Below are 114,201 nucleotides of genomic sequence, written 5' to 3' on the forward strand. Positions count from 1 at the left end.
GATGTACCCACTGAAAAACTGCTTGAAACGAGCGTTCTACGCCCAGTAACCGAAGAATCGCTTCTGTCTCTCTGAGTGAAAGACCGGCAGTATGGAGCCGGACGGCGAACGCCCTGACGGGCGTCGCCGTCCGCTCACGCTGCCAACATTCAAGCGTAGCGGTGTCCAAACTCTCCTTGAGCAGGTCTGAGAGTAGCATAGATCACTCACTCTTCGACCTGTTCGTTCCTTAACTAGACGGTGCCGGTACAACGAATACATATGCCAATCGACATCGACACGTTCGAGTCGTCTCCTCCGGACCGGTTGCAGGGCGGCGGTGAGACGAACGCCGAGCGCGTCATGCGGTTCCTCGCTTCACACCCGGACAAAGCGTTCACGCAGGGCGAGATTCGGGATGCGACTGACGTGAAGGCAGGGAGTATCAGCGTCGTGCTCTCCCGGTTAGAGGAGCGGGAGTTGGTTCGACACAAGGGCACCTACTGGGCGCTCGGCGAAGCCGACGAGGTCGCCGCGTATACTGACTTGTTGGAGGCACGCGCGCCGCAAACGAACAACTCGGCGAAGAGGACATAGACGAGTGGCTGGAGCACGCCGTCGACGACGAGGACGCTGAATGACCCACCAGCGCGGCGATGTCGTCTGGGGACCAGACCCGTTCAAATCCGGTGAGAGCCCGCGGCCGTGGCTGATTTTGAATACCGACACCCACCCGTTCGGTGACGAACAATACACGACGGTCACGCTGACGACGACACCACACGACGAGACCATCCCGATTGCAGAAGACGATTGGGTCGACGGTGGGATACCGCGTCAGAGCTACGCCTCTCCGTGGGCAGTTGCATCTCCGAAACACGCGGCAGTCCTGCGACGACAGGAGAGGCTCACTGAGTCGTTCGTCCAGTTCGTTATCGAGGGGATGCAGACGTATCTCGAATCTCCGAGTTCCACCATTTGACATCCTCCCCGCACTACGCGCGGTAAGCTGAATCTGTCAGAAGAGTGTCGTTCCGTGCGTTCTCCGGTTGTCGGTTCCTCCTCCGACTCATTCCCACGCGAGTACCAGCCCCGTCGCGGCCCCGACGACGACCGTCCTGCCGAGCGTCGAGAGCCGACCGACAACGGCAAAAACAGACCAAAAACGACGCGGCCGGACGCTACTCGACGACGACCGCGCCTTTCATCCCGAGCGTCTCGTGGGGCGTACAGGCGTATCTGTACGTCCCGGCCTCTTCGAAGGTGTGTTCGAACGTGTGGCCGCTACTGCCCGCCAATTCCGACTCGAAGCTCCCGTCTTCGGCCGCGACGTTGTGCGACCCGCCCTTCCCGGACCACTCCCAGACGACCGTCGTTCCGGAGTCGACACGCACGGCGGCCGGGCCGAACCCGAACGCCCCGCCGTTGGCCTTCGAACCCACCGTCACGGTGGCTGTCGAACGACCCGTCTCGTCGGCGACGCCGTCGTAGTTGTCGACGCCGTCGAACCAGCCGTCGAACTGCGGGGCGCTCCCGCCGCCGGAACCGCTATCCGCGCCGGTCGTTTCGCCGGACTCGGTCGTCTGCTCGGCGGTCGATTCCGCGGTCGTCGCGTCGCCCCCGTCCGCCTCAGCCGCGTTCGCGGCGTCGCCGTCGGAGCCGGAACAGCCGGCGAGCGCCGTCGACAGCGCCGCCGTCGCAGTCAGTGCCGTAAAGCGCCGTCTCGTGAGGTTGGTGTCGCGCGTCATCGAGTGTACCTCGGCGGCGACAGATGCAAGCGATTGTCCCGAACGTGTTCGGGTGAGCTCCCGCGCGCCGCGACTCCCCGAGGCGTCAGTCGCCCGCCGACCGGGTCGCTGGCATCGGGCCGTCGTAGTCGGCGGGCACGTACCCGCAGAGCGGGTCGCTGGCCAGCGGGTCGCCGGTGTGGGCGTACGCCCGCGAGCGACTGCCGCCGCAGACGTGGCGGAACTCGCACGCGCCGCACTTCCCCTCGAGGGCGTCGGGGTCCCGGAGCGACCGAAAGCGGTCGCTCTCGCGGTATCGCTCGACGAGCCCGCCCCCGCGGACGTTGCCGGCGGACGCGGGGAGGAAGCCCGACGGGAACAGCTCGCCGGTGTGACTGACGAAGGCGAACCCGTCGCCCGCGGTGATGCCGAGCCGGCGGCCGATGCCGTCGGTCGGGGGCGCATCGCTCGCGTCCCGCCGGCGCTGGATGGCGACTCGGCGATAGTGGGGCGCTTCGGTCGTCTTGACGCCGAAGGGCGCGTCCTCGCTCACCGAAACCAGCCACTCCATGACGCGCTCGGCGCGCTCGGGGGAAATCGGGTCGAGGACGCGCCCGCGCCCGACGGGAACGAGGAAGAACACCGACCAGAGCACCGCGCCGAGGTCGGCCACGAGGTCGCAGAGCGCGGGGAGTTCACCGACCGTCTCGGCGCAGACGGTCGTGTTTATCTGGAGCGGGAGGCCGGCCTCGCGGGCGGCGCGGGCGGCCGCGACGGTCTGCTCGAAGCTCCCGTCCTCGCCTCGAAAGGCGTCGTGGGTCGCCGCGGTCGCGCCGTCGAGACTGAGCGCCATGCGCCTGACGCCCGCGTCGGCGAGGTCGGCGACCGTCTCGGACGTCAGCGACGACGTCCCGCTCGGGGTGAGCGTCATCCGGAGGCCGAGGTCGGTTCCGTACTCGACGAGGTCCACGAGGTCCGGGCGGGCCAGCGGGTCGCCACCGGAGAGGACGACGAGTTGTCCGGGGCCGAACTCGCGGGCCTGTTCCAGCAGGCGCGTCCCCTCCGCGTCGGTCAGTTCGTCGGGGTGTCGCGCGGGCGTCGCGTCCGCCCGGCAGTGGTCACACGCGAGGTCGCACGCTTGGGTCACCTCCCAGACGAGGACGAACGGCCGTCGCGAGGTGTCGATGCTCGACGGGTCAGGCGGGGCCGTCGCCGTCGGCGGCGCGTGCGCGTCGCTCCCCTCGGTCGTGTCGGTGTCGACGTGTGGCGGTCGAGACATGACTCTGGTCGGGTGGTTCGACGGCGCGGGAGGTGAGCGACGCCCCGAATCTGTTCGGCTCACTGGGGGTGGGTTCGAGACGAACACGTTCGGGGTGAACTTCCTGCGCCGTCGCCTCCAACGACTCGCATATGGACCACGAGGCGTACCTCGACGGACTCGACGCACCGAACGAGCGAGCGGTCGACTTCCTCGACGTGCGGGAGTTGCCGCCGCCGGAACCGCTCGCGGAGACGATGAACCGCCTCGCCGACCTCGACGGCGAAACGGTGTTCGTCCAACTCAACGACCGCGAGCCGAAGTTCCTCTACCCGAAACTCGACGACCGGGGGTTCGCCTACTGCTCCGCCGAGCGCGACGAGGGCGTCGTCACCGCGATTTGGGAGCCCTGAGTCGGCGTTGCCGCCGACTATCCTCCAGCGTGAGCCTCGTCAGCGTCGGTCTTGACACCGCTTGCGCCCCGAAACGTATCAATCGACCCTAATTTGGCATAATCGTTAATGTAATAACACCCCGGGCGTTTGTACGTGGTATGAGTTCAGACCACACGAATACCACCCCCTCCGAGTGGTGTCCGGACTGCGGCTCGAAAATGGCCTTCACCGGTACACAGCCGGCGGGGCTCGCACAGTTCTTCTGCGAGCAGTGTCGGTACCGCCGCGACCGTTTCGTCGGCGGCGACTGACTGAACCCCCGTTCGTCTTCTCGGGATTCACGCGCTCGGGAGCGGTCGCGCTTCGCGGCGTCTCACCTCGCGGCGTCTCATTGAGTGGTACGACTCGCGAAGATGTTCGGAGCGCGTCCCCAAACCGTGCAATCATTGTTCGTTTATACCCGTGTCCGGCCACTCGATTCAACCGGAGGGAGACAACATGCTATCTACGACTCGGCGGCGGACGCTCCAGTGGCTCGGTCTCGGCGGTGCCGCCTCGCTCGCCGGCTGTGCGACGAAAGCGCCGACCGCCGCGCAGTCGCTCGACGGGACGGAAGAACCGACACAACAGAGTCCGACGAACATCGTCGACCAGGTCGCGGCCGACCCGACGGACATCCCCGGTCCCATCGACCGGAGCGAACCCGCGGAGGTCGACGTGACGCTCCGGCCGGAGGAGGTGACCGCGGAGGTCGAAGACGGCGTGACGTTCACCTACACGACGTACAACGGGCAGGTTCCCGGCCCGCTCGTCCGCGTCCGGCAGGGAGACACGGTGAACCTGACGTTCGAGAACCCCGAGGGGAACACCATGCCGCACAACGTCGACTTCCACGCGGTCGCCGGGCCCGGCGGCGGCGCGGGAGCGACGATGACGAACCCCGGCGAGACGGCGCACCTGCGGTTCAAGGCGACCTACCCCGGCGCGTACATCTACCACTGCGCCGTGCCGAACATGGACATGCACATCAGCGCCGGGATGTTCGGGCTCATCCTCGTCGAGCCGCCGGAGGGACTGCCCGAGGTCGACCACGAGATATACCTCGGCCAGCACGAACTGTACACCGACAAGGACGCCGGCGAGGAGGGACAGCACGCCTTCGACTACGAGGCCATGCGGAACGAGGAGCCGACGTACGTCCTCATGAACGGCGAGAAGTACGCGTGGACACCTAACGGCCGGGGACCGGCCGCGACGGTCGGCCTCGACGAGACGGTCCGGGTGTACTTCGTCGACGGTGGACCGAACCTCTCCAGTAGCTTCCACCCCATCGGGAGCGTCTGGGAGACGCTCTACCCCGAGGGGTCGCTGACGACCGAGCCGCAGACCCACATCCAGACGCGGCAGGTCCCGCCGGGGAGCACGACCATCGCGACGATGCGTTCGCCCGTCCCCGGCGACTTCAAGCTCGTCGACCATTCGCTGTCCCGCGTCGTCCGCAAGGGCTGTATGGCGGTCGTCCGCGCCGAGGGGCCGGCGGACCCCGAGATATTCGACCCCGACCCTGACCCGCAGTAGCGCCCCCGCATCGACTGGAAATCATCGCTGTCCGCTGTTTTTCAATCTCTCTGTCGAGCCCTCTCGGTGTTGAGAGAACCCGTGTGCAACGCTTGAGAGTCGGTCGCCGAGTCGGTGTGTGCTCGCCGTTCGCTGGTCGAGGTATTGTGGCTGAGCGATGGTGTGTCGGAAGCGATTGCCCCGAGAAGCGACCACAGCATTATGCCGTTCGCTTTCGAAGTTCCGAGGATGCCAGACGACAAACAGGGCCGAGACAAGCAAGCGGCCAACGAAGAACAACGCCAGCGCGAGCGAGCGCTCCGAGAGGCGCGTGACCGCGCCGACGAACCCGAACCCGGGAAGCAACTTGGGGACCTCGACGACGCGCTTGAAGTGCAGGACTATCCGACCACAACGGAGCAAGTCGTCGAGAACTACGGCGATTACGAGGTCGAAACACAAAGCGGGTGGAAACCCATCGACGAGGTGCTCGCTTCGGTTGACAACGAGATATACGACTCCGCGGACGACGTTCGCGACCGGATACAGCGGTTAACAAATCGGGAGTGAGTGCGTCCAAAGCGGTCTCTGTCGTAGCGATATTTCGGTACCCCTCGTTCCGAGGCGTGTCCTCTCTGTCTGTGCCACGCTTTGGGTCGTCCACATCAGTACCAGTTGAACGTGTTCGGGGGTGGGCCTACGCCGACGGCGACCCTACGTCGGACTATGCCAGACATTCCATCCCTGTTCGGCGGGTCGCGAAGCGACCGCTTCGACGACATCGACCAGTTCGTGCCCGAACACCTGCCCGACCCGGACGCCTTCCTCGACGGCCACCGCGTCCTCGACGGCGACGACCACGTCGCCGTCCACCGGGTCACCCGCGAGTTGTTCGAAGAACGCGGCGTCTACGACGTGACGTTCGGATACAACCTCGCGCGGTTGAACCTCGACCGACGCCACCCGAACGCGGGCTTCCGCTACGCGGCGGACCGAGACGACCCGTCGGTCCTTCTCGCGGAGTTCACGCCGACGACGCCGTTTTGCCCGCAGTCGAAGACGCTCACCGTCGGCGCGTTCCGGGCGTGGAACGGCCTCGCCGACCGCCACGACTACGACCGCGTCCGGGTCCGCGTCGCACCGATGCACCAGCAGGCAGACGCCATCAACGCGGAACTCGACGCGATGGACCCTGCTGACGCGCAGGCGGCGACGGACGGCTCGACCCCCGATACCGGGTCGCCGACGGCTGAGCGCGACAACGACGAGCCGGGGACGGTCTCGCTCTCCGAGGAGTTCGAGGCGGCACTGAAGCGGCTGTCGGACGAGACGGAGTAAGTCGGGGGTTCGTCCGCGGGTTGGCTCCGCGGGTCAGTCGTCGTCAGCCGGCGCGAACACGAGTACTGCGCTACTGTCGACCGGCGCGCGCGGCGAGATGTCGCAATCGCCGCCGAACCGCAGCAGCTCTCCTGCCGCGATGTCGTGCGTCTCGCCGTCGAGAGTGAGTTCCATCCGGCCGGCGACGACGTGGAAGACGACGTCGAAGCCGGGGTGAGAGTGCGCCGGCACCTCGTCACCGGCTTCGAGGCGGAGTCTGACGGTTTTCGGGCGGTCCGTCTCGAAGACGAGCGCGTGCGTCTGGGCCGGGAGGTCGGCGAGCGCGGCGTGTTCTGGCATCACGGGTGGGTCGTCGGCCGCGCGGCCGGTAAGCCTGCGGCCGAACGCGTTCGGGGGACGCGGGACCGGGAGCGAACGAGAGCCAGAACGAACGAGGTGAGCGACGGCAGGTGCTCTTTTCACCTTCGGGGGAGTTGACGTGTTCGATGCCCTCCATAGTTGACGAGACCGTGTTCAGTGAGCCCTCCGGGGGTCTCTTCGCAGTCGTCCAGCTCTGTGGCGCGCTCATCATGTCGGGGCTCTATTGGCAGTACGCCGTCGTGGAACAGTCCGTCTCGGGGGGGTGGCTCCTGTTCATGATAGCCGGGACCGCCCTGTCCGGCATCGCCGAATCGCTTCCGAAGAACCGACGACGAGCGGCCGGCGTCCTGCGTCTCGCGGCGGTTCTCGTCCTGACGTGCCTGCTCGCGATTCTCTTTCTCGCGCGCGAACTGTTCGGGATGTGAGAGCGCACAAGACCCGTCTCTAACGCATCGACTCAGTCCGCGCCGTCGTCCGCGTCGACAGCCGACCCGGCCGCGTCGCCGACCAGCGACTGCGGGCTGTGAACCCAGATGACTCGCAGGAGGTTCGCGGCGAACGCCGCGACACCGACGAGCACGAGCGTCCAGCCCGCCGTCTCGAAGACGGGCGAGAGTCCGGCGAGGTCGCCCGCGACGACGGCGGCGACGCCCGCGAGGACGAGGCCGAAGTCGAGGCGGGCGAGGCGGGCGCTGTAGAGGTCGTCGAGCATCGGCACGGGTTCGAGACCGAGGCGGTCGCTGTAGCGGTGGACCCAGACGATGAAGGGGACGACGTGGTAGAGCGTCCCGAGCACGACGAAGCCGACGAACCCAAGCAGAAACAGCGAGTCGGCCCCCGGCGCGCCGAACAGACGGTCGCCGGCCAGCGGAGCCGCGAGCCACGCGGGAAGCGTCAGGACGGCCCAACCGGCGAGGGCGACGGTCGCGACGGCGTACCGGGTGAGCATGGGGGTCCAGTCGACGGCCGACTCGACGAGGCGACGGGCGAGAATCGCGGCGACGCCGAGAAGCGAGAGTGCCACGAGCGCGCCGCCGACCCGCGCGAGCGTCGGGTCGGAGACGAGTCGGCCCCCGGCGAGCGCGGCGACGCCCAGCGGGTAGCCGATTTCCTCGACGCGGCGGAGCCACACGTCGACGCCGCGGAGCGTCGTCTGGGTGAACATCGTCGCGAGTTGGTAGAGCGCGCCGACCACGGTCGTCACGACGACGCCGAAGACGGCAAGCGTCACGTGGGCCGCGCGGACGCTCCCGTGGGTTGCGCCGACGCCGGCGAAAAGCGGGCTCGTGAAGTCGACCGCGAGCAGGAGGCCGAGCGCGGTGGCGACCGCGAGAAAGCCGAGTGCGAGGCCGAAGTGGCGCTCGGTCACGTCGTAGTGGTCGAGCCGAGAGAGCGTGCGCGCGACGTTGTAGGCGAACGTCCAGAAGCCGAGGAACGCGGCGGCACCGAAAAGCGGGAGCCACGCGAACGCGCCGAGGAGGAAGCACGCCGCGAGACCGACGAGACCGACGCTGACGGCCCACAGTTGGGCGGTCGCGAGCCGCCGCGAATGGAGGTCGGCGCCGGACCAGACCGGGACGAACTGCGTCATCGCGCCCATGATGGTGACGCAGACCCACCCCGCGAGCAGGAGGTGGACGTGCGCGAGACGAGCGGTGCCGGCGACGACGCCGGCGGCGAGGGCGACTCGGAGGCCCACCGCGGCCGCGAGGAAGCCGAGCGCGACGACGAAGTGCCGGAGCGGAATCGTCATCGGTGGCTGTCGAGCCGTGTCGATGTCGGCGGGAATGGCGCTCATAGGTGACCTAGCGTGGCGCGCAATCCTACCGGTGACGCCGAACATATTCGGCGAGGGTAGTGAACCGACGGAGACGGGCTTGGACCGCGGTGCCGACCCGCGGTCGCGACGCTACTTCTTCGGGAACGTCGCGGCGAACTCGTCGGGAGCGCGCTGTTCGACCGCGTAGTTGTCGGCGTCGAAGGCGTCGACTTCGGCCTGCATTTCGTAGAACAGCGGTTTCGGGTCGTGGTCGTTGAGAATCGTCAGCGACTCGCCGGCGGCGAGGTCGTCGAAGGCGGCGTGAATCTTCGGATGGCGCTCCGCGGGTGGGAGGTCGCGCACGTCGAGGGTGGTGTCTGACATACGCGTCGTACCTCGCGGGGGACCGTCGAGTCGGTTCCCCCGAACACGTTCGCTCGCGGAGCCGAGCCGAATCGATACTATCTGTGGCAAGTAGCTAGTAAATATAATGATTCTACGATTGTTCTCGGTGAAGAATACGTTCGTCGCCGAGCGTCGGTCGCGTTCGAACGAGCCCTGAATAGCCCGGGGAGTCCCGCGCTAAAGGGCCTTTATGGTGGTTGTGGGTTCTCGAAGTTCCCACTCGAACGACAGTTGTTTCCCGAGTGTCACCGACGAAAATCAGTCCGAGAGATATATTTATAACGATTCAATATATTGTTTACTGGTAGGCCCACACCAGCAATAACAAATTGGGCAGGGCACGGAACACACATGACAGACACATACGTCGGTTCGATCGACCAGGGGACGACCGGAACGCGCTTCATGATCTTCGATCACAGCGGGCAGGTCGTCGGCAACGCCTACGAGAAACACGAGCAGATTTACCCGAATCCGGGCTGGGTCGAACACGACCCCCTCGAAATCTGGGAGAACACGAAGCAGGTCATCGTAGACGGGCTGGCCGACGCCGGCCTCGACGCGGAGCAACTCGAAGCGCTCGGCATCACGAACCAGCGCGAGACGACCATCGTCTGGGACCGCGAGACGGGCAAGCCGGTCCACAACGCGCTCGTCTGGCAGGACCGCCGGACGACCGACCGCGTCGAGGAGCTCCAGGCCGAAGACAAAGTCGAGTGGATTCGCGAGAAGACCGGCCTCGAAGCGGACGCCTACTTCTCGGCGACGAAAGTCGAGTGGATTCTCGACAACGCGGAGCCGCTGAAGCTCCAGAGTTCGCGCGGCGACGACCTCCGCAGTCGGGCGGAGGAGGGCGAACTCCTGACGGGAACCATCGACGCGTGGCTCATCTACAACCTGACGGGCAACCACATCACTGACGTGTCGAACGCCTCGCGGACGATGCTCTACGACATCGAGGCGCTCGACTGGGACGACGACCTCCTCGCCGAGTTCGACGTGCCCAAAGAGATGGTCCCGGAGGTCCGGCCGTCCTCGGACGAAGACCTCTACGGCCACACGGACGCTGACGGCTTCCTCGGCGCGGAAATCCCCGTCGCCGGCGCGCTCGGCGACCAGCAGGCCGCGCTGTTCGGCCAGACCTGTTTCGACGAGGGCGACGCGAAGAACACCTACGGCACCGGCTCGTTCTACCTGATGAACACCGGGACCGAGGCGGTCTCGTCCGACCACGGTCTCCTGACGACCATCGGGTTCCAACTCTCCGGCGAGCCCGTCCAGTACGCCCTCGAAGGCTCCATCTTCATCACGGGCGCGGCCATCGAGTGGCTCGAAGACGTCGACCTCATCAACAACGCCGCCCAGACGGCGGAACTCGCGCGCTCCGTTAAGTCCACCGACGGCGTCTACATGGTCCCGGCGTTCACGGGACTCGGCGCGCCTCACTGGGACGGCCGCGCCCGCGGCACCATCGTCGGCATGACCCGCGGCACGCGGAAGGAGCATCTCGTCCGCGCGACGCTCGAATCCATCGCCTACCAGACCCGCGACGTGGCCGAGGCCATGGAGGCCGACTCGGGCGTCGAACTGAACGCGCTCCGCGTCGACGGCGGCGCGGTCAAGAACAACTTCCTCTGTCAGCTCCAGTCCGACATCATCCAGACGGACATCGCCCGGCCGGAGGTCGACGAGACGACCGCCCTCGGGTCGGCGTACGCCGCCGGCCTCGCGGTCGGCTACTGGGACACCGTGGACGAACTCCGCGACAACTGGCAGGTCGACCGCGAGTTCTCGCCCGAGGCCGACGCCGAGCGCGTCGATAAAATGTACGACCGCTGGCACGACGCGGTCGACCGCTCGCTCGACTGGGCGCGCGAAGACGAAGCCGAGGGGGACGAGTGAGATGGCCATCGTCTTCGGCCTCGAAGCCATCGACATCCTCGTGCTCGTCATCGCCTCGTTCGCGGGCGGGATGTTCGGCGCGTCTCTCGGGGCACTGCCGGCGTTCGTCTTCACCGGTATTATGGTCCTCGTCGGCGAGGCCGGTAACGTCGTCTCCACGGAGTTCGTCGGGGGCGGGAGCCTCGTCGCCGACGCGGCGGGCGGCTACGGTGCCGGCATCGTCGGCCCGCTGGCGTTCGGTCCCGTCTTCGGTCCCCACGTCGCCTTCGCGGGCGGCGTCGCCGCCGCGGCCTACGCCGCGAAAAACGACGGGATGCCCGCGCCCGCCGACGGCGACTACCACCCCGCGAAGGACATCGCGTACGCGCTCGGCACCCGGCCGGACATCCTCGCGGTGGGCGGCGTCTTCGGCATCATCGGAATGGCGGTTCGTCAGACCTCTGCTGGGCTCGCGCTCCCGCTCGACCCGCCCGCGGTCGGCGTCGTCCTGACCGCGTTGCTCGCTCGCGCCGTCTTCGGCTACGAACTCGTCGGGACCCCGCTCGGCAAGGGCTTCCTCGACGTGTCGCCGTTCGAGACGGGCAGAAAACGCGAGGCGATGACCGACGGCGGGACCGCCACCGGCGGTTCGTACCGCCTCGCGGTCGAGCCGTGGCTCCCGCACCAGTACAAGTGGAGCGGCGTCGCCGCCGTCGGGATGGCCGTGGGCATCCTCAGCGCGTACATCTTCGCGCGCACGGGGAGCCTGTTCATCCCGTTCGGCATCTCCGCGACGAGCCTGCTGTTCTTGAACCTCGGCGTCGAGAAGATACCCGTCACCCACCACATGAGTCTCCCGGCGACGTTCATCGCCAGCATGGCCATGCTCGACGGCGCGAGCGTCCCCGTCGCGCTCGTGCTCGGCGCGGGCTTCGGCGTCCTCGGCGGCCTCTTCGGGGAGGTCTACGAACGCGTCTTCTACGCGCACGGTAGCACCCACTTCGACCCGCCCGCGGCCTCCATCGTGACGACCACGTTCATCCTCGGCCTGCTCGCCATCGCTGGCGTGTTCACCACGGCCGGCGCGGTGCCCCTGCCGTGAGCAGTCAGAACTGATATACCTCCCATTTTGGAACTATCATCCACGACATGGACATCGAAGCGAGGATTAAACGTCGGCAGCGCCGTGACGGTGAGCCTCGCCTCTTCGTCGACTACGATTCGCTCTCGCCGGTCGCGCACACCGACGACCCGGTGAACTGTGGTCCGGTACTGGAGCGACTGCTCGACTACCTCGACCCGGTGTTCGACGGCCACCTCCCGCCGAACGCCTACGTCTACGGCCCCAAAGGGTCGGGGAAGTCGGCGGTCGTGACGGCGCTTTTCGACCGCCTCGTCCGCGTGTCGAGCGTCAACAACGCCGCCATCCACACGACGACCCGCGTGCAGGCGACGTTCGCGCCGCGGTTCGTCTACGTCGACGCGCGCGAGACGACCAGCGCGTTCGCGTTCTATCACGCCGTGCTCGACGCGCTCGCCGACGAATCGGTGCCCAAGCAGGGCATCAAGACCGAGGCGCTCCAGTCGCGGCTCAAAGAGACGCTCGACGGCCCGAAGACCGGAGCCATCGTCGCCGTCGACCACCTCGGGGAGCCGGGGACGCTCGACGGCGAGGCGTTCGTCGACCTCTGTGCCGGACTCCCGAGCACGGTCAGTTGGCTGGCCATCGGGCGCGCGCCGCCCGACGAGACGGTACTGACCGACTACACGGCCGACGAGGTGCAGTTCGAGCCCTATCAGAGTCAGGTGCTCATCGACGTGCTGATGACGCGGGCGTCGGCGGCCGGGTCGCGGCGGACGCTCGACCACCGACTCGCCCGCGACATCGCCGAGTGGGCCGACGGCGACGCCCACGACGCGCTCGCGGCGCTGTTCGGCGCGGCCGACGAGGCGGTCCGCAACCGACATCGGAGCATCACGGCCGCCGACGTCGCCGCGGGCATCGCGGCGGTCCCCCAGCCCTGCGTCTCGCTCGGACGCGTGCTCGCGCTCCCGGAGAACCGCCAGCAGGTGCTCCACGAACTTCTTGCGTTGCGCCCCGACCAACAGGAATCGGTGCAGGCGGCGAGCCAGCACATCGCGAAATCGGTCGATCTCTCTGCGACGACGGTCAAGCGAATCCTCTACGAACTCGCCGAAGACGGCATCACCCGCCGGGTCACGGCGGAGCGCGTCGACCGGAAAGGACGACCGCCGAGTCGGCTCGAACCGCAGTTCCCGACGGTCGTGTTCGAACGGCTGTTCGCCGCGCAGTAGTCTCCCGGGTGAAAAGTACGCCCGTGTTGGTACGTTCGGCCGGTCACCGGCGGTGCGGTTAGAAGCTCGCGGGTTCGGTGTCCTGTTCCCGCTCCGGCCAGTACTCGGAACGAATCTCCCGGATACAGCCGCGTTGGCGGCCGAGGCGACGACTCGGGGGGTCCACCCCGTCGCCGATGCCGTCGAAGACCCGCCGACCGCGCCGTCGTCGGCGTCGTGCAACGTGTACGCGGGGGACAGAACTATACTTCATCCACGGGACGTGTAGGTAATGACGACCGCCCCGACGCCCGTCCGTGCGCCGCCCGTCGGCGCTCAGTCGAACCGCTTCAGCGCGCCCGCGACTCCACAGGGTGTATCGACCGCATGACAGACGCATCGAGTCGGGAAGACGACGTGGTCGACGCCGTCGTCGAGACGCTCTGTGCGGCCGCGCCCTCGATTCGGGCGGGACTGCCCGGCCGGCGCGTCTACGACAAAGGGACGAACCCGAGCGGCGAGCGCCAACTGGAAGCCGATACCTACGCCGACGAACTGCTGTTGAAGCGGCTTCGCCCCCTCGACGGCGTCGGCGAGTACGCCAGCGAGGAGCGCCCCGACGTCATCGACGTCGGCGAGGGGGTGTCGGTCGCGCTCGACCCGCTGGACGGGTCGACGAACCTGAAGCCGAACAACGTGATGGGGACGCTCTACAGCGTCTACGACGAACCGCTCCCCACGGGCGGCGAGAACCTGCTCGCCGCTGGCTACATCCTCTACGGCCCGGTGACGACGCTCGTGGCCGCCCGCGACGGCGTCGTCAGCGAGTACATCCTCGAATCGGGCGTCAAGCGCCCGCTCCGCGAGGAACTGACGCTCCCCGACGACCCGGCCATCTTCAGCTTCGGCGGCCGCGTCAACCGCTGGTTCGACGAGTTCGAGGCGTTCGCCCGCGAGACGGAACGGACAGAGGGAATGAAGCTCCGCTACGGCGGGTCGATGATCGGCGACGTGAACCAGATTCTCCACTACGGCGGCGTCTTCGCGTACCCCGCACAGACCGACGCGCCGGGCGGGAAACTCCGCCAGCAGTTCGAGGGCTTCCCCATCGGCTACATCATCGAGTGCGCTGGCGGGCGGTCGTCCGACGGCGAAGCGTCGCTCCTCTCGGGGACGCCCGAGGGGGTCCACGACCGCGTGCCGGTCTACATCGGCAACGATTCGCTCGTCGAGTCGCTGGAAGCGCGACTGAACTGACGGCACCGCCTTCGGTGGCGTGGTGACGAGCCACGCGCTCTGCGGCGACCGAACACAGTCGACGAGCCGATGCTCGGTCAATCGTCGCGTGAGGCGCTCGACTCGACGCAAACGAGCCATCCTAACAGATAAGAACAATGCATTCGCACCAAACACGTTTTGATTCCAGAACAGCAGGCACGGTCTGTGAATGGCTCTATTCTCACCACCCATTATCTGGGTTTCAAGCTCCCTAAACGTTCTAAAACAGGGTTATCTGAGGACAGCCGAGGATAGAACAGCGTGTCGAAGTCGGTTAACCGACATCCGCAGTCAGCTCCCCATAAGACCACCCACTACCGCCTATTGTCGCCGATTCCATCATCAGGGGCGCGCTATCGAGTCGACAACCCCTGAACAGCCAATAATTCTATAATATGCAATTTAGAATTTATTCTTGACATGTGTTTCGAGACGGACAGAGTCGAGTGGGTTCCCGCAGGCGGAGCGCCGCGTATCGGCCTCGCCACGCCGAACTGGCCGGGGAAACATCGGACGCCGGCGAGTGCGAGCGCCAGCAAAAGATTACACGCATATTTCTGTCATGGAACCCGGCCGGGCGGCTCAGTCGAAGCGCCCGTCGTTCGAACTCCGCGCGGCCATATTCATGTTCACCTCGATGATGTTGGCCGTGCTCGTGACCATCTCGGGGATGGCGTCGTGGAACTGCTCTCCTTTGATGCGACTCGTCGGGCCGGATACGCTCAGCGCGCCGAGGACGGTGCCGTTGCGGTCGCGAATCGGCGCGCCGACTGCGCGGAGGCCTTCGATTTCCTCCTCGTCGTTACAGGCGTACCCCCGCTCGCGTATCTGGTCCAGCTCGTCGAACAGCGCGTCGCGGTCGGTGATGGTCGCGTCGGTCTTCGCCGGTAGGCCGTGTTGGTCGACGATTTCCTCGACCCGACTGCGCGGGAGGTACGCGAGGATGGCCTTGCCAGTCGACGACGCGTGGAGGTTGTCCGGGCGCTGAATCTTCGACTGCTGGTACTGGCTCCCGACGGCGCGCTCACCGCGCACCTTGAGCAGGCTGATGCGCAAGCCGTGTTGTTCGGTCGAGAGGTGGGCGTACTCGCCGGTCTTCTCGGCGAGCGCCTCGACTTCCTCCTTGCCGACCTGATACAGTATCTGCTGGTTGCGCACGTACTCGCCCAGAAGCAGGAACTGGAGGCTGAGGTGGTAGCTGTCGCCGTCCTTGGCGACGAGGTTGTTCTTCCGCAGGGTCGCCAGATGGTTGTACACCGTGGACTTCGAGAGGCCCAGGTAGTCGACCAACTCGGCGACGCGCGCACCGTCTAACTCCTCGAGCGCCCTGACGACGCTGACCGCCGTGTCCACCGTGCTGAGGGTCCGGGACGGGGCATCGGTGTTGGGGTTCTCGGGCATGCTACGAAAACGTCTATCCGGTGTGATAGCTGTTCCGGATATCTTGCAATCGAAACGTGAGATAGAAATCGGTGCCGAGACCGTCGAACTGGACCGATATCAATCGATGATTGTCCAACAGACGGCGCGTCCGCGGGACGACCGGTCTCTGTGGTGCGCGCGAACCAGTGCGTCACCCGTAACGCGATGGAAGCGACGCCTAACCCTCCCGACCCCAGGGTTGTCAGATGTGTGGAATCTCTTTTTTCCCCGTCTTCTGCTATCTCACCGGTTTTGAGTCGGTTCTCACCGTGAATCGGTCGCCGAACCGTTGTCTATACTGACAACGTCTCGAGATGGGGTGACAGAGCGCTCAGTTCTCCCAGAAAGAGCCGATAGCCGGGTGGCGAGCGCTCGGTCGGTGAGGCGTAGTCATCTGCAAAAACGATAGCTAGCGGCCGAACGTGGCTGTCGACTCAGGGGGCGGGGCCGAAGCCGCGACGGGGGTTCCCGTCGAGGGAGAGTGTCACATATCGAAACTGTCGGCGCGACCGCGAGGAACACCACAGAGGAGACGTGACTCTGGTTGTGAGTGGCATCCACTCCGCTGAGGCGGGTCAGCGAGCGGCAGGCCGCTGACCGGGACTCACGAGCTGGCGAGGCGAGCGAGCGTCCCCGCGAGAACCGTCGCCGCGGTCGCGCAGTCCGCCCAGTCCGTCCATTCGCGCGGGTTGTGCGAGAGGCCGTCCACCGACGGGGCGAACAGGAGCACGGCATCGGTGACGCTGGCAACATTTGCAGTATCGTGCATCGCCGCGGAATGCATCCGTTCGGCGTCGATATCCTCGGCCGCGGCGGCGGCGTGCGCGGCGGCGACACAGTTGTCGGCCATTCGACTCGGGCGCTGGTCGCGGTAGCGGTCGAACTCCGTCTCGACCGGGTGGGCGGCTTCGACTCCGTCGAGCGCCGCGTCGGCCCGCTCGGCGATGGCGTCCATCGCGCGGGAGTCAACGTCGCGGATGTCCATCTGCAGGCTGACTTCTCCGGGGACGATGTTGCGCGCGTTCGGGGTCACGTCGAACTGCCCGATGGTCCCCACGGCGGTCGGACTCTGATTTTGCGCCACGTCGTCGGCCGCGGCCCGGAACTCCACGACGAACTCGCTGGCGGCGACCAGCGCGTCGCGGCGCTCGTCCATCGGGGTCGCACCGGCGTGGTCGGCCTCGCCGACGATGTCGGCCGCGCAGGTCGTGATGCCGGTGATGGCGTCGACGACGCCGACACCCGCGCCCGCGGACTCCAGCACGGTCCCCTGTTCGATGTGGAGTTCGGCCCACGCGTCCCACTCTTCGGCCGCGATGGTGTCGGTCCCGCGGAAGTCGATGGCGTCGAGGTGCGCGTCGAGGGTCGTGCCGTCGGCGTCGCGGAACGCGAGCGCGTCGTCTGCGTCCCGCGCGCCCGTCGCCACGGACGACCCGAGCAGGCCGTGCGAGAAGCGCGCGCCCTCTTCCTCGGTGAACGAGACGACGTCGATGGGCCGGTCGAGCGCGAGGTCGGCTTGCCGTTCTTGGAGCGTCCGAACGGCTTCGAGCGCCGCGTAGACGCCGAGCGGACCGTCGAAGATGCCGCCCTCGGGGACCGAGTCGAGGTGACTCCCGGCGGCGACGGGGGCCGCGTCGGGGTCGGCCCCCTCGGGAACCCATCGCCCGGCGATGTTGCCCACGGCGTCGACGCGGACCGAGAGGCCGGCGTCGCGCAGTCGCTCGACGAAATAGTGGCGGGCACGTCGGTCGGCGTCGCTCCCGGTCAGGACGGTGCGGCCGCGCCCCGCCGGCGCGTCGATGTCGCCGAAGCGGGCGTTCGCTTCGATGTCCTCGCGGAGTCGTTGCTGGGAGGCCTCCATGTTCGGCTCAACTCGCAAACGACGTCTAATAACTGTGCGTGTTGGTGGCAGGTTCTACGGGGCACTGGCGGCGACGGGGGGTGAGACGCGCGGCTGGCCGAGGTCGAACAGCCGGGTCGAACCGCCGCGTTAGAGCGTTCGCATCGTCTGGCACACCACGTCGACGCCGATGTCGAGGGCGTCCTCGTCGATATCGAACCGCGAGGTGTGGTGGCCGAACTCGTTGCTCGCGCCGATGCCGACGTAGGTCGCTTTCCCGCCGTGTTCCTGAACCCGCCGGATGAGGTAGGAGGCGTCCTCGCTCCCCCCGATGTCGAGTCGCGGGACCGTCTCGGTCACGTCGTCGAGGTCGGCCGCCGACGCGAGGACGGCCGCTATCATCTCGTCGTCGGCCGTGAACGTCGCCGTCTTCCCGTACAGCCCCGTCTCGACGGACACGTCGTGCATGCCCGCGGCGTGGTCGAGCACGCGCCGGGCCTCTCCGAGCATGTACTCGTTCAGGTCGGCGGTCCCGCCGCGGACCTCGACGCGGAGGCGCGCCTCCTCGGCGATGACGTTCTGCGGGTTGGGCGACTCGAACTTCCCGACGTTGATGCGGGTCGCGCCGTCGGCGTGGCGGGGAATCCCGTAGAGGTTCTGGACCGCGGCCGTCGCCGCGTGGAGCGCGTTGCGCCCCTCGTTGGGCGCGTTGCCCGCGTGGCTCGGGGCGCCCTCGAAGGTCACGTCGAGCTTCGCGTTCGAAAGCGGGTTCTCGTAGGCGGCGATGACGGTCCCCGTGGGGTTGCCGAGGCCGAGGTGGAGCGCGAGGAAGTAGTCGACGTCCGCGAGCAGGTCGGTCTCGCTCATCGGCTTGCCGCCGCGGCCGCCCTCCTCGGCGGGCTGGAAGAACAGCCGGAGCGTGCCGTCGAACCCGCCGCCGTCGTCGATGTCGCGGGCGATACCGAGGCCGATGGCGGTGTGACCGTCGTGGCCGCACGCGTGCATCTCGTTGGGGTGCGTGCTCGCGAAGCCGAGTTTCGCGGGGCGATGTTCCTCGTCGCTCGACTCGGTGCGTTCGAGGGCGTCCATGTCGACGCGGACGCCGACGGTCGGCCCGTCGCCGAACCGCTTCTCGGCGACGAGACCTGTGACGCCGTCCATCCGGTCGAGATAGGCCTCGGGAGCGCCTTCCTCACGTGCGCGCTCGAGTGCGACCGCGACGGCGTCGTCGTCGGGGACGCCCAGTCGCTCGTCTTCGGCGACGGCGTCGGAACCGAGGTGGAGCGTGAACTCGCGGTCGTCGAGCGCGGCGGCGATGAGTGCGGTCGTGCGGAACTCCTTCCATCCGGACTCCGGATGGGCGTGAAGGTCCTGTCGTAACTCTCGCAGGGAGAGCGTGCTGGCGTACGCCATGAAGCCGACATTGCAACCACCCCGCTAAACTGTTTGGGAAGCGGTAGCACAACGAACTCGCCCGGACTATAGTGAGATATAGTGCCAAGATTGTGAGAGTTTGGCAAAGCTATAAATAACGGTGTTTCATGAGCTAAGGTATCACGCGTACCGCTACGAAGGTGTGTACGTAGCTCAACAAAACAATGGCAGACGACAACATTACCGAGATAAACATGGACAGACGGCAATTTATCGCGGCCGCCAGCGCGGTCGGCGCGACGGCGTTCGCGGGCTGTACCGGCGGTGGCTCCGGTGACTCCGGTGGCTCCGGTGGCTCCGACGGGACCGAAACGAGCGGTGGAAGCACCGAGAGCAGTTCATCGGGGGACTCGGGAGAGACCGTCCGCGTCAACGTCGCGCTCGCCGCGGAGCCGTGGAACTTCGACCCCGCGCTCTGGACGGACACCGCGACCAGCACCATCGGCGGCCTCGTCTACGACGAGGTCATCGAGCTGACGCCCGACTCCGAGCTCCAGCCCGGTCTCGTGACCGAGGTTCCCGACCCCATCGACGGCGGGACGGCCTTCGAGTACACGCTCCGCGAAGGTATCACGTTCCACAACGGCGACGAGGTGACCGTCGAGGACTTCAAGTACTCCGTCGACTGGATTCTCAACCCCGACAACAACTCGCCGGTCAAGAGTCGCCTCCCGTTCGTCGAGGACACCGAAATCGTCGGCGACCGGACGCTCCGGCTCAACCTCTCCCAGCCGTTCGGGACGCTCAACTGGTGGCTCACGCGCGGGCTTGAAGGCATCGTCCCCGAGGGCTCCCGCGGCGACACCGCGGAGGGCAAAGGACCGAGCGGCCTCGCGACCGACCTCACGCAGGACCCCTCCGGCGCGGGCACCGGCGCGTTCAAATTCGTCGAGTGGAAAAGCGGCAGTCACGTCCTCCTCGAAAAGAACGAGGACTACTGGAAGGAGGGCGCGCCCGCCGTCGACGAGTTCAGGTTCAACTTCATCGGCGAGGACTCCACGCGCCTCGCGAACCTCCGTTCGGGCCAACTCGACCTGACCGACAAGGTCCCTCCGAAGGACTTCGAGAGCCTCAGCGGCCAGCCTGACATCACGACCGAGTCCGTCCCCGGCAACTTCACGCAGGTGCTGTACGTGAACCTGATGGAGTCGGAGGGCAACCCGATGAGCAACCGGCACAACCGCCGCGCGGTGCTGTTCGGCATCGACCGCGAGGAGATTCTCGACGAGGTGTTCTACGGGCAGGGCGCGGTCCAGAAGGGACCGTGGTACCCCGACAACGACTGGACCTCGCCGAAGCTCAAGGAGATGCAGATGTACGACCCCGAGAAAGCGCGCCGGGAACTCGAACTCGCGGGCAACCCCGACGGCTTCGAGATGGACATCATCGCCACGAAGGGGTCGTGGTTCAAAGACGAGGCGGTCGTCATCCAGAACCAACTATCGGAAATCGGTATCGAAGCCAGCGTCACCGCCGTCGACAAGTCCACGCTCCTCAACCAGGTGTACAGCACGGACACGTGGCACGCCGCGATGGAAGACTGGGCGCAGTCGATTCCGGTCGCCACGTCGTGGCTCGACGCGGGCTACGCCGACAACAACCACAACCACAACAACTGGCACCACCCGTCGGACGACCTCGAAGACATCTACGCCCCGAGCGGCCCCGCCGCGCCCGACGACGCCGAGGGCGACTTCTCGAACGGCCACGAGTGGTACGTCTCGAAGCTCCGCGAGGCGCAGGCGTCGACGGACGAACAGGAACAGAAGGAAATCGTCTGGGAACTGGAGGAGTACCTCGTCGAACACGGCATCCAGATAGACATCGCCTACGTGAACAAGCTCGAAGCGTGGCGCAACGCCGTCAACGACTACGACGTGGGCACGTTCCAAGACAACTACCGCTTCGTCTCGAAGGGTGAGTGAGGAGCCGATGCACACGCGTTCGCGTCGGACTCGTCGACCGCCTCCGGCGACCGGGGAGGTGACTCAGCCGTGAGCATGTCCCGGTTCGTCCTCAAGCGCCTGCTGTTGAGCGTTCCCGTCCTCCTCGGGGTGAGCGTCGTCGTCTTCGCGCTCGTTCACCTCGCGCCGGGCGGGCCGGTGCGGGTGATGCTCGGCCCGCTCAGCAACGAAGAGCTCGTCAGACAGATTCGCCTGGAGATGGGGCTCAACCGCCCGCTGTACGTCCAGTACGGCATGTGGGTGTTCGACGCGCTACAAGGCGACTTCGGCGTGTCGTGGACGGTCCAACAGGGGACGCCCGTGACAGACATCATCGTCGAGCGCATCCCGCTGACGCTCGAGCTCTCGATTCTCAGCATGATTACGGCCGTGGTCATCGCCATCCCGGCGGGCATCATCAGCGCCGTTCGGAAGGACAAGCCCGCGGACCACGCCGCGCGCATCGCCGCGCTGTCGGGCATCTCGATTCCCGACTTCTGGCTGGGTATCATCCTCATCATGATCTTCGCGGTGCAGTTTTCGTTCCCGTGGGCGACCGGCGGCTGGACGCCGCCGTGGGTCGACCCGGTGGCGAACCTCCAGCAGTTGTTCCTCCCGGTCATCACCCTCGGGACGGCCTACTCCGCGCTCATCGCCCGGATGATGCGCTCGGAGATGCTGGACACGCTCAGTCAGGACTACGTCAAGACCGCCCGCGCGATGGGCATCAGCGCGCGCGAAATCGTCCTCAAGGACGCCTCGAAGAACGCGCTCATCCCCGTCGTGACGGTTATCGGCGTCGGACTCGGCCAGCTGATGAACGGCGCGATTCTGACCGAGACGGTGTTCAACCTCCCCGGTATCGGGAAGCTCCTGATACTGGCCATCGACCGCCGCGACTACCGCATCATCCAGGCGCTCATCCTGTTCATCGCGAGCGTGTTCGTCTTCGCGAACCTCGCGGTGGACGTGCTGTACGCCTACCTCGACCCCCGCATCAGACACGATGGAAACTAACATGGCAACGACAGACCACACGGACGAGGCGGTGCCGGCCGCGCAGGCCCCCGGCACGCACCACAGTCAGTTCGAGATGTTCTGGAAGGAGTTCCGCCAGAACACCCTCTCGCTCGTGGGGAGCGCGATTATCCTCACGATGCTCCTGACCGCGCTGTTCGCGCCGTTTCTCGCCCCCCACGACCCGACGACGCAGTTCGAGGCACCGGACGGTGAACACAACCCGATGCCGATGGGCACCGAGATGCTCGTCGATAACAGCGACGGCGAGGTCGTCGGCACGACGACGGCCTACCTCGGCACCGACCACCACGGCCGGGACATCCTCTCGCGCATTATCTACGGGTTGCGGACGCTGATGACCGTCTCGCTCGGCGTCGTCGGCTTCGCGATGGCGCTCGGCGTGACCGCCGGCGCAATCGCCGGCTACTACCGCAACACGTGGGTCGACGAGGTCATCATGCGCTTTATGGACATCCTGTTTTCCTTCCCGAGCCTCATCCTCGCCATCGCGGTGCTCGGCGTGCTCGGGGTGGGGAGCACGGAGTACAGTTCGTTCACCCTCCCGAACATCGTGAAGGTCATCGCCGTCATCGGCGTCGTCTACATCCCGAGTTTCGCGCGCGTCATGCGCGGCTCCGTCCTCAAGGAGATGGAAGAAGACTACATCGACGCCGCGAAGTCCCTCGGCGCGAGCGACCGACACATCCTCGTGAAGGACATCGCCGTCAACACCCTGCCGACCGTCGTGGTCCAGGGGACGCTCTACATGGGGACGGCCGTCCTCGCCAGCGCCGCGCTGTCGTTCCTCGGGCTGGGTATCCAGCCGCCGAACGCGAGCCTCGGGCTGATGCTGTCGAACGCCCGCGGCTACCTCTACAGCGGCGAGTGGTGGTACTCGGTGTTCCCCGGGCTCGTCATCGTCGTCACCATCCTCGGGTTCAACCTGCTCGGTGACGGCCTGCGCGACGCCCTCGACCCCCGCAACGACGGAGGCGAGCGATGAGCGCCGAACCGGACGAACAGCCCGTGCTCGAAATCCGCGACCTCGTCACGCGGTTCTACACCGACGAGGGGACGGTCAAGGCCGTCGACGGCTCGTCGTTCGACCTCTACGAGGGTGAGACGCTGGGCATCGTCGGCGAGTCGGGCTCCGGCAAGTCCGTGACCGCGCTGTCGATGCTCCAACTCGTCGACAGCCCCGGTCGCATCGAGGGAGGGAGCGTCCGCTACCGCGGCGACGACCTGCTCGAAAAGAGCGAGGCCGAGATGCGGTCGATTCGCGGCAACGACATCGCGATGATGTTCCAGGACCCGATGACGAGCCTCAACCCCGTGTTCACCGTCGGCGACCAAATCAGCCGGGTCATCAAGACCCATCAGGACGTGTCGGACACGGCGGCCCGCGAGCGGACCATCGAGCTCATGGCCGACGTGGGCATCCCCGAACCGACCTCGCGCGTGGACAACTACCCCCACCAGTTCTCCGGTGGGATGCGTCAGCGCGCGTTGCTGGCGATGGCCATCTCCTGCGAACCGGACGTGCTCATCGCCGACGAACCCACGACGGCGCTCGACGTGACCATCGAGACACAGATATTCAACGTCCTCGACAGACTCCAAGAGAAGTACGGGATGAGCATCATCCTCATCACGCACGACCTCGGCGTCGTCGCCGGGACTTGCGACCGCGTCGCCGTCGCCTACGGCGGTCGCGTCGTCGAGCGCGCCGGCGTGGACGCCCTCTTCGAGAACCCGCGGCACCCCTACACCCGCGGCCTCATGCGGTCGATTCCGCGGCTGACCGACGACACAGACCGGCTGACGCCCGTCGAGGGCGACGTGCCGAACCTCACCGACCTACCGTCGGGCTGTTCGTTCCACCCGCGGTGTCCCCACGCGACCGCCGAGTGCGAGTCGTACGACCCCGAACTGCGGGAGGTCGAACCCGGCCGGGAGGCCGCGTGTCTCCACGCCCGTGGCTACAATCTCTCGAAGTCGACCATCGAGACGGAGCGCGCGGAGGCGGACGGCGGACGCCGCGTCGCGCCCGCGACCGACGGAGGTGAGTCGCGATGAGCGACGACCCGCTGTTGTCCGTCTCGGGACTCCACAAGTACTTCACGCAGAACGACGGCTTCATCGACCGCCTGCTCGGAGCCGACGAGACGGTGAAGGCCGTCAACGGCGTCTCGTTCGACATCGAACGCGGTGAGACGCTCGGACTCGTCGGCGAGTCCGGCTCCGGCAAATCGACGACGGCGCGGTCGGTCCTCCGGCTGGACGAGCCCACGAAGGGAACGGTCAGCTACGACGGCACCGACCTGACGGCGCTGTCGGACCGGGAGATGACGGAGATGCGAAAGCGCATCCAAATCGTCTTTCAGGACCCCGCGTCGAGTCTCAACCGCCGGAAGACCGTCGGCCAGATAATCAAACAGCCGATGGAGATTCACGGCCTCTACGAGGGCGAACGCGACGCCCGCGTGGACGAACTCATGGAGACGGTCGGCCTGCCGCCGCAGTACTCCAACCGCTACCCCCACGAGTTCTCCGGTGGCCAGCGCCAGCGCGTCGGCATCGCCCGCGCGCTCGCGGTGGACCCGGACTTCATCGTCGCCGACGAGCCCGTCTCCGCGCTTGACGTGTCGATTCAGGCGCAGGTTCTCAACCTCCTCGACGATTTGCAGGAGGAGTTCGACCTGACGCTTCTGTTCATCGCCCACGACCTCAGCGTGATTCGCCACGTTTGCGACCGCGTGGCCGTGATGTACCTCGGCGAAATCGTCGAACTCGCCGACGCCGACGAGCTGTTTTCGAACCCACAGCATCCCTACACGCGGGCGCTATTGGGCGCGATTCCGCAACCGGTGCCCGAACTCGCCCGAAATCGGCAGGTGCTCGAAGGCGAGGTTCCCTCGCCGCTCGACCCGCCGTCGGGCTGTTCGTTCAACCCGCGGTGCCCCGCGGCCACCGAGGAGTGCACGTCGGTCGACCCGACGCTCGACGACGTGGCGGGCGCGACCGGCGGCCACAAGGCCGCCTGTATCCACGTCGACGAGTTCGAGGCCGGCGCGGGCGTTCCGAGCGCCGCGCAGGCCGTCGACGAGCGCTTCAGCATCGAGAACTTCGACGCCGAACCGACGCTCGTCACCGACGGACGGGGAGACGACGACAGATGAACCTCGCCGTCAAGCCGATGCTCCGCATCGTCCTGACGTTCGCCATCGTGTGGTTCTACCGCGGGCTGTTGCCGCCGCTGTCGCCCCTTGCGACCACCGTCGCGCTGGTCGTCCTCGCGGTGCCGACGTGGGTGGTCGTGAGTCGCCTGCTTTTCAACTCCGGCGGGGCGCTGGCGATGGTCGACGACGAGTTCGACCGCAAGTAGTGGGAGCGCTCTCACCTTGGTAGCCGTTCGGGAGCGTTGCTCGCGACCGAGCGGATAGCGTTCACTTCGATTTCCACTGGTCAGAGCGACGGGTCGTGGTGCGTCGGTACCGGTTTTCACGATATACAGCGCAGTTTGTTGGTCGTGTCCATCCGCACGGGACGCGCGTGAGTCAAGCAGTGTAGCGAAGGCCGACTCATGATAGCACCACACCATAGGAAAATATATACAATATTGTTCTTCGAGAATAAGGTGTCGCTCCGCTACGAAGTATCAGCCACATTTCTCATAGTCGAGCATATTAGTGAATTTTCCGGATAAAAATAGATATATAGTGGTAATTCGATTTATAAATGTGATAAAATTATAAATTCCATTTGGAATTAATATCGTGGTCGAATGCGAGGAAGAGTATCTGCTCCATAATTGTGTTTATTTTATACTATACTATCTTGGCAGAATCACGTCTTCGGTGATTTCGTCGCATATCTACTCGGGGACTGAGCAGTTCCCACGGACTGCGCCGCAAACGACGAGCGAGACACTAGTAGGGGTGCATCGAAACAGCGCCTCATCTGACGAGACGGTGCCACGGCTAGTGGCAAAAGCGTGGTTACGAGGTTGCTCGCAGGGCGGTCATCGCTCGGCGAGGAGTTCTGTCGGGTCGAATCTGGTGGCCGCGATGTGTCGTGGACCCCCGTCGACGGCGACGTCGTCGTCCTGTTTGTTGAAATAGTACGTGGCAAGGATGGTCCCGTCGTCGAGCACGGCCGCCCGCGGGTAGCCGAGGTCGTAGTTCGCGCCGTCGTCACGGAGAACCCATTCGCGGCTCCACGTGGAACCGTCGTCGTGACTCACGCGGGCGCGGATGCCGTACGGCGGGTGGCGGTAGCCGTAGATGCACACGAGCGAGCCATCGTACTCCAAGAGTTTGCTCGGTGCGCCGAGGTCGTTCACGCGCGAGACGAACGACCAGTTGCGCCCGTCGTCGGTCGAGCGGTAGATTTCGGTCCACTCGCAGTCGACTGATATCTTACACCGAACGGCCGCGACGAGCGTCCCGTCCTCAAGCAGGACTGGCGAGGGACACAGCATGCGGTACTTCTCGCTCCCGCCGATCTGCGACAGGAACGACCAGTTCTGCCCCCCATCGAACGACGCGTACACGATCGGCACGTCGTGGGGGTCGCTGCCCGTTTTCCCTGTGAGCATCAACAGGAGCGTGCCGTCTTCGCGGGTGATGTACGACGGACGGCCCTGTATTCGCTCGAAGTCGAACATTGGGAGACGCTTCGCGTCGCTCCACGAGTTACCACCGTCGTCGGACAGTTTCACCCAGGGAACCGCGTCCGAGGCCGCTGAATGCGGAGACGACCAACAGGCCATGAGGGTGTCCCGGTTCGAGAAGTCGTGAGGCTCGACGTCCGGAATCTCGTTGTAGAGCACCTGTTCGGAGGTCTCGACGTTATCCGAGATGACGCCGTCGTCTGTCCACGTGTCGCCGCCGTCGGTAGTTCGCATCGCACGGATAGAGCCGTAGGTCTCGATCCGCGCGTGGCTCAACTGGTTCTGCTTGTTCTCGGTCGGAGAGACGACGCTCCCGTAGCGAACGACCTTGGCGTCGTGGAGGTTCTCGGGCACCGAGTAATCGCAGTCGTGGTTGATGAACGCGACGACCACGCCATCGTCGGTCTTCCACATCCCGCCGTTGAAGGGCCACGCCGAGAACTCGCCGTCACCGTGGTAGACGACGGTGTGTTCGGCACTCTCGACTCTCTTGGGTGAAGATAGCATGCGTCTGTTTCACAGAGTTGGGGCGGGGATATTAAAGATACCGCAGACGGTAGTGAAAACGGGTCACGCGCCGACGACTTCGACGAACGAGGCGTCGCAGTCCGCACACCGCATCGTCGTGACGGTTCGCGTCCGACAGCACGTCTCTTCGGTTCGATGCTGAAAATAGGGTTCGCCGCCGCAGGTCGGGCAGCGGTCGAGGAACAGTCGAAGCTCGCCGAGGGCGATGCCGCGCGTTCTCGAAGACAGCCCGTGCCAGCCCAAGAGTTCGTCCGCCAACGCAACCGCACCGGCCGCGTCGGCGAGGAACGCTTCGCGCGACGGCCACCGACCGACGTGCGCCCCGTCGACGGAGACGGCGAAGCCGCCGGCCGAGTCGTCGACAACCACGTCAGACGGCTCGGCATCGACGAAGACGGACATCGAGAGCGCGGTATCTACGTCGGCACCGATGGCATCGATTGCGTCCGTCCACGCACGACGAACGGCGTCCGTCAGACAGAAATCGGCCCCGCCGTCGCACGGTACAAGTACGCCGTTTTCGACGAGGACGTTGTCGCGGTCGCCGTCAGTCACGTCGACGGATTCCGGGTGCGAATCGACGACCGTCTGTTCCGGCCCGTGTTCGAAATACGCCATCGCCCGCGAGGGGAGGTATTGCTGTGTCAGCGTCGGTGTACCCGGTATCAGATACCCCCGGAGACCGATGGCCGCGGCCGACGCCGCGAGGGCGATAGCACCCAAGAGCGGCGATCCCACCCACGCGACGACTCCCGCGAGGGCAACGGCGAAGACGGCGTTCACGCTAGTACAGGGGAGACACCGATTGTCCCCCGTGTACGCTGGATTCCTGATTCGGTCGAGCACGGTCGAATCGCGGTGACGCAGCCAGTTCATCGGTCACCTCGTCACACGTCCGGGCCGCGAGTCACGACATCGTCGGACCCGGAATCGAAGAGATGCGTCGCCCGAGTCTCGATAGCGAGGCGAATCACCTCTCCTTTTCCGTAGGAGTTGTCGGCCGGGAGCGTCACCCTGATTTCGCCCTGCGGGCCCTCGATGGTCGCCAGCATCTGCTTTCCGATCCGTTCGATGAGGGTGATTTCGCCTTCGAGATCACCGTCATTCCGGTCGAGTCTGACGTCTTCGGGTCGGACGCCAACCGTGATCTCGTCACCGACTCCGACCGGCGTGGAATCGACCACCTGAAGTTCGACGTCTCGACCGTCGACCGACACGACGACCGTCTCGCCGCTCGCGCGGTTTACGGTGCCGTCGAAGAAGTTCATCGACGGGTTGCCGATGAAGTTCGCCACAAACCGGTTCGCCGGCCGCTGGTAGAGTTCGTTCGGCGTTCCGATCTGCTCGATGCCGCCGTCGTTGAACACCGCGATACGGTCGCTCATCGTCATCGCCTCCTCCTGGTCGTGCGTCACGTATATCGTCGGTTTCTTCACGCGGTCGTGGACGCGCTGGATCTCCTTGCGAATCTCGACTTTGAGCTTCGCGTCGAGGTCGCTCAGCGGCTCGTCCATCAGGAATGCTTCGGGTTCGTGGACGATGGTTCGCGCTAAGGCCGCTCGCTGTTGCTGGCCACCGCTGAGTTCGCCGGGGTACTTCTCCAGCAACTCGCGAATCTGCATGATGTCCGCGGCTTCCTCGGCGTTCTCGTATCGTTTTTGCTTCGGGACGTTCCGGACTTTCAGCGGGTAGGAGATGTTTTCTTTTACTTTCATGTGCGGGTAGAGAGCGATGTTCTGGAACATCATCGCTAAGTTCCGCTTGTGAGCCGGCTTCCCCGTCATATCCTCGCCATCGAATCGGATGCTCCCGCTCGTCGGCGTTTCGAGCCCCGCGATACAGCGGAGCGTCGTCGTCTTCCCGCACCCCGATGGGCCGACGAACGTGAAGAAATCGCCTTCGTCGATGCTGAAGTCGATGCCATCGACAGCCGTTATTGTGCCGGACGGCGAACTAAACTCTTTCCGCAGGGAGCTGACCTCAATAGTCATGATTAACAACCATATACATCTTGTGAGACTGTCCCATTATACGTTTCGGTGGGTGCAGATTCTCAGTCGACTGCGAGGGTGAAACGAGGGGACAGCGGTGACTGCGGTCGAGCGTTACATCTGTCCGCCGACTTCGAAGCCTTCGAGCAGGTACTTCTGGAGCGCGAAGACGAAGATAAACGCCGGGATCACCATCATCACGCTCGCGGCCATCACCTCTCCCCAGAGCGTCTGTTTCTGAATCGTGAACATGTGGATACCGACGGTCAGCGGCCAGTTCTCACTGGTCGGCATGATGATTCGGGGAATCGTGTACGCGCCCCACGCCGTCGCGTACGAGAAGATCGCGACCGCGATAACGCCGGGTTTCGCCATCGGCAGTGCGATCTCGTAGAACGCGCGGAACGGTGACGCGCCGGCCATCTGGGCGGATTCCTCGAGCGAGATGGGGACGTTCTGGAAGAACTTCCACATCAGCCAGATGCCGAACGGAAGCGCCGTCGCCGTGACCGCGAGGATGAGACCGAGGTGACTGTTGATGAGGCCGATGCGACTCCAGAAGATGAACATCGGGATCGCGAGGAGGATCTGCGGGAACATGTACCCGAAGAGGATGATTCTCGCGAACGTCTTCTTGTGTGGGATGTCGATGCGCGTGAGCCCGTAGCCTGCCAGCGTCGACATCGACGTCGTGACGCCGACGACGCCGACCGAGAGAATCATGCTGTTCGTGAAGTACGTCGGGAAGTTCGTCCCCTCGAACGTATTGACGAAGTTCTCGACCGAGACGGCTTGCGGCAACAGCGTCTGCGGAACGTTGTAAATCATGTCGGTCGGCCGCAGCGCCGTGCTGACCATCCAGAAGATCGGGAAGACGACGACGAAGAGCAGCAGCACCAACAGGACGTTCAAAAGCAGGTTCCACCCTCTCGACCGACCTTGGTGCGAGAGATGCGTCAGCGGATTCCACGGCTTGTCTACGGTCCGCTGTTTTACGCTCGACCACTTCTGCCCGATGTCGTTGCGGATGCTCATTCTGCACGCACCTCCGCGGACGGTTCGAAGATGCGGAAGTACAACACCGCCGCGACCAACAACACGAGGAACAACACGGTCGAGACGGCCGCCGCGATACCGAGTCGGCTCGTCCCGAAGGCGACGTTGTACGCGTAGATGGGTGCGGTCGTCGTCGCCCCGCGGGGGCCGCCCTGAGTGAGGACCCAGATGTAGTCGAAGGTGTTGAACATCCATACCGCGCGCAGCAGCAACACGATGAAGAACACGCCCTTCAGGTTCGGGAGAGTGATATCCCGGAAGCGTTGGTACGCCGTCGCGCCGGACATCTTCGCGGCTTCGTAGAAGCTCTCCGGGATGGCCTGCAGCCGAGCGAGCACCATTACCGTGACGAAGATAGAGTCCTTCCAACTACTCGTGAGAATCGCCGCGAGCATCGCCGAGGCCTGATTCCCGAAGAACGACACGTATCCCTCGGTGAGCCCGATCTGGACGGCGAGTTGGTTGACGATTCCCCACTGGGAATTCAGCATCCAGAGCGCCATGAAGCCGATGACCGCGTTCGGGATGAGATACGGGAGAATCGCGAACGTCCGCGCGATGTTGACGAACTTGAACGACCGGTTGAGTAGCAACGCGAGGGTGGTGCCGAAGACAACCTGAATGACGACCGAACCGCCCGCGTAGACGACCGACCGGCTGAGCGCATCGTAAAACGAATTGCTCGACAAGAGCGTCTCGAAGTTGGCGACGCCGATCCACTGCCACTCGTTCGAGAAGGCGTTGATGCTGAAGAAACTCGCGCCGATGACGCCGACAATCGGAACGAGATTCACGAACGTGAAGAGCAACATCGGCGGGAGAATCGTCAGCGCGGCCAGTACCTTCTTCTTCGAGAGGAACTCGAACACCTCGTCTCGTAGTTCTCGAGCCCGAGAGCCATGCTTGTTGATTGTACTCATGGAACGTGCCAATTCTTCATGAACCAATGGTAAAAATCTTCGCATCACCGCAGTCACCCGGGCGAGTGAAAAGGACGAAAGCGGGCGGAGCGCGACTCTCGAAGCCGTATCCTCCCCCATAGATTATTGTAGGAGTATGCGAGAATGTACTGATGACCATGGTATTTGGAGAGCCGAGAGTGGGCTTCGGAACGTGGCAGAACACCGACCCGGACGCCTGTGCGGAGAGCGTACGAACGGCGCTGGAGATGGGCTACCGCCACATCGACACGGCGCAACTATACGACAACGAAGCCTACGTGGGCGACGGAATCGAACGGGCGGACGTCGACCGCGAAGAGATAACCCTGGGGACGAAACTCTGGCCGGGCGACCTCGCGTCCGACCGCGTCCCCGAAGCGGTCTCCGAGAGCCTCGACCGCCTCGGCGTGGACTACGTCGACGTCCTCTACGTTCACTGGCCAGCGAAGGACTACGACGCCGCGGACACGTTAGGCGCGTTCGCCGAACTCCGGGACGAGGGCCTGATTCGACACGTGGGCGTGAGTAACTTCACCACCGACCTGCTCGACGAGGCGCGGGCCGCCTGCGACGTCCCAATCGCCGTCAATCAGATCGAACTGCATCCGCTGCTCCCGCAGCCGGACCTCATCGAGTACTGTCACGGTCACGATATCGACGTCGTTGCCTACTCACCGCTCGCCCGGGGCGAGGTCTTCGAGATTCCGGAGATAACCGACATCGCCCGCGAAAACGGCCTCAGCGAGGCGCAGGTCGCCATCGTGTGGCTGCTCTCGAAAGACGGGGTCCACCCCATCCCGAAGGCGTCGAGCGAAGACCACATCCGAGGAAACCTCGAAGCCGCGGACATCGAACTCGCGTCGGAGGAACTTGCTCGTATCGGCGATATCGACCGCGAGCTACGAATTGCCGACCGAGACTGGGTCGACTGGTAACGCCGACCCGAGAGCGGGATTTTACGAACCGTCTGGGAGAGTCACCAACAGTGACACACGAGGTGACGGGTGCCTCGGCTTCCGAACCGACACGCGTCGGGACCGGTGCCTGGGTGGCACAGAAAGGAAGTCGGCAGAGGGACGCTGACTGTATGCTGGGTCGTCGCAGGCAGGAAGCGCACCGGCGTCTGCGTCGCGATTGGATGGCAGACGGATCCGTGACGGGGGACTACTGACCTAATCGTCGGCGGGGACCATTTCTCTGGTTCCCCGTTCGTGCATGTGTGCAACGGCCTGCTCGATCGCCGCGCGTTTCTCGTCGCTGTTCGCCACCTCGTCGAACGGGTGGAAGAGATGGCCCGAGTCGCGCCCGAGGACGTCGATGGCGGCTTTTTCGCCAGCCGGGAAGTTCGACTCGTAGTCCTCCATCGCGGCGCGGATGAGCGGCACGATAGAGAGGTGAAGCTCGCGAGCGCGGTCGTAGTCGCCGCGTTGCGTGGCTTCCCAGATTTGGACGGAGATACGCGGGCAAACACTGCTGATACCCACGATACCGCCGTTGACGCCCAGCGTGTACGTCGGGAACTGCGCGATGCTCATCCCGCCGAGCACGAAGCCGTCGTCGCCGATGGCTCGGAGATAGTGCGTCAAGTTATCGAGCGTACTGCTGACCTTGATGCCGACGATCTCCGGGATGTCCCGGACGAGGTCGCCGACGAGTTCCGCGTCGAGGTCGAGCAACGACATGACGTCGTAAACGACGATTGGGAGCTCGGAGACGTCCGCAATCGCGCGATAGTAGTCGCGAATCGAGTCGTTGTCAGCCATATGCGAGCCGGCGTACCCCGTCGGTGGCATCACCATGAGGAAGTCGGCGCCAGCATCGCGGGCGAGCCCCGCTTTGGTGGTGGCCTCGTGCGTCTGCCGCGCGATAACTCCCGCGACTACGGGAACCGCGCCGTCGACTTCGTCGACCGCGACTTCGTAGAGGTGCTGGAGCTGGTCGTTGCTCATTCGCATCCCTTCGCCGGTGCTTCCGCCGACGACGACGCCGGAAACGCCGGCGTCGATATGGTAGCGAATCTCGTCTCTGAACGCGTCGTCTTTCAGTTGGCCATCAGCGTCGAGCGGGGTGATAAGCGGGGGGTTTACGCCGTGAAGTTCGTTGGTCATCTGTTGTTGAGATCGTGTTTGAGTCGGTGTGTCGTTTGGAATGTAACGGAGTCCACTGTCGTGGTTACGGGGCCTTCGGCACATCGTGACGACGGACCCCGGTGTCTGTAATGAGATTCACGCGTCGTTACGGCCCTTTCGCCTGATTCAGCGACTCGCGAGCGCTCTCGGCGACTTGGTCGACCGCCTCGCCGGGGTCCATGTCCTCGCTGATCACGAGCGAGATGGCGGTCGACCCCGGTCGCGTCGTGAAGATCGAATCGACGTAGGGGTTCGGTGGGCTGGTCTCGTGCGCCGGCGGAATCGCGTCGGTCACGGACTTCCACGCCGCGATATCCTCGTCGGTGTAGGAGTCCGGGAGCTTCTCCCGCATGTCGATCTCCTCTTTTTGTTTCGGGTACAGCGGCGCGTTCTGGATGTTGATGTAGCGCTCGTAGTACTCCGGTTGGAAGATGAACCGGTCGAGGAACGTCTTAGCCATGTCTGTGTTCGATCCCTCGAACGAACAGATCGACTTGATGACGCCGAAGAACTCCCCGGGGCCGTCGGGGCCCGGAATCGGCTCGGCGCGGATGTGTTGGTGGAAGTCGCGGTCGCGTTCGATCGACTGAATCTTCGGCCGCGCACCGCCGTACGTCGTGTGCGCCGCCGATTCGGTGTGAAGCGCGTTGATTCGCTCCTCGCAGCCGATGTCCGAGCCGGGACCCGTGTAGGGCTGGAGCTGTTTGCGGAATTCGAGCATCTCGATCCAGCGCTCGCGGTTCTCTCCCTGGTCGATAGAGACCACGACCTCGCCGTCGTCGTTCCGAGTCGCCATGTTTGCGCCGTTACTCCGAAGGAAGCATTGAGCGACGAGTTCGCTACAGTAGTGCGTCGACCACGGGAGCAGCGTCGCGTCGGTCACCTCGTCAGAGTTGCTGGCTTCCTCCATCCAACTGACCATGTTCTCCCAGGAGTCCGGCTTCGACTCGGCGATGTCCTCTCGGTACCACTGCAGGTACGGAATCGCGAAGAAGGGAATCGTATAGTGCTCGCCGTCGCGTTCGAGAAACGACCGCTCGTGGGGCATACCCAGTCGGTCCGTAACCGTCTCGACCAAGTCGGTCATCGGCGCGAGCGTCCCCTGGTTCTGGAGTTGCGTCGATTGCGTCACCGACGTCGGGAACAGCTCCGGCGGATTGCCGGACTGAATGAGCTGAATGATACGCTCTTGAATGCTCTGACCCTCTGCACCGCATTCGAGGGTGACAGACGCGCCAGTCTGGTTTTCGAACTCGGCGAACGCGTCCTCCCAGACGCGCTTGAACACGTCCGAACACTCGTCGGTGACGACGCGCATCTCGCGCCCGCTGTAATCCGGCCAACCGTTTTCCTGTACCGAACCGGTCGTACTGCCGTCTGTCGGCGTCGACCCTGAGCCACCACCGTCGCCGCCGATACACCCCGCAAGCCCGGCGACTGCTGAGCCGCCGACGGCTCTCAAGACGTTCCTGCGTCGGGTGACACTCCTCTCGCTGTCTCGGCATTCGTTCGATGCCATGAAATCTGATTCATGACTGTAATGTAAATACATTTCTAACTATTGTTGACATGTAGCACAGAACGGCCGAACATTCATGGGGACCGGGGGGAACCAGACAGTATGACCGAGTTGAATGCTGTCGTCATCGCAGACGACATCACCGGAGCGAACGACACCGGGAGCCGATTCGCCAGTCGGGGGTATCGGACGAACGTCGTGTTCGACCCGACCGCACCGACGGACTGTGACGTTCTCGTCGTCGACACGGAGACGCGGGAATCGTCGCCGACGGAGGCGTACGACTCGGTTCGAACCGTCGTGACAGCGCACGACGCGCCCGTCCTGTACAAGAAACTCGACTCGACGCTCCGCGGGAACGTCACTGACGAACTGACGGCGCTCCTCGACGCCGCGACGCCGGACCTGCTGTTGCTCGCGCCGGCGTTCCCCGCGAACGGACGGACTACGGAAGGCGGCGTCCAACTGGTCGACGGTAAACCGGTCCTCCAGACGCTCACCGACTCGGAGAATCTCCCCTCGGCGTCGTCCGTCGTGGAGTTGCTCTCGTCGATTCCATATCCCGTCGAAACGGTACACACGGGCATCGTAAACGCGGGACAACAGGCCGTCCGGTCGCGACTCACCGAGATACACAGACACCACAACGAGCCGACCGTCGTCGTCGCCGACGCGACATCTCAGACACACCTTCGGTCGCTCGCCGACGCGGCCGACCGACTCGCCGCCGGGGTGGCCTACGCGGGGAGCGGCGGACTCGCGGGGGCGTTATCGCTCTCACCCTCAGCCGGGGTCGAGGGGGCGGTACTCGGCGTCGCCGGGAGCGTCAGCGAGACGTCGTTCGAGCAACTCACCGCAGTCCCGGACGACGCGCTCGTAGTGCTGGACCCCGAGGCGATGCTCGAACGCCCCGAAGAAGCCGCGGCCTCTGCGCTCGGCCCGCTTCTCGACGCACAGCGCGTCCACGGCTTCGCTGTCGTCGCGTCGGCCGCGTCTCCCGGCGCCGTCGACGGGGTGAATCGGACCGCGGACGCGCTCGGACTCGACGAAGCCGCCGTCAAAGACCGAATCACGGCGGCGTTGCGCGCGACCGTCGGAAGAGTCCACGAGTCGCGGCCACTGACCGGCCTGTTCACGACCGGCGGCTCGACGACCATCGCGGTGCTCGACGAACTCGACGTGACGTCGCTCGAACTGACGGGAATCGAACTCGCGGAGGGGATTCCGCTCACCAGAATTCGCGGTGGTTCAGCCGACGAGACGCTGCTTGTGACCAAGGCGGGGTCGTTCGGTGACCCGACGACAATAGTTAATTGCCTCGACTTCATCGGTACGCGGTGATGACGGGAGCAGAGAGACCCCTCGTCGGCGTGACGATGGGAGACCCCGGTGGTATCGGAAGCGAGATAATCGTCAAAGCAGCACCGCAGGTGACCGACGACGCGGACGTCGTCGTCATCGGTGACGCAGACGCGGTCCGGCACGCGGTAGCGCAGTGCGGGAGCGACCTGACCGTCGAGGCGGTCGACACCGTCGCTGACGTTCGGTCCGACCCGTCGACGCTGTCCGTACTCGACCTCGACAACGTCGCGTCGCTCGCCCACGGCGAAATCGACGAAGCGTACGGACGAGCTTCGCTGGGGTACATCGAACGCGCCATCGAACTCGCCATCGCAGGCGACATCGACGCCATCGCGACGGCTCCGATTCACAAGCAGGCGACGGCACGGGCCGGAAGCGAATTCGCGGGCCACACCGGGATGCTCGCGGCGTACACGGAGACGGACAACTACTCGATGATGCTCATCGAGGGGGGACTGCGCGTCACGCACGTGAGCACGCACGTCCCGCTCCGCGAGGCCTGCGACCTCGTGACGACGGAGAACGTCCTCGACACCATTACGGTCACCGATCAGGGGTTGCACGACTTGGGAATCGACGATCCGACGATCGCCGTCGCCGGCTTGAATCCCCACGCCGGAGAGGGCGGACTCCTCGGAACAGAAGACGACGACGCCATCGAACCGGCGGTCGAACAGGCCCGTGCGGCGGGCATCGACGCTGAGGGGCCCATTCCGCCGGACACCGTCTACGTCAAGGCGGCCGCCGGCGACTACGACTGCGTCGTCTCAATGTACCACGACCAGGGACATATCCCCATCAAGATGCTCGGCTTCGACAGTACCGACACTGTCAGCGGCGTCAACATGACGGTCGGACTGCCGATTATCAGGACGAGCGTCGACCACGGCACGGCGTTCGACATCGCGGGTCAGGGAATCGCATCCGAGTCGAGCATGGTCGACGCGATTCGAACCGCCGCCCACGTCGCCGTCGAGCGAGCGTGACGAACACGGAGAACCCGTCAGACCGTTTCGACGACGTTTCCAACTGACGTGGAAACACGTATCATCGGTTACGCGTGTTCTATCTTGAGTTCGATGATGTTGGTTCCGTTGAGAATCTTATGTGAGAGTTCCTCTTCGACGCGGTCGTCTCGGAGTTTGTTCGACGGGACGGTCACGCTGATCGCGCCGACGGGATTGCCTTCGATGTCCTGAATCGGCGCGCCGACACAGCTGATACCGACGTCGCCTTCGTCTCGCTCGATAGCGTACCCGCGTTCTCGCGTGGCGTCGAGTTCCTCGAAGAGCGCCTCGCGCGTACGGACGGTGTTTTCCGTGACCGCTCGAAGCCCCCACTTGTCGACGATGTCGTTCACCTCGTCGTCGGAGAAACACGAGAGGATGGCCCGCCCGAAGGCCGGTCGATGGAGGTACGAGTGCTTCCCCACGGGCGCGAGGTCGACGGCGGCGTTGTCGCCGCGCGCCATGAATATCACGACGCCGCGACCGTTCTCCTCGATTGCGAGATTGACCAGTTCACCGGTCTCTTTCGCCAGGTCATGGACGACCTTTCGCCCGTGTCGGTAGACCGGAAGCCGCTCTCGGATCTTGCCCCCGTAGTGGAGGAACTGAAGCGAGAGTCGGTACTTACTCCCCTCCTTGACGACGTAATCGTTCTCTCGGAGCGTCTGTAGGTGGACGTAGACGGTGCTCGTCGGCAGTCCGGTTCGCTCCGACAGTTCCGTCACCCCGAGTGAGTCCTCCTCCACTAGCGCGTCGACGAGTTCGAGAGTCCGCTCAACCGCCTCGAGCGTTCGTGGTTTGTTGGTTGCCATACGATAACACATGATTTCCACCCTGATTAAATATTTGGGTTTGGAGCGTGGGTTAGCACAGTCACGACTACTGAATCGAACGCTAGTCGAGAAAGCAACCCTGGGCCAAGTTATCGGCTGTCTCACCGACCATCATTCGGCGGAGGGCTCTACGTCTCCGTCTCGAAACGGGACCGTTGCATGCGGGGAACCGCTTTCGGAACGTCCGCCTCTGTGTGCGACAACCGGATCGTTCCGGAGTCATCTGCGTTGTAATGCCACGAGTACGAATGACTTGGGTTGAGGTTTGCGTTTCCACTCCGAGTGAAAGCACTAAACAGGGCTGGTCGCACTGCGTGGGGACTTGATCCGTGATCGCTACGCGAACGCACGGTTTCGAGTGTCGTTGGAGTGGCTCGGCGGCGAGCGGGCGACCAGCGGAACCGTAACGCCGGTTGGAATGGTCGCCGCTGATCGGGGCCGCCGTGCACCCCCTTCCATGTGGGTTGGAAACTGTTTCAGACCGGGCGGTCACGTGCTTCGCTCGGATACGCAATAGACACTATAGATTACAGATATACGCTTGTAACACCACCGAGAGTGAGGTCACGAAACGTAGAGCGCGCTCGATCGCATCGGCACGCGTTCGACGCGGTCGTCTACGGTTCCCGTGTCTGTGGCATCGACGCGGCCAGTTGTCTCCAGTCGGCGGGCCACGCCGCCGCGGTCGGGGTCACTCCCGTTGATAGAACTCCGCCATGTCCCGCAAGCGGTCGAAGTATGTCTCTTTCTGCGTATCGAAGTCCGCGCCGACCGACGGGTCCGGTTCGATAACGCCGCGCTCCCGGGAGAGGTTTTCCGCTGCCGTCTCGATGTCGCTGTAAATCGACGTGAGGAGCGCGGGAGCCGTGCGGAAAGCGGGCGGAGAGACGGAAGTAGACGCCAAAAGCAGCATCGCCGTCCTCTCGCTCGGCGTCGGTCCGGACGAGGAGATCGTCATCACCGCCGACGGCAGCGACGGCGAGCAGGCCGTCGAGCGACTCATCGAACTCGTCCGGAACGACTTCGACCTCAATACGTAGGCGACCGCTCGGACTCGTGGTTGACCCGGCGCTCGACGACGTGGTGGGCGCGACGAGTGGCGACAATGCCGCCCGCAACCACGTCGACGAGTTCGACCGCGGAGGATAGACCTCGGGGAGTCGGTCTCGTTCCCGGTCAGCCCTATGAAATATAACCGACAATATCTGATACTACTCAAATTGGTTATACTGCTTTCGAGAAACTACTATACACACGAGATAGCCCGAATAAACGCGCTAAAAGGGGTTCAAACGATGATTCAGCACCTAACTATTATTTTATCTACATTTAGATGCTTGCGAGCGAGAAGAGACGTTAAGACGGCCTCAAACACACGTTTCCACGTGATTTTGAACAGTTGCCTCCACTCGATCGAAATCGCTACCACCAGATACTCGATATATACTTCAGTTAGTGGAGTCTGTCGTTACGGCGAGGTGCCACGGGACGCGTCACGACCGAGAGGCGAGCGCCGTCGCCGGCCGTGGCGGCCGTGTCACGGAGGTTCTCCGTCGGTCCGCGCGACGACTACTCGGTCGTCCTTTCGTTCATCGTGGCCGTCTCACCGGTCGACGTACGGCGCTCGGGCGTACACCCGGTCGGCCCGGTCGTCGTCGAAGAACAACTGCGAGGTGAACTCGTAGGCTTCCGTCGCGTCGTTCGACGAGCGGACCTTGAAATGGATGTGGACGGCGCGGCCTGTGTACCAACCGGGGTAGATAGTCGTAAACGAGGCCGCACCGGTGTCGTCGGTGAGTTGAATCCCGCGTGTCCGACGGTGTTCTGCATCTCCACGTCGGAGTAGACGCCGCTGGCGTTGCCGTGCCACACGTCGACGATAGCGTTATCGAGAGAGATTCAGCGGGGTATCGGGGCGCTCGCCGGTCAACGTGGTCGGAAAAAACGCGTGCCAATGACAGGCCAGTGGGTGGTTGGCTCTGCCGCTTAGTGGAACAGCCGCCAAACCAGTCCGAGGAGGATGAACGGCGCGAACGGTATCATGAGCACCGCAATCCCAGCGACGATGAGCGTCCCCATGAGGCCCATCTGGATGTTCGAGTAATCGGTTCGAACGGGATTAACTGCGCGAGCCATACGTAGTCATCTGCATCCCGCATACATAACTAAACTGAATAGTCAATGTATAAGTAGCCGCGGCAACGGGGGCGGGAGACACGGGTCAGAACACGACGACATGGCGGACTTACACCCGCTTCGGCTCCGGCGCTCGAAGCGCCAAGAGCACGCCGACGACGGCGACGCCGCCCGCCGCGAAGAACGCCGGTGCGTAGCCCGCGTAGTCGATAATCGCGCCGGCGGCGATGGGCGCGGCGAACGCGCCGAGGAGCCCGACGCTCGTCAGGAGCGAGACGGCCGTCGCCCGCACCGAGGGGGCGACGAGTTCGGCGATGTACGAGAAGATGAGTCCGGTGACGAGCTGGATGGCGAAGCCGACGACGACGACCGCGCCGACGACGAGTCCGAGCCGCGAGACGAACGCGAAGGCGACGACCGCCGGCGTTGCGACGGCGAACGACGAAACGATGACGCGGCGGCGGCGACCGCCGAACGCGCGGTCGGTAATCACGCCGCTTGTCGACCGCGCGACCGCGCCGATGGCGGGGAACAACGCGGTCAGGAGGCCGCTCGCCGCCAGCGAGATTTCGAACTCGCTGGCGAGGAAGCTCGGGAGCCACGTGTTGACGAAGAGGTACAGCGAGTAGGCGAGAAAACAGAGCCCGCAGACGGTCCAGACCGCCCGACTCCCGAACAGTTCGCGGAGGGCCGCCCCGTCGGGGGACGGCGCGTCGACACCGGGAACGCGGCGGCGAGTCGCGGCCGCGAAGAACGCGACGCCGACGACGGCGACCCCGGCGTACAGCGGGAGAATCGCGGGCCACCCGGCGGCGTTCGCGATGAGCGGGCTCCCGAACTGTCCGAGGGCGAACCCGACGGGCGCGCTCGCGGTGAACACGCCGACCGCGGTCGCTCGCTGTCGTGGGGGGACGGCGTTTCCGACGACGTTCGCGCCCGCGTTCCAGAAGGTGACGTAGGCGAGGCCGCCGAGCACCCGCGAGACGAGGAGCCAGCCGTACGCGCCGGCGGTGGCCGCGTACCAGCCCCAGCCGCCGGCGACGACGAGCGCGAGGGTCGCCAGTCCGACCACGCGGCGCACGGAAAATCGGTCGAGGACAACGCCGATGGGGACGCTCGTGACGACCGCCGTCGCGTACATGATGCTCACGAGCCAGCCCACCGCGCTCGAACTCAGCCCGAGCGAGTCCTGAATGGCCGGAAAGACGCTCGCCGGGGCGATTTCGTAGGCCGCGGCCGCCGTCGAAAGCAGGAAGAAGCCGACGACGATTCCCAGTATCTCGCGTCGCGTGCCCGCCGTGTCCGGTGTCGTGCTCACGGTTCCGCTACTTGCTCGGCGCAGGGATATGAAACCGCGTGATGTCTGTCCGGTACCGCGGTACCCGCGGCGCGTCACCGACTCAGTCGTCGCCCCGAAGCGTCCGCTCGATGGGTGTCTCGCCGCCCGTGAGGCGTATCGTCTCGCCGATGGTCCGGTCGATGTCGAGACAGGCGATACCCGTCTGTGCGACGTCGGCCCGCGGAATCTCGGCCGCGTCGCCGTCGAGCCCGTCGACGACCAGCGAGACGGTCCCAGTTCCGTCCGCGTCGGTGAGCGCTGTAGGGCGGAGAATCGTCGCATCGAGCGACGACTGTTCGAGGTAGTCGTCGGCGCACCGCTTGGCGACCAGATACGGGCGCAACGGCTCCGGCCCCGCGAGCGGGTCGCCCGCGCCGACGGAGCTAATCATCACGAAGCGGTCGATGCCCGCGTCGACACAGGCGTCGACCACCCGCCGAGCGCCCCAGAGGTCGACCATGAGCGTCTTGTCCGCGCCCGTCGAGCCGCCGGAGCCGGCGGTGAAGACGACCGCGTCGGCCCCGTCGAGCGTCGCGTCGAAGTCGCCTTCGAGGTCGCCCAGTCGCGGCTCGCCGCCGCGGTCGCGGACCGCCTCGAACTGCGACCCGTCTCGAACGACGCCGATGGGGTCGTGACCGGCGTCCGCGAGTCGCGGGAGAAGTTCGCGTCCGATACCGCCGTTCGCGCCGATGACTGCGACCTGCATGGTTCGGCGGTTCGTAACCGGCCCGACGAAATAGGGGCTTGGTTCGGCGAAGGTGGCGAGGGGGGTCCGCGCGACGGGAGCGCCGGCGACCGACACCGAGTCCCGTCGAACCGGACGGTACTGCTGGAATCGTCACCGTCCTTGGTCCGCGGGTCCGTGTTCGTATATGCGCGATTCGAACCGCGAGTGGATTCTCGCCGAGCGACCCGAGGGAGAGCCGGACACGGACAGCTTCGAACTCCGCGAGGGCGAACGACCGGAGCCGCGACACGGCGAACTCCTCGTGCGCGTTCGATACCTCTCGGTCGACCCGTACATGCGCGGCCGGATGCGAGACGGGGAGTCGTACGCCGAGCCGTGGTCAGTCGGCGACCCGATGCAGGGAGCCGTCGTCGGCGAGGTCGTCGAAAGTAAAAGCGACGCGTACGACGCGGGCGACCTCGTGAGCGGCAACGGGGCGTGGGCCGACTACAGCGTTCTCGACGCCGACGAGGTCGCGCCGGTCGACCCATCGGTCGCGGACCTCCCCGCCTACCTCGGCGTGCTCGGGATGCCCGGCCGGACGGCGTACTTCGGCCTGCTCGACGTGGGCGACCCCTCGCCCGGCGAGACGGTCGTCGTGTCCGGAGCGGCCGGCGCGGTCGGCTCCGTCGTCGGCCAGATTGCGAAGCTCAACGGCTGTCGCGTCATCGGCTTCGCCGGCTCCGACGAGAAGGTGTCGTGGCTCACCGACGACCTCGGCTTCGACGCCGGAATCAACTACAAGGACGTCGATGACTACCGCGGGGCGCTCGACGACGCCGCTCCCGAGGGCGTCGACGTCTACTTCGACAACGTCGGCGGCCCCATCACCGACGCGGTGTTCACGAAGCTGAACCTCGACGCGCGCGTCGCGGTCTGCGGACAGATCGCTCACTACAACGACGAGGGCGTCCCGACCGGCCCGCGAAAGCTCCCGCAACTCATCGCGCCGCGCGCGAAAGTGCAGGGACTCCTCGTCGGCGACTACGCGACCCGGTTCGAACAGGCCAGCAAACGGCTCGGGTCGTGGGTCGCCTCGGGCGACCTCGAACACCGAGAGACCGTCGTCGACGGGTTGGAGAACGCGCCCGACGCGTTCCTCGGACTGTTCTCCGGCGACAACATCGGCAAGCAGGTCGTCGGCGTGTCGGAATAAAGCACGGGTCGAGGAAATCGTCGCGGGCGAGAATCTGTCGGCGCGGTTCCTCGTCAGTCGTCGGTCGACGAGGGCGAGCCGCGACGGTCGCCGGCGTCGCTGGGGGCTTCGCCCGGCTGGTAGGTGATCTGCCACCCGGTCACGCCCATGAGGAGCAACACGAGCGGCGACAGCAGGCCGAAGAAGTAGTACGGCGCGTACTCGAGGGTACCGACGCCGAGCGTGCCGGCCATGAACAGCGCACCGCTGTTCCACGGGATGAGTGCGCTCGTTGTCGTCCCCGCGGACTCGATGGCCCGCGAGAGGTTCTCGCTTTGGAGTCCCTGTTCTTCGTAGAGGTTCCGGAGCGTGATGCCGGGGACGACGATGCTGATGTACTGCTCGGCGGCGAGGACGTTCATCGACACCGCGGAGATGGCGGTCACGCCGGTGAGGCTCGCGACACCACGGCTCAGCCGGCCGAGGTGGTGTGCGAGCACGGCGAGGATGCCGGCACGTTCGAGCATCCCGCCGAGCGACAGCGCCGCGATGGCGATAGTGACCACCCACGCGCCGCCGATCATCCCCCCGCTGGCCAGCAGGCCGTCGACGAGTTCCATCCCGGTCGACGGCGAGGTTCCCGACTGCGCGATGGACCACACGGCCCCGAAGGCGGTTCCCTGCATCACTATCGACGTGATTGCGCCCGCGAACACGCCCGCACCGAGCGTCGGCAACGCGGGCACGCCGTAGAGCGCGAGGCCGAACGTGACGACGAGCGGAGCGAAGGTGAGCACCGATATCGCGTACGACCCGGTGAGCGCGCCCTGAATCTCGGCGATGCGCCCCACCGGGATGTTTCCGGAGGCTTGGACGCCGAGGACGGCGTACAACACGACGGCGATGCCGAACGCGACGAGCGAACTGTCTCGCATGGCGTTGACGTGGTCGAACAGGTCGGTGTTCGTGACGGCGGCCGCGAGGTTCGTCGTGTCCGACAGCGGCGACTGTTTGTCGCCCATGTACGCCCCCGAGAGGATGGCTCCCGCGGTCATCGGGGCTGGAATCCCCAATCCGGAACCGATGCCGATAAACGAGACGCCGAGCGTGCCGGCGGCCGTCCACGACGACCCGATTGCGAACGTGACGATTGACGCGAGCACCGCCGTGATTGGCAGGAATATCGTCGGCGTCAGCAGGTCGAGGCCGTAGTACATCAGGCTCGGAATCGTCCCCGCGGCGACCCACGTCGCGATGAGCGCGTAGACGACGAACATGATGAGGATGACCTGAATCCCCATGTGGAGGCTGTCGGTGATGCCGTCGTAGAGTTCCGCCCAAGTGATGCCCAGCCAGTACCGACTGAACAGCCCGGTGAAGGAGATGCCCCAAAACAGCGGGAACTGCGGGTCGAGGCCGTAGACGACGATGCCGACGCCGAGGAAGACGAGCATCCCGAAGACGGGGACCAACGCTTCGAACAGCGAGGGTCGCTCGTCAGCGTCGAGTTCCTCGTACAGGCGGGGCTCGAACGCTAACCCCATCGTGACACCTCCACCAGTCGCCGTCTGTCGCCCGCCAGCCTCGTCGGTTTTCCGCGGCCGAGACCTCCCGAGACCGGGCCGGCGCGGTCGGCGCGTGCCGTCGTTCCGCGTTCACCGACCGTCGTTGGAAGCCGATACGTGCGCGCTCGCACCCGGTCCACCGCGGGGGCGTCCCGGCGGCGACCAGATGGTTGACAGTCCATACCACTCGAACAATCATGAATGTCCCATATAAATTTTTATTTGGAGATTTCGCCCACGAATGTTTGAGAAAGTCAAACATGATGGCGGCGGGAACAGACAAACGGCGTTATCAGTCGAATCGTAGTTTGATATAACAGAACTAATGGCACTCCACCGAGTTCGAGTTCGTATGGATGACAGTCGCCCCGCGGACGGCCCGCGTCGAATCAAATCCGTGCAGACGGCGAGCGAGATTCTGGACGCGGTACAGCGACGGCCCGACCCGACGTTCAGCGACATCTGTGACGAACTCGACGCCTCGAAGGGGACCGTCCACACCTACCTCGCGACGCTCGAAGAAGAGGGATTCGTGGCGAAGGTCGACGGCCGCTATCGCCTCGGCTTGCGACTGGTCACGATGGGCGAAACCGTACGCAACGAGACGCCGCTGTACCGCGCGGGACAAGTCGAGGTGGACAAACTCGCCGAGACGACCAGCGAGTACGTCCACCTGACGGTCGTCTCCCGCGGCAAGGAGGTGACCATCTACGAGAGTCGCGGCGATAACGCGGTCGCGACGGACTATCACCTACGGATGCGTGAGGCCCCGCAGTACCTCCATTGCACGGCGACCGGGAAGGCGATGCTCGGCCACTTCGGCGACGACCGCGTCCGCGACATCATCGACGACCAGGGGCTCGTCGAGCAGACCGACAACACCATCTCCGACTCCGACCGCCTGTTCGACGAACTCGAGCGGATTCGCGAGCGGGGCTACGCGGTCAACGACGAAGAGGAGCTTCGCGGCATGCGCTCTATCGGCGCACCGATTCGCGGCGTCGACGGCGACGTCTGCGGGGCGGTCAGCGTCACCGCGCCGACGAGCCGGCTCTCCGGGGACCGCTTTCGCTCGGAAATCCCCGAACTCGTGATGCAGGCCGCGAACATCATCGAGGTGAACCTCGAAACGACCACGTTCGACCCGTCTCGGTGAGCCGGAGTTTGACGATTCCAAACGCCGTGAGACCGCGGCGCGTGGCGAGTCCCCTCACGAGGAGCGCCCTCGGCGCGAACCGCCGCCGATTCGCGACCTGCGACGCGTTCGCACGCGTCGATTCTGTTCGGTATAATCAAACAACTCTGCCATGGAATCAGACAATCAGTTATTGAAGCCCATATTTGAGACAGTTACTAATCTTCCTAGGTAGTTTTATGTTATATTGTCCATCAGAGTGTTCGTATGGATCGAGACTCAGTCGAGCCGACCGTCACGTCGCTCCCGGGACCGAAGGCGTCAGAGTGGGTCGAGTATCACCAGTCGACCGCCGCGACGAGCACGTACGTCTACGAGTTCGTGTGGGACATCACCAAGGACGCCGTCGGGCCGTTCTGTACCGACCCCGACGGCAACGTGTTGCTGGACTTCACGAGCCACGTCGCGGCCGCGCCGCTCGGCTACAACAACCCCGAACTGCAGTCCCGCCTCGACGACCTCGACCTCGTCGACCCGATGAAGATTGCGGGCCAAGACTTCTACGTGAGCACCGGCGGGTCGCCCGAGACGGCGTCGCTGCCCGGACCGGCCCACCTCATGGACCGCCTGACCGACCTCACCGACCACTACGGCCTCGACACGGTGTTCCTGTCGAACTCCGGGGCTGAGGCGGTCGAAAACGCCATCAAAATCTGTTACGACGCCTGCGAGACCCCGAAGTACGGCATCACCTTCGATGGGGCGTTCCACGGCCGCACTCTCGGCGCGCTCTCGCTCAACCGCTCGAAGTCGGTCCACCGCCGCAAGTTCCCCGAGGTGAGCGGCATCCACGACGTGCCGTACTCGAGGGCGGGCCTCGAGACGCTACGCGACAAACTCGACGACACCCACGGTCACCTCCCCGCCGACCAGGTGGCGTTTCTCATCCTCGAACCCGTCCAGGGCGAAGGCGGCTACCGCGTCCCGAGCGAGGCGTTCATGCGCGAGGTGCAGGCCATCTGCGACGAACACGACATCCCCGTCATCGCCGACGAGATTCAGTCCGGCGTGGGCCGGACCGGCGAACTGTGGGCCTCGGACCACTACGACCTCGAACCGGACGTCATCACCAGCGCGAAGGCGCTCCGGGTCGGCGCGACGGTGGCGAACGAAGAGCTGTTCCCCGACACCGAAGCGCGACTGTCATCGACGTGGGGTGCAGGCGACATCCTCGCGTCGATTCAGGGTACGCTGACGCTCGACGTCATCCGGGAACAGGACCTCATGGCCAACGCTACGGAGAAAGGCACGCGATTCCGGGCGGACCTCTCTCAGCTCGCCGAGCGGACCACCTGTCTCACTGACGTGCGTGGCCTCGGGCTGATGACTGCCATCGAATTCGACACCAAGGACCGCCGCGACGAGGTCCTCAAGGCCGCACTGTCCGAAGGGCTTCTCACACTCGGCTGTGGCAAGCGCTCGCTTCGCCTCTTGCCGCCGCTCGACGTGACCGACCGCGAACTCGACCTCGCGCTCGAGTGCCTCGAAGCCGCCCTCGACAGCGTCGCGACTCACCGCGTCAGGTCGACCTGAATCGATTTCGCGGTGCTGATCATCTGCCCGGTGATGTCCTCTTCGAGATACCGGCCGGTGAGACGGTGACCGTCGACGCCGACCTCGACGACCTCGGGTTCTCGAAGTACGACGAGACCGCGGGCTGGACCGCTCTGGAAGGGCCGTTCACCATCGAAGTCGGCCGGTCGGCACGAGATGTCGAGTTCGAAATGACCCTGTAGGCGACCGGGCAGAGCGGTCTCCGCCGTCTACGTTCGAGACAGGCGCTGACGACACAGTTCGAGGGACGGCCGAGACCGAGTGGCGAGTCCGGCCCGATTATTGTCGCGGCCGCGGCCGGTCTCTCGCAACACGACCGTGAGTGTCAGTTGGAGAAGCGGCAGTCGCAGAGAGGTGTCAAACATCTGTAGTCGAGTCCGGTCGGTCCAGTCGGATTCGGACTTGGGTGCCGGAGTCGGACGCTTCCACACTCAGTGTCCCGTTCGAGCGAGAGACGATCCAGTACACCAGCCACAGGCCGATTCCGGAGCCGTGTTCGAGGTCCGTCTCTTCGCCGGCCTCCAAGACGGCGAATTCGGACGGTGGAAGACCCGGTCCGTTGTCCTCGACGATAATCGTCGCTTCTGACGGGGACACATCGGTTGTGACGCGCACAGCAATCGGTTCGTCGCCGGAATGATGAGAGATCGCGTTCTCGATTAACTCGGCGAGTGCGAGGTCGAATCGAGGATGTGCGTCAACGACGACGTCATCGACTTCAAACGAGACATATTCCAGTAATTCAGCCGGGACGTTTTGTTTCACCTTGAGCAGATACTCGTTGAGCGACCGGCGGTCCGTCTCAGAATACGACAGCACGGTCTCGATTTTCCTCGCTTTTGCCGCTTGTTCGACGACTTTCACCGCACGGGTATGTATGCGACCCGCTGACTGAGCGGTCTCACCACCCGTCGAGTCTCGGATGATGGCCGCGAAGCCCGCAATCACGTTGAGGTCGTTTCGAATGTTATGACGGAAGATACGCGACAGAACTTCTTTGAGGAGATCTAATTCCTCCTCGCGCTCTTTGAGGGCCGTGATGTCGCTCAACACGACGATTTTCCCGGTCACTCCCCGGCCATAGGAAATCGATGACGTCTCAATCGAGAACGTTCGCGTTCCACCGTTCACTGCTAATTTGATGACGTCGGGGGGTTCCCCGTCCGACAGCTCTGAAGAGTCGCAGATGAACTCCTCGATTTTGGTACCGATGAGACGTTGTCCTGACAGTTGGTGCCCCGCTTGGTTCGCATCAACGATGTAGCCCGCAGAGTTAGTCACGAAGATGGGGTCGGTAATCTCTTCGAACGTTTGTTCCCGAGCCACGGGAACGAACTTCAGTAACCCGTGTTCTCGAATCGAATACGCGAAAAAGAGCCCGGAACACGAGTACAGAACTGACGTGGGATCGAAATAAATCGGGACGAGTCCCACGACTTTCACTATCGTCGAGCCGACGAGCATCGAAAATACGACTAAGAGATAGACGGTCTGTCGACGTTGCGTGCCACTCGTCCGAAGCAGTTCTCCGACGAACATACCGGCCGCCAGAAACACGAGCAGGTAGCCGTAGACCTTCGTCACGAGGAACTTTAGCGGGCCATCGAACACTGGGAAGTGTAAGATACCATCCGCGGTCGCGTAGTATGCACTCGTAAAGACCAGGTCGTACGGGTTAACCCAAGAGATGACAAACAGAACTACTATCGGGCTGAACAAGGCGTACACGACGGTCCGGGAGACTGTTTGTTTGAAAACGAACTCGTAGGCGAGTAAGAAAAGCGTCACTGCGGCGGTCGGAATCATCACCCAAAAGAAATTGGCAACCGCTAACGTGAGCCGTGGGTCCGGGATAAGCGTGAACGTTGCGAACAGCAACGACCAGAGACCGCCGGTGGCCATCGAGAGAATAAACCAGATGACGCCCGGTTTATCGCGTTCTTGCCAGAGGAGCTGGCAGTTCACGACCGATGGAATCACCCCAAAGTACATCAGGACGACAGCGATCTCAGGGGTGAGCCATCGGTCGAACACGTATTCTATACCAGTAGTATCGAGGTAATTATTCTTTTGGGGGCATCTGTAATATAATCCACAATTCCGTGCTAAAGAGCCCATCCAGTGACGCCGGTATGGCTACAGGAACGGCGATTCCGTCCCGCTTCGCTACGGAGGAAGCCCGACATCCGCGACTACCCCCCGAGGCACTCTCGCTGTATCTGTGTAGATAGGTGACCAAACAAGTATAGTACGAGCGGTGAGATTGCTCTGAGTGATGAACGGTACGGACTGGTTCCCACGACGGCAGTCTCCGATCTGTTGCCATCTCCGCACTCAGGGAGGAGCATACTGAATGAGGGTGACAGACGCGCGATTCCTGTTTTTCCAGTTGAACATCTGGCTGTGTTTGCTCTCGGCCGCGATGGTCGCGGTCTCGGGGCTAGCGATGGGTGTCGACCCCCGCTCAATCGGGAGCGGGCTCCTGCTCGCGCCGCTCCTGTTTTATTTCATATACGTCGAAGACCGACGCGGGGGGACAGCCGAAGACGAGATAAACCAACCGCACCGGACGAAGCTCGTACGACGGTACCAGCGGGGACTGTTCGCGACGGAACTGCTCGCGTTAGTCGGTTACGAACTGGTGGTCTGTCTGCTGGTGTTTCAGACGAGAACCGCGAGTGTCAGCGACTTACTGTTCGCCCAGATTCCCCTCATCGTACTCGGGAGCTACGGGTGGCTGAAGCGCTATCCGACGCTCGATTCCATCGGCGTCGGATTTACCTGGGCGTTCGTGGCCGTCTTTTCGGTCGTCGCGGCGACACACCAACAGTATTCGCTCGACGCCGCGACGGTCTTCTTCGGATGGTTTCTGATTACCGCCGCCGGAGTCGAGTCCCGCAACATCCAAGATATATCCGGAGACACACACGCGAATAAAACCACGCTCGCGGCCTACTTAGGACCCCGAACGGCGTCGGGGTTCGTTCGACTCCTGAAAGCGGGTGGCGTGGCCGTGTTCTGGGCCGTTTCCGGGCCGCTCGTCGCTGGCCTCGTCGTCTGTTACTTGCTTGCGCTCTCGGTGTTCCGTCATCTCACGCGACGACACAGGCGGGGCCCGTCGTCTGAGACGAGCCAGAACTCCGCCCACGGGTGACGCGATGCGACGTGACGTGACGTGACGCGCCGTGACATCGCAGGGTTCCGCGTTGCGGCGGGTGACTCAGCCTCTCAGCGCGTCGACCGGGCGGTCGTTCGCCGCTTTCCACGCGGGGTAGACCCCACTCAGGATGCTCGCGACGACGGCGAAGCCGAACCCGTACACCAGATACTGGGCACCGCTCCACTGCAACGCCCCGAGTGGGTCTCCTGTAATCATCTGGAAGATGACGAGCCCCGCGGCAAGCGAGAGGAGCACGCCGATGAGCCCTCCGAGTGTGCCCATCAAGGCGGCCTCCGTCAGAATCATCCGTAGGACTTCGGAGCGCCGAATCCCGACCGCACGGAGGACGCCGATTTCGCCGCGGCGTTCGACCGTACTCATCAGCATCACGTTGAGGATGGCGACGCTCGCGACGACAAGCGAGATGCCGCCGATTGCCAGCAAGGCGAGCGAAAGCGTCTCCAAGAACCCCCCGACTTGGCCTGCGTTCCCGAACGTGTTGATGCTGAGTTGCTCTTCGTCTTCGGTGTTGAAGTACTGGTCTAACTCCCCGCCGATCTCTGTCGCAGTCGAGCTATCCGCGGCGACGATGGTCACGGTATCGTAGTGGTTCTGCTCGGAGAGGGCGGACTCGGGTAACACGAGTTCGCCGCCGCCGAAGCCGAACGCGTTTTCTTCCTCGATTAACCCCTGTACGCGGTACAGTTGGCCGTCGTACTCGACGGGGTCACCCTCCTCGATGCCGAGGGTAGTCGCGGTGCTGTTGCTGAGTAGCGCGCCGCTCAACAATCGGGAGGGCGCTTCGCCCGAAGTGAGGTTGTACAGTGCGGCCGCGTTCGTGACCCCGGTGACGCTCACCCGCACCTCCTGTCCATTTCGCGACGAGACCGACGTCGAGTTCGTCTTCTGGGGGACCACCTCCGCGTCGGTCACCAGATTCCGCATCGTATCGACCTGGTCGTCGGTCACGCCGTCCGTGTCGCTGTCCTGACCGGACGTGATCGACACCTCGTTGCCGATGCTTCCCAGTTGCGACGTCGCCTGTTGCTGGATTGCGGCTGTCGCCATCCCGAGCGAGCAGATGGAGACCACGCCGATGATGATGCCGAGCGCGGCTAACACCGTCCGCAGTTTGTTCCGGCCGAGGTTCCGCCACGCCATCTGGACGCTGGGGAACCGCCAGAGGAAGTCGACGACGCTCATCGTCCGGACACCTCCGTGACGACGCCGTCGACGAGTCGGACGGTGCTGTCGGTGTACTCCAGCATCTGTTCGTCGTGGGTGACCGCGACAATCGCGACGTTTTCGTCCTCTTTTAACCGAGTCAGCTCGCTCAGAATCGTCTCACCAGTGTCTTGGTCGAGGTTCCCCGTCGGCTCGTCGGCGAGGAGAATGTCCGGCTCGTTGATCAGCGCCCGCGCGATGGCGACGCGCTGTCGCTGTCCGCCCGACAGCTGATCGGGTGTGTGGTCGAGTCGGTCACCGAGCCCCACCCGCTGTAGGAGGTCCTCCGCGCGGTCGTGCCGGTCGACCGAGGTGTCCCACATCGAGGGGAGCTCGACGTTTTCGGTCGCGGTCAGCATCGGCAACAGGTGAAAGTCCTGAAACACGAACCCGATACCGGACCGCCGCTCTTCGGTCAGTTCGTCCTCGGAGAAGTCGGTCACGTTGCGACCGTCGAGGTGGACCGTCCCCGCTGTCGGCGTGTCGAGCAACCCGATCATGTTCAGCATGGTACTTTTGCCGGAGCCCGACGGCCCGATGATCGTCACCATCTCACCGCGGTCGGCTTGGAAGTCGACGTGGTCGAGCGCGGCGATGACCTCCTCGCCGTTCTGGTAGCGTTTCACGACGTCAGTGAGTTCGATGACACTCATGCTAGTGCTGGCGCCAGCGATAGATGCCCACCCCGCCGAGTACGACGACCACCAGCACGCCCCCGATAACGGGCACCGGAAGCTGGGACCCACCCGACGACGACTCGTTCGAACCCGGACCCTGGTTGGACTGGGGACCGTCAGCGACGGCCGCGGTGCCACCCGCATCGAGTGGTACCTCCTGTGTCGTCGTCACGCGGTCGCCGTCGACGATGTAGGACACCTCGATGGGGACGGTAGTCGGCTCGCCGCTGAACTGTGCGGTCAGGTCGAACGTGGCGAACTCGCTCGCCTCCACGCGCCCGACGAAGTAGCCGCCGGACGGCGAGCCGTGGGACACGTTTGCCGTCTCTTTGACAGTCAGCAAGACCGAGCTCGCGTCCGTGTTCCCGATGTTCGCGGCGTCGCCCTGTATCGTCACGGAGCCGGCGCTTCGCGTGGTCTCGATGCTCGTCAGTTGTATCTCGCCGGGGACCGAGTCGTCGTCGAGCTCCTTCGACAGCGAGGTCGTGTACGTCTCGCCGTCGACGGTGTACGTCGCGGTGAACAGCACGACCTGGTCGCTCATATCGGCGGTGTCGAACACGACAGAGCGGTTCGTGTCCGGGTCGAGGTTCGAAGTGTACCGCCGGGCGACCTCGGAGTCGTTTACTGACGCGACGATTTCGACGCCTGAGAGGTTCGTATTCCCGTAGTTGGTCAGCTCCACGTTGACACTGTCGTTCGTCTGCTCGGTCACGGAGAGTCCGGCCCGCACGTCTCGTTCTTCGACCTCCACGATGACCGGGTACTCGACGTTGATGACGTTCCCGTTTTCGTGGCGGCCGGACACATGAACCGTGAGCTGTTTCTCCCCGGGGCTCGTGAACGTGGTGGACAGCGGCACGTCGACGGAGCCACCCGGCCCGAGCGTTCCGAGCTTGTTCGCTTCGGCGACGATGCTACCGCCCGAACGGAGCGTGACCTCTCTGAGGTTCACGCCGCCGGAACTGCTCTCGAAGTTCGAGACGGTCGCACGAACCGTGACCGACTCACCGACGTACGGCTCACTCGGCTCGACTGTCGTCGAGTTGACCACGATTTGCCCCGACTGGGCGCTCACTGCCGAGGGACCGCCGACGAGGATGCTCGTGACGGCCAACAGTGCGACTGCCCCCGCGATAGCGGGGCGAACACCACGACTCTCCGTCATGTGCCCGACCCGGACGCCACAGTCGTTTGACGACCGCTGTCGGTTCGCTCGCCGAGCCGAACCGACCGCATCAGCGGTGTCTGCTTCTTGGGGGGCCGATCGATCAGTGGGACCATCTGGTTGCGTCGCTCCATTTCTACAGCACAAATCAGAGAGCCAAGAATAAATGAGTCTTTTCACTATTTAGACCCAAATCACCCATCCATACCGTCGCAGTCGTGGGTCTGACGCCCGTTTGTCGGCTTCAGCACGCCGCCGACGTGTCGCGAAAAGACAGACGCTCGAACAGACGCCCCGACGAGACGTCAGGTCCGCGTCGCGACGAGATACGCGATGGCGGTGAGTCCCACCCAGACCGCCCCGGCAACGCCGGCGACGAACACGAGCCGCGTCGACCCGAGGACCCCGGCGACGAGCCAGACCAGAACCCCGACCCCGGCGAGTAGCTGGACGAACAGTCCGCGCACGGGAACGGACTGGCTTCGAACCGTCCGAACCATTCCGTAGCCGCCGAAAAAGAGCGCAGACAGGAAACAGCCACCGCCGAGGACACCCCACGCGGAGAGCAGGCCAGTCCCGGAGCCCCGCTCACCCTCGGACGGGGCCGCGCTCTCGACGGAACTCGACGACTCCGAGACGGTCGCCGGCCCGGGGCGAACCCGTGCCGTCGCGGATTCGTTGCTGTCGATTCCGAGACCGTCTTCGACGGCGAGTTCCACCGTAAGCGTCTCGTTCGGCATCCGGAGGCTGAGTCCGGCGCGCTCCCGCGTCGCGTGGCTCGTCCCGTTAACGACGAAATGGTACTCCGAGACCGTCCCGTTTTCCACCGTGCTTTCGGCCCCCGTGAGTTGGATTCGACTCCCCGGGGCCGCCGTCGACGGCGTACTGAGCCGCGGGGTGGGCCGTCGGTACCGTTGCCCAATCGGGGCGTCCGCGACCGGGATGAAGTCGACCCAGCCGCTGGTAATCGTGATTTCGTCGCCGTCGCCTTCCGGCAGGATAGAAGCGTGATACGGCCCGCTCGCGGCCCCCCAGTAGTTCGACTCCGCGTTGACGGTCCGTATCGAGTCGGTGACGAGTCGCGCCGTCGCGTTCGCCGTGACGAGCCGGGAGATGTTGATCTCCATCCCGGTGTCGTGGCCGTAGACGTCGTTGTGAGCGACTCGGTAGCGGTCGGGAGTCGTCTCGGCGTAGGAGAGTTCGACACCCGTCGGAAGCGTGTCATCAACGCGGCGGATATCGACTGCACCCTCCGTCGTCGAGCGGACGTGGCTTACCCCATCGGTACGAAGGACAGCAACCGTATCGCCCCAGAGCCTCGTAATCTCGATCTGTTGCTGGAGTTTCGGGTTCGCAACGAGGTCCGCAAACGGCGCGTCGTCGTCGTTTCGGTCGAGAATCGCACCGCGGGAGCCCTCCGCGATATAGAGTCCGGTTCCGGGGGCGACGCCGTCGAGTGCCGGCGGTTGGACGTGCGTGTTCGTGTTGAACACGATGTCGTTGTCCCGAACCGTCGCGTTTAGGGTGCCGCGGGACACGAGTCCGTAGCCGTTCGCGGCGATAACGTTGTCCGACACGGTGAGGTGCCCGTTGTGAGTGAGCGGACTGGAGACGAGGACCCCGGCACCGCCGTTGTTCGCGAGGCGGTTCCCCGCGACGGTAACGCGGTGCACGAGGAGGTCCGAGCGCACCGTCAGTGCGTGGCCGCGGTTGTCGACAATCGCGTTGTCGGTCGCGACGAAATCACGGGCCAATGCGCGCACGGACACGTCGAGGCCGTCGCCGCCGTTCTCGGCGATTCGGTTTCGAGACAGCGTGACGTTTCGAACCACGTGGCTGTTGATCGCGACCCCGTCCTCACCGTTGTTGAGAACTCGGTTCCCGGTCACCCGACCGCTCCTGATCGCCCAGTTGGAGAGCGCGACCCCGTGTGCTCCATTTCCGCTGATGACGTTGTCCGTGAGCCACAGTTCGCCCTCGCTCGTTTCGGACTGGATTTCGAGCCCGTTGCGGTCGTTGTCGACCAACTCGTTCCCGCGGAGCGTCACTCGCGTGATGCCACGGACACGCCGCTCGGACTGTCGAACGCGAATCCCCGTCGTCGAGCGCGAAATCCGGTTTCCGGTCGCGACCAACGTCGTCTGCGTCCGCGTCTCGACGTGGATACCCGCGTCGCCGGTGTGCATTCGATTCCCACGGAAACTGCCTTCGCTTTGGGCGGCCCGTATCGCCACACCGTCTCCCCGAACGTCGGTGAACTGAGTGTCGCTGACCCGAATCCCGGTGGCGATATCCGCGGCGGCGAACAGCCCCGCGCCGTCGATCTCCTCGAACTCGGAGTCGCTGACGGTGATTCCCCGGACGCGCGTGAGGTCGGTCGGCGGCGTGTACGCGAACGGCGTCGTCTCCGCGCCGACGACGTACATCGCATGGACCCCGTCGGATAACTGTGGAATCCGGCGGTCGAGCAGACTGACCCCGACGGGGTACACCCCCCGCGTCCGCGGGTTCACGACCCCATCGAACTCGACGACGAGTCGGTCCCGGCTCGATACGTACGTCGAGTGCGAGAGCGAGATTTCCACGTGACGCCCGCTGACCGACACGTTCGAGACGGTATCGTTGAACGACTGGTCGATCTCTCCGTCGTTGTCGGTATCGAGGCCGATTCGAGCGAGCGACTCAGTCTCGATGTCGGCTACCGAGCGCTCGGTCGGATATCGTAACCGAATCGTCTCCATCGAGACGCCGACGCCGGGGGCGAGGGTGAGCGTGTGCCGTGCGGTCCGATTCCGGCGTCGGTCCGTCGAGTCGAGTTCGACCTCCTCGACGGCCCCGATCGACGGGCTCGCGCGAATCGCGTGGCCGCCGATCTCGGAAAGCGTCGACCGCGTTATCGTCACCGGGGGCGTCGTCGTGCCGTTCGCGGAGAGCCCGGCCACAGAAAAGTTTTGCAGACGCGAATCGGTGATGGTGACTGCACCTTCCCCGCTCGTGGTCGTAATCCCGCTTCGACCACCTCGTACCGTCGTATTTCGCAACGAAAGCGTCGACGACTCGGAGCCGTTGTACCGAATCGTCTCCCATCTAAGGTCCCCTGAACTCGCACTCTGCGTAATCAGCACCGGCCGCGTTTCGGTGCCGGTGGCGCGCAACGACCCCCGGACCGTGAGCGAGACACCCTCTGCGAGTTGAACCTCCGTGCCGGGGCGGATAGTGAGCGTCGCGCCGGGGTCGACAGCGACACTCCGGATGAGGCGATAGGGACCGTCGTCTTCGGTCCACGTCGTGTCCGACTGAATCGGTGATTCGACGAACGTGACCCCAGAGGGTGCCGCCATGGCCGACGCGCTCAACATGGGGGCGAAAAGCGTACAGACGACGACGAGCGCCACAGCCCACGGGATCAGTTTGTTAGTCACCACGTTTGTCTTACACCCTGATAGGTCAGGATACGGATTTAGTTTTCCCTTCCCTGAGTATCCGTCGCCGGTTCGAGGCCGATACCGCTACCGCGACGATTGGTATCTATCAGGATATAAAATAAATCTTATAGAACGACCGTTCGATAGAGTTTTACACCTCAACGAGTCACATCTCAGGTGTGAAATCGAACGTCGGAGACAGTGAAGATTCGGTCGGTCAATCGACGAGTCGGCAGTTAGACAACTAACACAAATTACCAAGATGGTACGGAACAAATCAGCGATACTCCTTTGTGTACTAGTAGTAACGTCAATCGCGGCCGTCCCCGTGTCGGCCGAGAGTTCGGTGTACGGCAATCCGGAACTCTCGCTAAGCGTGTCGGATAACACCTACAGGTCAAGTGAATCCGCGACGCTGTCGATTGTCGCAAGTAACAACGGACGGCTCGAACAGGGAGGGCCAGCGCAGTACGAACAGGAGGTTCAGGCCGCACAGAGCGTCCAGATGGAGGTTCTCGAAGACCAGATCGACGCGCCGATCGACGTGAAAACGGGGACCGTGACGGCGGGCGAAATCCCGGATTCGGGAACCGCTCGATTCGATTTCAACGTCGAGATTGGTGCCGCCGAGCCGGGAACCTACGAGATTCCCGTCGAAGTACAGTACAAGTACGTCCGGATGGTCACGTACGGCGACGTCGATGGCCCGGAATACGTGTGGCGGACGGTCACGAAAGAGAAGTCGGTGACGGTCGAGGTCGAAGACCGTCCGCAGTTCGAGGTCGTGAACGACGACAATAACGCGGTGTTCGCCGGTGACACCGGTCAGCTTTCGTTCACGCTCGAAAACACGGGGACGCGAACCGCCACGTCGTCGTCGGTCCAACTCACGACGCAGTCGCCGACAGTCTTCTTCGGAACGACGCAGAACCCGCAGTCGTCGACGAGCCTGTACGTTCCGTCGCTCCAGCCGGGTGAACAGACGAACCTCTCTGTCCAAGTCGGTGCGGCGGGGGAAACCCGAGCCGGGTCGTACCCCATCAACCTCGCCGTGTCGTACGAGAACCAAAACGGTGTTAGCGAGACCTCGGACACGCTAACGACCGGAGTCACGGTCAACCCCGAGCGAACGTTCGAAATCAGAGACATCGAGACGAAACGCTTCAGGGTCGACGAAGGAGAGGCGAAGATCGACGCGCAGGTCGTGAACACGGGCAGTGGGTCCGTGAGCAACGTCGCCGTCCGTATCGGCAACACAGCCGTTGTGACGCCGACGAACGGCGAGTCCGCAATCGGTGACCTCGAACCGGGCGAGTCCCAACCGGTCTCGTTTACCGTCTCGATTCCGGCGAGCGCCGAGCCGGGGACGAACACGTTCCCGTTCATCGTCGAATACGAGAACCAAGACGGCGACGTGAGAACGACGCCGTCGCCGATTCGCAAGTCGATATCGATCGGGGCCGAAAAGGACCCGTTTACCGTCACGAACGTCAGCACGACCGTCTCGCCGGGGGCAACCAAGACAGTGGACGTCGAGGTGCAGTACAACGGTGAAGAGCCGGTCTCGGCGGCCAACGCCAAGCTCTTCGTGAGCGACCCGATTTCGACGTCCGACGACGGCGCGTATCTCGGGGAGATGCAACCGGGAGAGACGAAGACGGCGACGTTCACCGTCAGCGCCGCCTCGGGAGCGATCGTCAAAGCCTACGACGCCTCGGTCGAGGTCCGGTACGACGAGGCCGACGGCGACACGAAATACACTGACGGACTGCCGGTCGGCATCGCCCTGTCCCCGTCGAGCGGTGGCCTCCCGATTCCGATGTCGGCCATCGGGGTCCTCGCACTGCTCGGAGTCGGAGCGATAGCCGTCGTCTACCGCCGCCGATGACGGATTATGGACGGAACAAAGAGTAACCATGGATAAGCTACGCGAGGTATTCAGGTCGGTCGGCCAGCAGGTCCAACAGCGACCGGTCGCGGTGCTCCTCCTCGCAGTCCTGCTGATCTTCACCGCGTTCGGCGGTGCCGCACAGATCACGAGCGTTACTGGCGACGCCGCGTTCGTCGCGGACAACCCGACGTACAACGCCTTTTCGGAGTCGTTCGACCGAGGAAGCATCGCCGTCCTCGTGCGGGGGGATATCACGGAGCCGCAGACGCTCCACGCGATAGACCGCGTCGACCGGGAGATGTCGACGAAGGCGAACGTCCATACCGTAACGAGCCCGGCAGATCAGGTCCGACAAGAGTACGGGCGAATCCCCGACTCGGAGGCGAAGATTCGGGACGTGATCGGGTCACCGGATTACACCGTCGTCCAGATTGTCTTCGATACGGGGCTCTCTCAGCAAGACGAACGGCCCATCTACACGCAAGCCGTAGCGGCGACTGACTGGGCTGAGTTCCCTGCCGGAACGACAGTGACCGTTACTGGCAGTGCCGCGTTCTCTGCACAGCTCTCGACGCTCATTCAGCAGAGCACACAGCAGTTGCTCGGGCTCGCAATCGGGCTCATGGTCGTGGCGCTGTTCTTCCTGTTCCGCGGCGTCCGCCTCCGCCTCCTCCCAATCGTCGCCGTCTTCGTCGGCGTTATCTACACCTTCGGGGCGATTGGGTACGCGGGGGTCCCAAACTCGACGATGACCAGCGCGGTCTTCCCGATCTTGATCGGACTGGGTATCGACTACTCCGTCCAGTTCCACGAGCGGTACGAGGAGGAACTCGAGAGCCATCCGCCGCGGGAGGCACTTCCGCAAGCGCTGGGCGGAATCGGCCCACCCGTCTTCATCGCCATGCTCGCCGCCGCCTTAGGGTTCGGAGCGACGTGGGTGTCGACGTCGTCCCCGTCTATCATCTGGTTCGCTCAGACATCGATCTTCGGCGTGCTTCTCACGTTCGCCGCGGGGATCGTCGTCCTCCTCCCGATTCTCACCCTCTGGGTTCGCCGCCGGGGCGACTCGACGGAGGAAACGCCGGACGAAGCTGACGCCCCGCCGACGGACACGGCGGCGCAGTCCCAACACGACTCAGATCGGGTCGGCCTCGTTGGACAACTGCTCGGCCGTTCGGCCCGGCTACTCGCAAGTCACCCAGCGCTCGTCCTCGGCATCGCGCTGTTGATCGCTGTTGTGGGCTTTCAGGCTAGCGGGTCGCTCGACACGCTCGCGGATACGGAAGGGTTCATCCCGCAGGACCTCCCGGCGTATATCGATCTCCAGCAGTTCCGCTCCGTGACCGGAGGCGGCTCAAGCACGAGTTACGACGTCCTCGTGAGCGGCACGCACCTCAAACACCCGACGACGTTGCAGTGGATGCTCGACTTCGAGCACATCGCGACACAGACCCCGCTCGTCCAAGGCGTCGATTCGCCGGCGACGCTGGTCAAGCAGTACAACGGGGGGCAACTCCCGCGTACCGAGGGCGGCGTCAAGCGCGTGCTCGAAACCGTGCCGGAGACACAGAGACTACAGTATTACAACGACGGACGCGCACATATCACGGTCTACTCCGCACAGGACATGAGCACCCAGCAGGCGCTGTCGTTCCTGCAGAACACGCGGGAGTCAATCGCGTACAGTAGCCCGCCGCCCGGAGTGACGGCGGAGGTCACGGGCACCGCCGCGATTTCGACGCCCTCCATCGTGGAGCAGATCAACTCACGAAACGTGACGACCGGACTGGGAGTCCTGTTCGTGTTTATCCTGCTCCTCCTGTACTATCGCAATCTGGTGAAGGCCGTCGCCCCGCTCATTCCGATGGTGTTCGTCATCGGCTGGCAGAACATCTACATGTATCTGCTGAACATCCCGGTCTCTCCGCTCGGCGCGAGTCTCGGCGCGATGACTGTCGGGATCGGCGCAGAGTACACCATCATCGTGATGGACCGGTATTACGAAGAGAAACAACAGGCGGGCGTCAGTCGACTCGACGCCGTCCAGACGGCGGCCACGCGGGTCGGGAAGGCAATCAGCGTGTCGGGAATGACGACTGTGTTCGGCTTTTCGGCGCTGGTGTTGTCGCCGTTCCCGATTCTCAGTGGGTTCGGGTTCCTGACCGTCGGCGTCGTGTTCCTGACGCTCATCGCGTCGCTGGCGACGCTTCCCCCGACGCTCGTCCTCTTGGACTCGATCGCCGAGCGCGTGACCGCCATCCGCTCCTCCGAAGGGTAACCGCCACCCGCTTTTCTGTACACCCCCCGCGCTAACGCGCGAGGGGTCCGCCGTCGGAGTCGATGACCGACTCCCGGAGGCGGAGGCAACCCACGGGGGAGACAGCGTCAGACCCACCGGGGTTCTGCGATGCTCTCTCGGTCACACGCCGAGGGACTCGCCCCACGAAACCGTCGAAATCAGGTTTCTGACAACCTCGACGAGCGTGCCGATGAGTCCGTCCGACGAGGACTCCGACGGGACGCTGGGTAACGGCGTGTTCGTTCGCACCGACCCGGCTGGGGTCGTCGTCGACGCGGCCGGTTCCTCGGCCGTTGCGTTCGGCTGTGCGACCTGAACCGTCTCGATATGCTCTCTCCCGGTCGAATCGGTTGCGCGGACCCGGATACGTGCCGGATACCCGTCCAGTTGGAGCGTTTCGTTGATGGTAACGTCGCTGGTTACGCCCCCGCCGTAAATCTGCGCTAAATCGATGGTGTTGCCGGCCGGTCCGACCGTCTCAGCGTACACGCTGGTAACGCGGCCATCGTACACGCGGCCTTCGACGTGGACGCGGTCATCGCTGACCTGAATCGTGTCCGGTCGGAGTTCGATAGCCGGGCGCACGAGCTGTGTGACGTTCACCTCGAGTTCGCGTGTCGTCGCGTTCTCGGTGCCGTCGTCCGCAACGATGGTTATGTTTCGACTGTCCCCCGTGAGTGGTATGGTCTTCGTGAACGTGTGTTCGATTGGCCGTGAGCCGATTGGCTTCGGCTGAATCTCGTAGTTCAACCCCGAGCCGTCCGCCGACCCTCGACGAACGCCGATCGAACGGATGCCAACCGCGTCCGACACCCGGATTGTCAACCGAACTGCGGAGCGCGTTTTGATTAGGCTCTGATTGAGTATCTCAATCGACGGCGGTGTCTCGTCCATAACGTAGAGGTTGACGTCGTAGTGGCGGCGGTGGCCGCGCGAATCGAGCACTGACACCGTGAGACTGTTTTGGCCAGCACCTACGCGCTCGTCGAACGGCCCCAGCCGAAGCGGTCTGGAAATCGACCCGTTCGGATCGTCGATTACGATGTGTTTTCGAAAGCCCCAGGGTGCATCGACACCCTGACCGTGATAGCGCAGTTCGATCGACACCTGCTCGACGTCCGAGTGGTCGTAGAGCGTCCCATCGAGGCTAATTCGAGACCGATTTATCGTATAGTTGGTCTCGGGACGGTCATAGATACTGGTGTTGCCCGTCCGGAATGGCGACGTGAACACTATCGCCGGGGCAATCGAGTCTTCGATTACCGTTACCCGTCGAGTCGTAGTGCTCCCGTTTTCCGTTACGAGGACCTCCAGGGCGTGTTCACCAGCGGTCATCTCGAGCGCTGCCGTTTCCCGAACCGCGGTGCTGTTCGGGGTGTAGATTCGCCTGCTGTCTCCATCCACGCGGACGACGAGCAACTCGATCGCGGCCGACCCGTTCGCTCGAACCGTGAGTTCGGGGTTGTCGCCCGTCGTAACCGTGTCACCGTCGGCAACAGTCCGGTTCTCGAGTACCAGTGTCAGGTTCGGCGCTGAGCGGTCGGTCGAGTTGTTCCGTTCGACCTGCTGGTGTGTGCCCGGGACGTCGATAGCCGCGTCTCCGGGTGTCGTTGATGGCTCCGCCGCGGCGCTTACCCCTGCAGTAAAAGAGAGCATCAGCAGAACTGCGGCCGCCCAACCCACGTGCTTGGAGTCCATGTTCGAATACACTAGCCAGTGAGCGTTTCGAAGATAAATCTACAGACCCAGCTATCATCATTGAAATTCGGAGCGGACCAACAGGGTGGCTCCAAGGATACGGGCCAATACGGTCCCGAGATCGGGAGCCACCAACCCAAGATGGAGTGTTACTGGCTTGTCGTTGCGAGTAAGCAAATCGGTGTACGATACCCGCGTTACGGCCGTCAAACAGCCGGCCAATGACACGCCCAGTTGGATCGATCCGATGACTGCCCATACAGAGGCTGGCTCGACGCCAACCTTTGTTCTTCTCAGAGCTATCGATACTAATCTATTTCGATCCCAGTCGGTTCCCACGCAGTCCTCGCTTCGTTGCGATACGGCTCGGTCTCGTGGGAGCCACCCAGCCCCGCCGTTCCAGTGGATCGACACCGTTCGTATCTCCATTGCGCATCCACCCGGCGAACGGTCGAGACCAAGGGAGACAAGTACCCAAACCGCTACCTCTCTCCGAGAGGAACTCTACTCATGGACAACAGCGAAGCGATCGATGCGCTCATCGAGCTCGGTCTGTCTACGTATGAAGCTCGGGTGTTTACTGCGCTTATCGAACTCGGAGAGGGGACGGCGCGCGAAGTTGCGAAGACGTCGGACGTCCCCCGGTCACAGGTGTATACGACGGCCAAAGAACTGCAGTCACGGGGGTTCATTAGCGTCCAACAGGCGAATCCACAGGTGTTCCAGCCGATATCGCTGTCCGAGGTCGAGTCGCAACTCAGTCGCGAATTCGCGTCCAAGCGTGACACGGCGTTCGACCGGCTCAAGACGCTCGAACGGCAGACTGCTCCGGTGGCTGAACAGAGTGAAGACGTGTGGACGATTACGGGCACACCGGCGATTATCGGCCGGGCCAGTCAGCTCATCGACGAAGCCGAAACGCGTGTGATCTACGGTGCCGAGAACCTCGCGCAACCGGATGCCGAACTACAGAGTACAGTCCGCTCGTGCTGTTCGCGCGACGTCTCAGTACACCTGCTTCAGAATAGCGACCAAGCGATTTCGGACCAGTGGCGAGAGAACGAGTGCGTGTCCGTCGCGTCGATTCCACCGCAACAGTCCAAAGGTGACTACGCAGTTCGTTTGTTACTCGTCGATTCGGATAGTTTCCTACTGAGTGTCCGTAGCAATCGATCGGCACCCGAAATCGCGATTTGGAGCGCAAACACGACGTTTGCCGAGGCGTTCTCACAGCTCCTCACGAGCAGTCTCCCCGTTACCGAGTGAGATAATCCGTCTATCCTGCCGACTCGCTTAGGATGACGGCGTTCGCTGTTTGAAGCTGTCGTTAGCAGTCCCCGAGTTCTGACTGCGACCCAGAAATTCGTGACTACCGGGCGTGCTAGTTTCCACGACATGCCTTCCAGACAGGTGCGACGAACACACCAGCTACCCGTTTAGAACCGGCTTCGAGACTACGGTTCCACCTCGGCGCTGTCGGCGGCGACTCTTGTTCGTCAGAAGTGTCTCGCGGTTCTGGCTGAGAAAGATGAAAATGAAATAACCGGAACGAATCCGGTTGGTTACTCGTCTGCTGTCGTCACGTCCTCGTCGGAGTGACGAGGGGGGACGGCGGCGTTAGTTCTCGCGGCGGAGAGCGAGAAGTGCCGCGCCGACGAGTGCGACGAGAGCGACTGCGATACCGAAGCCGGGCGTGTTGGAGGACGTGGTGGTCGTCTCCTCAGTCGGTTCGGTGGTGGTCTCAGTCGGCTCTGCGGTCGTCGTTTCAGTGGGTTCGGCCGTGGTCGTCGTCGTGTCCGTTTCGCCCGAGGACGTCGTCGTGGTGTCCTCGCGCTCGGAGACGACTTCGACGTTCACGGTGTCCGTGTTGTCGCCGTCGTCGGCTTCCACGGTGTACGTACCCGTCTCGAAGTCGGTGGTGTCAACGGTGACCATCCACTGGCCGTCGTTGTTCCACTCGTCAGTGTCTTCGAGTGCGACGGACGTGCCGTCTTCACTCGTCACTTCGATGCTGACGGTGTTGTCGTCCGGCTTGAGGTTCGTCGAGCCAGCGATGACCATCGTTTCACCGGTTGCGACGGGGTTGATGCCAGCCGCTTCGGCGGTCTCGGGGTAGATCGAGTCGATGGACGTCGAGGACTCGGCCAGACGGAACGTCTCGGTGACGATCAGGTCGTCGCTCGCCGTCTCGTCGACCGTTTCGGAGGCGATGAGCTCGTTGACCTGCTCACCGTTGTTGTTGTTGGCGTCGAGCTGGTCGAGGTAGCCCTGCAGGTCGTTGAGGGTTGCGCCATTGTTCGGACCAGTCGGGAGCGAGCCGTCACCGACGGCGGCGTCGCGACCGACCGAGAGGATGTGGGCGGTGACCTGGCCCTGCGTGAGGCCGACATCGATGTCGTCCTCTTCGAAGGTACCGTCGCTTTCAACGCTCACGGACTGGTAGTTGACGTTCCCGCGCTCGTCGACGAAGATGACGAGGACGGACTCGGCACCGGTGGCGGTACCGTTAACGTCGGTCGTGCCGGAGTCGACAGGCGCGACCTGACCGTTGATCGTGGTGAACTGACCCGAGAGGGCCTGATCGGTTACACGGAGCGAGTTACTGCCGCTCACACCGCTCGTGAATTCGGACGTCGTGAGACTGTCGTCGACGGTACCGTCGCCGCCAACGTCAGCGTCCTCTGCGTCGATGACACCGATGCGGTAGGTACCCGTCAGCGACAGGATGCTGCTACCGTCGCCGGGGAGGTTCGAGAGCGCAACGTCTTCCTCTTCGAACGTGTCGTCGGAGTCGACGCTAATCGTGTTGTCGCCGCCGACTTCGAGGAGCTGCCAGTCGCCATCGTCGCGGACGTAGATCGCGACGTCGTCGGAGCTGGTAGCCGTCCCGTTAATGTCGACTTCCGAGCCAACGACGTACTGACCGGTCGGGCTCGAAAGGGATGCACCGCCTTCCTCGACGGTGAGCGTGATGTCGTTCAGCGAATCGAAGTCGCCGCTGGCAGCTTCGGTCGCGTTCACGCCAACGTCGTACACTTCAATGTCGATGTCGCTGTCGTCGAGGTACTGCGTTTCGATGCCACCAACGGCGCTCGCGCCGTCGATTTCGACGACTGCGTACGCGATGCTCGCGTTGTCAGCCGTTGCGTCTTCCGACGTATCTTCGTTCGCGATGCCGACTTCTTCGGTGTCGCCGATGTTACGGAAGACGCGCTCGGCCTGGGCCGTCGTGACGTCGTTCCGGAGGTCGTTGGCGTCGATGGCAACAACGTGCTGGTTGCCGTCGATACCGTTCGTGACGGTGTACTGAACGTTAGTACCCTGCGTCACGGACTCGCTGTCGAGTTCGATGCCGACCTCGTCCTGCGACGAGATCGTGAGGCTCAGCGTCTGGGAGGCCTGACCGAAGTCGAGGTCCTCAGCGCCTTCGAGGATGATCGTGTACTCGCCGGCGTCCTGATCGGACATGTCGAGCTGAGCACCGTTCTGCGTGTCGACCGTGCTGTCGTTGACGACGTCGCTGGAGCTGGTCAGGACCTCGTTGGTGATGTCCGTTCCGCTCGGGTCTTCGACGGTCACTTCGACCTTCTCGGCCGACTCGTAGTTGTAGTCAGCGTTGACGTAGAGTTCGTCAGCGTCGTCCGAGCTGATGGCGGAGCCGGTGACGTCGCCACCGGAGGCCGTCAGGATTTCGCTGTCAGTGATGCGCGGCGCCAGAAGCGTGACGTTGGCCGAACCGCTGGATTCACCGTCAGCGGAGTACGTGCCAAGCGGCTGGTCGTCCGAGCTCTGCGGGATGGGCGAGGTAAGGTCAAGGGAGATACCTTCCGCGTTGCCCGAGACACCCGTCAGAAGCGGGTTCGAGTCACCGAGACCGGCGTCGGTGTCGATTTCTTCACCGAGGAAGACGCGGTCTCCGGATGCGATTGTCTTGTTATACCTTTCGTTGTCAGCGTTGAGATCTCCACGCTCCGCGGCGGCACTTCCCGTAAACGCGATGGCTCCCGCAAAGACGGAGGTTACCATCAGCGCGGCGAGAAGTATCGCACGCGTTTGATTTTTGATCGTTGTCATAGTGTACTTGTAGCGCCAGTATTTTCCGCGCAGTTTCGCTATAACGCGGATCCCTACTAGCGGGGGATGGGCAGGGGTACGGTAGAACCATATAAGCGGCCTTGGTAAATGCTTTCTGTTTCTGTTGCATGTTCGGCCCGGTCTCCGTTGCCGTCTCGCGCTTGTCGTCCGAGCGCGGCCACCGCGCGCACGTGACTGTGTGGTGGGGAGGCCAACGGTTCCAGCCAACTCTCGGGGGTCAGACGACCGAGAGAGCGACCGCAATCAACTATCGAGCAACCGACACGGACGACGAGACGGTCGTGAGGACGACGGCTACCGCATCCTCGACAGGTCAACGAGACGCAAGAACGGAGACCACGGCCGCCGAGACGAGTCAGACCGAGAGCCCGCGGACAGGCCACGGCTTCAGTCGCGAGTCGGCGACAGTGCCAGGTGGGAGCGTTATTCCCGACTGGTCGCGTTCGATTCGATCTCGATCTCTTTCGGCCCCGCGACGACCGTGTCGTTGTAGCTAATCGAGACGTTCGCGGCCCCGGTTCTCGGCGGTGCGAAGTCACAGGCGACGATACCGTCTTGGCCGACCGTCGTCAGACACCGCGAGAAATACGTGGTGCCCTCCTGTGACATCGTGAGATCGATGTCCATCTTAGTCTGTGGGGCGAGGTTGGTCTGCGCCGAGACGTTAAGCTTCGTGCCGGCCATGGTGGCCGAGAGGGCGTCCACCGACGGTTCGGCGACCGTGAACGCCTCGGTCAGTACGACCCGCTCCCCGTCAGCGTGGATATCGGTGTCGATTGCGACCGTCACGTTGTACGTCCCGGTTTCCAAGCGCGTGGAGTCGGCGACGACGTTGAGCGTGTCGGTCTCCGCGTCGTATACGACGTCGAACACCGCCTGTGGGGAGATGAGATTCATCTCGGAGCTCTCGACTCGGAGATCGACGCCGGGGCCCACGTTACCGAGCGCGTTCGGTGCGTATTCGATACTACTGCGTGCGGTCTCCCCTCCGAACGTCACCGAGACCTCGCTCGTCCCCTCCGTACGGGGGTTGACAACGTGGTATTCGAACAGCAACGTCTCGTTATCCGCTACCGAGACTGGCTCGTCGAACGCGACTGTCAGCCCGCCGCTGGACGTGACCTGATACCGATTGACGGCGGTCCTGAGCGACCGGTCGATCTCGCCGTCGGCATCCGTATCAATCCCGATGTGGTCGATCAGCCGCGAGCTGTGCAGGGACGGCGACGTCCCCCCGCGGTAGTTGACTTGGAGCGTTTGACTCGTCCGAACGTCCGTCTGCGGCGACCACTGTACAACGTGTGTCGTGTGCGCGCCCGTGGACGCGTTGCGCGCGAACACCGACTGCGTGCCGGGAGCAGGCCGTTGAAGGGAGCTTTCGAGCCCGCTCACACGGTACTGCACGACCGCGTCGTCGCCGACTGCGACAACGGGGGCGGACCCACCCTCGCGTGATCTATCGGCACAGTCGATGTTCGTGGGTTGCTGAGTGGCCGGCACCGAACACGCCGCGCTCCCCCGAACCGATGGGGGCTCAATCCAGAGACGGTCCGCAATCCGGGTCTGGCCGGCGGACGCGATGACGTTGTACCGCCCGGTCGGGAGCGTCGCTGGGGCGGTCGCGCTCGGCCGCGTGAGGACCGAAACAGTGTCGTTTGCGTCCGCCGCGCGGAAGGCGGCGTCGGGGTCATTCGCGTTTCGCGTGTCGAACACCACGGTGACAGCGCCGTCGCCGGAGCCGTCGGTCGCTGAGACGGTCGCCGAGAAGTCGCCCTCGGCAGATGCGATCTGGAGGCTGGCCTCGTCGGTGTTGTTGAGGACGAGCGTGCGCTTTACGAAATCGCCTTGCTGTTCGATTCGTTGGGCGTCCGCGAACCGCACCGATTCGTCTGTCGATTCCGACCCAGACACCGCGATTGCGCCGCCAGGAATCGCCGTCAGAACGAGAATCAACAAGAAAATAACAGAGAATGTTCGTATCGAGCGGGTCCGTGGACTCATACCCCAGACTATCTGGTCCGGCAGTAAGTACTTTCTGTCACAGTCACCACCCTCAAACGCCTGCAGGCGGCCCACAGGTCAGTTGAGAGTCCAATTTTTCGTTTGGGCTCCGTCATCGGTCAGGACGGGTCCCCGATAGCCGCCCGTTTGACGTGATTGGCCCTGTCTAACGTGAGATCTCTTGTTGATTCACCGACCGGTTTCCACAAAAGATATTAGTTGTGTGTCGCTACTGTTAGTAGAGATGTATACACAGGTTTTGCACCGAGCGTCTTGTCAAATCACTGCCCTCCTTCACACGTCTGAAACGCACTGATGTACAGGGACACACTTCGTTCTACGCTACTGACTCTCTGTCTCGTCTCCCTGTTGACTACCTCGATGGTCGCCCCAGTCGTCGCCCAGACCGCGAGTTCGGGGCAGGTGTACGGGTCACCCGATATCGACGTGTTCACATCGACAAGCGAGTTCGAACCCGGAACGCAGTCGGAACTCAGGCTCACACTCCGAAACAACGGCCAGATCGACCAGTCGGGTCCGGAACGCTACGAGAGTCGGGTGACGACCGCCCGCGGCGTCACGGTCGAAGCGATGTCGGGAAGCGCGCCCATCGAGATTAACACCGGCACTATCGGGGCCGGAAACGTCGCGACGGGCACTGTCGACCTTTCCCCGATCGATATCACGGTCTCCGAGAATGCGACCCCCGGAACGTATCGGATTCCGATCGAGGTGTCGTACACGTACACGCGACTCGTCGATTACGACCCGTCCGGCGCCGAGTACACGGATAACACGCGAACGAGGACCCAGTACGTAACGGTTCGCGTCCGTGATCAGCCGCGGTTCGAAGTCGTCGAGACATCAGCGACTGCACAGGTCGGGAACACTGGCGACCTCTCCGTGACGATCGAAAACACCGGCACCCGCGCGGCGACCGAAGCGAGCGTCACGGCGACCTCGCGGAGCGACGAGTTCGTGTTCGGGACGGGTTCGGAGAGTTCGACCGCCCAAGTCGGCCGCTGGGCCGTCGGCGAGCGTCGGACGGTCAATTACACGGTCTCGCTCGCGGAAGACGCAACGGTGCGCGGCTACACGGTTAATCTCGACGTCGACTACACCGATACGGACGGCATCGCTCGAACGTCGCGAACGCTGAACATCGGCGTCACCCCCGTTGAAGAACAGAGCTTCGCCCTCGAAAACGTCTCGACGAACCTTCGCGTCGGCGCTGACGGAACGGTCTCGGGAACGGTCGTCAACAACGGGCCGAAACGCGTCAACGATCCGGTGCTCCGGTTCGGTTCGAACAACCCGAACATCAACGTCGAGACCTCCGAGTACGCGCTCCCGGACCTCGAACCGGGCGACAGTACCACGTTCGAGTACGATGTCGGCGTTAGCGACGCCGCGAGCGCGAACGTCCAACAGCTCAACCTCACTGTGGAGTACCGCAACAGCCGTGGGAACATTCGCGTCAGCGATGGACTCACGACCAACGCCGAGATCGCGCCGCATCGGGACCGCTTTATCGTCGAGGTGGTCAACGACACGATTGAAGCCGGAAGCGGGACCGCACTCCGTGTCCGGGTCACCAACAACGGTGACGAGCCGCTCAGGAACATCGAAGCGCAGGCGTTCGTCCGAGACCCGCTCAGTAGCGACAACGACGAGGGAATCATCAGCGAACTCCAGCCGGGCGAATCCGATGAGTTCACCATCGCGCTGAGCGCCGGTGCCGGCGCGTTGCCGAAGCGCTATCCGGTCTCCTTCGACTTCCAGTACGAGATGCCGGACGGAGACACCGAAGTGTCGCAAACGTACACCGTGCCGATCGAGGTGATCGAGTCGGAGGGCGGCGGCCTCCCGATTGGGCTGATCGTCGGTGCGGTCGTCGTTATCGGCGTGCTCGGCGTGTTCGGCTGGCGGCGCTTCAACACGGATCAGTAACTAATGGACTTCCAGATCGATTACCAGCACTACATCGACGTTGTCGACGGTTGGATAGTCGACCAGCCGAAGACAGTGCTCCTCGCGTTCTTACTGCTTTCGGCGGGGTTCTCCGTCGGGCTCGGACAGTCTGGAACCTCGTCTGGAACCAGTCAGTTTACTGAAGACGTCGCCGCGTATCAGGCGTTCGAGGAGGTCAACGACAACTTCGAGCGGGTGGCGTTCGAAGAAGACACCGGTACGACACAGCTCATCCAATCCGGGACGAACGTCCTGTCGAAGCCCGAGCTACTCCGGATGCTCAAGGCGCAACAGCGGTTGCAAGCCAATCCCGAGCTATCGGTCGTACAGACGACGAGCGTCGCCCGCGCCGTGGCCAGAGCCATAGACCCATCGGCCACGACGCTCACCGAAGAGATCGACGCCGTCGAACAGGCGACGCCGACGGAAATCGACCGCGCAGTCCAAGTCGCCGTCGAACAGAACCCCGCGATTCGGTCGAGTCTCAGCGAGGACTTCAACGCGCGTTCCGCGTCGGCGTCCGCGACAATCGGCATCGTCACCCACTCGCTCACCGCGGAGGTGTCCGACTCGGCGGGGACGGGCGGAGAGAGCCCGCTTACGGACATCCAGCAACACGCCCAGTTCATCGTCGGCTCCGTCGGCGGGGATATTCGCGTCTTCGGCAGTGGCATCCTCTCCGAGGAGTTCGCCTCGGTCATCGGCGACTCACTCGCGCTCGTCGTGCCCGCGGCGGTCGTTCTGATCCTGTTCTTCTTGGTGTTCGCCTACCGCGACCCAATCGACCTCCTGATCGGGGTCGTCTCCCTCGCGATGGCCGTCCTCTGGACGTTCGGGTTTATGGGCCTCGCGGGAATCGCGTTCTCGCAGATGCTGATTGCGGTGCCGCCGCTCCTCCTCGCGGTCGGTATCGACTTCGGAATCCACGCGATCAATCGGTATCGCGAAGAGCGGACCCAGGGCTTCGGCATCCACGACTCGATGCGGACGGCGACTGACCAGCTTCTCGTCGCGTTCACTATCGTCACGGGGACGACCGTAATCGGCTTCGCGGCCAACGCATCGAGCGACCTCGGGCCGATTCGGGACTTCGGTATCGTCGCGGCCGTCGGAATCGTGTTCACCTTCTTCATCTTCGGCATCTTCCTGCCGGCGGCGAAGGTGTATCTGGACAGCCTCCGAGAGCAGGTCGGCTTCCCCGAGTTCGGGTCCGAGCCACTCGGTGCAGAAGATACGGTCCTCGGAAAGGTCCTCCCCGTTGGGATTCACATCGCTCGTATCGCCCCGAAGGCGTTTCTCGTCCTGCTTGTCGTGAGTACCGCGTGGATGGGGTACTACGGGTCGGGCGTCGAGAGTCGCTTCACGCAGGACTCGTTCCTCCCGCCGGAGGACAACCCCGAGTATCTCGAACTGTTCCCCCAACAACTGCAACCGCGTGACTACACGGTGACAGAGACCACGAACTTCCTCGAAGACAACTTCCAGACCGGTGAGGAAGACGTCACAACGGTGTACGTCAAGGGCTCGCTCACGGACGGTGGTACCTTAGAGTCCATCTGGCGGGCCGGGAACAACCCCCCTGACAGCTTCGTCGTCGACGACGGCCACGCGCGGGAGACGAGTATCATCACCGTCATCCAGAGCTACGCGGAGCGGGACCCCGAATTCGCGGCGCTCGTCGCTCGGAACGACCGCGACGCGAACGGCATCCCCGACGACAACCTCAAGCAGATCTACGACGAGCTCCTCGACTCGCCTGCGCGCGGTCAGGCGCTCAACTACATCACTGACGATTACACCTCCGCGCGCGTCGAGTACGCGGTCGAATCCGACGCCAGTCAGGCCGACGTGACCGAAGACACGCGCGCGGTCGCGGGCCGGTACCGCGTGGAAGCGACGGCCACCGGCAACGTCGTGATACTGAAGGCCGTCTCGGACGTCATCGCGCAGTCGGCGTTCATCAGCCTCGTGCTCGCGCTCGGCGGCTCCGCGGTCTTCCTCATCATCATCTATACCCTGCTCGAAGGCCGGCCCTCGCTCGGTGTGGTGAATCTGGTCCCGATTATCGTGACCGTCGCCGCCATCGCCGCGACGATGCGGTATCTCGACATCCCGTTCAACGTGATGACCGGGACGATTCTGTCGATAGGTATCGGTCTCGGAATCGACTACTCGGCGCACCTCGTCCACCGGTTCGCCGAGGAGTACGACGAGGACACGGACGTCTTCGTCGCGCTGACCGAGTCGGTGCGCGGGACCGGTGGTGCGCTCACCGGTAGTATGCTGACGACGGTGACCGGAATCGGCGTGCTCGTCATCGCGATTACGCCGATTCTCGGCCAGTTCGGGCTCCTGACCGGGCTCTCGATTCTGTACTCGTACGTGGCCTCGCTCGTCGTCTTACCGCCGGCGCTCGTCATCTGGGCGCGCTTCGTCCACGGCGAGAACGCAGAGACTGCCGGGACGGCGAGTGGCCCGGACGGCGCGGGCGGTGCGGCCTGAGTCTGTCGGCCGCCCCCTGTGAACGGCGGGGAGTCGCCTCAGCCGTTCGGTATTCGGCGGTCCGGTAGCCGACCGACGGCCGGAACGTCTGGCCGGAACGTCTCGACGCTCCCCCAACAACGCCCGCGCGCTCAGCCGAGGCAGACCGGGATTTTTTTCGCCCGGTGCGTAGCAGACCAGACTATCAATGAACGTGTTCTGCTTCGGAACGGGGAAGGCAGGGGGGAACGTCGTCGAGCAACTCCTCCGGTACGAGCGCCAGCTGAAGACGGATTTCATCGTCGGCGCGGCGGCGTGTGATACGACCGCCGCAGACCTCGACGCCTTAGAGCTGATTCCCGAGGACGCGCGCGTGCTGTTCGGCACGGCCGAAACCAACGGGAAAGGCTTCGAGGGCGACGCCGCCCGCGGTGCCGAGGCCGCCAAACGGGAGCACCGACAGCTCCTCGAACCGACCGACAGCGCACCGATTGCGGCGAGCGACGCCTTCGTCGTCTGCGCCGGTCTCGGCGGCGGGACCGGCGGCCCAACTGCCGCGGTCATCGCCGAGCGGCTCTCCGAACTGTACGACCAGCCGGTCTACGGGGTCGCCAGCTTCTCGACGTCGACGACGGACTCGCGGTGCGCTTCGAACACCCTGCGGTCGCTCCGGCAACTCGTGTCGGCGACGGACCACGTCTTCGGGTTCGACACCGCCTCGCGGGTCAAAGACGAAGACGAGCCCGTCTCCGAGGAGACGTACGACACGCTCGACGCGGAACTCGCACGCCGTCTCGGCACGCTCTTCGCGGCGGGCGAGGTCACGACCGCCGACGACGTCGGCGCGAGCGTCGTCGACGCCTCCGAGATTATGAACACGCTTCGCGGTGGGGGGCTCGCGACGCTCGGCTATTCCGAACGCCCACTCCCGGCGCGCGACACGAGCGTGGTGGGGCGTCTCAAGCGCCTCGTCGGCGACGACGCCGAATCGGTCGACCAGATCGACTCGCAGAGCCGAATCACGACGCAGACGCGAGAGGCCGTCCGCGGACAGCTGACGCTCCCCTGCGATATCGGGACGGCATCGAGAGGGTTGCTCGTGATTACTGGGCGGCCGGCGTGGCTCAACCGCGACGCGATAAGCCAAAACCAGGGCTGGCTCGAAGACCAGACCGGGAGCTTGGAGGTTCGCAACGGCGACGACCCGCGGCCGGACGCGGACGCCCTCAGCGTGTTAGTCGTCCTCGGCGGGGTCGCCCCGCCCGAGCGGCTGACCGCGCTCCAAGCCGTCGCGGACGGTGACGACCCGAACGACGCGTGAACGCACCACCCCCGTCGCTTCGACGAGCGGGCACATTGGGAACGCCGACGAGACGACACGAGACGGGTCGTCGACGCCGTGCGTTCGAGACTCGCGGCCCGGCCCAACGGAGAGACGGGCGGTCGACCCCAGTTAAAGACATCATTAAGTACACTTCGGCACTATTTACGGTAGGACCTCTGCGCTGACGATTTCAGAATTCATGACGTACTTCTCGGATTCAGCAGACGCTGATCGCCATCAGACACAACAGGCCATCCTCGAAGCGACCCACCAGATCTTACTCGAGTCCGGCTACAACGGGATTTCCATCTCGCGAATCGCCGACCGAGTCGGCATTAGCAAATCGGTCATCTACCATTACTACGATAACAAGGAGTCGTTACTGGCGGAACTCTTAGACGTCGTGCATCGACGGTTCCTCACGAAGATATTCGAACAGGAGGACACGACACCGCGCGAAGAGCTCGAACGGTTTCTGACCCTGTTCGTCGCCGCGCCGTCGCTGAGTTGCCAGTCAGAGGCCGAGCTGACACAGCTCGCGAAGACGTACGTCGAACTGCGAACGCAATCGATTTCGAACCCGGACTACCGCTCGGTTTTCACCGAGTCGGAAAACAGGGTCAAACGGCGGCTCACGGAGACGATCGAAGACGGAATCGAACGGGGCGAGTTCAAGCCCGTCAACCCGGAGCGAACGAGCGAACACATCCTCACGTTCGTCGCTGGGGTGCTGTTTCGGCAAGCGACGACCGACTCGGTCGACGGTGAACAGCTGAACGGCGAGATTCACGAGCTCCTCGCCGACCGGATTTACCTGAATTGAGGCGCTAAGGCCCCTTCCTCAAGGACCGAGGCGCGGAGCGCCGAGAGAATGGAATAGAATAGAATAGAATAGAATAGAGCGGGGTAGTTTACTCGTCTCTGAGCCACCGACGGCCGGTGAACAGGAGCGCGGTCACCACGAGCCCACCGAAGAAGCCGCTGAGCAGGAACGTCGACGAGTTCGAGGGGTCCGCACTACCGAGGTTCACGGTGAGCGCGTTCGCGCCCGAGGCGGTTGTCGACGAATCGAACTGGACCGACTGCGTCGCCCGGCCGGTCGTCTCGCCGACGTCGTACGTCGCGGCGACCGTTGCGGTGTCCGACGGCCGGCCGTTGACATCGACGACGACCGTCTCCGAGGTCGCGGCGTCGACCGACCGAAGCGAGGTCGTCGGCAGTTCCGACCGGTTCGACGTACCCGAGATCACGACGTTGTCGATGGGTGCGTTCCCGTGGTTGGTGACGCGATACCGAACGGCGACCGAGTCGTTCTCCTCGAAGGCGGTCGCATACACCGACACGTCGTCCCGAAGCGAGTCGACCTGCATGGTTTCGAACGCGTCGACGGTTTCGCCATCGTTGTAGCGGAGCGTCGCCTCGAGCGCCGTCTCGCCCGCCGCCGACGGTTCGACCGTGAACTCGTAGGTCGTCGAGTTCTCCGCGGCGAGGACCGGCGTGAGCGCGGTCCGGCTCTGCATCTCGCCGGTCACCGAGTCGAGTCGGAGCGACAGGTCCGTCAGCGCCGCGTCGTCGCCGTTCGACACCGTGACGGCGACGGTGGTCTCGGTCTCGGCGACCGCTTTATCGGTCTCGATGTGGACCCGCGGCGGAACCGTCGTCGACGTGCTCGGTTCCGAGACCGTGACGAACACCGGATGCTTGAGGTGGACGATGTCCGACGTCGCACCATCGGAGTCGTAATAGCGACCGCGCACGTGTACGGTCAGTCGCTTGTCACCGGCGGTGGCAAAGCGCGCGCTCAGCGGCACTTCGGCGGTGTCGCCAGCGCCGAGCACGCCGAGTTGGTTCGCCTCGCTGTGTTTCGTTCCAGACTGGTCCTCCACCGTCACCTCCGTGACTTCGAAACTGCCGCTCCCCGAACTGGAGTGACTAATTGTCGGAGTTAGTATAATACGGTCGCCGGTTTCCGGTTCGTCGTCGGATACGGTCACCCCGGTTACTGCGGTATGCGCGGGCGACGCCACCGCACCCCCCACGGCGCTTCCAACTGTGAGTAAACAGATAATCGTCACTAATCCAACTACTACACCGTCCTTCGGGCCGAATTTCGATGTCATGCAAGCTTTAGGCTCGCCTAAATAAATAAAAATGCACCGGTTTTTAGGTTAGCCTAATACTCGGGGGAAGGGAAGTCAGCGGCAGGATTAGAGAGTGATGACTATTTGACATTCCGCGCGGTCTCAGCGTCAGCGACGGGGCTCCGTCCGAAAGGAGCCTCAGGGGGAGAGTCGGCCGGTTCGCCACTCCCAGACCAGTTCTGTCCCCATCCAGACGAGCAACCAGACGGTTACGAGGACGAAGACGAGGGCGGTAATCGACAACTGCTGGAACGGTCGCGTAACCGCGAGCAAGAGCGGATAGAACAAAAGCAGTACCCCAGCTACGGTACCGAGACCGATCAGGCTACAGACGAACCGCTCGGTCGGGTCGATCTCCGCGGGTTGGGTCACTTGCTGTATCGGTTGGTCGTCGTCGGGTGCCGACCCGGGCCGGTTGTACATCTGTGTGTTCCCCCACCAGTATACTACATCAACAATCATTATAAAAGTAGCGTCGGCGACGACACGACAACTAATGAATAGTTGTCTGACGGAATCTTGATTAGCGTCGTCAGAGTGGACAGTATGATGCCACTGTCAAATTCGCCGGACGAATCGACAGCCGACCGGAAACAGTCCGACGCTCGCGGCGGCGTCACACGCCGACGGGTGTTGCAAGCGTCCGCCGGAACGGGTGCGCTCCTCCTGGCCTCGGGAACAGCCGCCGCCAACGGCAAAGGCGGTCAAGCGATCGTCAAGGAAGACGAGTACTACCCGGACGAGTCGTTCGTCATCCTCGAAGCCGAATCCTGCGATAACCAGACGCCGGACGGCTCCTGTCGCGACGACCCGCTTCCGTTCCGGTGTGAGGGTCAAGGCGGACGGTTCCCCCCGGGCAAAGGCGGCGCGCTTCCGTTCCCGTGGTGGAACTTCAAATACGAGAGCGGCCCGCTCGAAGGGGAACTGCTTCGAATCTACACGCGGGACAACAGCATCGACACCGACAGCACCTATCGCTGGACGCGGAAGAAGAAAGACTGCCCCGAAACGCCCGACTACTACCAAGTCGGGTTCGCTCGCGACTAGTCCCCGCTCGGGGCGCTCGGAGACGCGAACCCCGTCTGTCGACGAGACGCATCCGTGCGGCCGAGACCCGCCGCTTCGCCGTGGCGTGGGCGACGGCCGTCACCAACAACACAACACCTCCCGAACCGAAACCGCCGAGACGACAGTACACGGCGGTAGCCCGCCTAGAAACACTTTTTAGCATCAGATTAGATAGAGAACATGATGACTGGCATGAGTGAGTCCGTCTGTCGTGGTGTCCAGACAGTACCCGCGGTGCGAACGACTGACGCGAGTTATATCCGAACCGATGAGTGAGCAGTCGACGTACGTCGAACAGACCAAAGTCCACTTACACAAAGCGCTCCAAACCGAGGACCCCGACGAGAAGAACTTCCATCTCCGGAACGCGCTTCAGCTCTGTGCGTGTGACGACCTGTCCGACCGACCCGGACAGAGCGACGCCGACTGACGTTCTTCTCGCCGACTCGGTTCCGGACGCTTGCGGTCGTACGTAGAGACGGGGAGCCGAGCCGACCGGTGATTCGTCTCGCGTTGCGGAACCAGTCGTCTCGGCGGTTCGAATCATCGTCTCTGAATGTTGTATGTTTCGAATATAGTCATATTTCCGATATGAGTTATGTTTATTCAGGCCTGTGTGTTCACTCAGTTAGTTGTATTTCTAGAATGGTAACACGTAGATGGCGCTGTTCTTCTCCAGTTTTTCGCATGCGGTTTCGATATCGTTCGGTTTCGTGCTGACGCTCGTTCAGTCGGCTTTCAATTTTGCTAGTTGGATAGAATATGTGTGTATCTGATTATTTGCGCGTCCGAGCGCTTTCGCTCGTGGTCCTCGGCCGGTTCGCCGGTCGCTCTCGTATCCCCTCGGAAAGGCCGTCTTCCACCTCCGGCGGGCCGGCCGGCGTCACGGAAAGCCGCGCGACAGTCGACGCCGTCACGAGCGACTCGAGAGTCGAAACGTGCCGTCCGGGGATGGCTGTCTCGACAGTTCGGTCGCGAATCACGACCGGTCGTGGCTCCGTGCCCGCACCGCACAGACCACCGAAAGAGCGTCCGTTCTGTGTGACAGTCCCTCAATCTGGTTTTAATACCGTCCCCGCCAAACGTGCAGGTAAGCCCTACAGGCGGCTCGCATGCAGTCGACAGGCGTCGCACCCGATGCCGCGTTTCGACTGTCTTCACCAATCGATTGCCACCCACCTGTCCGGGCGCAGGAAATTCCAATGCAACTCACAAGCCTCTTCAACGACGACTCCGCCGTCTCGCCGGTCATCGGCGTGATTCTGATGGTCGCGATTACCGTCATCCTCGCGGCCGTCATCGGCACGTTCGTCCTCGGCCTCGGCGACCAAGTCAGCGAAACGTCGCCGCAAGCGAGTTTCAGTTTCGACTACACCAATACGTCAGGAGATCTCACGATCACCCACGAAAGCGGGACCTCGATTGACGCAGACCGCGTCTCGATCTCGGGCCCTGTGGGTACCAACGGAGATACCTGGGCGGACATCGACGGGTCGGCAACTGAAATCTCTGCAGGGAGTTCGATTACAGTCACTGCGAACGACAGCTCGTTCGCCTCCGGTGAAACCGTCCGCGTCATCTGGACGTCCGAATCCGGCTCCAGCTCTTCGACGCTTCAGAGCTGGACGTACAACGGCTGACCGAACGTCTCCTTACGACTTTTTTGCGAGCGTGTCGACGGCCAGTGACAGTAGATAAATAAAACAGCCATATGTTCGTTAGTGCTGTGGTCCCAGACACACCGTTACGTCTCGGGATACCACTCCCGACCCACCGCCGTCAGGCGGGCGTATCGCACGCAACGCACATCCACGGCTCAGTGCGAATTCGGTCGAGGTTACCTCACAGCCCCAGCGTCACAGCGCGTGTACACCCTCGAACCGTCCCGAATAGTCGTGGAACTGGAAACACATGACGGCGCTCGGTGACGTATTGGAGGAATCCACGATGGAACTCCTTGGTCCGTGGGCTTCCGCTATGGAGATCTCATAAGACCTAGGATTTCCTCTGATTCGTAAGAGGCCAAACGCTTTATGCATGTGGTTTCGTCTATCTGATAGTACGCGTCAACTCGGAGTGTGTACGCTTTCCGCCTCTCGCAGACACACCCGATAGCGACACGGAGGAATCCAGTACATGAGCACGAAACCCCAATCAGAATCCCCCGTCGACGCTCCACAGCAGGGAGCGACGAACGGGCAGTCTGCCTCGGACATCCGCCTGAGCGGTGACGAGCTACTGCTGTCCGCGGACAGCGATATCGCGCCCACGCTCTCGGTCGTGATGCCCACCCTCAACGAAGAAGGGGGCATCGCCCAGTGTATCGAGTGGGTCAAAGCCGCCCTCGAAGACCTGCAAGTCTACGGCGAGGTCGTCGTCGCCGACAGTTCGACCGACCGCACGCCCGAGATTGCAGAAGAGAATGGCGCTATCGTCATCGAACCCGACGACAAGGGCTACGGCTACGCGTATTTGTACGCGTTCGAGCGCGCCCGCGGTGACTTCATCGCCATGGGCGACGCCGACTGCACCTACGACTTCAAAGAGCTCCCCAAGCTGTTAGATATGGTTCGGGCGGGCGAGGCCGACATGGCCATGGGGTCGCGCCTGGAGGGCGAGATTCTCCCCGGCTCGATGCCGCCGCTACACGAACACGTCGGCAACCCGCTGTTGACGAAGTTCTTGAACGTGTTCTACGGCGCTGGCGTGAGTGACGCCCACTCGGGGATGCGCGTGTTTAGTCGCGACGCCTGGGAGACCATGGACTGCTCGTCGAGCGGCATGGAGTTCGCCAGCGAGATGATTATGGAAGCCGGCGCGAAGGACCTCGAGATTGCCGAGAAGCCGATTACGTATCATCCCCGCGAGGGTGAGGCGAACCTAGAGAGTTTCCCCGATGGCTGGCGACACGTTCGGTTTATGTTGGTGAACGCGCCGGGGTATCTGTTTTCGGCTCCCGGGTTCGGGTTGTCCGTGATTGGTGTGTTGGCGCTGGTGTTGGCGTGGAGTGGCATCGAGATTGGGAGTGCGTCGTTCGGGATTCACACCGGGATTGGCGGTGGGCTACTGACGCTTGCCGGGTTTCAGTTGATGCTGTTCGGAGCCTTTTCGACGGTGTCTTCGGACCCGGTTCGTGGTGCGTCGGATCCGTTTACGACGTGGTTTACGAAGCGGATTTCGCTCGAGCGAGGGGCGACGATTGGGTCTGTGGTGTTTCTGGCTGGGTTGGCCTACGGTGGGGTCCTGGCAGTGACGTGGGTGACCAGTGGGTTCAGTGCGTTGCCCATTGCTGTTGCCGACGTGGTTGCGACCGTGGCCGTCGTGGTTGGCCTGCAGATGGTGTTCGGGTCGTTCCTGCTGGGGTCGGTCGAAAACTCGAGTTAATCCAACGCAGTCTGATTTGGCCTTATCTCTACTCTCGCATTTAATATATTTCAAATTATCTAGAAAGTTAATAAAAATCCATTAGACGTTGATGACTCGGAGTCACTTGTGATCAGAACAATAATGCATTCACGCACCCCTTAGACTGGAAATGTCGGATTAGATACTATAGGGAGGTTGCGTAAAAAGAGGTCTGTTGAAATCCTCATCACGTCTGGCGATTTACTGAGGAATTTTTCCAATCGCTCTTGTGAAGGAATTGTTGGTGAGTCAGAGAACTGCTCGAACGATATCTTGGAGTGCCTCTCGACCCGGTTTTCGAAGGATTTGTCGTCGAAGCTGGAGCGGTCTGAGATACGCTGTCAGTTTGTCTTTTGAGACGCCTCGATGCGGCGAGAGCCACCGTCGCGCCAGCGACGCGTGGCTCTCGCAGGTGTTCACGTGCGCGTCTCCATCGACGTACTCACCGTCACCGTGAATCACTGATTCTCGGTGGAAGTTCTCGTCGTCTTCTAGCGGGTCGTAGGCTCGAAATCCGTCGGTGTAGACTGTCAGCGACTCCTTCTCGTGGTTTTCGAGAAGGAGTCGCACGGTCGATTCGTCGGCGGATTTCGCGGGCATGACGTATCGTTTACTGCTGCCGCGATCAACGAGCGTGAACACCGGCGGTTTGTCCTCCTCGTACGTTCCTCGTCCGCGTTTCGAAAGGCCACGCGAGCGCGACAGGTGGTCGCGCTCGCGCCCTTTCTTGCCAGCAGAGACGTAGAACTCGTCAATCTCGACCGGGCCAACAAGCGAGATAGCAGGCGCGTCGAGCGTTCTGGCGAACTGCTCGACGCGCCGATGCAGCGACCGGTAGGAAACGTCGATTTCAGCGCCTAATTGACGGATACTCGTATTGAACCGAACGAACGAGTAGAACGCGAACAAGAGCTTGTCAAGGCCGATTTTCGCGTGCGCGAAAATCGTGCCGGTCTTGTCGTTGAACGTTCGGTCGCAATCCTTACAGAGATACCGCTGATACTGTCGATAGCTGCCGTGTTTGATCACCGACTCAGACCGGCAGCGCGGGCACTGGAGGCCTTCGCGCCAGCGAACCTGCTGGAGCAGGTTCGCGGCGCTCGCCTCCGAGCTTAACAGTTCAAATGGGAACATATCGGGTGACGCGAACGCATCACCCTTGCCCGCTACGCTTTCACAGCACCAACTATCCTCGACCAACAACCTGCTTCACAAGAGCGTTTCCAATAGTATCCACGGAAACTCATGTGAAGAGCGATCTCTTCAGTGTCAAATGACCTCAACAGAGCCAAAAAACCAAATACAGTCGTACTACTTGAATTTTTGGTAGCTAAATAGACATCAGCGGCAACAACGTTAACGGAGTAAACGATGCGATTCGCTGCGATTATTCTGACTGTGAAAGATATCTCGTAATATACCGAGAATAATCCGAACGGAACGACGATCTCGGGGTTGAGAGCCTCAGCTGATATCTATCCAGTTAACCAGGTTAAAATGTATAACTATAGATGTATATCAGGATATAAAACAGATGGTGGGGCATAGTCCTCTGTAGTAAATCACGTGCCCACCAGAGACGAACCAGAGCGTTGTGAAGCCCGAAAAGTACGTACTCACACATTAATTGAGGTAATATGAAAAGAGCTAGATCAAGTACAACACATAGCATTCGCCTTAGACACATTGTATGTGTAACTATCAGAAAGTTTTAGTGAATGGTGACGGATATGGTATCTATCACATGAGGACACTCCGAACAGAAGAGATGCAGACAGAGAATTGGAAGCAGATCAAAATCCCGAAAGTGGAAGAAGCCGAGGCGAACGGGGTGCTCCTTGATGAACGATCACAGGAAGCAGGATTCAACGATGACGACTGAGCCCTCCATCGGCGTCATTATCCCCGCGTACGACCCCGACATTCTCACACTTGAACAGTTCGTCAAGAACATCTGCCAGGTAATTGATCCTGAGGTCGTCCGTATCGAGATTGATGCACCACGGCAGGCACACGTCGACCGTCTCGAAGAGGTTGCCGAGGTCAACGTCTCGAGTGGGAAGCGAGGGAAGGGAAGTGCGATTATGGAGGGCTTCGACGCCGTTGACACCGATATTCTCGCGTTCGTCGACGCAGACGGGTCTGTCCCAGCACCATCGCTTGATAACATCATCCGACAGATTAGCCAGGGGACCGCTGACGTGAGCATCGCATCGCGCCGGCATCCGTCCTCGCACATCGTCGCCCACCAGACGATCGTCCGCCGACTTCTCGGCGACGCGTTCGCGTTTGCAGCGCGGAAGATGCTCCCGACTCAGTGCCGAGACTACCAGTGCGGGGCGAAGGCAGTCCGCGCAGATGCGTGGGAGGCCGTCGGGCACCACTGCTACGAACCCGGCTTCGCGTGGGACTTAGAATTTGTCTCAGTCGCTGGATCACTCGGGTACGAAATCGCTGAAGTCCCCGTTGATTGGGAGGACCACCCCGACTCAACCGTGTCACCGATTTCGACGTCGATCGAGTTGGCGACTGCACTTGTTGACGTGAAGCGGCGGACGGATGCGATTGCGACGAGCCCGCGATTCCGAGACACCACGAAGACTGATCACTCCAAGCTCATGAAACTCGGAAGAAATGATGGCGACTGACTCCAAACTCAATGCACTCGTTCACCGTGCGCGGATCGGACAGTTCGTCTCTGTTGGCGTCGTCGGCGCGACGATTGAGACGCTCATCGTCGCGATCCTAACAGCGTTTCTTGGCGTCGGCCCGCTGGTTGCGAAGGCAATCGGTGCAGAGACGTCGATCTCTACGATGTTCGTCGTAAACGACCGTTGGACGTTCGCCGGTGAAGGCGACGTTGGCATTACGGCTTTCGTCCGGCGATGGGGGAAGTCGCATCTCGTCCGTGTGGTAGGTCTCTCCGTCGCGTTCGGCGTTCTCTATATCCTGACGTCGATTGTAAACTTCGAGCTCCCGATTGCTGACGTTAATCTCTGGCCGACAGCCGCAAATATCATGGGCATTGGCGCCGGAATGATCATCAACTACGTCGCCGAGAGCCTGTTCACGTGGGATGTCACAGGAGTGGTTGATGATGTCTGATCGACGATTTGTCCACGGAATCCTCCTCTGTGGGGTTGTCTTAGGGATTCTTGCTGGGCTCTATATGATTTTTATCTCCGGATTCCGAATTGGAACTGACTTCCGCGTCTACTATTACGCTGCTAAAGCCGCAGTAAGTGGCGAGAACTTTTACACAGTCTCGCCCCCGGCACATCCTGGGTACTATTTCCTGTATCCTCCGATCGTGATCCTATTTTTCTTGCCGTATGGCCTCTTTAGCTCGTGGGTTCTCCCGTTTTTGATTCACACCGGCATTAGTATTGCTGCGTCAATCGCATTGAGTTGGGCGATTGTGGTTTATCTCCGGAACCAAGGCATCAAGATGACTCAACGTGATTTTGCCCTCGTTACAGCATTTGTACTATTGTCTGCCCACTCCGTCCCCAATCTGCTGCACGGCCAAATCAATACACTCCTTGCGGTCTGTATTGGGACCGCACTACTTGCTCATGAGCGCGATCTCGAAGGATGGTCGGGCAGAATCCTAAGTCTTGCAGCGTTAGTCAAGGTTTGGCCAGCAGCTATTGGTCTGTGGTACGTCTGTGATCGATCTTGGACAGCGATCGTGAATGCAGTTACTGTCGGTGTGGGTGGCCTGATTGGCGGTTATCTCCTCTTTGGACAAGAGTCTACAGTAGAATTTTTTTCAATCCTGACTAATCGATACCAGACCGATGTCTTTGCTGGAGGACTTGCCCCCGAAGCAGTTTATCTAACGATTCGACGTCCGCTCTCTCACCTACTTCCGACAGATAATTCTCTTGTCCTTAGTGTCACAGCATTCTTAGTTTTGGCTCCGTTTGTAGCCCTTACTTACCAAAGGATACAGACACCCATAGAGAGGATGATTGCGATATTCGTGACTGTTGCAGCTGTGCTCTTGTTTTTCACCTCATTCTTAATCTATTTCCCGGTGCTATTTGCACCGCTCCTTGTCTTACTCTACAGTTTAGAGGAGAGCCAAGGCCGAACAGTATTTCTCGCAGGAGCATTCATCGCGAATTTCCCGTTTTCATTTCGCCACATCAATGGTATCCTGTCGCAGTCGCCCCTCCCGGATCAACTTACGCAAGTGTTGCTGGAGGGAACAGGGTTTGTGCTTACGTATGGTACACCCACTCTCTACGGAATCTTAGTCATGATTCTAGGGTGTGTCCTGTATCTCTATCAAGAAGAGTCCACAAGTCCCGTGATGAGTAACATCCGCCTTGGACGGTGACAAATACTATGGAAAGCGCCCAGTTGCAATAACAACTCTTGTTTGCGTTACTTCATGGATACACTACCCGAGTGGCGAAGTGTATAGGGCGCCATCACCATTATTGTAAACCTTCGACTGGCCACGAGTGGCATCAAACTCATTACCAAGAGAATAGAGGATCCGGTAGATGCCGACCCCAGTTCGGTATGTTTTGTGACCTGGACGGATTAAAGTGTAATTATACTGCTTCTCAGGGTAACCCCCCATTACGATCGGGTTTGATACGGGAGAAAATCCATCTGGAAACGCTGCGTTGCCTCCGGTCGTGTATGTTAACCCGTCTCGATCAAAGTCTACGATTTCTCTTGCGTAGTAGTAATCTACGTGGATCGGGGTTGTAGTTTCTGTGTTATCATAGGCAAATTGTTTGGCAACGACCTCTCCCTCGGTCAAGTAATGCCGGGATGAGAGTGGATGGTCTGGGGTTGCAGCTGGGACGGCAACCTGTGACGTGACGATCAACACAAGTATTGCTGCGATACCGGCGTTAGTAACCGTTCGACTTGGGAGATTGTGTCGGAACAGTCCAGCGATCGCAACGGCAATGAGTGCTAATAAGACAGGCTCACCAATTAACATGATCCGGATAAGTCCCGGTGTGGAGGAGGAGGCAACGCCAATCGGCACCAGAAGTGACGACCCAGCAACAAATCCCAATAATTGAGATCGGTTAATTGTCGATTTGGCAAATAAATAGACAAACCCTGCAATTGCAGCACATCCAAGTAACACAAGTTGGTTGACTCGTGTAGCAAGCCCCCATCCAATTCCAGGGGTGGGGTCAACAGCGGCTGTAGGAACGACCTGATCTAAAAAAGCAGGGTCTGGCGAGTGAAGAAGTGCCCGAACCGGCTCCAGCATTACATAGACACCGAAGTTGCTCACAAAAACCCATTGGAAACTAAGAGCAATAGTCGCCAAGAGAAGTGGCGTTGATGAAAGCGGTTGCCAAGAGACAGTACGATCGATCTGATTTTGGATGTGGGATATCACCCAACCAATTATGAGCCCAAGTATCGCGACTAAAACGCCTAATTTGTGAGAATATGCGAGTAGAAAAAGAGAAAGCATTAGTATCGGAAAGTACTCTTTTCTCTCTGTCGCTTGAAACCTCATCGTTGAATAAACAAATACAACGAATGCACCTGTTGCAAGGGTCTGAGGAATGGGTGCAGTTGCATAATGAATTGATATTGTGCCAACACTTGCTAATCCGGCTCCAAGAACCGTTGCAAGCCCCCGTTCTGAGGTGGCTATTGACCGGGCTATCAGCGCGATAAATAGCGGGAGTGTAACACCAATCATCACCGGCATGATCACAATTGCATCATGACCATCTAGACCGCTTACCATCCCGAACATAGCCGCATACACGTGGAATCCTGCCATTTCAGCATAAAAGGGAAGCTCAGATATCGCTGATTGAAATCCATAGTCAATAAGCCGCTGGACTGCCACTGCAACCTTATCCGGATCCATCCCAATCAGGCTGGCTGGATACGTAAACTGATACACCCGGTAACCCACAGCAACCGAGATAACAAGAGCGATGGTCCCTCTAGCAGACTGTTTACAGAGCCCGAAGATGGTCAATACGCTTAGTCCGAGACCGACAGGAACCCACGGGAAAAGACGACCTGTCGAGTGTGAGAAAATAACGACCACCGCGAAGAGAATTAAAACTGTGATAGTACACACCTTCGCCCGGCGGGTCACAGACATAGTTACTCCCAATATGTGCAGGGGCCTATAAGAATAGTTGGCTTTTGACAACTTGTAGTGAAGTATCTGTGCAGACTCCGAATCACGACTTCTACTGCTTAGTGAACTCAGGTTAAGATGCTCTGATCGGCTCTGGTGAATCACTAGACGGCGGCGGGTTCGTTCGTTAATTCAAAGGAGTTGAAGCGGAAGACTGTCGATGCCTATGTCGAAAATCTCCCGCTTCACGAGCAAAGCGGTCACGTTGGCTAAAAATGTTGTTGGTAACCGAGGCGAAGTCGCCGCCCCCGAAGGGGGTGGCGGCTTCGCCGACTACGCTCTTGTATCGCTGCACTGTCTGCGGATTTACCTCGATGAGTCGTACCGCAACGCCCTCGATCTGCTGAGCGAAATGCCGCATATTCTCGCCGAGATCGGCCTCGAAGAGGGCGATCTCCCAGATCACTCGACGCTCGTTAAGGCATTTGATAGGTTTCAGATGAAGGTCTGGCGAGTGCTGCTCCGACTCTCGTCGGAGCTGCACGACCTCTCGGGTCACGCCGCCATCGATGCCACGTTTTTCGACCGTGAAAACGCGAGCAAGCACTACTGCCGCCGCACGAATTATCGCGTTCAGACACTCAAAGCGACGGCTCTCGTCGATACTCAAACCCAAGCTGTTCTCGACGTTCATTGTACAACCGAGAAAGCCCACGACACACAACTCGGCTGGCAGGTCGCCTCCCGCAACGCAGGCGACCTGCACAGCCTCGCCGCCGACAAAGGCTACGACTGGATGCAGTTACGCGAAAAACTACGCAAAGAAGGCGTGAGACCACTGATTAAACATCGCATCTTCCGGCCCATCGACCCGCGCGTTATGCGCGTGGTCGATGGGCCTCGATACCGTCAAAGATCGATGTGTGAGACGGTCTTCTCGTCGATCAAGCGCACGCACGGCGACGCCGTGCGAGCGCGAACGTGGTACCGTGAATTTCGTGAACTCGTTTTGAAATGTGTCGTTCACAACATCAAGCGTGCCGCAACATAGCCAAATCAACCGCAGTATGGCGATTCACCAGAGCCCTCTGATCTAAGGAGACTGGCAGTCGAACTTTCTTGTCTTCATCAGCCAATTTGCGAATTCCGACTCCAATATTTTCTTTTAATCTAGTTGTCGTGACCTCGCATATCTATTCTTGCGAGACAGGTTACTAGTACCGGTGTGAAATTAGCTCTCGAGGGAACTCAGCGAAGTCTTCGGTGGCTTGTTCTCCGTCTGGATGCCGTATCTGATCAGAGAACCCATGTCACGCGGAAACGGGGCTGATTCATTCTACCAGTGGGTCTATTCACATCGTATACCTTGAACCGAAGATACTCCTGTGTGGTCGCTATTAGAAGAGTCTGGAGGAGAACTCCACCCACAGATACTGATTTCTCTCCTTCGTCAATGACAACCTGATTCGTTCACTGAGTAGGTGGTATTCGTAACAACTCCACTAAACCGCTATACTGTACCAGAATTCCCATGATGCAAATCACGCATAACCAAGATCCTCTAGTCGGTCCATTACAGGGTCTTCAACGCTAGAATTATCAGTAGACACCTCACGGACAGTAAGTTGACTAACAAGAGAATCTATATTTCTTCTTGCTTCTTGATGTTGCAAGCCATCTTCCACAATGAGTCCGTCAGAATGCGTCTCAAATGAATAATTACCATCTTTATTAACACAGGCATGCAATGGCTGATTTAGTTCTTCGTACGTCTCCTCTGGGACGCCTTTCTCAACAAATCGTTCCTTGAGCCAAGGTAAGAATCCATGGTATTCCACTAATCGATTTTTCGCCTGTGGGTCATTTAACAGGATCTGTCCATGCGTTTGACATTCGATCCCCGCTAAGTCTGCGATAGTCGCATGAACATCTAGTATACTCACAGGAACATCGATTGTTGATTCAGTAACATCACCGCCGGAGATTACTAACGGGATATGGCTCAATTGAGGATAGACACCATAAGTATGATCAATCATGTCGAACTCGCCCAGCATTTCCCCGTGGTCAGAGAGCGTAAGAATATAGTCAAAGTCTTCATTCAACTTTGAAAATATTTTTTTATACATATCGGATAGATAGCTGGCAGCATCGTTATATGCGATCTTTGCATCAGATAAATTGGATATATCACCAACGAACGGTTCCCAGTTATTAGTGGACACCTCTTTGGAAAGTGTCCGATATTCTTTTGGAGGGTAATACGGGACGTGGACGTCCATCAGGTTAATGAAAATGAATTCTCTATCATCAAATGTCTCATCTTCAAGCTGGCGTAATACTGACTTAGCACCGCCCCTCTTTTTTGATTCAAAATACCGGCGAGTGCCATCAAGAAGGGAATAGATCGTCGAGTGCTCTCCTTTGATGCACTCTGATATTGCCGACAGATATAACGACAGTCCAGATCCATCAGATTGTGATAAAAACTTACTAAAATCAAGAGTATCAGTGTCGTAATATGAAACCAACTCATCAGGACCGATATTCTTCTCGAATCCTCGATCCCAGCCATCCCAAAGATGAATATTCAGATTTGCAGTATACTTCCTTGTATAGTATCCAGAACCATGCAACTCTTCGGCAATCGTTGGTTCATCACAATCTAGTGATAGCGACTGACTGTGTACACCTACTTCACTTGGATACAGCCCGGTAAACAATGACCCATGTGCAGGAACCGTCCAATGAGACGTAGAATAAGCGTTTGTAAATGATGTCCCGGGTATCCAGTCAAAAAATTCGTCAAACGTATCGTAGCGCAACGTATCTAGAACCACTACCGCGATATTTGGATGGTCAGGCATTTGTACTCTAAATGCAATCAAAGAGTCATAAGGCTGTCTGTCGCCATGAAAAGCCACCAAATGAAATCATGAAAGATATTGGAAATCTGGCTAAAAGTGTAAGTCTCGTTTTTATTGGAACAGTTCTCGGCCAAGCACTAGGCCTACTAGGAGAGTTGATCATAATCCGCTCTGTTGCGCCTGACGTACTTGGAAGGTTGGGATTAGCATACGCGGTTGTTTCAACACTCGGGACAATTGTTTTATTTGGCGTCCCATCTGGCGTAACAAGGTATCTATCTACGGACGATAACCAAAATCAAACTGGCATACTTCCCAGTGGTTATGTAATAACACTGCTCAGTTCAAGCATACTAGCACTACTATTATTCATATTCCGAGCCGAAATATCTAGCATTGCAGGAGATACAGATATCGGACGGATTCTGGTTTTCTTCCTACCATACCTATTGGTTTTGCCAATCGCACGGATCTCATTTGCTGGGCTTCGGTCTGATCATAGGACAAAAGCGGCAGTCATCTCAAAATGGGTCGGGCCTCGGATAGTTGCGTTACCTCTTCTCATCATTGCAATTTACTTGGGTCAAAGTGAAACAGGAGTAATTTTGTACTGGGTTATGATCCCAGCAACAGCCAGTATTCTATCACTCTGGTTCTTAAGAACAAGTTTCAAATTGTCTGAAGTTTCAACTCCGACTCAAGAAGAAATAAGAAAATTATGGAGGTACTCTTGGCCACTTGCAGTAAGCGTATCTCTCACAATCTTATTAACGCGCTTAGATATACTAATGCTATCACTGTTTGTAGACTCAACATCAATTGGGTACTATCGATCAATCCAGCCGTTACGGCAAGTCACTACACTAGTCTCCGCATCGTTTGGATTTCTATTCTTACCATTGGCAACGAAGTATTATGAATCACACAATATAGTACAGCTAGACAAATTATACAGTACATCTACTAAGTGGATTGCGACACTCACATTTCCTTTTATTCTGGTCTTCGCTCTGTTCTCCAATGATGTAATTCGTGTTTTCTTTGGAGCTGAATATACTCCCGCATCATTAACACTATCAATCCTTGTTGGAGGATTATTTTTCAGATCTCTGGTTGGCTTAGATACCGATCTATTGAAAGCTATTAACCGAACGAAGATTGAACTAGTCTGCGCTGTAGTTGGTGTGATATCTAATATACTACTGAATTATTTACTTATTCCTAGATTTGGAATTGAAGGAGCAGCACTAGCGACAATCGGCGGATTCTTTATATACAATCTTACAGAGGTATTAATAATATATGCAGTGATCGGAATCCATCCATTTAAGATGAATAATCTTAAGCCCTTGATTCCAAGCATGGTATTTGCGGTTCTAACACATCAGTTTTTAATTAGCTACCGGCTTAACATATTTTATCTTATACTTATTGGCATATCTTACACTCTAATTCAACTTCTAGCACTAGTTTTTACAAACTCATTAGACGAAAGTGATTTGTTACTGATTCAGAAATTTGAATCTCGAATTGATTATAAAATACCAGTTGTGAGGTCCTTTATAGATTGAGTTGAGAGATACAGTAATGGTCGAAGACGAGTATGGATCGGTTATGACGTACCAGACCAGCCAGCATTACTAACTAAACAGTGTCTTATGACCGATACTATAATTTCATAGGAAGTTGATCCTGACACATGGAGATACGTTCTTGGTTGTCAGAGTCCTCCAAACACATCCGTAGGGATGGAATAAAAGGGGTTAAAAAATCTAGCCGGCCCATCTATCATAAGATCCTTAGCCAGTTTGGGAGGTTACAAACAGGAACGCCCATTTATCAGGCTGACTGGGATGTGCTTATTGTACTGGATGCATGCAGATTTGATTTAATGAATGAGGTAGAACAAGAGTATGACTTTATCTCGAATGTCGAGAGGTACAGATCAGTGGATACAGCAACAGAGAGATGGATGCAGAAAAACTTTGTTGAAGAGTACCAAAGAGAGATGGAGTCGACACTATATGTTTGTGGAAACCCATTTTCTGAAACTGTACTATCAGGGGACGAGCTCAAACATCTTATCGAAGTCTGGAGAACCGATTGGGAAAGTCCAGGAACTGTCCCTCCAAGAGCAATTACAAATGAGGTCATTAGACAATCTCAAGAGACGGAGTACGACCGTGTGATTGTACACTACATGCAACCTCATTGTCCATTCATATCTCGTCCAGAAATGTCAAAAGGAAAAGATGTACAAAAGTTTGGAAAGCAAGATTGGCGTGATGTCTGGGAGCTGTACCGTGATGGGGAATTAGAGAGAGACACAGTGTGGGAGGCATACAAGGATAATTTAAGACTAGTTCTAGACGAAGTGAGGATTGTTCTAGAGAATATTGATGCAGAAAATGTTGTGATTACATCAGACCATGGAAATGCAATTGGAGAATGGGGCATATATGGTCACCCGCCCGGATTGCCACTAGACTGCTTGCGTGTCGTACCGTGGATCCAGACTGAAGCAGAAAATACAGGGTCATATACTCCCCCAAAGAAAGAAGACAGCCAAATTGAAGTAAACCGAGACGACCAGTTGAAAGCTTTAGGATACAAAAGCTGAAATGCGGATATTACTAACACACAACGTGGTAGCACCATACCGGCTACCAGTGTTTGATCAACTAGCAAAACACCATGATGTGACAGTCTTATTTTATCAAGGTGAGAAGGATTTCAGAGAATGGGACATCGAATTAAACGAGAAATACGACTTCGACTACGAGATACTGAAATCAAAGCAGATCGGCCCTTTCGTGGTGAATTCTGGCCTCACGAAATACCTTCGCCAGACGGATTTTGACCTATACATCCTAAACGATTCAGACGAGAATATCCTACAAAATATAAAAATATCTGCGTACGCAAAACTCGCTAGTAAACCAACAGTGTGGTGGTTTGAAGCAATTTCACCGAACTATAAACCACCATCCGAAAATAAGCTATTGAAGCTAGGGAAACGGACAGTTCTCACAAGATATCGACAAGCAATGCTAAATATTTCCGATTCCGTTATAGCATTCTCACAGAAATCATCAAATTTTGCTAGAGAATTGGGTGTGAACGAGCCAAAGGTAGTGGAATCTAGCCAACATATGCCGGAAGAACAGATCTCGAGCGCAACCAAGCAATCTGATAAACGGGATGTACTAAACAAATCTAAACGAATATTCTTGTACATTGGACAGATTGATCCTCGAAAAGGAATTGAAACCTTAATTGATTCGTATATGAATATTTCAAATGGCGAGACCAGCTTAATTATTGCAGGTAGTGGTGTGAAATCAGAATTAGTTGAGAAGATAAGTGAACAAGAATCAGATATACATTACCTTGGGTATGTGAATGAAACCGAAAAAGCACGTCTATATGAACACTCAGACATATTTGTATTACCTACAAGACATGACCCTTGGGGATTAGTTATTAATGAAGCTCTTCATTTTGGATTACCCGTAATCACTACCCAGGCAGCTGGTGCATCAGAATTAGTAAAAGAGAATGGGATCGTAATTGATGCTGTAGAAGTAGACACACTGTCTGCTGCCATGAAACGGATGATAGACGATGATAACTATCTCAATTATCAACCAACCAATAATCGGGACGATATCACTGACACATCAATAATGGTCTCAGATTTAATGGATGCAATCGGAATTGCGATAGAATCAGATTAAGTTGCCCTGAGTGAGCTCACTAATAGCACTTCGAATAGCTTGTTTTTCTGTGAATCTCTGATTGTGCTTCTCAAGTGTTCGAATAAAGGGTTCGATACGATCATCAGAAACGTTTGCTGGACTATCTTCTGATTGTGAGTACTGAGTATAGAATTCAGGACCATCTGAAGTAAGTAACAGTTTAGCCTCGGAGGAAGTTACAGATAGATAGTGCGGCGAATACCCTAATTCATCAGATCTTAAGTCAGCAATTACGTTACTCTCAGGCCTGCTTACTACGTAATCAGAACAATATCTGGATGGATCAAACGAATCCTCTGCCACATCGGATATTATTTTTTTCATTTGGATGAGAGAGATAGGATTTTCAACTGTTTCTGATTTACTGCCAGATTTCACCAATAAGGGGACATGAATATTATGATCGAATAGTTGATATTCATGTCCATATATGCTATTCTCACCTAGTGCTTCTCCATGATCTGAATGAATGACTAGCGAAAAGTCGTCTGAAACACTATCTAAAAAGACTTCCATAAATTTATCAAAAGAACGAACTGCATCTCTATAGGACCGTGAGATCATACGCTTAGTTAATTTAGACTGAGATTCACCACGGTCTGTCCAGAATTTGTACGTCCCCCAATAGTTATCCACAATACTGGATTCTTCTCGAATGGATCTGGGAGTGAGATATGGTTGGTGCGTATCCATCAAGAAAATCCAGACAAAATATGGCTCCGGCAATTCCTGAATAGACTCGCTAAGATAGTCTATGAAATGTTGCCAATGAGAGAACCATTCTCTTTTTGCTTTCCATCCAAATGCACTCTCATGCCCGATACTTTTTAAAGATTTGTCTATTATACCAGGAATGGATTTTTTGGCTAAGAATTGAGATCCATCTTCACCACCGGGATATATTTCTACGAACGTGTTAAATCCCATGTCAAAATTAGTGTCTGAAGCAGTCCAAGGATTTGCAGTAAATGCAGCTGTAGTGTACCCTTTCTTCCGGAGCAACTCAGGTATGGACTCACTCCAGCTAAGATGGTTAGCAATCTTTTGACGCCGACCACCCATATCACTCACATTACGGACATCATTATACGTATAATACTCGCCCGTGAAAATTGGAGGCATCGCTGATGGTGTCCGTGGGCCTACAGTAAATGCATTTTTGAACACCGAACTTTCCTTTGCAAGTCCATCTAAGAATGGCGTAGTATCTTCATCTGGGTTGATGAAACCACAGTAGTCTGCACGTAAGCTATCGATCGACACGAGAATTATATTTTCCATGATTGTGTGGTAGACTTCGAAGGAGTAATCAAAGATAACCTAGCGATTCAAGTCTATCTTTAACGTCGTCTTCCTCCTCATTTGCTGGAGACTCTGAATCAAGTTGTTTTTCTAAACTCATCAGAATAAAGTTTAGATATTCATCCAAAGAGTCGAAGTCCGCACTTTGCGCTCGGTCACGTAGTCGGTCTGCCAGATCTGGCGAGAGCGCTACAGTTGTATTTTCGTCGTTCATTGTATGTCCTGTCATTTCTAACGAACATAAATCCTATCCCTTGGGGTGTCGGCGTCCGCTACGCTCCCCAGCAGCTCCTAAATTCATCTTAAACATCGCTGAGCAGGTCTGAAAGGTCTGGCCAGGGTCTATCAGTTCAGTGTCTGGTTCTCAGGCCGTGCTAATTTGCTGTTGAGACATCCAAATAGATTTGTTCAAGCTCTGAAACGTGGTTACTGATTGTTCGAGTTCGACCAGCTAAATTGTCTTTCAAAATGTCAATTTCGCCTAGCGATATTTCAATAGCGTTTTTCAATTGCTTTGGGTTCTCAGGTTCAAACAGATATCCAGTTTCACCGTTCTCTATTAATTCTGGAATTCCACCAATTTCTGATCCAATCACGGGAGTTCCATAGGCAAAGCTTTCGTAGATTACCATCGGAGAATTATCATACCACCTTGAAGGAACAACCGTAAGATCCGCTTTCAAATACATCTGTTTCAATTCATCTTCAGGTACAAACCCGTGAATGTGAACATTTTCTAAGTCGGCGGACATCAATTCAAGTTTAGATTTTTGAGGACCTTTCCCTAGAATATGTACGTCAATGTCTTCTGAATCAAGATTAGCGACTGCTTCTACTAACACATCAACTCCTTTAGAATAAGTTAACTGTCCCACATATAAGATCTGTCTCTTCTTAGAATTCCCACCGCCACGTTCACTACAATTTGTCTCTCTCCGAGTTTCAGCGGATATCCCTAAAGGAAGTCGCTTACAAGACACATTTTCAAACATGCCGTATGAGTTGTACTTAGATATTACAAACTGAGATGGTGAAAGAATAATATCAACATTGTTCTCAATCAACCAATTATTTAACTCCTGATAAGGCCTGAGAAGAGTTCCGGGTTCAGTAATCTCGCCATCCTCAAACATATCTGGACGGATATGCATCGAACCATAGTCATGTAACGTATGGACAACTGGAATTTCAAGACTCCCCGCAGCAGAGAACACGGCACCAGAAAGTCCACTATAGTTATGTATATGAATTAAATCTGGATCAAGTGTATTTAGCTGCTTTCTCACCATTCGATACGCATGTGGGTTCCAGAGGTCGATGATGTGTTGGATTGGCTTCTTCCAAAATGGTTCATCTTGATGACCATATGGCGCGTACATATTTCTGGGTCTGAAACGGTAAATGTCAACTCCGTTTTCAGACTCATGTGTGAACTTAGACGAAGACACATTGCTACCAGTAGTGATCACCGACACATCGTGTCCTCTTTTTTCTAATTCAATACTGTCTTCTTGTGCATGCTTCTCCGCACCCCCGATTATCTCTGGGGGAAAAAGATTGGAAATGATGCACACGTGCATTATTCAATCAACTCCTGATAGAGCTGTTCCAAGTCATCCGCTTTAGACGACCACGAATATTTTTTTACACAGATTTTCCTACATTCGATAGAGACCTTTGGGTCTGTAGTGTATTCTTCCGCACCAGAGATTGCATCAGTGAGTTGATCGACAGAACCGGAATCAATGACCTCGCCCAATCCTTTGGACATTATTTCGTCAGCAACGCCCACGACCTCTGTTGAAATGACTGGTGTTCCACAGGAAAGAGCCTCAAGTAGAACCAGTCCAAATCCTTCTTGCTCCGAAGATAGCGAAGGTAACACAAATAGGTCGGCCGAATTATACATTTTGGGTAAGTCTTCATCAGGGATGTATCCCCTGAAATCAACTATATCTGTAATATCTAAATCTTGAGCAAGTTGTTCATAGCGCGATCGTAAAGAACCATCACCACCGACCACCAATTTGACATTCATAGTAGACTCGTCAGATATCTTTGCTATTGATTTTAGCAGGATATCTAACCCTTTGTATTCATGATACTCGTCAAGAACACTCAAGAAAAATAGATTGAGTGCGTTAGGTTCAAAACCGAGGTCTGACTTCGTATCGGGAGAGATATTCATCGGCGAAAATCGGTCAACATCCACCCCGTTGTGTACAACAGTAATCTTGTCTTCGTATTCCGCTAAATACTCTGAGTTGTCAATATAACTTGGCTGCGTGATTATAATTTGGTCAACCAGCTGGAGTGTAAACTTCAGAGCCGTACTATTGTAAAGAGAAGCAATAGTATCTGCTAACCCAGATCCAATAATATCGTTATGATATGTGAGTACAACTGGTGTCCCTGTGACTTGTCCAACAATGGCACTAATGTCCGCACTCCATGGTGTTGGAAGATGGGTATGGATTAGATCAGCATGCGATACTCTATTAATCAGTTCAATGGGTAACTTTGGGGTTATATTGGTCTGCGCTATCTTCGCAATTGTAGAGAGTCGAGATGTCGAAATCCCATCTACTACGCCACTAGTCTCTCCAGTTGATGCACAAATCACTTCAACATCGTGACCATCATTAACCAATTCCTTTGAAAGTTCATGGACATGAGCTTCAACGCCACCGGTATACGGATAAAACCTCACAGGTGTCTGGATAATTTTCATTGTTTGATAGAGGGTCTTGGTTATAAGCAATACCGATGGGTTCAATTAGATTTCGGTCATTTGACCCATCAAGCTACGATATTAAACATATGACAGTTGACAATATGAATCTCGCGTTCATCTCGAACGTCGTTTATCCCTACATCACTGGTGGCGCAGAAAAGCGCATCCACGAAATCGCCACCCGGCTCTCACAGAGCGGCCACGACGTGACCATCTACGGCCGCCGCTTCTGGGACGGCCCGGAAGAGACCACCCACGAGGGCGTCACCCTCAGCGCGGTCGCGCCCGAAACCGACCTCTACACCGACGACCGCCGCTCTATCACCGAAGCGCTCGACTTCGCCGCCCGACTCGCCTACCCGCTCGCCAAACGACTTCACGACCAGAACCACGACCTCGTGGTCGCCTCCGTCTTTCCGTACTTCCCTGTCCTCTCCTCGAAGCTCGCCGCCCTCGGGACCGACGTCCCCGTCGTCACGACCTGGCACGAAGTGTGGGGCGACTACTGGGACGACTACCTCGGCGTCCTCGCCCCCTTCGGCAAGTTCACCGAACACCTCACCGTCAGAGTCCCCCAACACCCCATCGCCGTCTCGGGTATCACCGCCGACCGCCTCGCCGATACCGGCCGCGACAGAGACACCATCGAGGTCGTCCCGAACGGCATCGACGTCGACCAGATTCGAAACGCGCCGCGTCCCGACGAGGGCGACTCGTTCGACGTGCTGTTCGCCGGGCGACTCATCGCCGACAAGAACGTCTCCACCCTCCTCGATGCGTTCGACCGCGTGGCCGACGACTACGACGACGTAACCCTCGGCGTCGTCGGCGACGGCCCGGAGTTCGACCACCTCGAACGGCAGGCGAGCGCGCTGGACCACACCGACCGCGTGAGCATGCTGGGCTTCCTCGACGAGTACGAGGACGTGTTGGGCCAGATGCGCGCCGCGGACGTGTTCGCCTCACCGAGTACGAGAGAGGGATTCGGCATCACCTACGCCGAAGCGATGGCCGCCGACTGTACGGTCATCGGTGTTCAACATCCCGAATCGGCGGCGAGTGAAGTCATCGGCGACGCGGGGTATCTCGCCGAGCCGACCGTTGATTCAGTCGCAGACTCGCTATCGCGTGCACTCGCGGGGGAGACACCATCCACCGAACCCACGAAACGCGCTGAACAGTACGATTGGGACAGCGTCGCTGACCAAGCGGAGAAGGCGTACCAGCGCGCCATCGACGGTCGGTGGTAACTGTTCTACCGCGTCGTTGGTTTGCGTCTGCTGATGCTCTGTTCGGCCAGTATCGAAATCTCAGGACGTAGACCTCACACGTCGCCATCGACTGTGAGAGTACATTTCGTATGCTTTCTCTGGGACAAGACTCCCGAGCACACGGAGATGTCTTAGCGCGTAGTGAGAGAGTACATTTCGTATGCTCTATCTCACTAAACCACCCGAGAAATGGCAGAATCGTCGGGGAGAGCCAATCGACGTTCGGGACGAGAAAGCATACGAAACAGACAAAGTGCGGTTTTATATAGTACTCGTTCATGCATTCAGTAAGGATATGGCAGGACCGTTCAGCGACATGACGGAGACAATCTTCGCTGACAAAAGTGTACTCAGCGAAGAGTACCAGCCTGAAGAGATTCTTGAGCGTGACCAAGAAATCGAGGAATACCGATATGCACTCCAAGACGTCCTCTTTGGCCGGGACCCGAAAAACGTCATGCTGTACGGGAAGGCCGGACTGGGAAAGACAGCAGTCACGACCTACATGCTGGATGCGTTGGCGACAGAGGTCGAGACGCGAGAGCAAGCAGATGACCTCCACGTCCACGACGTAAACTGTAATGGCAAGACGCTATTCATGGTCGTTCGTCGCTTGGTAAACGAACTGCTCCCACCACACGCGAGTGACTTCCCAAAGCGAGGATTAGGAACGGGAGACGCCTTTGACGAACTGTACACACAACTCGATCGAATTGGTGGGACGCACATCTTCGCGTTCGACGAAATCGACCACCTCTCAGGTGCGAACTCCCTCCTCTACGAACTCCCACGTGCGCGGTCGAACGGACACCTCAACGAGGCTCGAATCGGAATTATCGGCATCAGCAACAACTACACGTTCAGAGGTGATCTCTCACCGAAGGTCAAAGACACACTGATGGAGACCGAAATCTCGTTTTCGCCCTACGATGCGACCGAACTGAAGACGATTCTCCTCGACAGGGCAGACCGTGCGTTCATCGATGGTGGATACGACATGTCGGCGATAACGATGACTGCCGCGATTGCGGCCCGAGACATGGGCAATGCACGTCAAGCGATCGATCTACTTCGTGTCGGTGCGGAGGTGGCTGAAAAACGAGGCGAGTACTGCGTGACCGACGAGCATATCGAGGAGGCTCGACGGCTTGTCCAACGCGGGCGACTGAGCAACCGAATCCGCGACCAAACCGAACAGGCACAACTCGTCTTGGAGACGATTGCTCGACTCGAAGAACAGGGGAACTGCCCCGTGCGGTCGAAAGAGATTCAGGCCCACTACAAAACAGTCGCAACATCCTGGGGAGTTGAACCACTGACGACGCTCAAGAGTATTCAGGACCATCTCTCGGACCTCCACATGCTCGGCTTCGCCAAGCGATACGATCGAAACGAGGGATTGAGTGGCGGGCAGTACTACGAGTACGAACTCGACCTCGATTCAGACCTCGTCTTGGAGACCCGTGAGGAGATCGAACACGAGGAGTGACCTGAGAACGGGGAGTCGAAGCAGACGAAACGTACTCTGGCTTGCATCGGAGTGGAGTCACCTGCTCTCGTCTTCGTAGCCTGCAAGTTGAATCAGAGTGCTCAAAAGTGAGTTTGAGGCGACGCTGTATAGCGAAAAGCATACGAAATGTACTCTCCCACTCAGCAGAGATGACCGAAGACGGACGAGACAGAGTACGTTTCGTATGCTTTCTTTCTTGGTTGAAACCGCAAGATGGTATAGACGATAGCATACGAGATACACTCTCTTACTCGGGTATCAGCTCGACGACGGACAAAATCTAGACAAAGTCGTCATCACGAGAAGAACGGGCTCCATTTCGTATGTTCAAATCTGTGTCCAAAAGCGGAAGACACCGACGTGGAAAGCATACGAAATGTACTCTCTAACGTAGAACGCGATGGCCTAAGCGGGACGGGATAGAGTGCATTTCGCATGCTTTCGTTCGTAGTTGGAAACGCAAGACGGCATCGAGGAGAGCATACGAACTGTACTCTCTGACTCGGCCGTCAGTTCGACGTTAGTATTGTTCGTCTGGAGGGTGCAACGCTGTCCGTCGCTGTGTCTACCGAAGAAACTGACGCCAGCGAGTGTACAGATACATCCCGCCGAAGATGAGGCCGACGAGCACCACGAGCCCGGTCACATGCGTTTCGCGCACACCGACGGGAAAGGGAGGCGTTTGGAGGGATACGCTGAACCACAGTGGAGGGACTGAGAACACGACTAGCGGTGTCGAACATCCATTTAGTTAGAGGTTGTGTCCGTCATCGGTGTGACCGCGTCGTCGAACGGGTTACGCCGAGCAGTAACGAGACAGCGTGGACAACAGAGGGGCCGAGAGGTATAACATCCATTTGTCCGGTACACCACGAGTCGGACATAGCCCAAGGTGCGCTTGTTCAAAACGTCACCGTCGCTTGTGGAACACTGATTGCCACAATAACGTGTTGTGTGGATTTTCCGTGAGGACCAAAAGTGAGTGATTGCTGTCTAAAAATAGAAATAGCCATTTTTGATATCATTGTATTTATTGGCTAAATAGATTATGCAGAGTTTGGGTTGGAGGGATGCAAATTCGACTCATTCAGCCGCTGTTCGGTGTCAGAGACGGATTCACTGTAACCCAGTCAACCAACAGTACTGAGCGTGAGCGAACACACTAGACTGTTCAAACCTCTCCCATTTACTCCGAGACGCTCGTTCGTGCGTCTATGAGCTTTGTCGATCTCAGCCATTCGTTCGAAGATGAGATGCCGGGATTCCGTATGGAAGCCGAAGACGGAACAGTCACTGAGTATACCGCAGAGATAGAGCCGTTTTTCACCCACGACGAATCCGAATCATTCTACGATGGAGAGTCTGCATTCGAGATCACAGAGATCAGGTTTCAAACCTCGATTGGCACGTACCTGGACTCGCCGTATCATCGCTACCCAAGCGGTCGTGACATTGGTGATCCGGATATTGACGAACTCGTGTTACCGGGCGTCGTCGTCGATGCCAGAGGACTGGAATCGTATGAGGAACTCGGTGTTGAGGTGTTACCCACCGATCGAGAGCTCACAAACCGAGCAGTCTTGTTCAATTTCGGGTGGGATGAGCACTGGGATACAGAGCAGTATCGGTCGTATCCGTATATTTCAGACGCACTGATCGACAGACTTGTCGATGAAAACGTGGGGCTGGTCGGTGTTGATACGATCAATGTCGATGACCACCGCAATCCGTCACGACCCGCTCATACACGCTTTCTCGACGAGGAAATCTTCATCGTGGAGAACATGACCGGATTGGACGCACTCCACGGAGAGTCCTTCCGGTTGTTTGCGGTCCCAATTAAAGCGTCACAGACGGCTGCAATGCCGATTCGTGCATTCGCAGAATTCGACTGAGTGGCTGTTGATACGAGAGTCCGTCTGAAGAACAGGATTCCAACAGATCCAACCGAAACATCATATTCAAAGAATAATCAAAAGTATGGTAGCTCCGCGATAAAATGTAGTGTTGCGCTGAGAGTGCTTGAGGCTAGATTCACCGACGCTGACAGTCGTGGATGTCAAGCCGTTCTGGTAGCCCCACCACACCACACGCGGGACACGCCACGAGCGTCGTCGGTAACTCTCGACAGGATTCCAAGGCGGCGTGCAGATGCGCTTGTACTTCGGGCTCAGTCGTTCGCGTCAACGCTTGGGCGAGATGCATCTGCAGTTCTTCGTGGGCACTCATGCGCGGGGAGTCTCCTTGCGCTCGGAATCCATCTGGAGCCCGATAGATGCAAGTTGGCCCGTCGAAGCCCACCCACGCTTCTGGGAGACGAATGCCTTCCACTCGCGAAGCGGCCGGCCACTAAGTGGTCGTAGTGATCGAGGGCCCGACCATCCAAGACGACGACGGCGTCGGCAGGACGGAAGTAGTGATGTGTGAATCCCTCAGTGTCAATACCAAGGGTAAACGAGCGTGCAAGGGCGTTAGTGAGGTGGTCGGCTAGCGATACGGTACGCTCTTGTGTCGCGGTATGCGTAGTTGACATTGGCTTTCTCGGCTCAGAGAAGCCACCCGGTCACGTGTACCAGCACGTGGCCTTTCTGCGAGAGGCGAACCCGGTACTTCTCAGTTACAACGCTATTCTTGAGCCACTTGACACTATGCATAATGCCCATTTGAATTGAATATTGACAATGCCATTCGTTATAGCATACTCTGGTCTAGTAGCACTATGAGTGCCTCAAATCTTACTGGCACGGACAAAGCAATTCTCGACGTACTCAAACGAGGACGCGATGGGGACGGTCCGTGGGGAATCGCGACGAAGGGCTATCTCGTCGATGAGACGGGGTACTCACGAAACAGTGTGTATAATCGCCTCGAAGTACTCGAGGCTCGTGGATACGTACAGCTCACTCATGAGCCGACTCGGCTCTTCGAATTCGTGAGTGATCCGCGAGAAGAGTGAGCGGAGGTCCTAATTTTGAGACGAGACACACCTCACACCGAGTGACTAATACACGAACAAGGTGATGTGAGCAATTAGCCAGACACACCTCACAACGAGTGAGGATATAATTCGTTTAGGGAGACACACCTCACAACGAGTGACTAATACACGAACAAGGTGATGTGAGCAACCAGCCAGACACACCTCACAACGAGTGAATCAAAAAAGAGGAGGCCAGGGGGTTACTTACTCAGCGCTTCAACAACCACTTCGGGATCTCCAAGCAGACGATGTTCAAGATAGCTTCCTTCGCCAGGTCCTCCGCCCGTGTGGTTTGACTCTGTGATTCCAAGGAAGGCTTGTTCTTTAAGCAGTCTGTATACTCGGTCTTCAGAAAGCGGCGAACTTCCCTCTGTTGAAGCAAGCGAACAATAAGCATCGTAGACGTCATGTGTCCGGAATGCGCCCTTCCCAGGGTTCTTGGCGGTGAGCAATGCCAACGCCCGAAGTATATGTTGTACATGAGGTGTTGATCCAGTAATCAGGCGTTCAAATCGGTTTACCTCTGCTTTGTGGACGGCCTCATCAACGTGAGCTGCCGTCACAGTCTCAAGATTTTGTTTCTCTGCGAGTCGACCTGCCTCGTATAGTGTGTCAACTGCCTTTCTCGCATCCCCGTGTTCTTTTGCTGCGATTGCTGCGACTTTTGGAACCACACCATCAGCCAATACACCGTCACCAAATGCGTCAATACGGTGTTCGAGAATCGCACGAATCTGTGTGGCGTCATACGGGTCGAAAACTAACTCGTTATCTTGGAGACTCGAATCAAGGCGCTCGTTCAGTCGGTCGCGATATTCGATCTTGTTACTGATACAGACTGCACCGATGTGAGACGCCGCCTTCCCACTCTCACGTGCACGTGTGAGGCTGCGAAGTAATTCATCATCGTCGAGTTTGTCAATCTCATCGAGAATGACAACGAATGCGTCGACATCGTAGTCGTTCAAAATCTCCCACGTAATGTCCCGGTAGTCAGACGAAGAGATACCGATTCGTGGGACGTTGCGGTCAACACCCAGCGTATCAACCAACTGTCGAGCCATCTCTCTACTTGCCTTCGTCTCTGACTGATAATCTGAACAGTCGACATAAGCATACGCAAGTGTCGTGTCGTGTGACTTGGCTTCGATGCGTGCTTCTCGAGTAACGCACCGTGACACGAGTGACTTACCGGTTCCAGTCTTTCCGTAGATGATTGTTGTCTCTGGTGGGCCGCCACGTGTTGCTGGTGCAAGTGCCCCCCCGACAGCAGCAATCTCTTGATCTCGACCAACTACCCGGTCAAGCTCAGGAACGTGGCCAACCCGGAGAAGTTCACGATTTGAGAATATATCTCCGGTCTCAAAAAGCGACGACCGGTCATCAGTATCAACCATGCTTAGTTTCACCAATGCGGCAATGTCTCTTAATACTGCCGAACCTCGAAACGAGTGAGGACCTTCAAACACCGATATTCAGACGTTAACGACGATTTCAAGAGTATTTAAGTAATAGATGTTGTTCATGGACACACTACACACCGAGTGAGTGCGTCCGGATAGATGTAGGCCAAACCCAGATGTATCAGCCTCAGATGCAGCAAAACAGGATATTCTTCAGGTGGTTTGTCACTCGGTGTGAGGTGTGTCTCCCCTCAGTTAGACATTGATAACACTGAATCGCGGGAAGCAAGAACCAAACTGACGAACTTCATCCGTTCGTGCCACTACTCACTCGGTGTGCGGTGTGCCCCAAGGACGTTATTCAGGCTGTGATGAGTATCGGTGTTGGCCAGCCCACGTTGAGGAGACCCCCCGGCCGTAATAGCCAACTATGAGCCACGAGTGGATTCGCTCACGATGTCGGTCGAATCGTACGGTCCCACTCGTCCAGACCCGCTCACTCGGTTCATGGCCGCCTGTCAGGGTGCTGGTATCGCCTCCATCGCGTGTCCAACGGTCGGGAGCGCGTCAATTCTCGTCGTGAGTGCCGTCACCAGGTGGACGCCGAGTGAGCTACTGGGAGAGAATGGGAACCTCCTGTCGTTGCTGTTCGTGTGTGCAATCGCCGTCGGCTTCGTCGCGGGGTCGTACTGGCCGGTGGTCGATGGCCTCCCACAGAAACGCGAACACGAGCTGTACTGGGTTCGAAAGCGGTTCACCATGTGTCTCTTTGGCGGCCTGGCGTGTTACGGCGTGTTTTCGCTCATGTTCGTCGTGACGGTCACAGACCTCCTACAGAACATGGTCGGAATGGGGGCGGCGATTCTCGTGTGCACCTATCTGTATGCGTACTCCGCGGACCGACCCGAGGCGAGGTAAGCAGTCGAAGCCACGGGCCGAGACACCACAGCGAATCGAGCGATTTTGGCACCCAGTCTGACCGCCCGAATCTGTCAAAATAACCAGAATGTAGGGGTAATCAACAGCACAACCGCTGTTTCCTCACATCAGTCTGGGCACGAACGCCGTTCCGGTGGGGGGCCGATCCTCGACAGGTCGGCTTGGCGTCGTTCGGCTCTTTGATTTCGGTGCTCAGGGTGGAGACGACTCAGAGACCCACCCAACCATGGACTGCGGTAGCGACCTTCCGAGACGGCGCTGACTTATTTCACTGCCCGACCCGACACACGAGTACAGCGTGGCTAACACACGCGCGCTCGCCGAGACGAGCAAACGGCTCGGGACGTACGGCCTCATCGCCGTCGTCCTCGCCGCACCGTTCGGTCCGTTTTGGTACGTCGAGTCGGCGGTAGGCCGGCAGGCCTCACTCGCACACATCGGGGGTGCGCTCGTCACCGGGTCGCTCGTCCTGCTGTGTGGACTCGTGGTCCTCGAACGCTACGCGGGAATCCGTGCGCTGACCATCGCGTCGTTCGACGGGTTCTTCCTCGGCCTCTTGGGGAGCGCATCGGGTTTCCCGGACTCGCCGGGGGATTCGTGTGGTCGGAACTGTGCCGAAAATAGGAACGGTATGTGGGCGAAACCGAATCCCGCAGAAGGACCGCCATCGCACGTCAGTCTCCGATACCGCGGCGTCGTGACAAGCCTTTTCACCCGCGCCGTTGCTCCAGAATCTGCACGCAAATTTGACTGGGGAGATATCTCAGCCCCCACTATCCAAATTAGCTTAAAGGCGATATGATTAAACCGACGCAAACTATGTCTTAGTCAAAATGAGGACTCGAAAGCTTCCATCAGACGCACCCGGTCGTTATCTCGAGTCCCATCCGAACCCCTACTACATCCCGGACAAGTTACCCCTGTCGTCGAAAATTGAGATGGACGACGTCCTTGCGTCGTCCGTCGCGGATGCGACGTTCCAACTCGGGCGTATCGATGGTATCAGCCCCACCGTCGACTTCTCCCCGGTTCTGTACACCTCGCTGCTCCGACTCGAGGCAGTCGAAACAGCCGAAATCGAAGGTGCAGATGTCGATGTCGACGAGGTGTACGCGTATCACACGCGCAGTCGGTCACAGGGGACAGTCGACGTCAGCCGCGACCTACAGGAGGTACTCAACGCCGAACGAGCACTCAACGAGGGATTTGACGCGATTAGAGATGGTGAGTCGATTACGGTCAGTCTGCTGCAGTCGCTCCACGAGACACTCCTCGAAGGCGTTCGGAACGAGGGAGACGTCGTCGGCGACTGGCGGGAGAGCGACGTCCACATCCCGTCACCGCGTGGAAGTCAGCCGCCGTTTGTTCCACCGCCGCACGGCAACGTACCTGAACTAATGAACTCGCTCGAAGCGTACATCCAGATGGGAGGACAGCACCACCCTCTCATCGACCTCGCCATCGCACACTACCAGTTCGAGACGATTCACCCCTGTTCTGATGGGAACGGCAGACTCGGACGTATTCTCATCGTCCTCCAACTGCACGACGCGGGTTATCTATCGGACCCCTATCTCTACCCGAGTGCCTACTTCAACCGGAACAAACAGGAGTACGTCGAGAAGATGCGCGCAGTCAGCGAAGCGGGGAAGTGGAAAGACTGGATTCTGTTCTTCCTCGAAGGAATCGAAGAGCAGGCTAGAGACTCGTACGAGCGGACGTTCGAACTCATCGAGCTTCGCCGGGACTACGAGACGAGCTATCCGCGCTCGAAAACGAGCCACAAACTCGCCCGGAGCCTGTTCGACCTCCCGTATTTCACCGCGAGCGAGGTCGAAACGCGATTCGGCGTCAGTCGACAGACAGCGTACAACGCAATCGAGGAATTGGAATCAGACGGCCTTATCGTCGAAGCGACCGGGAAACAGCGCAATCAGGAGTACAAAGCAGTCGACGTCTTCGATGTCCTGGAACGCTCGACGGTGGGACGTCCTCCACACGACTGACGCCGTGGGCGTTCTCCTCGAATCGTGAACCCGGAACGGCCGAGCGAAACACACACCCGCGAGGGGTACGTTAGCCGTCGAGATACGGCTCACAAACCCGCTCGACACCCGCTTCGAACGAGACCTCGGGCTCCCAGCCAGTCGCCTCGTGCATCTTCGAGTAGTCGGCTTTCGTGTCGTGGACGTACACCTCGAACGGATTCTCGACGTACACGGGCTCGACGTCCGTCCCCAACACCTCGTTTATCAGCTCGACCATCTCGTTGAACGAGTAGCTCTCGCCCGTCCCGAGGTTGTAGATGCCCTGCAACCGCTCGTCGGCGGCGAGCTCCAACCCGCGGACGATGTCGTCGACGTGGGTGAAGTCGCGCGTCTGCGAGCCGTCGCCGAACAGCTCCGGCGACTCACCGTTGGCAATCTTGTCGGTGAACTGCGCGACCGTGTTCGCGAACTCGCCCTTATGCTCCTCTGCACCGCCGAAGCCCTGGTACACAGAGAAAAAGCGCATCCCGGCCAACTGCAGGTCGTAGTGGTGGTGGAAGTACTCCGCGTAGCGCTCACGCCCTAACTTCGACGCTTCGTACCCGGTCCGGGATTCGACGGGCATGTCTTCCGGCGAGGGCTCCGTCCGCGACCCGTAAATCGACGACGTCGTCGCGTACACGACGGTATCACAGCCGTCCTTGCGAGCCTGTTCGACCGTGTTGACGAAGCCTTCGATGTTGACGCGCGCGCCTTTCGTCGGGTTCTCCTCGTGCATCTTGTACGACGACAGCGCCGCCAGATGGAACACCGCGTCGACGCCCTCGGTCGGGAGGTCGTCGTCGAGGACCGTCGCGTCGTGGAACTCCACGGCGTCGTCGAGATTCTCGGGCGTCCCGAGGTAGAGGTCGTCGAGTGCGATGACGTCGTTGTCTTCGGCGAGGTGGTTCGCGAGATTCGAGCCGATGAATCCGGCACCGCCAGTAACGAGGACTCGTTTGCCGTCCATACATCGGGGCTCTCACGCAGTGACAAGAACGTATCGTCGGCGGGAGCGGAATCGGTGTGCGTTCGTTCCGCACTCCAGCGGCGGGGCGAGTGAGACGCTCACGTTCCCGAGCGTACCCGGCGACGAACCGCAGAGGTATCACAGCCTTACGACTGCCACAGCAGTCGAGCGCCGTCCACACCGCGAGACCGACGAGTGCGGTAGTCCGGGTCAGTTCGGCGGTGCCCCCGAAACCGGCGCGTACGCAGTCGTGAACGCGGGCGTGACGGCCAGTTGGGTTGGCACCAATCGTTCTCCGGGTGGGTCGGGCGCGATGCGCTCACTGAAGCGGACACGGCGGAGAGGGAAGCCAGCCACCGACAGGGCCGACACGCGCCGGACCGAACCGTGCTATCGACGCGGCAGAGACCCGTTCGACGTCGGTTCGGAAGCCCGAGACAGGGACGTTCCCAGCGAGCGACAATCACGACGTGAGTTGATACGGCGCGTGAGTGTACGACTACGTAGAGGTGAGAAAGATGATCGAAACGGCGACCGTCGTACTCCAGTGGGGTGGACACGGTCCGATGGGTCCCCACGGCGGCCACGGGGTCACCGCGGGCGGCGCGACGGCCACCGGGGGCATGGGGCTGTGGTGGCTCGCGGTCGGCCTCCTCTTGGTCGCACTCGCGGGGCTGAGTCTCGCGTACGTCAGTCGCAAACGGACGGGGAGTACCGAGACGGCTCCCCCGAAGGAGACCGACCGCGCCATGCGGGACCTCCGAGCGAAGTACGCACGCGGCGAAATCGACGACGAGGAGTTCGCGAACCGAGCGGCCACGTTGAATCTGGAGTGGGGGTAGACCGGAGTTCACTCGGAGAACCTGTCGAAAGTCCCATAAACTGATATGTTCTCTGAGTCAGACAGTCGAGAGCAGAGAGTCGATAGGATATTCATCGACGGGAGCCCGTGATAACCACAAGTCTGTCCTCGATATCGCACGAGACTGTCTCGCAAGAAATATTTAACCAGTTAGACAGTCGACGTTCTGTAACCGTGTTCGGTACTACTGACGAACTGGACGATCCAATCCGCGTCCTCTACGTGAACTCCGATCCCGCGTTCGCGGAGTTGGTTCAAACCAAGCTCCAACAGACGAGTACCGAAATCGACTGTATACCTGCCGACGGTATCGACAAAGCACTGCACAACCTTGCTGCGGACCGAATCGACTGTATCGTAACGGCGTACTCGCTCGAAGATTCAGATGGCATCGGGCTTACGGAGTCAATTCGCCGGCAGAACGATGAGATCCCGATAATCCTCTTTACTGGACAAGGGAGTGAGAAAATCGCGAGCGAAGCGACTCGTGCCGGCGTCTCGGACTACATCCCAGTCCGATCGGAGCGTGATAACTTCACACTGCTCGCGGCCCGCATTCGAACGCTCACGAAGGCTGCTCGCAAACGCACGGCGGCCGAGCAGACGAAGCGGCGCTTCCGACGAACGCTCGAACGGGCAACTGACGCGATTTACGCCGTCGATAGCGACTGGCGCATCGAGTATATGAACGAGAAAATGGCCGAGCGGGTCGGCCGTGAGCCGGACGCGGTCGTCGGAGAAACCATCTGGGAAGCGTTCCCGTCAATCGTCGGGACGGAACTCGAAGAGAGATATCGAACGGCGATGGAGACTGGTGAACCGGTATCGTTCGAACAGCGTCTGGGAAAGCCATTCGACTACTGGGCCGAAGTGCGCGCCTTCCCGGACGAGGACGGACTCACGATATTTTCCCGGGACATCACAAGTCAATATGAGGTTAGACGGGAACTCGAACGCCAGCAGTTCTTGTTCGACCGCGTCCAGATGGTCGCAGACATCGGAGTCTGGGAATACTTCCCATCGAGCGGCGAACTCGAGTGGTCTGACGGGGTCCGCCAGATCCACGGTGTCGACGAGGATTACGAGCCACTACTTGATGACGCAGTCGAGTTCTATCACCCTGACGACAGAGAGACCATTACCGGAGCAGTTGACCAAGCAATCGAAGACGGGGAACCGTACGACCTCGACCTACGAATCGTACGAGCCGACGGAGAGGTGCGTGATGTTCGGGCGTGGGGAGAATACGTCGACGACACACAGCGCGGCGATTCAGCACTTCGGGGCGTTTTTCAGGATATTACGGAACGAAAGGCGGAACGACGTGAGTATCGCGAACTCGCGGAGGAATACGAGGCGTTGCTCGAAACATCCGGGGATGCGATATTCTTGCTTGATGTCGATACCGCTGGTGAGGACCCGTCATTCGAGTTCGTCCGACTCAGTCCCGGATACGAGACACAGACCGGACTTTCAACTGAGGAAGTTCGCGGCAAGACACCGCAGGAGGTGTTCGGCGACGAACAGGGTGCTGAACTCGAGGCAAATTACACTCGCTGCGTCGATCAGGGTGCCCCAATCTCGTATCGCGAAGAACTCGACGTCGGTGACGATGCACGATTCTGGGAGACCAGCCTCGCACCGGTCGTCGTCGATGGTGAGACCGTCCGAGTTGTGGGCATCGCCCGGAACGTCACCGAGCAGGTCGAGCGAGAACGCAAACTCGAGGCGACGAACCAGCGACTGGAATCGCTCATCGAGGCCACGCCACTCACCGTCATGGAGATCGACACCGACGGGACCGTCATCCGCTGGAACGACGAGGCTGAAAATATGTTCGGCTGGTCGCGCGAAGAGGTGCTTGGCGAATTCAATCCGATGGTTCCGGACGAGCAACAGGACGAGTTTGCATCACACAAACAGCGCGCCCTGAGCGGCGAGCGGATTCGGGCGAAGGAGATACGGCGGGAGACGAAAGGCGGAGACGAACTGGACCTGCTCTTGTCGGTCGCGCCCATTACAGGCCCCGACGGGGAACCCACAAGCATCCTTGCCGTCTTGGAGGACATCACCGAACAGAAAGAGTTGGAATCCCGCCTCCGCTCGCTTCAGGACACCGCACAATCGCTCAGCGGCGCTGAATCAAGCGACGAGATCGGAGCGATCGCCGTCGAGGCCGCGGCCGAGATACTCAATCTCGATATCACCGGAATCTGGGAATACAACGAGCGAGATGACGCGCTCGTCCCGATCACAGAAACGCCCGTAGCACGGGACTTGTTTGGCGATTCCCCCCGATTCACTCCTGGAGACGGTCTTGCTTGGGACGTGTTTGAGTCCGGCGAAACCCAGGTGTATGATGATGTCCAGGCCGAGGGTCAACCCCACAATCCGAACACAGAGATACGGAGTGAGATTCTCGTCCCACTGGGAGAGTATGGGCTCATGTCCACGGGGTCAGTTTCCAAGCAGGTCTTTTCTGAGATGGACGTCGACCTGTTCCGGATTCTCGGTGCGACTGTCGAGGCGGCACTCGCACGAGCGAGCAGGGAAGAAGAACTACACCGACAGAACGAACGACTTGACCAGTTCGCGAGCGTCGTTGCCCACGACCTTCGAAACCCGCTTTCTGTCGCAAAGGGGTTCCTCGAGATCGCGCAGGAGACCGGGAACGCGGAGTACTTTGAAAAAGTAGAATCTGCACACGACCGAATTGAACGACTCATCGAGGATCTCCTGACGCTGGCACGTGGGGAGACGACGATTGAGGATGCAGAAGAGATCGACCTCGAGAGCATTACGACGGAGGCGTGGGGATACGTCGACATGGAGGAGGCAACGCTTACACTCGCAGATGGCATTCCGACAGTCACCGGCGATGCAGGGCGGTTAACCCAACTCTTCGAGAACCTCTTCCGGAACGCAATCGAGCACGGTGGTGCCGACGTCACGGTGACCGTGGGTGGACTAGACGGAGACGGTGGATTCTACGTCGAGGATACCGGCAGCGGGATTCCCCAAGAGAAGCGAGACGACGTGTTCAAACACGGCGTCACGTCCAGCAAGGGGGGAACCGGGTTCGGGCTCTCAATCGTGGCCGACATCGCGAAGGCACACGGTTGGACGGTTTCGGTGACAGACGGGAGCGGTGGTGGGGCAAGGTTCGAGTTCAAGCGGCCAAAATAGTACCCGTGGTCAATGAGCAAACCGTGCCTGCGGCCTATCTGTGGCGGCACCCACCTGTTGTTTGGTCATAACAACAGGTCGGGAGGCCGTTACCGACATGTCTTTTTGTGAGGGTGGGAGCCATTAGCTGAATGAAGTACGATGCGGCACTGCGTCGACGAACACTCTTTGCGTTGGGAGGAATGGGATTACTAACTGCTGTAGTTTTCGTTTTGGTCCAGTTTCAGGCGACGCTCGTATTCACAGTATTTCTCTACTACGCAAGCCGTCCAATCTATCGTAAGCTGGAGATTGGTGATATGCGAAATCGGGTTTTCCACTTTCGAATCGACGACCCAGACGAATTTGATCGAGACCTGCTCCGCTTCGGTCAGTCCTACTTCTCTTCAGTGTGACTCCTGAAATCACGAGCAGTTGCCCTGAGAATTGTGCCACTTGACAACAGATAGAGAAATTGGCTGGGCTCGGTGCATTGAGACGCACAGTCCCAACTAGTGAATCAGTCAGTTATAGACACGACATTGACTCGGGACGCCACGTCCGCCTTCGCCCCCGGATGTCAGCGGCGTTTACCTGAATTGAGGCGCTAAGGCGCCCCTTCCTCAACGAACGAGCGAAGCGAGTGAGTAGGGAGGGGATACAGCGCCGCACGATATCAAACACGTCCGACGCTCGGCCCACAGGCCCACGCAATCG

At 60.1% G+C, this 114,201-nt stretch carries 92 protein-coding genes and 4 pseudogenes; 55 read left to right on the forward strand and 41 right to left on the reverse strand.

Annotated features, from left to right (window positions below; all coding sequences use genetic code 11):
• Positions 1–199 (reverse strand): annotated as a pseudogene (locus ACFQI8_RS17150) (IS6 family transposase); the annotation flags it as partial.
• A 62-nt stretch (positions 200–261) separates the two neighbouring features.
• On the opposite strand from ACFQI8_RS17150, the pseudogene ACFQI8_RS17155 reads away from it, so the two are divergent.
• Both ACFQI8_RS17155 and ACFQI8_RS17160 read left to right on the forward strand, forming a co-directional pair.
• Positions 262–620, forward strand: a pseudogene (locus ACFQI8_RS17155) (MarR family transcriptional regulator).
• The gene (locus tag ACFQI8_RS17160; protein ID WP_390246948.1) at positions 617–961 is read left to right on the forward strand and encodes a hypothetical protein; all 345 of its coding nucleotides are present in this window, start codon (positions 617–619) and stop codon (positions 959–961) included. Before ACFQI8_RS17155 ends, ACFQI8_RS17160 begins: the two are co-directional and overlap by 4 nt.
• Before the next feature lie 199 nt (positions 962–1,160).
• On the opposite strand, the gene ACFQI8_RS17165 is transcribed toward ACFQI8_RS17160, so the two are convergent.
• Both ACFQI8_RS17165 and ACFQI8_RS17170 read right to left on the reverse strand, forming a co-directional pair.
• On the reverse strand, positions 1,161–1,727 hold the full coding sequence (locus ACFQI8_RS17165; protein WP_390246950.1) for a halocyanin domain-containing protein: 567 nt from the start codon (positions 1,725–1,727) through the stop codon (positions 1,161–1,163).
• Between the two features lie 85 nt (positions 1,728–1,812).
• Complete coding sequence (locus ACFQI8_RS17170; protein WP_390246952.1) at positions 1,813–2,985, reverse strand: TIGR04053 family radical SAM/SPASM domain-containing protein; 1,173 nt, start codon at positions 2,983–2,985, stop codon at positions 1,813–1,815.
• A gap of 32 nt (positions 2,986–3,017) precedes the next feature.
• On the opposite strand from ACFQI8_RS17170, the pseudogene ACFQI8_RS17175 reads away from it, so the two are divergent.
• The 5 genes and pseudogenes from ACFQI8_RS17175 (at position 3,018) to ACFQI8_RS17195 (ending at position 6,254) form a co-directional block, all read left to right on the forward strand.
• Positions 3,018–3,377 (forward strand): annotated as a pseudogene (locus ACFQI8_RS17175) (DUF2249 domain-containing protein).
• A gap of 140 nt (positions 3,378–3,517) precedes the next feature.
• Positions 3,518–3,670 (forward strand): HVO_2142 family zinc finger protein, encoded by a 153-nt coding sequence (locus ACFQI8_RS17180; protein WP_390246954.1) that lies wholly within the window; start codon positions 3,518–3,520, stop codon positions 3,668–3,670.
• A gap of 187 nt (positions 3,671–3,857) precedes the next feature.
• Positions 3,858–4,937, forward strand: coding sequence for a copper-containing nitrite reductase (gene nirK / locus ACFQI8_RS17185; protein WP_390246956.1), 1,080 nt, complete (start codon positions 3,858–3,860; stop codon positions 4,935–4,937).
• Positions 4,938–5,165: 228 nt separating this feature from the next.
• Positions 5,166–5,486: a DUF5789 family protein gene (locus ACFQI8_RS17190; RefSeq protein WP_390246958.1), complete on the forward strand. Its 321-nt coding sequence runs from the start codon at positions 5,166–5,168 to the stop codon at positions 5,484–5,486.
• Positions 5,487–5,642: 156 nt separating this feature from the next.
• On the forward strand, positions 5,643–6,254 hold the full coding sequence (locus ACFQI8_RS17195) for a hypothetical protein (RefSeq protein WP_390246960.1): 612 nt from the start codon (positions 5,643–5,645) through the stop codon (positions 6,252–6,254).
• Positions 6,255–6,287: 33 nt separating this feature from the next.
• Here ACFQI8_RS17195 and ACFQI8_RS17200 read toward each other — a convergent pair whose 3' ends face one another.
• Positions 6,288–6,593: a cupin domain-containing protein gene (locus tag ACFQI8_RS17200; RefSeq protein WP_390246962.1), complete on the reverse strand. Its 306-nt coding sequence runs from the start codon at positions 6,591–6,593 to the stop codon at positions 6,288–6,290.
• A 146-nt stretch (positions 6,594–6,739) separates the two neighbouring features.
• Here ACFQI8_RS17200 and ACFQI8_RS17205 point away from each other — a divergent pair, with 146 nt between their 5' ends.
• Entirely contained in the window at positions 6,740–7,039 is a 300-nt protein-coding gene (locus tag ACFQI8_RS17205; protein WP_390246964.1) for a hypothetical protein, read from the forward strand.
• A 32-nt stretch (positions 7,040–7,071) separates the two neighbouring features.
• Here the strand turns inward: ACFQI8_RS17205 and ACFQI8_RS17210 are convergent, their stop codons facing one another.
• Together ACFQI8_RS17210 and ACFQI8_RS17215 are read right to left on the reverse strand one after the other, a co-directional pair.
• Positions 7,072–8,412: a hypothetical protein gene (locus ACFQI8_RS17210; protein ID WP_390246966.1), complete on the reverse strand. Its 1,341-nt coding sequence runs from the start codon at positions 8,410–8,412 to the stop codon at positions 7,072–7,074.
• A gap of 111 nt (positions 8,413–8,523) precedes the next feature.
• The gene (locus ACFQI8_RS17215) at positions 8,524–8,757 is read right to left on the reverse strand and encodes a DUF2249 domain-containing protein (protein WP_390246968.1); all 234 of its coding nucleotides are present in this window, start codon (positions 8,755–8,757) and stop codon (positions 8,524–8,526) included.
• Between the two features lie 372 nt (positions 8,758–9,129).
• Here ACFQI8_RS17215 and glpK point away from each other — a divergent pair, with 372 nt between their 5' ends.
• The 4 genes from glpK to ACFQI8_RS17235 all read left to right on the forward strand — a co-directional run bounded on the left by glpK (position 9,130) and on the right by ACFQI8_RS17235 (position 14,211).
• The gene (glpK, locus tag ACFQI8_RS17220) at positions 9,130–10,680 is read left to right on the forward strand and encodes a glycerol kinase GlpK (protein ID WP_390246970.1); all 1,551 of its coding nucleotides are present in this window, start codon (positions 9,130–9,132) and stop codon (positions 10,678–10,680) included.
• Position 10,681: 1 nt separating this feature from the next.
• Entirely contained in the window at positions 10,682–11,761 is a 1,080-nt protein-coding gene (locus ACFQI8_RS17225) for a DUF7973 family transport facilitator (protein WP_390246972.1), read from the forward strand.
• 47 nt (positions 11,762–11,808) lie between these two features.
• Positions 11,809–12,975 (forward strand): Cdc6/Cdc18 family protein, encoded by a 1,167-nt coding sequence (locus tag ACFQI8_RS17230; protein WP_390246974.1) that lies wholly within the window; start codon positions 11,809–11,811, stop codon positions 12,973–12,975.
• A gap of 366 nt (positions 12,976–13,341) precedes the next feature.
• Positions 13,342–14,211 carry a class 1 fructose-bisphosphatase gene (locus ACFQI8_RS17235; RefSeq protein WP_390246976.1) on the forward strand — a complete coding sequence of 290 codons (870 nt, stop codon included), beginning with the start codon at positions 13,342–13,344 and terminating at the stop codon, positions 14,209–14,211.
• A 603-nt stretch (positions 14,212–14,814) separates the two neighbouring features.
• On the opposite strand, the gene ACFQI8_RS17240 is transcribed toward ACFQI8_RS17235, so the two are convergent.
• From ACFQI8_RS17240 to ACFQI8_RS17250, 3 genes are all read right to left on the reverse strand, one after another.
• On the reverse strand, positions 14,815–15,633 hold the full coding sequence (locus tag ACFQI8_RS17240; RefSeq protein WP_390246978.1) for an IclR family transcriptional regulator: 819 nt from the start codon (positions 15,631–15,633) through the stop codon (positions 14,815–14,817).
• A gap of 625 nt (positions 15,634–16,258) precedes the next feature.
• Positions 16,259–17,515, reverse strand: coding sequence for a M20 family metallo-hydrolase (locus ACFQI8_RS17245; protein ID WP_390246980.1), 1,257 nt, complete (start codon positions 17,513–17,515; stop codon positions 16,259–16,261).
• A 129-nt stretch (positions 17,516–17,644) separates the two neighbouring features.
• Positions 17,645–18,907 carry an amidohydrolase gene (locus ACFQI8_RS17250; RefSeq protein WP_390246982.1) on the reverse strand — a complete coding sequence of 421 codons (1,263 nt, stop codon included), beginning with the start codon at positions 18,905–18,907 and terminating at the stop codon, positions 17,645–17,647.
• A 185-nt stretch (positions 18,908–19,092) separates the two neighbouring features.
• Between ACFQI8_RS17250 and ACFQI8_RS17255 the strand changes: the two genes are divergently transcribed.
• From ACFQI8_RS17255 to ACFQI8_RS17280, 6 genes are all read left to right on the forward strand, one after another.
• A complete protein-coding gene (locus ACFQI8_RS17255; RefSeq protein WP_390246984.1) occupies positions 19,093–20,853 on the forward strand; it encodes an ABC transporter substrate-binding protein in 1,761 nt (586 codons plus the stop codon).
• 75 nt (positions 20,854–20,928) lie between these two features.
• Positions 20,929–21,888 (forward strand): ABC transporter permease, encoded by a 960-nt coding sequence (locus tag ACFQI8_RS17260; protein ID WP_390247118.1) that lies wholly within the window; start codon positions 20,929–20,931, stop codon positions 21,886–21,888.
• 1 nt (position 21,889) lies between these two features.
• The gene (locus ACFQI8_RS17265) at positions 21,890–22,894 is read left to right on the forward strand and encodes an ABC transporter permease (protein ID WP_390246986.1); all 1,005 of its coding nucleotides are present in this window, start codon (positions 21,890–21,892) and stop codon (positions 22,892–22,894) included.
• On the forward strand, positions 22,891–23,967 hold the full coding sequence (locus ACFQI8_RS17270) for an ABC transporter ATP-binding protein (protein ID WP_390246988.1): 1,077 nt from the start codon (positions 22,891–22,893) through the stop codon (positions 23,965–23,967). The genes ACFQI8_RS17265 and ACFQI8_RS17270 overlap by 4 nt, the downstream gene beginning before the upstream one ends.
• On the forward strand, positions 23,964–25,070 hold the full coding sequence (locus ACFQI8_RS17275) for an ABC transporter ATP-binding protein (RefSeq protein WP_390246990.1): 1,107 nt from the start codon (positions 23,964–23,966) through the stop codon (positions 25,068–25,070). Before ACFQI8_RS17270 ends, ACFQI8_RS17275 begins: the two co-directional genes overlap by 4 nt.
• Positions 25,067–25,276, forward strand: a complete 210-nt coding sequence (locus ACFQI8_RS17280) for a hypothetical protein (protein ID WP_390246992.1) — start codon at positions 25,067–25,069, stop codon at positions 25,274–25,276. Before ACFQI8_RS17275 ends, ACFQI8_RS17280 begins: the two co-directional genes overlap by 4 nt.
• 636 nt (positions 25,277–25,912) lie before the next feature.
• Here ACFQI8_RS17280 and ACFQI8_RS17285 read toward each other — a convergent pair.
• The 5 genes from ACFQI8_RS17285 to ACFQI8_RS17305 form a co-directional block, all read right to left on the reverse strand.
• Complete coding sequence (locus ACFQI8_RS17285; RefSeq protein WP_390246994.1) at positions 25,913–27,070, reverse strand: sialidase family protein; 1,158 nt, start codon at positions 27,068–27,070, stop codon at positions 25,913–25,915.
• A gap of 63 nt (positions 27,071–27,133) precedes the next feature.
• Positions 27,134–27,967, reverse strand: a complete 834-nt coding sequence (locus ACFQI8_RS17290) for a DUF8054 domain-containing protein (protein WP_390246996.1) — start codon at positions 27,965–27,967, stop codon at positions 27,134–27,136.
• An 11-nt stretch (positions 27,968–27,978) separates the two neighbouring features.
• Positions 27,979–29,082: an ABC transporter ATP-binding protein gene (locus tag ACFQI8_RS17295; RefSeq protein WP_390246998.1), complete on the reverse strand. Its 1,104-nt coding sequence runs from the start codon at positions 29,080–29,082 to the stop codon at positions 27,979–27,981.
• 114 nt (positions 29,083–29,196) lie between these two features.
• A complete protein-coding gene (locus ACFQI8_RS17300; RefSeq protein WP_390247000.1) occupies positions 29,197–30,117 on the reverse strand; it encodes a carbohydrate ABC transporter permease in 921 nt (306 codons plus the stop codon).
• On the reverse strand, positions 30,114–31,058 hold the full coding sequence (locus ACFQI8_RS17305; RefSeq protein ID WP_390247002.1) for a carbohydrate ABC transporter permease: 945 nt from the start codon (positions 31,056–31,058) through the stop codon (positions 30,114–30,116). The genes ACFQI8_RS17300 and ACFQI8_RS17305 overlap by 4 nt, the downstream gene beginning before the upstream one ends.
• Positions 31,059–31,237: 179 nt before the next feature.
• Here ACFQI8_RS17305 and ACFQI8_RS17310 point away from each other — a divergent pair, with 179 nt between their 5' ends.
• Positions 31,238–32,014 (forward strand): aldo/keto reductase, encoded by a 777-nt coding sequence (locus ACFQI8_RS17310; RefSeq protein ID WP_390247120.1) that lies wholly within the window; start codon positions 31,238–31,240, stop codon positions 32,012–32,014.
• 237 nt (positions 32,015–32,251) lie between these two features.
• Here ACFQI8_RS17310 and ACFQI8_RS17315 read toward each other — a convergent pair whose 3' ends face one another.
• Together ACFQI8_RS17315 and ACFQI8_RS17320 are read right to left on the reverse strand one after the other, a co-directional pair.
• The gene (locus tag ACFQI8_RS17315) at positions 32,252–33,187 is read right to left on the reverse strand and encodes a dihydrodipicolinate synthase family protein (protein ID WP_390247004.1); all 936 of its coding nucleotides are present in this window, start codon (positions 33,185–33,187) and stop codon (positions 32,252–32,254) included.
• A 127-nt stretch (positions 33,188–33,314) separates the two neighbouring features.
• Positions 33,315–34,727: an ABC transporter substrate-binding protein gene (locus ACFQI8_RS17320; protein ID WP_390247006.1), complete on the reverse strand. Its 1,413-nt coding sequence runs from the start codon at positions 34,725–34,727 to the stop codon at positions 33,315–33,317.
• Between the two features lie 102 nt (positions 34,728–34,829).
• Here ACFQI8_RS17320 and ACFQI8_RS17325 point away from each other — a divergent pair, with 102 nt between their 5' ends.
• Complete coding sequence (locus ACFQI8_RS17325) at positions 34,830–36,068, forward strand: four-carbon acid sugar kinase family protein (RefSeq protein WP_390247008.1); 1,239 nt, start codon at positions 34,830–34,832, stop codon at positions 36,066–36,068.
• Positions 36,068–37,075: a 4-hydroxythreonine-4-phosphate dehydrogenase PdxA gene (gene pdxA / locus ACFQI8_RS17330; protein ID WP_390247010.1), complete on the forward strand. Its 1,008-nt coding sequence runs from the start codon at positions 36,068–36,070 to the stop codon at positions 37,073–37,075. The genes ACFQI8_RS17325 and pdxA overlap by 1 nt, the downstream gene beginning before the upstream one ends.
• A gap of 68 nt (positions 37,076–37,143) precedes the next feature.
• Here pdxA and ACFQI8_RS17335 read toward each other — a convergent pair whose 3' ends face one another.
• A complete protein-coding gene (locus ACFQI8_RS17335) occupies positions 37,144–37,908 on the reverse strand; it encodes an IclR family transcriptional regulator (RefSeq protein ID WP_390247012.1) in 765 nt (254 codons plus the stop codon).
• 869 nt (positions 37,909–38,777) lie between these two features.
• Between ACFQI8_RS17335 and ACFQI8_RS17340 the strand changes: the two genes are divergently transcribed.
• The gene (locus ACFQI8_RS17340; protein WP_390247013.1) at positions 38,778–38,969 is read left to right on the forward strand and encodes an HPr family phosphocarrier protein; all 192 of its coding nucleotides are present in this window, start codon (positions 38,778–38,780) and stop codon (positions 38,967–38,969) included.
• Positions 38,970–39,532: 563 nt separating this feature from the next.
• Here the strand turns inward: ACFQI8_RS17340 and ACFQI8_RS17345 are convergent.
• From ACFQI8_RS17345 to ACFQI8_RS17360, 4 genes are all read right to left on the reverse strand, one after another.
• Complete coding sequence (locus ACFQI8_RS17345; RefSeq protein ID WP_390247015.1) at positions 39,533–39,799, reverse strand: peptidase associated/transthyretin-like domain-containing protein; 267 nt, start codon at positions 39,797–39,799, stop codon at positions 39,533–39,535.
• A gap of 116 nt (positions 39,800–39,915) precedes the next feature.
• Positions 39,916–40,065: a DUF7535 family protein gene (locus tag ACFQI8_RS17350; protein WP_004041982.1), complete on the reverse strand. Its 150-nt coding sequence runs from the start codon at positions 40,063–40,065 to the stop codon at positions 39,916–39,918.
• Positions 40,066–40,174: 109 nt separating this feature from the next.
• Positions 40,175–41,383: an MFS transporter gene (locus tag ACFQI8_RS17355; protein ID WP_390247017.1), complete on the reverse strand. Its 1,209-nt coding sequence runs from the start codon at positions 41,381–41,383 to the stop codon at positions 40,175–40,177.
• A gap of 82 nt (positions 41,384–41,465) precedes the next feature.
• Positions 41,466–42,110: an SDR family oxidoreductase gene (locus tag ACFQI8_RS17360; RefSeq protein ID WP_390247019.1), complete on the reverse strand. Its 645-nt coding sequence runs from the start codon at positions 42,108–42,110 to the stop codon at positions 41,466–41,468.
• A 166-nt stretch (positions 42,111–42,276) separates the two neighbouring features.
• On the opposite strand from ACFQI8_RS17360, the gene ACFQI8_RS17365 reads away from it, so the two are divergent.
• Positions 42,277–43,287, forward strand: a complete 1,011-nt coding sequence (locus ACFQI8_RS17365; RefSeq protein WP_390247022.1) for an NADP-dependent oxidoreductase — start codon at positions 42,277–42,279, stop codon at positions 43,285–43,287.
• Between the two features lie 53 nt (positions 43,288–43,340).
• Here ACFQI8_RS17365 and arcD read toward each other — a convergent pair whose 3' ends face one another.
• A complete protein-coding gene (gene arcD, locus ACFQI8_RS17370) occupies positions 43,341–44,810 on the reverse strand; it encodes an arginine/ornithine antiporter ArcD (RefSeq protein WP_390247024.1) in 1,470 nt (489 codons plus the stop codon).
• 373 nt (positions 44,811–45,183) lie between these two features.
• On the opposite strand from arcD, the gene ACFQI8_RS17375 reads away from it, so the two are divergent.
• The 3 genes from ACFQI8_RS17375 (at position 45,184) to ACFQI8_RS17385 (ending at position 47,762) form a co-directional block, all read left to right on the forward strand.
• Complete coding sequence (locus tag ACFQI8_RS17375) at positions 45,184–45,987, forward strand: IclR family transcriptional regulator (protein ID WP_390247026.1); 804 nt, start codon at positions 45,184–45,186, stop codon at positions 45,985–45,987.
• Positions 45,988–46,233: 246 nt separating this feature from the next.
• Positions 46,234–47,559 carry an aminotransferase class III-fold pyridoxal phosphate-dependent enzyme gene (locus ACFQI8_RS17380; RefSeq protein ID WP_390247028.1) on the forward strand — a complete coding sequence of 442 codons (1,326 nt, stop codon included), beginning with the start codon at positions 46,234–46,236 and terminating at the stop codon, positions 47,557–47,559.
• 65 nt (positions 47,560–47,624) lie between these two features.
• Positions 47,625–47,762 (forward strand): hypothetical protein, encoded by a 138-nt coding sequence (locus ACFQI8_RS17385; RefSeq protein WP_390247030.1) that lies wholly within the window; start codon positions 47,625–47,627, stop codon positions 47,760–47,762.
• Positions 47,763–47,937: 175 nt separating this feature from the next.
• On the opposite strand, the gene ACFQI8_RS17390 is transcribed toward ACFQI8_RS17385, so the two are convergent.
• Positions 47,938–49,698 carry a histidine kinase N-terminal 7TM domain-containing protein gene (locus ACFQI8_RS17390; RefSeq protein WP_390247032.1) on the reverse strand — a complete coding sequence of 587 codons (1,761 nt, stop codon included), beginning with the start codon at positions 49,696–49,698 and terminating at the stop codon, positions 47,938–47,940.
• 235 nt (positions 49,699–49,933) lie between these two features.
• Between ACFQI8_RS17390 and ACFQI8_RS17395 the strand changes: the two genes are divergently transcribed.
• On the forward strand, positions 49,934–50,734 hold the full coding sequence (locus ACFQI8_RS17395; RefSeq protein WP_390247034.1) for a UbiA family prenyltransferase: 801 nt from the start codon (positions 49,934–49,936) through the stop codon (positions 50,732–50,734).
• A 66-nt stretch (positions 50,735–50,800) separates the two neighbouring features.
• On the opposite strand, the gene ACFQI8_RS17400 is transcribed toward ACFQI8_RS17395, so the two are convergent.
• The 4 genes from ACFQI8_RS17400 to ACFQI8_RS17415 all read right to left on the reverse strand — a co-directional run bounded on the left by ACFQI8_RS17400 (position 50,801) and on the right by ACFQI8_RS17415 (position 57,168).
• On the reverse strand, positions 50,801–51,943 hold the full coding sequence (locus tag ACFQI8_RS17400) for an ABC transporter permease (protein WP_390247036.1): 1,143 nt from the start codon (positions 51,941–51,943) through the stop codon (positions 50,801–50,803).
• Positions 51,940–52,617: an ABC transporter ATP-binding protein gene (locus tag ACFQI8_RS17405; RefSeq protein WP_390247038.1), complete on the reverse strand. Its 678-nt coding sequence runs from the start codon at positions 52,615–52,617 to the stop codon at positions 51,940–51,942. Before ACFQI8_RS17405 ends, ACFQI8_RS17400 begins: the two co-directional genes overlap by 4 nt.
• A gap of 1 nt (position 52,618) precedes the next feature.
• Positions 52,619–53,809 carry a CARDB domain-containing protein gene (locus tag ACFQI8_RS17410; RefSeq protein WP_390247040.1) on the reverse strand — a complete coding sequence of 397 codons (1,191 nt, stop codon included), beginning with the start codon at positions 53,807–53,809 and terminating at the stop codon, positions 52,619–52,621.
• Positions 53,810–54,114: 305 nt separating this feature from the next.
• A complete protein-coding gene (locus ACFQI8_RS17415) occupies positions 54,115–57,168 on the reverse strand; it encodes a right-handed parallel beta-helix repeat-containing protein (protein ID WP_390247122.1) in 3,054 nt (1,017 codons plus the stop codon).
• 394 nt (positions 57,169–57,562) lie between these two features.
• Between ACFQI8_RS17415 and ACFQI8_RS17420 the strand changes: the two genes are divergently transcribed.
• Both ACFQI8_RS17420 and ACFQI8_RS17425 read left to right on the forward strand, forming a co-directional pair.
• The gene (locus tag ACFQI8_RS17420; RefSeq protein WP_390247042.1) at positions 57,563–59,122 is read left to right on the forward strand and encodes a COG1361 S-layer family protein; all 1,560 of its coding nucleotides are present in this window, start codon (positions 57,563–57,565) and stop codon (positions 59,120–59,122) included.
• A 28-nt stretch (positions 59,123–59,150) separates the two neighbouring features.
• Positions 59,151–61,403 (forward strand): efflux RND transporter permease subunit, encoded by a 2,253-nt coding sequence (locus ACFQI8_RS17425; protein WP_390247044.1) that lies wholly within the window; start codon positions 59,151–59,153, stop codon positions 61,401–61,403.
• A 141-nt stretch (positions 61,404–61,544) separates the two neighbouring features.
• On the opposite strand, the gene ACFQI8_RS17430 is transcribed toward ACFQI8_RS17425, so the two are convergent.
• The gene (locus tag ACFQI8_RS17430; RefSeq protein ID WP_390247045.1) at positions 61,545–63,122 is read right to left on the reverse strand and encodes a hypothetical protein; all 1,578 of its coding nucleotides are present in this window, start codon (positions 63,120–63,122) and stop codon (positions 61,545–61,547) included.
• A 510-nt stretch (positions 63,123–63,632) separates the two neighbouring features.
• Between ACFQI8_RS17430 and ACFQI8_RS17435 the strand changes: the two genes are divergently transcribed.
• On the forward strand, positions 63,633–64,388 hold the full coding sequence (locus tag ACFQI8_RS17435; RefSeq protein ID WP_390247047.1) for a TrmB family transcriptional regulator: 756 nt from the start codon (positions 63,633–63,635) through the stop codon (positions 64,386–64,388).
• A gap of 351 nt (positions 64,389–64,739) precedes the next feature.
• Here ACFQI8_RS17435 and csg read toward each other — a convergent pair whose 3' ends face one another.
• Both csg and ACFQI8_RS17445 read right to left on the reverse strand, forming a co-directional pair.
• On the reverse strand, positions 64,740–67,196 hold the full coding sequence (csg, locus tag ACFQI8_RS17440; protein ID WP_390247049.1) for an HVO_2072 family ArtA-dependent S-layer glycoprotein: 2,457 nt from the start codon (positions 67,194–67,196) through the stop codon (positions 64,740–64,742).
• Positions 67,197–67,640: 444 nt separating this feature from the next.
• A complete protein-coding gene (locus ACFQI8_RS17445; RefSeq protein WP_390247051.1) occupies positions 67,641–69,173 on the reverse strand; it encodes a DUF7827 domain-containing protein in 1,533 nt (510 codons plus the stop codon).
• A gap of 426 nt (positions 69,174–69,599) precedes the next feature.
• On the opposite strand from ACFQI8_RS17445, the gene ACFQI8_RS17450 reads away from it, so the two are divergent.
• The 4 genes from ACFQI8_RS17450 (at position 69,600) to ACFQI8_RS17465 (ending at position 75,817) form a co-directional block, all read left to right on the forward strand.
• Positions 69,600–71,168 carry a COG1361 S-layer family protein gene (locus ACFQI8_RS17450; protein WP_390247053.1) on the forward strand — a complete coding sequence of 523 codons (1,569 nt, stop codon included), beginning with the start codon at positions 69,600–69,602 and terminating at the stop codon, positions 71,166–71,168.
• Positions 71,169–71,171: 3 nt separating this feature from the next.
• On the forward strand, positions 71,172–73,691 hold the full coding sequence (locus tag ACFQI8_RS17455) for an efflux RND transporter permease subunit (RefSeq protein WP_390247055.1): 2,520 nt from the start codon (positions 71,172–71,174) through the stop codon (positions 73,689–73,691).
• 187 nt (positions 73,692–73,878) lie between these two features.
• Positions 73,879–74,991 (forward strand): tubulin/FtsZ family protein, encoded by a 1,113-nt coding sequence (locus ACFQI8_RS17460; RefSeq protein WP_390247057.1) that lies wholly within the window; start codon positions 73,879–73,881, stop codon positions 74,989–74,991.
• Positions 74,992–75,193: 202 nt separating this feature from the next.
• Positions 75,194–75,817 (forward strand): TetR/AcrR family transcriptional regulator, encoded by a 624-nt coding sequence (locus ACFQI8_RS17465; protein ID WP_390247059.1) that lies wholly within the window; start codon positions 75,194–75,196, stop codon positions 75,815–75,817.
• A gap of 88 nt (positions 75,818–75,905) precedes the next feature.
• Here the strand turns inward: ACFQI8_RS17465 and ACFQI8_RS17470 are convergent, their stop codons facing one another.
• Together ACFQI8_RS17470 and ACFQI8_RS17475 are read right to left on the reverse strand one after the other, a co-directional pair.
• Positions 75,906–76,880, reverse strand: coding sequence for a COG1361 family protein (locus ACFQI8_RS17470; protein ID WP_390247061.1), 975 nt, complete (start codon positions 76,878–76,880; stop codon positions 75,906–75,908).
• Positions 76,881–77,273: 393 nt separating this feature from the next.
• Positions 77,274–77,558 (reverse strand): hypothetical protein, encoded by a 285-nt coding sequence (locus tag ACFQI8_RS17475; protein ID WP_390247063.1) that lies wholly within the window; start codon positions 77,556–77,558, stop codon positions 77,274–77,276.
• 126 nt (positions 77,559–77,684) lie between these two features.
• On the opposite strand from ACFQI8_RS17475, the gene ACFQI8_RS17480 reads away from it, so the two are divergent.
• The 4 genes from ACFQI8_RS17480 (at position 77,685) to ACFQI8_RS17495 (ending at position 81,587) form a co-directional block, all read left to right on the forward strand.
• The gene (locus tag ACFQI8_RS17480) at positions 77,685–78,182 is read left to right on the forward strand and encodes a hypothetical protein (protein WP_390247065.1); all 498 of its coding nucleotides are present in this window, start codon (positions 77,685–77,687) and stop codon (positions 78,180–78,182) included.
• Between the two features lie 289 nt (positions 78,183–78,471).
• Entirely contained in the window at positions 78,472–78,633 is a 162-nt protein-coding gene (locus tag ACFQI8_RS17485) for a hypothetical protein (RefSeq protein ID WP_390247067.1), read from the forward strand.
• Between the two features lie 772 nt (positions 78,634–79,405).
• The gene (locus ACFQI8_RS17490) at positions 79,406–79,843 is read left to right on the forward strand and encodes a type IV pilin domain-containing protein (protein WP_390247069.1); all 438 of its coding nucleotides are present in this window, start codon (positions 79,406–79,408) and stop codon (positions 79,841–79,843) included.
• 496 nt (positions 79,844–80,339) lie between these two features.
• Entirely contained in the window at positions 80,340–81,587 is a 1,248-nt protein-coding gene (locus ACFQI8_RS17495) for a glycosyltransferase family 2 protein (RefSeq protein WP_390247071.1), read from the forward strand.
• 270 nt (positions 81,588–81,857) lie between these two features.
• Here ACFQI8_RS17495 and ACFQI8_RS17500 read toward each other — a convergent pair whose 3' ends face one another.
• Positions 81,858–82,742, reverse strand: coding sequence for an IS1595 family transposase (locus tag ACFQI8_RS17500; RefSeq protein ID WP_390247124.1), 885 nt, complete (start codon positions 82,740–82,742; stop codon positions 81,858–81,860).
• Positions 82,743–83,352: 610 nt separating this feature from the next.
• On the opposite strand from ACFQI8_RS17500, the gene ACFQI8_RS17505 reads away from it, so the two are divergent.
• The 4 genes from ACFQI8_RS17505 to ACFQI8_RS17520 all read left to right on the forward strand — a co-directional run bounded on the left by ACFQI8_RS17505 (position 83,353) and on the right by ACFQI8_RS17520 (position 85,953).
• Positions 83,353–83,490 (forward strand): hypothetical protein, encoded by a 138-nt coding sequence (locus ACFQI8_RS17505; protein WP_390247073.1) that lies wholly within the window; start codon positions 83,353–83,355, stop codon positions 83,488–83,490.
• Positions 83,480–84,256, forward strand: coding sequence for a glycosyltransferase (locus ACFQI8_RS17510; RefSeq protein ID WP_390247075.1), 777 nt, complete (start codon positions 83,480–83,482; stop codon positions 84,254–84,256). Before ACFQI8_RS17505 ends, ACFQI8_RS17510 begins: the two co-directional genes overlap by 11 nt.
• Positions 84,246–84,713 carry a GtrA family protein gene (locus ACFQI8_RS17515; protein ID WP_390247077.1) on the forward strand — a complete coding sequence of 156 codons (468 nt, stop codon included), beginning with the start codon at positions 84,246–84,248 and terminating at the stop codon, positions 84,711–84,713. The genes ACFQI8_RS17510 and ACFQI8_RS17515 overlap by 11 nt, the downstream gene beginning before the upstream one ends.
• Before the next feature lie 64 nt (positions 84,714–84,777).
• Entirely contained in the window at positions 84,778–85,953 is a 1,176-nt protein-coding gene (locus ACFQI8_RS17520) for a glycosyltransferase family 87 protein (RefSeq protein WP_390247079.1), read from the forward strand.
• Positions 85,954–86,016: 63 nt separating this feature from the next.
• Here ACFQI8_RS17520 and ACFQI8_RS17525 read toward each other — a convergent pair whose 3' ends face one another.
• Positions 86,017–87,588, reverse strand: a complete 1,572-nt coding sequence (locus ACFQI8_RS17525) for a hypothetical protein (RefSeq protein WP_390247081.1) — start codon at positions 87,586–87,588, stop codon at positions 86,017–86,019.
• Between the two features lie 334 nt (positions 87,589–87,922).
• On the opposite strand from ACFQI8_RS17525, the gene ACFQI8_RS17530 reads away from it, so the two are divergent.
• On the forward strand, positions 87,923–88,747 hold the full coding sequence (locus ACFQI8_RS17530; protein ID WP_390247083.1) for an IS5 family transposase: 825 nt from the start codon (positions 87,923–87,925) through the stop codon (positions 88,745–88,747).
• A gap of 490 nt (positions 88,748–89,237) precedes the next feature.
• Here ACFQI8_RS17530 and ACFQI8_RS17535 read toward each other — a convergent pair whose 3' ends face one another.
• Positions 89,238–90,563, reverse strand: a complete 1,326-nt coding sequence (locus ACFQI8_RS17535; protein WP_390247085.1) for a sulfatase-like hydrolase/transferase — start codon at positions 90,561–90,563, stop codon at positions 89,238–89,240.
• An 11-nt stretch (positions 90,564–90,574) separates the two neighbouring features.
• On the opposite strand from ACFQI8_RS17535, the gene ACFQI8_RS17540 reads away from it, so the two are divergent.
• From ACFQI8_RS17540 to ACFQI8_RS17550, 3 genes are all read left to right on the forward strand, one after another.
• Entirely contained in the window at positions 90,575–92,134 is a 1,560-nt protein-coding gene (locus ACFQI8_RS17540) for a flippase (protein ID WP_390247087.1), read from the forward strand.
• A 128-nt stretch (positions 92,135–92,262) separates the two neighbouring features.
• Complete coding sequence (locus tag ACFQI8_RS17545; protein WP_390247089.1) at positions 92,263–93,183, forward strand: alkaline phosphatase family protein; 921 nt, start codon at positions 92,263–92,265, stop codon at positions 93,181–93,183.
• 25 nt (positions 93,184–93,208) lie between these two features.
• Positions 93,209–94,300, forward strand: a complete 1,092-nt coding sequence (locus ACFQI8_RS17550; RefSeq protein ID WP_390247090.1) for a glycosyltransferase family 4 protein — start codon at positions 93,209–93,211, stop codon at positions 94,298–94,300.
• On the opposite strand, the gene ACFQI8_RS17555 is transcribed toward ACFQI8_RS17550, so the two are convergent.
• The 4 genes from ACFQI8_RS17555 to ACFQI8_RS17570 all read right to left on the reverse strand — a co-directional run bounded on the left by ACFQI8_RS17555 (position 94,292) and on the right by ACFQI8_RS17570 (position 98,354).
• Positions 94,292–95,602, reverse strand: coding sequence for a sulfatase-like hydrolase/transferase (locus ACFQI8_RS17555; protein ID WP_390247092.1), 1,311 nt, complete (start codon positions 95,600–95,602; stop codon positions 94,292–94,294). The genes ACFQI8_RS17550 and ACFQI8_RS17555 overlap by 9 nt on opposite strands.
• A 28-nt stretch (positions 95,603–95,630) precedes the next feature.
• Positions 95,631–95,837, reverse strand: coding sequence for a hypothetical protein (locus ACFQI8_RS17560; protein WP_390247094.1), 207 nt, complete (start codon positions 95,835–95,837; stop codon positions 95,631–95,633).
• Between the two features lie 160 nt (positions 95,838–95,997).
• Positions 95,998–97,203: a glycosyltransferase family 4 protein gene (locus ACFQI8_RS17565; RefSeq protein WP_390247096.1), complete on the reverse strand. Its 1,206-nt coding sequence runs from the start codon at positions 97,201–97,203 to the stop codon at positions 95,998–96,000.
• Positions 97,203–98,354: a glycosyltransferase family 4 protein gene (locus tag ACFQI8_RS17570; RefSeq protein ID WP_390247098.1), complete on the reverse strand. Its 1,152-nt coding sequence runs from the start codon at positions 98,352–98,354 to the stop codon at positions 97,203–97,205. Before ACFQI8_RS17570 ends, ACFQI8_RS17565 begins: the two co-directional genes overlap by 1 nt.
• A 104-nt stretch (positions 98,355–98,458) precedes the next feature.
• Here ACFQI8_RS17570 and ACFQI8_RS17575 point away from each other — a divergent pair, with 104 nt between their 5' ends.
• The 3 genes from ACFQI8_RS17575 to ACFQI8_RS17585 all read left to right on the forward strand — a co-directional run bounded on the left by ACFQI8_RS17575 (position 98,459) and on the right by ACFQI8_RS17585 (position 103,033).
• Positions 98,459–99,607 (forward strand): glycosyltransferase family 4 protein, encoded by a 1,149-nt coding sequence (locus tag ACFQI8_RS17575; protein ID WP_390247126.1) that lies wholly within the window; start codon positions 98,459–98,461, stop codon positions 99,605–99,607.
• A gap of 316 nt (positions 99,608–99,923) precedes the next feature.
• Positions 99,924–101,117 carry an orc1/cdc6 family replication initiation protein gene (locus ACFQI8_RS17580; RefSeq protein WP_390247100.1) on the forward strand — a complete coding sequence of 398 codons (1,194 nt, stop codon included), beginning with the start codon at positions 99,924–99,926 and terminating at the stop codon, positions 101,115–101,117.
• Between the two features lie 1,235 nt (positions 101,118–102,352).
• The gene (locus ACFQI8_RS17585) at positions 102,353–103,033 is read left to right on the forward strand and encodes a cyclase family protein (protein WP_390247102.1); all 681 of its coding nucleotides are present in this window, start codon (positions 102,353–102,355) and stop codon (positions 103,031–103,033) included.
• A 1,285-nt stretch (positions 103,034–104,318) separates the two neighbouring features.
• On the opposite strand, the gene ACFQI8_RS17590 is transcribed toward ACFQI8_RS17585, so the two are convergent.
• Positions 104,319–105,515, reverse strand: coding sequence for a Cdc6/Cdc18 family protein (locus ACFQI8_RS17590; protein WP_390247104.1), 1,197 nt, complete (start codon positions 105,513–105,515; stop codon positions 104,319–104,321).
• 462 nt (positions 105,516–105,977) lie between these two features.
• Here ACFQI8_RS17590 and ACFQI8_RS17595 point away from each other — a divergent pair, with 462 nt between their 5' ends.
• The 3 genes from ACFQI8_RS17595 to ACFQI8_RS17605 all read left to right on the forward strand — a co-directional run bounded on the left by ACFQI8_RS17595 (position 105,978) and on the right by ACFQI8_RS17605 (position 108,466).
• Positions 105,978–106,439, forward strand: coding sequence for a hypothetical protein (locus ACFQI8_RS17595; protein WP_390247106.1), 462 nt, complete (start codon positions 105,978–105,980; stop codon positions 106,437–106,439).
• Between the two features lie 319 nt (positions 106,440–106,758).
• Entirely contained in the window at positions 106,759–107,262 is a 504-nt protein-coding gene (locus ACFQI8_RS17600) for a hypothetical protein (RefSeq protein WP_390247108.1), read from the forward strand.
• A 31-nt stretch (positions 107,263–107,293) separates the two neighbouring features.
• On the forward strand, positions 107,294–108,466 hold the full coding sequence (locus ACFQI8_RS17605) for a Fic family protein (protein ID WP_390247110.1): 1,173 nt from the start codon (positions 107,294–107,296) through the stop codon (positions 108,464–108,466).
• Between the two features lie 70 nt (positions 108,467–108,536).
• Here ACFQI8_RS17605 and ACFQI8_RS17610 read toward each other — a convergent pair whose 3' ends face one another.
• Positions 108,537–109,457 (reverse strand): NAD-dependent epimerase/dehydratase family protein, encoded by a 921-nt coding sequence (locus tag ACFQI8_RS17610; protein WP_390247112.1) that lies wholly within the window; start codon positions 109,455–109,457, stop codon positions 108,537–108,539.
• A gap of 566 nt (positions 109,458–110,023) precedes the next feature.
• Between ACFQI8_RS17610 and ACFQI8_RS17615 the strand changes: the two genes are divergently transcribed.
• The 3 genes and pseudogenes from ACFQI8_RS17615 to ACFQI8_RS17625 form a co-directional block, all read left to right on the forward strand.
• Positions 110,024–110,299 (forward strand): SHOCT domain-containing protein, encoded by a 276-nt coding sequence (locus tag ACFQI8_RS17615; protein ID WP_390247114.1) that lies wholly within the window; start codon positions 110,024–110,026, stop codon positions 110,297–110,299.
• A 194-nt stretch (positions 110,300–110,493) separates the two neighbouring features.
• Positions 110,494–113,505 (forward strand): PAS domain S-box protein, encoded by a 3,012-nt coding sequence (locus ACFQI8_RS17620; RefSeq protein ID WP_390247116.1) that lies wholly within the window; start codon positions 110,494–110,496, stop codon positions 113,503–113,505.
• Positions 113,506–113,636: 131 nt separating this feature from the next.
• A pseudogene (locus ACFQI8_RS17625) lies at positions 113,637–113,792 on the forward strand (AI-2E family transporter); the annotation flags it as partial.
• Positions 113,793–114,201 lie beyond the last annotated feature (409 nt).

This window comes from Haloferax chudinovii (assembly GCF_042663345.1).
GTDB lineage: Archaea > Halobacteriota > Halobacteria > Halobacteriales > Haloferacaceae > Haloferax > Haloferax chudinovii.

Bases quoted from the DNA above. Each gene is read 5' to 3' on its own strand.
- ACFQI8_RS17430 (WP_390247045.1), bottom strand. From the start codon at position 63,122: ATGGACTCCAAGCACGTGGGTTGGGCGGCCGCAGTTCTGCTGATGCTC.
- ACFQI8_RS17210 (WP_390246966.1), bottom strand. From the start codon at position 8,412: ATGAGCGCCATTCCCGCCGACATCGACACGGCTCGACAGCCACCGATG.
- ACFQI8_RS17350 (WP_004041982.1), bottom strand. From the start codon at position 40,065: ATGGCTCGCGCAGTTAATCCCGTTCGAACCGATTACTCGAACATCCAG.
- ACFQI8_RS17585 (WP_390247102.1), top strand. From the start codon at position 102,353: ATGAGCTTTGTCGATCTCAGCCATTCGTTCGAAGATGAGATGCCGGGA.
- ACFQI8_RS17235 (WP_390246976.1), top strand. From the start codon at position 13,342: ATGACAGACGCATCGAGTCGGGAAGACGACGTGGTCGACGCCGTCGTC.
- ACFQI8_RS17365 (WP_390247022.1), top strand. From the start codon at position 42,277: ATGCGCGATTCGAACCGCGAGTGGATTCTCGCCGAGCGACCCGAGGGA.
- ACFQI8_RS17555 (WP_390247092.1), bottom strand. From the start codon at position 95,602: ATGGAAAATATAATTCTCGTGTCGATCGATAGCTTACGTGCAGACTAC.
- ACFQI8_RS17245 (WP_390246980.1), bottom strand. From the start codon at position 17,515: ATGGAGGCCTCCCAGCAACGACTCCGCGAGGACATCGAAGCGAACGCC.
- ACFQI8_RS17300 (WP_390247000.1), bottom strand. From the start codon at position 30,117: ATGAGCATCCGCAACGACATCGGGCAGAAGTGGTCGAGCGTAAAACAG.
- ACFQI8_RS17380 (WP_390247028.1), top strand. From the start codon at position 46,234: ATGGATCGAGACTCAGTCGAGCCGACCGTCACGTCGCTCCCGGGACCG.
- glpK (WP_390246970.1), top strand. From the start codon at position 9,130: ATGACAGACACATACGTCGGTTCGATCGACCAGGGGACGACCGGAACG.
- ACFQI8_RS17170 (WP_390246952.1), bottom strand. From the start codon at position 2,985: ATGTCTCGACCGCCACACGTCGACACCGACACGACCGAGGGGAGCGAC.
- arcD (WP_390247024.1), bottom strand. From the start codon at position 44,810: ATGGGGTTAGCGTTCGAGCCCCGCCTGTACGAGGAACTCGACGCTGAC.
- ACFQI8_RS17165 (WP_390246950.1), bottom strand. From the start codon at position 1,727: ATGACGCGCGACACCAACCTCACGAGACGGCGCTTTACGGCACTGACT.
- ACFQI8_RS17180 (WP_390246954.1), top strand. From the start codon at position 3,518: ATGAGTTCAGACCACACGAATACCACCCCCTCCGAGTGGTGTCCGGAC.
- ACFQI8_RS17265 (WP_390246986.1), top strand. From the start codon at position 21,890: ATGGCAACGACAGACCACACGGACGAGGCGGTGCCGGCCGCGCAGGCC.
- ACFQI8_RS17535 (WP_390247085.1), bottom strand. From the start codon at position 90,563: ATGCCTGACCATCCAAATATCGCGGTAGTGGTTCTAGATACGTTGCGC.
- ACFQI8_RS17530 (WP_390247083.1), top strand. From the start codon at position 87,923: ATGTCGAAAATCTCCCGCTTCACGAGCAAAGCGGTCACGTTGGCTAAA.
- pdxA (WP_390247010.1), top strand. From the start codon at position 36,068: ATGACGGGAGCAGAGAGACCCCTCGTCGGCGTGACGATGGGAGACCCC.
- ACFQI8_RS17475 (WP_390247063.1), bottom strand. From the start codon at position 77,558: ATGTACAACCGGCCCGGGTCGGCACCCGACGACGACCAACCGATACAG.
- ACFQI8_RS17205 (WP_390246964.1), top strand. From the start codon at position 6,740: ATGCCCTCCATAGTTGACGAGACCGTGTTCAGTGAGCCCTCCGGGGGT.
- ACFQI8_RS17275 (WP_390246990.1), top strand. From the start codon at position 23,964: ATGAGCGACGACCCGCTGTTGTCCGTCTCGGGACTCCACAAGTACTTC.
- ACFQI8_RS17520 (WP_390247079.1), top strand. From the start codon at position 84,778: ATGATTTTTATCTCCGGATTCCGAATTGGAACTGACTTCCGCGTCTAC.
- ACFQI8_RS17460 (WP_390247057.1), top strand. From the start codon at position 73,879: ATGAACGTGTTCTGCTTCGGAACGGGGAAGGCAGGGGGGAACGTCGTC.
- ACFQI8_RS17510 (WP_390247075.1), top strand. From the start codon at position 83,480: ATGACGACTGAGCCCTCCATCGGCGTCATTATCCCCGCGTACGACCCC.
- ACFQI8_RS17570 (WP_390247098.1), bottom strand. From the start codon at position 98,354: ATGAAAATTATCCAGACACCTGTGAGGTTTTATCCGTATACCGGTGGC.
- ACFQI8_RS17250 (WP_390246982.1), bottom strand. From the start codon at position 18,907: ATGGCGTACGCCAGCACGCTCTCCCTGCGAGAGTTACGACAGGACCTT.
- ACFQI8_RS17315 (WP_390247004.1), bottom strand. From the start codon at position 33,187: ATGACCAACGAACTTCACGGCGTAAACCCCCCGCTTATCACCCCGCTC.
- ACFQI8_RS17360 (WP_390247019.1), bottom strand. From the start codon at position 42,110: ATGCAGGTCGCAGTCATCGGCGCGAACGGCGGTATCGGACGCGAACTT.
- ACFQI8_RS17410 (WP_390247040.1), bottom strand. From the start codon at position 53,809: ATGACGGAGAGTCGTGGTGTTCGCCCCGCTATCGCGGGGGCAGTCGCA.
- ACFQI8_RS17230 (WP_390246974.1), top strand. From the start codon at position 11,809: ATGGACATCGAAGCGAGGATTAAACGTCGGCAGCGCCGTGACGGTGAG.
- ACFQI8_RS17270 (WP_390246988.1), top strand. From the start codon at position 22,891: ATGAGCGCCGAACCGGACGAACAGCCCGTGCTCGAAATCCGCGACCTC.
- ACFQI8_RS17610 (WP_390247112.1), bottom strand. From the start codon at position 109,457: ATGGACGGCAAACGAGTCCTCGTTACTGGCGGTGCCGGATTCATCGGC.
- ACFQI8_RS17305 (WP_390247002.1), bottom strand. From the start codon at position 31,058: ATGAGTACAATCAACAAGCATGGCTCTCGGGCTCGAGAACTACGAGAC.
- csg (WP_390247049.1), bottom strand. From the start codon at position 67,196: ATGACAACGATCAAAAATCAAACGCGTGCGATACTTCTCGCCGCGCTG.
- ACFQI8_RS17390 (WP_390247032.1), bottom strand. From the start codon at position 49,698: ATGGGCTCTTTAGCACGGAATTGTGGATTATATTACAGATGCCCCCAA.
- ACFQI8_RS17260 (WP_390247118.1), top strand. From the start codon at position 20,929: ATGTCCCGGTTCGTCCTCAAGCGCCTGCTGTTGAGCGTTCCCGTCCTC.
- ACFQI8_RS17405 (WP_390247038.1), bottom strand. From the start codon at position 52,617: ATGAGTGTCATCGAACTCACTGACGTCGTGAAACGCTACCAGAACGGC.
- ACFQI8_RS17415 (WP_390247122.1), bottom strand. From the start codon at position 57,168: ATGTTGAGCGCGTCGGCCATGGCGGCACCCTCTGGGGTCACGTTCGTC.
- ACFQI8_RS17215 (WP_390246968.1), bottom strand. From the start codon at position 8,757: ATGTCAGACACCACCCTCGACGTGCGCGACCTCCCACCCGCGGAGCGC.
- ACFQI8_RS17465 (WP_390247059.1), top strand. From the start codon at position 75,194: ATGACGTACTTCTCGGATTCAGCAGACGCTGATCGCCATCAGACACAA.
- ACFQI8_RS17435 (WP_390247047.1), top strand. From the start codon at position 63,633: ATGGACAACAGCGAAGCGATCGATGCGCTCATCGAGCTCGGTCTGTCT.
- ACFQI8_RS17615 (WP_390247114.1), top strand. From the start codon at position 110,024: ATGGGTCCCCACGGCGGCCACGGGGTCACCGCGGGCGGCGCGACGGCC.
- ACFQI8_RS17540 (WP_390247087.1), top strand. From the start codon at position 90,575: ATGCAATCAAAGAGTCATAAGGCTGTCTGTCGCCATGAAAAGCCACCA.
- ACFQI8_RS17375 (WP_390247026.1), top strand. From the start codon at position 45,184: ATGGATGACAGTCGCCCCGCGGACGGCCCGCGTCGAATCAAATCCGTG.
- ACFQI8_RS17395 (WP_390247034.1), top strand. From the start codon at position 49,934: ATGAGGGTGACAGACGCGCGATTCCTGTTTTTCCAGTTGAACATCTGG.
- ACFQI8_RS17280 (WP_390246992.1), top strand. From the start codon at position 25,067: ATGAACCTCGCCGTCAAGCCGATGCTCCGCATCGTCCTGACGTTCGCC.
- ACFQI8_RS17590 (WP_390247104.1), bottom strand. From the start codon at position 105,515: ATGGTTGATACTGATGACCGGTCGTCGCTTTTTGAGACCGGAGATATA.
- ACFQI8_RS17290 (WP_390246996.1), bottom strand. From the start codon at position 27,967: ATGAACTGGCTGCGTCACCGCGATTCGACCGTGCTCGACCGAATCAGG.
- ACFQI8_RS17605 (WP_390247110.1), top strand. From the start codon at position 107,294: ATGAGGACTCGAAAGCTTCCATCAGACGCACCCGGTCGTTATCTCGAG.
- ACFQI8_RS17255 (WP_390246984.1), top strand. From the start codon at position 19,093: ATGGCAGACGACAACATTACCGAGATAAACATGGACAGACGGCAATTT.
- nirK (WP_390246956.1), top strand. From the start codon at position 3,858: ATGCTATCTACGACTCGGCGGCGGACGCTCCAGTGGCTCGGTCTCGGC.
- ACFQI8_RS17490 (WP_390247069.1), top strand. From the start codon at position 79,406: ATGCAACTCACAAGCCTCTTCAACGACGACTCCGCCGTCTCGCCGGTC.
- ACFQI8_RS17545 (WP_390247089.1), top strand. From the start codon at position 92,263: ATGGAGATACGTTCTTGGTTGTCAGAGTCCTCCAAACACATCCGTAGG.
- ACFQI8_RS17285 (WP_390246994.1), bottom strand. From the start codon at position 27,070: ATGCTATCTTCACCCAAGAGAGTCGAGAGTGCCGAACACACCGTCGTC.
- ACFQI8_RS17425 (WP_390247044.1), top strand. From the start codon at position 59,151: ATGGATAAGCTACGCGAGGTATTCAGGTCGGTCGGCCAGCAGGTCCAA.
- ACFQI8_RS17575 (WP_390247126.1), top strand. From the start codon at position 98,459: ATGAATCTCGCGTTCATCTCGAACGTCGTTTATCCCTACATCACTGGT.
- ACFQI8_RS17400 (WP_390247036.1), bottom strand. From the start codon at position 51,943: ATGAGCGTCGTCGACTTCCTCTGGCGGTTCCCCAGCGTCCAGATGGCG.
- ACFQI8_RS17515 (WP_390247077.1), top strand. From the start codon at position 84,246: ATGGCGACTGACTCCAAACTCAATGCACTCGTTCACCGTGCGCGGATC.
- ACFQI8_RS17480 (WP_390247065.1), top strand. From the start codon at position 77,685: ATGCCACTGTCAAATTCGCCGGACGAATCGACAGCCGACCGGAAACAG.
- ACFQI8_RS17200 (WP_390246962.1), bottom strand. From the start codon at position 6,593: ATGCCAGAACACGCCGCGCTCGCCGACCTCCCGGCCCAGACGCACGCG.
- ACFQI8_RS17240 (WP_390246978.1), bottom strand. From the start codon at position 15,633: ATGCCCGAGAACCCCAACACCGATGCCCCGTCCCGGACCCTCAGCACG.
- ACFQI8_RS17455 (WP_390247055.1), top strand. From the start codon at position 71,172: ATGGACTTCCAGATCGATTACCAGCACTACATCGACGTTGTCGACGGT.
- ACFQI8_RS17295 (WP_390246998.1), bottom strand. From the start codon at position 29,082: ATGACTATTGAGGTCAGCTCCCTGCGGAAAGAGTTTAGTTCGCCGTCC.
- ACFQI8_RS17500 (WP_390247124.1), bottom strand. From the start codon at position 82,742: ATGTTCCCATTTGAACTGTTAAGCTCGGAGGCGAGCGCCGCGAACCTG.
- ACFQI8_RS17505 (WP_390247073.1), top strand. From the start codon at position 83,353: ATGAGGACACTCCGAACAGAAGAGATGCAGACAGAGAATTGGAAGCAG.
- ACFQI8_RS17560 (WP_390247094.1), bottom strand. From the start codon at position 95,837: ATGAACGACGAAAATACAACTGTAGCGCTCTCGCCAGATCTGGCAGAC.
- ACFQI8_RS17225 (WP_390246972.1), top strand. From the start codon at position 10,682: ATGGCCATCGTCTTCGGCCTCGAAGCCATCGACATCCTCGTGCTCGTC.
- ACFQI8_RS17450 (WP_390247053.1), top strand. From the start codon at position 69,600: ATGGTCGCCCCAGTCGTCGCCCAGACCGCGAGTTCGGGGCAGGTGTAC.
- ACFQI8_RS17495 (WP_390247071.1), top strand. From the start codon at position 80,340: ATGAGCACGAAACCCCAATCAGAATCCCCCGTCGACGCTCCACAGCAG.
- ACFQI8_RS17190 (WP_390246958.1), top strand. From the start codon at position 5,166: ATGCCAGACGACAAACAGGGCCGAGACAAGCAAGCGGCCAACGAAGAA.
- ACFQI8_RS17195 (WP_390246960.1), top strand. From the start codon at position 5,643: ATGCCAGACATTCCATCCCTGTTCGGCGGGTCGCGAAGCGACCGCTTC.
- ACFQI8_RS17595 (WP_390247106.1), top strand. From the start codon at position 105,978: ATGTCGGTCGAATCGTACGGTCCCACTCGTCCAGACCCGCTCACTCGG.
- ACFQI8_RS17580 (WP_390247100.1), top strand. From the start codon at position 99,924: ATGGCAGGACCGTTCAGCGACATGACGGAGACAATCTTCGCTGACAAA.
- ACFQI8_RS17325 (WP_390247008.1), top strand. From the start codon at position 34,830: ATGACCGAGTTGAATGCTGTCGTCATCGCAGACGACATCACCGGAGCG.
- ACFQI8_RS17320 (WP_390247006.1), bottom strand. From the start codon at position 34,727: ATGGCATCGAACGAATGCCGAGACAGCGAGAGGAGTGTCACCCGACGC.
- ACFQI8_RS17335 (WP_390247012.1), bottom strand. From the start codon at position 37,908: ATGGCAACCAACAAACCACGAACGCTCGAGGCGGTTGAGCGGACTCTC.
- ACFQI8_RS17485 (WP_390247067.1), top strand. From the start codon at position 78,472: ATGAGTGAGCAGTCGACGTACGTCGAACAGACCAAAGTCCACTTACAC.
- ACFQI8_RS17160 (WP_390246948.1), top strand. From the start codon at position 617: ATGACCCACCAGCGCGGCGATGTCGTCTGGGGACCAGACCCGTTCAAA.
- ACFQI8_RS17565 (WP_390247096.1), bottom strand. From the start codon at position 97,203: ATGCACGTGTGCATCATTTCCAATCTTTTTCCCCCAGAGATAATCGGG.